Genomic DNA, 115,343 nt, shown 5'->3' with positions numbered 1-115,343 from the left:
CGGCACCAGGGTCAGCGTCGAACGATTGTGAAACCAGCGTAGGTAGTGGGTCAGCAATCGCGTCAGCAGTCCAAGCCCATACTGATTGGAGTACTGCTGGAAGTTAGTGTGAAAGCCGCTGACCACCGAAATCCCCAAACGCCGCGCCGCGCGCAACGCGGACAATCCCAGCGGTCCTTCCGTAGCGATGTACAGCACGTCCGGTCGATGCCGCTTCCAGCGCCGCAGCAGCTTGTGCATCGACGCCTGACCCCATTGCAAGCCGGGATAACCCGGTAGCGGCCAGCCCCGACACAGCAACAACGCATCGTCGCTGCCCAACTGCTGATCGCAACCCTGACGCGGTCGCACCAATTCCACCTGATGCCCGCGCGCGCGCAAGCCTTCGCACAAGCGGCCGAGGGTATTGGCCACTCCGTTGATTTCGGGAGGGAAGGTTTCGGTGATCAGGGTGATATGCAGAGCTGTCGTCATGACCTCAGTGTCGGCTGAGGCCATGTCGTCAGTGTGACGGTGGGATGATGGATTTGTGACCGAGTCAGCGCTGAACTACCAGGTTTTCCGCGCCGCGCTCGCGCACCCAGAACAAGGTCGCACCCGCGACGGCGGCCGGCATCATCAGGATGTTGACCACCGGAATCAGCAGCACCAGATACACGATCCCGCCAAAACTCATGCTCTGCCAGCGCTTTTGCCGCAGCCATGCGAGCATCTCGTTCCAGCCCAGTTTGTGGTTATCCGCCGGGTAGTCGATGTACTGGATCGCCATCATCCATACCCCGAACAGCAGCCATAGCGGCGCGGCGATGATGTTCACCACCGGGATGAACGAGAGGATGAACAGCCCGATGGCGCGCGGCAGGAAGTAGCCGAGTTTGCGCATTTCCCGGGCCAGGGTGCGGGGGATCATGGCGATCAGTTCGCCCCAGCTGAAGGACGGGAAGTCGTCGGTGCCGCGCACCACGACTTCGACTTTTTCCGCGAGGAAACCGTTGAATGGCGCGGCAATGACGTTGGCCAGCATGGTGAAGGTGAAGAACACCATCAACACCACCAGCACCACGAATAGTGGCCAGAGCACATAACTGAGGAAACTCAGCCAGTCGGGCAGGGACGGCATCAACGTATCGACCCACAGGCTGAATTGATGGCTGGCCAGGTAGATCAATCCGACGAACAGCACCAGGTTGATCACCAGCGGCAACAGCACAAACAAACGCAGGCTTGGGCTCAGGACCAACTTGAGGCCTTCGCGCAGGTATTGCGGGCCGGACAGAACGGGGGCGGGCATAACGTGCTCCGAGCAAAGGGGAAACGCGCCGACCTTACCGGCTTTGCCTGACGGGCGAAAGCGCGGTAGCAGCATCGACATTAACTGTAACAAAGGCGCCTATGTGTCCATCGTGATCGGATAGAGACCGCCTATGAGCTGGATTGTTAAACCGTATTTCCTTAATCTTCGCCCCCTCGATACGCTGCACCCCATACTTTTTACAGGACTGTCGAGCTCAAGCCTTCCCCAAGTGCTTTCAACGGTCCTTTTTTATTCCCGCCGGCAATCCGGCGTTCCGCGCCAGATATTTCGGGCCGGTCAACAGGAGCAGGTCATGTCTGAAGTCCGTCATTCGCGAGTGATTATTCTCGGTTCCGGCCCTGCCGGTTACAGCGCCGCGGTCTATGCCGCCCGTGCCAACCTCAAGCCACTGCTGATCACCGGCATGCAAGCCGGCGGTCAACTGACCACCACCACCGAAGTCGACAACTGGCCTGGCGACGTCCACGGCCTGACCGGCCCGGCGCTGATGGAACGCATGAAAGAGCACGCCGAGCGCTTTGAAACCGAGATCGTCTTCGATCACATCAATGCCGTGGACTTCGCTGCCAAGCCGTACACCCTGACCGGCGACAGCGCGACCTACACCTGCGACGCGCTGATCATCGCCACCGGCGCCAGCGCTCGTTACCTGGGCCTGCCGTCGGAAGAAGCGTTCATGGGCAAAGGCGTTTCGGCCTGCGCGACCTGCGACGGTTTCTTCTACCGCAACAAGCCAGTGGCCGTGGTCGGTGGCGGTAACACCGCCGTTGAAGAGGCGCTGTACCTGGCCAACATCGCCAGCAAGGTCACCCTCATCCACCGTCGCGAAACCTTCCGCGCCGAGAAGATCCTGATCGACAAGCTGAATGCCCGGGTTGCCGAAGGCAAGATCGTCCTGAAGCTGAATTCGACCCTGGATGAAGTTCTGGGCGACAACATGGGCGTGACCGGTGCCCGCCTGAAGAACAACGACGGCAGCTTCGACGAGCTGACAGTTGACGGCGTGTTCATCGCCATCGGCCACACCCCGAACACGTCGCTGTTCGAAGGTCAGCTGACGTTGAAAGACGGCTACCTGATTGTGCAGGGCGGCCGTGACGGCAATGCCACTGCCACCAGTCTCGAAGGTATCTTTGCTGCCGGTGACGTGGCTGACCACGTTTACCGTCAGGCTATCACCTCGGCCGGCGCCGGTTGCATGGCGGCACTGGACGCCGAGCGCTACCTCGACGATCTGCAGAACGCTTGATTCTGATTCTGTAGAAACTAAAAAACCGGCCTCGGCCGGTTTTTTTGTGCGCGCAGATTCAAATTGTCAGGACAGCTTTGCGAAGCACGCCTCGAGGATATCCAGCCCTTCCTCCAGCACAGCCGCCTCGGTGGTCAACGGCGCCAGAAGCCGAATGATGTGTCGCGATTTACCGCTGGGCATCAGCAGCAAGCCCGCGTCTCGCGCAAGCGCCAGCAGCTGCGTCAACTGCGCCGAGGCCGGTGTGCCGTCGGCATTGGTCAGCTCGATGCCGCGCATCGCACCGACGCCGGTCAAGCGGCCCAGAAACGCGCAAAGCTTGTTCGCGCGCCAGGCCTCGTAGCGGCTGACGATGGCTTCTTCCTGTTGCGAGCCCCAGGCATGCAGGTTTGCATCGGTCATTTCGTCCAGGGTCGCCAGTGCCGCGGCGCAGGCAATCGGGTTGCCCGAATAGGTGCCGCCCAGTCCGCCCTTGGGCAAGGTGTCGAGCAGTGACTTGCGCCCGACCACCGCACCCAGCGGCACACCGCCGGCGATGCTTTTGCCCAGCAGGATCAGGTCCGGCTCAATGCCCAGTCGCGAAAATGCAAAACGCTGGCCGGTGCGACCGAAGCCGGACTGGATTTCATCAGCGATCAGCAGGATGTTTTTTTCATCACAAAAGCGACGTAGCGCTTGGGCAAACTCCACGTCCAGCGTCAGGAAGCCCGATTCACCCTGCACCGGTTCGACGATAAAACAGGCGACGTCATCGACGTCGATCTCGACGCTGAACAGCCGGTCCATGGCCTTCAGGGCCTCGGCGCAGGTCACGCCGTTGTCCTTGCTCGGGAAGGGCAGGTGAAAAACCGGACCCGGCAGCACGCCGACTTTCTGTTTGTAGGGCGCAACTTTGCCGTTGAGGTTGAGCGTGGCGAGGGTGCGGCCATGGAAGGCGCCGTCAAAGGCGATGACGGCCGTGCGACCGGTGGCGCCACGCACGATCTTCAGGGCGTTTTCCGCCGCTTCTGCGCCGCTGTTGGTGAGCATGCCGCTGACCGGGTAGTCCACCGGAATAAACGCGGTGAGACGATCCATCAGTTCGATGTAGGGCGCATGCGGAGCGGCGTTGAACGCGTAGTGGGTCAGCCGGGTTGCTTGTTCGCGAATGGCCTCGACGACGCGCGGATGGCAATGGCCGAGGTTCAGTACGCCGATGCCGCCGACGAAGTCGATGTAGCGTTTGCCATCGGTGTCCCAGACTTCGGCATTTTTGCCGTGGCTGAGCGTGACGGGATGAACGATGTTGATCGACTGGCTGATGGTTTCGCTGCTCATGGATACCTGACTCAGAAGAAGGGATGCTTCTTTTTATCTAAGCCGTGAGCAGCGGTGCCCGGCAAACGAAATAAAGTTGCCGGGTCAATCTTAAAAGTCGGGATGTGATTTACGGGTGTTGGCGCAGGTGTTGAATCAGCGGCGAGTCAGCGGCGAGTCAGCGGCTGTTGAGTGAACTTCACACCGGCCAGGCCATGAGCAATCAGCGCGCGGATATTGCCGTGATCGCTGCCCTCAGGCGTCGCCACCACCGAACGGTAATGTTCGCCGAACGCCAACAGCGCTTCTTCATCGCTCAAGCCTTCCAGCAGCGCCAGACCCAGGGTCTTGCACGAGCCTTCGTTCTGCCCGGCTGCGTTATCCACGCCGCCGTTGTTGAAAGCCTGAGGCTGATAGTCGTAGCCGGCGGCGATGAAGGCCAGGGTGTCGGCAAAAACGTGTTCGCCGCTCTTGAGGCTGGCGCGCAGGGTGTTCAAATCACTCATTGGGTTTTCCTTTGGCGAACGCCGATTGTTGTTCGGCGTTGGCTTCTTGCTGGTATTGGGCTTTCCACTCAGCGTACGGCATGCCGTAAACCACTTCGCGGGCGTCATCGAGGCTGACCTCGATCTGGCGTTCATCGGCAGCGGCCTTGTACCACTTGGATAAGCAGTTACGGCAGAAACCGGAGAGGTTCATCAGGTCGATGTTCTGCACATCCTTGCGGCTGTCCAGGTGGGCGACCAGCCGGCGAAAGGCGGCGGCTTCGAGTTCCAGGCGTTGTTGATCGGTCATGGCGGGCTCTGTGCAATCAAATCGTGCGCGGATGATAAAAGTCTGACGAGCAATGCGCCAGACGCGGTCAGCGGCTCGCTGCAAGCGTAATGGATACCGACTCGGCGAATCGCAGGGCGTGGGGCTTGTCGACTTCGACCTCGGCGTACAGCACCGACTCGTTGGCCATGACCAGATCGAGGATCTCCTGGGTCAGGCGTTCGAGCAGGGCGAAGCGATTGCCTTCCACGTGGGCGATGATCGCCTTGGTGATGGTGCGGTAATTCAGCGCGTGATCGATGTCGTTGTCACGCACCGCTTCTTGAGCGGCATACAGGATGGTCAGGTTGATCAGTACATCCTGCTTGTTGAGGATTTCATCCTCGTTGATCCCGATGAAGGTCCGCAGGCACAGGTCCTTGACCCGGATGCGTGCCGTTCCTGGTTGAAGTTGTGGCATTGCTACTTGCTCCGTCCAATCAATTGCAGGAACTCCTGGCGGGTGTTGCTCGACTCGCGGAAGGCGCCGAGCATCACCGAGGTGTTCATGGTCGAATTCTGTTTCTCGACGCCGCGCATCATCATGCACATGTGCTTGGCTTCGATGACCACCGCGACGCCCGCCGCACCGGTCACTTGCTGCACCGCGTCGGCGATTTGCCGGGTGAGGTTTTCCTGGATTTGCAGGCGACGGGCGAACATGTCCACCAGTCGTGCAATCTTCGACAGGCCCAGCACCTTGCCCGTTGGAATATAAGCCACATGCGCCTTGCCAATGAAGGGCAGCATGTGATGTTCGCAGAGCGAGTACAGCTCGATGTTGTCGACGATGATCATTTCATCGTTGTCGGAAGCGAACAGCGCGCCGTTGACGATCTCTTCGACACTTTGCTCATAACCATGGCAGAGGTACTGCATGGCTTTTGCCGCGCGAGCCGGGGTGTCTTGCAGGCCCTCGCGGTCGGGGTTTTCACCAAGGCCGATGAGGATCTCGCGATAGCTCTGGGACAGGGTGTTCTGGGGCAGGGATAACGTCATGGAACATCCTCGCGGGGGCCGCTTATTTGATGTGCCGTCCGCCGTTGACGGTCAGGGTCGTGCCGGTGACATAAGGGTTTTCGAGTAAATAACGCAGGCTCTGGTAGATCACTTCGCAGCCGGGTTCGATACCCAGTGCGGACTTGGCCAGTGCCTTGGCGCGGTACGCCGCGTCGTCGTCGGGGTTGAACATTAGCAGGGCTGGCGCGATACCGTTGACCTTGATTGTCGGCGCGTATTTCGCGGCGAAGGACAGGGTGAGGCTGTCGAGCCCGGCTTTGCTGGCGCAGTAGCCAATGTGCTTGCTGCTGCCCTTGCGGGTCACGTCGTCGCTGATGTGCACGATGTCGGCGGGATTTGAGCGTTGCAGCAAGTCGGCACAATGAAGATTGATCAGGTAGGGCGCCAGCATGTGGACGTTGAACATGCGGGTGAAGGCTGCGGCGTCGGTGTCCGGGGTTTCGGCCAGCCATTCGGAGGCGTTATGGACAATCGCCCGCAGGCTGTCGGTGTGGTTTTTCAGTTCGCTGATGAAGGCGAAGATCCCGGCTTCAGTGGAGAAGTCGGCAAACACCGCGGTCGCCCCCAGGTCGCGCAGAACTTGCACGCCGGGGCGTTCGCTGCGGTAGCTGAAGATCACCGGCTGGCCATCCTCGAGCAAACGCTGCGCACAGTGCAGGCCAACACGTTGGCCGGCACCGGTGATGAGGATCGGGGCTACGAAAGAGGTCATGAATGGCTCGCGTCGCGGTAAGAGCAAAACTATACCAGCGACGAGAGGCGTACACCTATTGTGGTGTCAGGCCTAGAGATTCTGCGTTGAAGGCTCGGCGGGCAGCGTCCGTTGCGGCGTGGTGTTAAGCCAGCTGGCCAGCAGGCGGGTCGACAGCGGAATGAAGAAGTAGACCATCAGCGGGGTCAGGCACAAGGTGCTGATGAACACCCTGCTCAGCAGACCCATGTCGCTCAGCAACGGCCCGAGGACAAAGTTGAACAGCAGGGAAACAGGAAAAAACGCCAGCCAGATCGCCACGGCCTGTTTCCAGCGTGGTGGGCGCTGGCCGGCCGCGCCGAACCAGCCTTCGATGCCGCTGACACGATGTTCCGTTGGATGGGCAAACAAGTCACTGCCGCGTGCCAGCCATGCGGTGCGCGAGGCGGAATGCTCCCAGGCGTGCAGCGTCTGCTCGTCGGCAAAGCGGAAAATAATCTGGAATTCGTCATCGTCGGGCGGCGGAGCGAGCACGCCAGAACCGAGGTAGCCGGGAAAATCGGTGGCCAGTTGTTCGCCTTCGCGCAACCAGGCGATCAGGTCTTGATAACGCCCATCGGCGACGCGGCGCGCAACCATCAGCGTGACGGGTGAAGTAGACATTTTGTATCTCCGTATGACAATCGCGTCGCTCCGGATAGGAGTTTCGCCAGGCGCAGCGCCGGGGTGGTGGGCTGCGTCTTGGAACAAGCAAGGATTATTCCTGATTCTGCCGGGTACGTCAGTGATATTCACCACCACCAACGTCTTGAAGGGTATGGGGGCTGGAGAGGTAGAATGGGATCCAATTTATACATGGAAGTAGACCTATAAAATGCCTGTCCTGACTGACGTTGCCCCTCGGTTGCCGCACAGTCTTCCTCTCGAGCAGGAAGAACTGTTTCCGATTCGCGAAGTGGCGCGCTTGACCGGGGTCAACCCGGTCACGCTACGTGCATGGGAACGCCGCTATGGGCTGATACAGCCCAGGCGCACGGAAAGTGGGCACCGACTGTATTCGATGACCGATATCGATCGAGTCCGCAGCATCCTTGGCTGGATTGAACGCGGCGTTGCTGTCAGTAAAGTCGGCAAGATCCTGGCCAGGATTGCACCGCTTCAGGTCCTGTCGCACATCATCCCGAATGAGTTCGTACACGCTGACCACACGCAATGGCAGCAACAGGTTCAGGCGGCGGTGAATGCCTTTGACGAGGTTCAACTGGAACAGGCCTATGGACTGATCTTTTCCAGTTATCCCCTGACTGTCGTGTTTCAGGACATTCTGCTTCCACTCTGGAAGCAATTACTGCAGCGCCATGAAGCATTCGGCCAGGCCAGCGAGTGGTTTTTCCTGGATGTTTTTCTGCGTTCTCGAGTGTTGCAACGCCTGCTGCTGGTGCGTGTCCTGCAGCCGCGACGGGTGATTGTCTGCGCCCTCAACGATCAGTGTCGTGAACTCGAAGTGCTGGTAACTGCGCTGTTTCTGAGCAGTGTCGATTCGGCTATCCAAGTGTTGGCTGTCGGTCAGCCATTCGATGAATTGACCCTGGTCTGCGAAAGAGTCAAACCCCAGGCGCTGGTGCTGGTTTCCAATCACGCGCCTGCGCCCGAGTTGCCACGGCGATTGAATCGACTGGCCTTGAGCCTGGATTGTCAGTTGATGCTGGCGGGGAATGCGTCCGTTCTGGTGCAGGAAAGCCTGGCTGGATCGTCGATTGGATGTCTGGGTAACGAAGGATTGGTCATGCGTCAGCGTTTGAAACATCTCCTGACAGGCAACCCGGACACTTGAATCAGAGATGCATGGCCGGATGCGTCAGCCGATGCTGTTGAAGGATGTACTGGCGCAGACGCTCGGTTTCGTCCTTGTCACCCTGATTCAACTGATAGGCAAAGAAGCCGTTCTCGGTTTCTTTCTCGAAGGTGCCGCGCAACGCGATGCGCTCATAGCCTGACGGGCTGAACCACAAGGCGAAATGTTTTGGCGGTTTGGTCTTGTTGCGAACTTCAAGCAAGACCCCTTTGAACGACACTTCGTGCACCCACATCGTACCGGGTTGGCCACTGGCATTTTCCAGCGCTACCGGTTCTTCGAGTACCAGGCGCCATGGCCGGACCATCGGTCCGTCCTCATAGATACTGGGGACGCCAAGGCGTAAATGCATCGCGTGAAACTCGTCTTCCACCAGGTGCAGCGGGAAAGTCATTTGTTGATTTTCGAAGTTGGCCTGGATGGTGACTTGTTCATGAGCGGCAAGGCGCGTGAGCAGGTCACGGATCTGCGAACCACCGTTGACGAGCAGGCTCGACGTCGCATCCCGCACATTGAGTTGCGGGTTATGTTGCATGGTCTGGATAAAATCCAGCTCATCCTGGGTCAGGAGTGCGTCGCGTTGCATGATCCGCTCGACAGAAATAGTTACAAAGTCACTGGTGATTGTAGTTAATGACAATCAATTCTTCGTTTTGTTTTTGCCGTTCGTCGCTTTTAGTGCGGCAAGCTCGGCCTGGACCTCAGCCAACTGCGTCTCCAACTGCATGACTCGCTGCTGTGCCTTGACCTGAAGGGTGACGTCTTTCTGCACACCGACGAAATAAGTCTGTCCGTCGTCCGGGTTTTTCACTGTTGAAAGGGACAGTTCGTTCCAGAACGGCGTGCCATCCTTGCGGTAATTTCTGAGGATTTCCCGGCAGGAACCGCCACTGCTCAATGCCTCGCGAATCAACGGGAGAGCTTCCTGATCTCGGTCACCGGACTGAAGAAAACGGCAATCCTGATAGAGGATTTCTTCGCTGGTGTAACCCGTCAGGCGTTCGAATGCCGGGTTGACGTAAATCAGGATGTTGTCCTGCTCGCCTGCCTTTTCGGCAATCACGATGCCGTCGTTGGAAGCGTTGATCACCATTTGCAGCAGTTGGGCGTTAATCATCGGGGAATCCTTTCCAATTTGATTGAGCGCTGCATTTTAGAAGAACACTGAGCACTGTCTACTGGCCGTCAGCGTTAATTGAGAGTCAATCGCAGCTTTTTTGCCACGGCTGTTAATATCCCCCGTCTTTTTACTCAGCTTCAGGATCAGATTGATGAAAGTCGCCATCCTTTCCGGCTCGGTGTACGGCACGGCTGAAGAAGTCGCCCGCCACGCCGCAAATATTTTAAAAACTGCGGGTTTCGAAACCTGGCACAACCCGCGTGCGAGCCTCGCCGATGTTCAGGCCTTTGGCCCCCAAGCTTTCCTGGCGGTGACCTCGACCACCGGCATGGGAGAGTTGCCGGACAACCTGCAACCGTTGTATTTCGCCATTCGCGACCAGTTGCCGGCTGCCTGGCGTGGATTGCCGGGCGCCGTGATTGGTCTGGGCGATGCGAGTTATGGCGACACCTTTTGTGGCGGTGGCGAGCAAATGCGTGAATTGTTCGGCGAACTGGGCCTATGCGAAGTCCTGCCCATGCTGCGCCTGGACGCCAGTGAAAGCGTGACGCCGGAAACCGACGCCGAGCCTTGGCTGGCGGAACTGGTCAGTGCTCTGCGGAGCTGATGTTGGGGTAGCGTCGCTTTTGCAGTATCCATCTGGCAACAACGGCAGATGCTGATGCGGCATTGGTCGGCGTTGTTGCTTGGGATGCTGGCGGGCAGCGCGGCGTCCATCGGCAGTCCGTTCGGGTTGGCCAAGGCGCTGGCGCTGGACAGTTCGGTGACGATGTCGTTGGTGCCGCGTTCAATCACCACGCCCTTTGCCATGCCGCTGGCCCATGACATGGGTGGCGTACCGGAACTGACCGCAGTGTTTGTGATGTTCACCGGGGTGTTCGTGGCGATGTTCGGCGGCATTCTGCTCAAGTGGTTGCCCCTGCGCAGTGCCGGTTAGTCATGGTTCTGACGGGGCTTCTGAATCTGTTCGCCGCACCATTGTTGGCGGCAGTACTTTGACATGGATCCAGGTTCGTTGGCGTACTGACTCGCTAGGCCATCAAGCTGGCTGCCAATGCAACTACACGATTCCCGGGGCGTGACTAGACTGCTGTAACGCCGGTAAACAATAGAAACCCCAAGAATAAAAATTAGAGGTTCCTTGCCGTGAACGTAGCCCCCGTCCAATCGCCACACAGTGTCAAAGACCAGGTCAGCGCCGCCGAGTGGCAGACCCGCGTCGATCTTGCCGCCTGCTATCGTCTTGTGGCCCTGCATGGCTGGGATGACCTGATTTTTACCCACATCTCGGCCAAGGTCCCCGGTACCGAAGACTTTCTGATCAACCCGTTCGGGCTGATGTTCCACGAGATTACCGCCTCGAGCCTGGTCAAGGTCGATCAGGCCGGCAACAAACTGATGGACAGCCCTTACGAGATCAACCCGGCCGGCTACACCATCCACAGCGCGGTGCACGAGGTTCGTCACGATGTCGTCTGCGTGCTGCACACTCACACCGCAGCCGGTGTCGCCGTGTCAGCGCAAAAACAAGGCATTTTGCCGATCAGCCAACAATCGTTGTTTGTCCTGTCCAGCCTGGCTTATCACGCCTACGAAGGTGTTGCGCTTAACCATGAAGAGAAGGCGCGACTGCAAGCAGACCTCGGCGAAAACAATTTCCTGATGCTGCACAACCACGGTCTGCTGACCTGCGGCGGCACCATCGCCGACACGTTCCTGATGATGTTTACCTTCCAGCGCGCCTGCGATATCCAGGTGCTGGCGCAGAACGGTGGCGCCGAGCTGATCGCCATCGAACCGCAGATTCTGGCGGGCGCCAAGGCGATGATCGCCGGCGTCACCAAAAGTGCTCAAGGGATGGGCGGCGCACTGGCCTGGCCAGCGCTGCTGCGCAAACTCGATAAACAAGACGGGGGTTATAAACGCTAATGACACTCGCCGAGATCCCCCTGTGTGTCTGGCGCAAACGCGGCCAGACGTTCGTATTCCGTGGCCAGACCATCCGTTACTGGACGGCCGGGCAGGGTGAGCCACTGTTGCTCATTCATGGCTTCCCGACCGCCAGTTGGGACTGGCATTTCCTCTGGCAGCCGCTGACCCAGCGCTATCGGGTGATTGCCTGCGACATGCTCGGCTTTGGCGATTCCGCCAAACCGGTGGACCACGAATACAGCCTGCTGGAGCAGGCCGATCTGCAACAGGCTTTGCTGGCGCATGTGAAGGTCGAGCAGCCGGTGCACCTGTTGGCCCACGATTATGGCGACAGCGTGGCCCAGGAACTGTTGGCCCGGCATTACGAAGCGAGCATCCATATCGCCAGTTGCGTGTTCCTCAATGGCGGCCTGTTTCCCGAAACCCATCGCCCGATACTGATGCAAAAACTCCTGCTCAGCCCCTTGGGCTGGATGATCGGGCGAGCCTTTTCCCGTGACGGTCTGGTGAAGAGTTTCCGGCAGATCTTCGGTCCGAATAGCCGCCCCAGCGAGAGCGAGATGGATGATTTCTGGAGCCTGATCGAGAGCAATCATGGGCCACGGATCATCCACAAATTGATCGCCTACATCCCCGAGCGGCGTGCTCAACGCGAGCGTTGGGTCAGCGCGATGCAGCGTGGTGAAGTGCCGTTGCGGTTGATCGATGGTGAGGTCGATCCGATCTCCGGCGCGCACATGGTCGAGCGTTATCGGGAACTGATCCCGAACCCGGACACGGTCTTGTTGCCCGGCATCGGCCACTACCCTCAAACCGAGGCGTCGGGGCTGGTTCTCAAGCATTATCTGGAGTTTCGCGATCAGTTGGTTTCACCGCCGCGCAAGGTCGCCTGTTCCTGATTATCCCCCTGCCTTATTGCGCACCATTCAGCCTCACCCCAGTTCATTGTGACCCGCATCGCCGTGCCTGACACTCGGACTCATTGTCCCCTGGCCTGCTGGAGTCCCCCCAATGAATGAGTCTGTGCGCTTCGAAGATAAAGTTGTGATCATCACGGGTGCAGGCGGCGGCCTGGGCCGGGCCCACGCGCTGCTGTTCGCCAAACAGGGCGCCAAAGTGCTGGTCAACGATCTCGGCGGCTCGGCTCAGGGCGAAGGCGCAAGCGCTTCGGCGGCCGACCGGGTAGTCGCCGAAATTCGCGAGGCCGGTGGTATCGCCGAGGCCAACCATGACTCCGTCACCGACGGCGACAAAATCGTTCAGAGCGCCTTGGACACCTTCGGCCGTGTCGATGTAGTGGTCAACAACGCCGGGATCCTGCGGGACAAAACCTTCCATAAAATGGAAGACGGCGACTGGGACCTGGTTTACCGCGTCCACGTCGAAGGCGCCTACAAAGTCACCCGTGCCGCCTGGCCGCACCTGCGCGAGCAAAACTACGGCCGCATCATCTTCACCGCTTCGACCTCGGGAATTTACGGCAACTTCGGCCAGTCCAACTACGGCATGGCCAAACTCGGCCTCTACGGCCTGACCCGCACCCTGGCCATCGAAGGTCGCAAGAACAACATCCTGGTCAACGCCATCGCCCCCACCGGCGGCACCCGCATGACCGAAGGCCTGATCCCGCCGCAAGTCTTCGAACAACTCAAACCGGAACTGATCAGCCCGCTGGTGGTGTACCTCGCCAGCGAGAACTGCCAGGAAACCTCCGGGCTGTTTGAAGTCGGTGGCGGCTGGATGGGCAAGGTGCGCTGGGAACGAAGCCTCGGCGCCGGTTTTGATCCGCGGGTCGGTTTCTCCCCCGAAGATGTGGCGGCGCATTGGCAGCAGATCTGCGATTTCGAAGGCGCGGCGCATCCGCAGGACAACCTTGAAGCGCTGAAGGAAATGATGGCGAATTTGCAGAAGTATTCGATTTAATGGAAACCAGCAAGGTCACCGTTTTTTTGACCTTGCTGGTTCTTGATAGTCAGAACTGAAGTCTGGTTTTCAGCGGTTTCAAGGAAAATACTTGTGAACCAATGCCGCCAGATTCGCTGCCGTTTGCGCATCCATGATCCCGTTGTAGGTTTCCGGGCGAAAGTGCAACTGAAAGGCTCGAACAAGGTGCGTGAAGCCTTGGTCAGTTGACGCACGGGACACGTCATACCCATAAGTCTTGAACAATTTGAGCAACTCGGCTCGGGCTGGAATGCCGGTCTCGTTGTATTGCTGCAGGTAGGTGTCTCGGGTGGCATCGTCGAACCAGGCACCGACGCCTTTCAAGTAAAGGGCATGCCAGGGGAATTTCGGCCCTGGGTCACTCTTGCGGCCGACCGCAATATCAGAGTGTCCCAGAACAAGGGTCGGGCTGATGTCCGGGTAGCGTTCAAGGATGTTCAACGCCAGCTCTTCAACGGCGGCAATTTGTTCTGGCTGATACGGCGGAAAGTTGAAAACACCTTGGCTAAACGTCGCAAGGTTGACGATCTCAACGCCGATAGACGTGTCGTTCAGATTGCTTCGATTGCCCCAGGTACTGACACCCGCATGCCAAGCACGCTTGGTTTCGTCGACGAGATTGAAAACTTCCTGCCCGGTATAACCTGCTTTCAAGTAGCTCGGATCAGTGATGTCGGGAACCAGATAGTGGGCGCTGACATTCGGGCCGGTCAGTGCATTGACCGAACTGGAGAAGTTGCCGGCTGTGTAGTGGAAGATCAGAAAACGTACGCGGGTGTTGAAGCTTTTAGTGGCGCGGTACTTGTTGTAGTCAATGGGTTTCATGAAGAGATTGCTCGCAATTGAATTAGGTTAGTGTCAGCGCGCAATTACAAATGAATGGCTGATTTGTCATTAACCTTAATCGTTGAAGCGGTTCGTGTTATTACAGAACGATGTAGTCGATTTCCGAGAAGTGTGTAGGTGGTAGGCAGTGTCGTTCGAGTTCACTTAAGTGCTGGCTGTGAATGGGCAGTATAAGAAACAAGCACGAATGCTTGCTTCTTTGTTTGAATTACTGTGCTTCGGGTTTGAAACCTGGTTTGCCGTTGGCTGCTCGCCATTGTTTTATGGCCTTTAGTACACCGGCAGGACCGTCTTTAACACCCTTCTCTGGATAATATAAGATATCGGTGCCGTTTGGATGTTCTGAAGTGCTTACTATGTTATCCACAAAAGCATCGTGCTCTTTCTCTGATGAGAACCTCCCCTGGAACAAACGTTTTATAATATTCAGGTATTCGGACTCTGTGTAATCTTCATATCTATCTTTAAGTGTCATTTTCACATTTCTCCTTTTTTGGAGTGGACTTCGATGTGTTGCTTTGGTGTCAGTGTACGAAGATTGTCTATGTCGTAGCCCGAACTGCTTTCACTGGTCGGCGTGATATGGCGCTGTTAAAATTGCCTCAGTTGGGACAAGAGCGTGCTCTTGCCCCAATAGGTTTGTTATTGAGGTTTGAAGCCTGGTTTGCCGTTAGCTGCTCGCCAGGTTTTAATGGCGTTTAATACCCCTTCCGGGCTGTCTTCAACACCCTCTCTTGGGTCATATAAAATGCCTGTTCCGTCGGGGTGTTCGGACGTGAGTACTATGTTTTCTACAATGGCATCATGCTCGGCCTCGGATGAGTAAGTACCCTCGAATAGACACTCGATGAGGTCTAAGTATTCGTTTTCTGTATATTCTTCCAGCGTGTTACGAAGATTCATTTCATTCTCCTTTTATATTGGAGTGAATGCTGATATGCAGTTTTGGCGTCATCACCCGAAGGTTGTCCATGTCATAGACCTCGCCGCCTGCTCCGATGGGGTTGATATGGTGGATTTCATACTTTATTCGCCTACCCACCTGGTCCTGAGGAAGTGCGGCAGGAGCAAGTCGGTGTTTCATATCCATTTGTCTTAACTTTGTAAATTGGCCGCTCAACAGTTCATCGTCGCCCATAGCTTTCCAAAATGCCCTGCGAAACGCTTTAAAACTCGAAAACTCCCCCCCTCGAAATTTATCCGCAATCTGCATCGGAATCGGCGCTCCGTCTCCCGTCGAGGCAGCACCCAACCAGTTTCCGGAAACTACTTGTCCGGCGCCACTGGCAATACCGGGATCCTGCCGCCGATCCCTGAACATCGTGAATGTCGGAGGGATCCCGGAGTCGATCGGAAAGACGGTGATGAAGCCACCAAATCCGTAGCGATCCAGCTCCGGAAACGGATCGATTCGTCCCGCGTCGGGGGTGACGGTAGCGCCTTCATATATCGGCAGGTCAGTGTCGATCAGCGGAAATTCCGTTGAAGGATCCTGCGGTTCTATCAACGGCGTCCATGTGATGACGGGACCGTTGGAGACGGTGCTGCCGGAAACGTAAACATTCTTGCGCGCGTCAAAGTGAGCAAGCCTTACCGGCACACTGGCGGGTACTGTCACTCCGTCAGTGGCAACAACGACAATCTCTACGCTATTGCCTATCGTCCTCGAGCCGAGTCTCACCGGCAGGTCGATTTCCCCTCCGACGGCTGCCAGTTCATACAGATCGGGCGTTGAATCAGGAGCGAGTTCTGACAGCGGAACACTTATGGAGAAAAGATCACCGTTACCCAGCCTTGAGGGAGCCAATAGAGCGGCGAACCCGACCAGGACTGGCGTTGCTATTGACGCGAGTGCTGCGATAGCCGCGGATACCGCAGCGCGAAGCGCAGTCCTGAGCGCCAAGGAGGTTGCTGGACTAACGCCGACAGTTCCGAGTGTGCCGGTAAACGCCGGGCCGAATGCCGCCATCGAACCGACATTGGCAAACGTGGGGCTTTGCCACCGATCCTCTGTTTCCTCTCGCCATTGCGCCAGGAGGCGTGCCTGCTCGAGTTGTCGTTGGGTATCAGCCTCTGCCGCCAGACGAGCCTGTTGCCGCTCGCGCTCTTGCGCCTGCTTTTCCTTTTGCTGCTGTATCTTCAGATTCGTCAGTTGAGCTTGGCGTTGAGCCACGGCAGTAGCTGTATCAATGACTTTCCTGCGAGTCTCCAGACTCTGTCTTTCTGTTTGCAGTTGCTTTTGTATCTGCTCGATTCGCTGTTCCATTTCGGCTTGGAGACGAGCCTGCTCGGCTGCGAAATGCAGTGCGGCTGCTTCTGCATTAGCTTCAGCCTCGGCCAGCGCTGTTTTCAATGTAGCGATTCGTGCTTTTTCTTGAGCCTGATTCTGAGCCTGAAAATCAGCCAGCGCTTTAAGTTGTGCCTCTAGGTGTGCCTTGTCGGCAGCCATTCGAGCTTGCTCGACGGCCAATCGTTCGGTTTCTGCCAGCGCTGCAAGCCGATTTTGTTCGCGCCTTCGAACTTGTTCTTGCTCTCGGCGTGCCGCGTCAGCGATTTCTTTCAGGCGTTGCTGTTCAGCTGCGATCCGGGCGCGCTCGGCAGCTACTCGTTGGGCTTCCGCCGCTGCCGCTTGCGCTTGATCATTGGCCTGCACGGCGGCCAGCCGATTGAGTACCTGCACTTGTTGCTGGTTCAGTATCTGAATGGACTGCGCCAGCAGCCAGGCCTCGTGAGCAGCACGGTATGAGGCCGTCCATGCTTGCATTGCAATACCACCGGGCATGACCCGTTGTCCCATGGTCGATGCCTTTTGATAGAACTCAATCAAGCTTCGGTTCAGCGGGTCACCGCCATAAAACTGATTGGCAAGAGCTGTTTTCTGATGGAAGTCAGCGGTCTTTCGACTCAAAAGAGTGTTGCGAACACCTAGTTCACGAATGATCGCGTCTGCAGGAGCAAGCGGATGAGTCGAACCTTCCAGTCTTGTGGCTGCTAGTTCTTGTTCGATGGTCTGTGGTAGTTGACTGATGCGGGTTTGATATTCCTGCTCAAGTGACTTTTTGGTGACGTCTATCGTATGTGAGTTGGCAATAACAATATGGTGGGGGCCAAAGTTGTGGGGGCCAAACATGCCGCTATGGGGTATGGTCGATGAAGTTGCTGGTACGATCGGAACGTGTAACGGTGCAATTGCAGTCGTGTAAACAGCTTCGGTTAACTCCCATGTTGGAGGCTTTTGCATATTCATATCCTTTTGAATGTGCTTGTTGAATGGTGGGGTGGTGGGACATTGTTCGGTTAACGACTCACTTTTTGCCAGCGAGTGGTCGATATGTTTCAAGTTGCAGCAAAGTTTTGGTTCATGATTCTGGTAAGGCTGTAAGTAAATGCGTATGAGTTTGAGTGAACTTTCGGCGGGCTAAAACGATCGAGGGTAAATGCTTCTGTTCAAGAAGAAATTTCCCATGTCGTTTCTGGAGGTTTCTCGGAGGGGGGACGTTCGGTTTTTCAACAGGCATAAAAAAGGCCGCTGCAAACGCAGCGGCCAAAGTAAGACGATTGATCAAGGAGCAATAAATCAACGTCAGTGAACACGGGGCGATGAGTCGAACATCTTCAATTCATCTGAAATCTATCGCCAATGACGCGGACGGGTCACTCGCCATTACTTCGTGCTTTCCGGCCGTTTGCCGTGAAAGCCCGGCAAGAATAAGGCCTTGAGCCCGAAGGAAAAATAGCAATTCATGACATGAACTGTTGCAGCATGAGTAACAGTGCTGACAGACCCCGCCTACACGCCATGCGCTGCGTTGATAACCCTCCATCCAGCCCATCCATAACCCGCGCAAAACCCCGTCCCATGCGGGCATTCATCCTTTGGAGGTACATCGCGAATACCTCCTTGGTGCGCTTATCGCTCCCAACCTGCGGCAGTAGGGTGGGGCCTTCTGTCACTCACCGGGGAAGACGCATGACAAAAACAACAATGCGCGCCATCTTCACGCCGCAAGCGCTGGCCGCTGCGGTTGCCTTGGGTTGCTGCGCCCAGGCGCAGGCTGTTTCATTCAACATCGGGGAAATCGAGGGGACTTTTGATTCTTCGCTGTCCGTCGGCGCGAGCTGGGGCATGCGTGATGCCGACAAATCCCTGGTGGGCATCGTCAATGGCGGGACCGGCCAGTCTTCGACTGGGGATGACGGGCGGCTGAACTTCAAGAAGGGCGAAACCTTCTCCAAGATCTTCAAGGGTATTCATGACCTCGAATTGAAGTACGGCGACACCGGGGTGTTCGTGCGTGGCAAGTACTGGTACGACTTCGAACTCAAGGACGAGGACCGCGAGTTCAAACCGATCAGTGACAGCGGTCGTAAAGAAGGCGCCAAGTCCTCCGGGGCACAGTTGCTCGACGCCTTCGTCTATCACAACTATTCCATCGCCGATCTGCCGGGCACTGTGCGCGCCGGCAAGCAGGTGGTCAGCTGGGGTGAAAGTACCTTCATCGGCAACTCGATCAACAGCATCAACCCGATCGACGTTTCAGCGTTCCGCCGTCCTGGCGCCGAAATCAAGGAAGGCCTGATTCCGGTGAACATGCTGTTCGCCTCCCAAAGCCTGACCGACCAACTGTCGGTGGAAGGTTTCTATCAACTGGAGTGGGACCAGACTGTCGTCGACAACTGCGGCACCTTCTTCGGCAACGACGTGGTGGCAGACGGCTGCAACAAGAATTACACGGTTGCCAGCCCGGCGATTGCACCGTTGCAACCGATCGCTGCAGCGTTTGGCCAAGGCTTCGAAGTCAGCAAGGAAGGTGTGATCGTCCCGCGCGGTGGAGACCGCGATGCCCGCGACTCCGGGCAGTGGGGGACGGCGCTGCGCTGGCTCGGCGACGACACCGAGTACGGCCTGTACTTCATGAACTATCACAGCCGCAGCCCGACGGTCGGCACCACCACTGCCGGCCTGACAACGCTGGCACGGATCCCGGCCATCGTCGGTGCCGCCAACAGAATCGCACCCGGTACCGGGTCGGCACTGGCTCAGAGTGTGATGCTCGGACGCGGTCAGTATTACCTTGAGTACCCGGAAGACATTCGTCTCTACGGCGCGAGCTTTTCCACCACCTTGTCTACCGGCACGGCGTGGACCGGCGAGATCAGCTATCGCCCCAACGCTCCGGTGCAAGTCAGCACCAACGACTTGACCCTGGCCTTGCTCAACCCGATTGCAGGCGGCGCGGCATCGCCTATCGCCACCACGCCAGGTGCCGACAACAAAGGCTACCGCCGCAAGGAAGTGACGCAGGTCCAGAGCACCCTGACGCACTTCTTCGACCAGGTGCTGGGCGCCCAACGGCTGACACTGGTTGGCGAAGCTGCGATGGTGCACGTCGGTGGCCTGGAGTCGCGCACCAAACTGCGTTACGGCCGTGACTCGGTCTATGGCCAGTACGGTTTTGGCGGCGATACCGACGGCTTCGTCACCTCGACCTCCTGGGGCTACCGCGCCCGGGCGATCCTCGATTACGCCAATGTGATTGGCGGGATCAACCTCAAACCCAACCTGTCCTGGTCCCACGACGTCGCCGGCTACGGCCCCAACGGGCTGTTCAACGAAGGCGCCAAAGCAGTCAGCGTCGGCGTCGATGCCGACTACCGCAACACTTATACCGCGAGCCTCAGTTACACCGATTTCTTCGGCGGTGACTACAACACCCTGGAAGACCGCGACTTCCTGGCGCTGAGCTTCGGCGTGAACTTCTGATCTGGCTGAGAAGGATGAATTTGATGCGCAAGATGATTCTGCAATGCGGCGCCCTGGCCTTGAGTCTGCTGGCTGCCAACGTGATGGCGGCGGTCTCGCCTGAAGAAGCCAACAAACTGGGCACCAGCCTCACGCCGCTGGGCGCCGAGAAGGCCGGCAACGCCGACGGCTCGATCCCGGCCTGGACTGGCGGTATCCCGAAAAATGCCGGCACGGTGGACAGCAAAGGCTTCCTGGCTGACCCGTTCGCCAGCGAAAAACCACTGTTTATCATCACGGCCGCGACAGTCGACAAGTACAAAGACAAATTGTCGGAAGGTCAGGTGGCGATGTTCAAACGCTACCCGGAAACCTACAAGATCCCGGTCTACCCGACCCACCGCACCGTGGCCGTACCCCCGGAGATTTACGAGTCGGCCAAGCGCAGCGCACTGAACGTGAACAGCATCAACGAGGGTAACGGCCTGGCCAATTTCACCGGCAACCGCTATTACGCCTTCCCGATTCCGAAGACCGGCGTCGAGGTGCTGTGGAACCACATCACTCGCTATCACGGCGGCAACCTTCGCCGCATCATCACTCAGGTGACCCCGCAAACGAACGGCAGCTACACGCCGATCCGCTTCGAGGAAGAGATCGCCGTACCGCAACTGATGAAGGAGCTGGACCCGGAAAAAGCCGCCAACGTGCTGACCTTCTTCAAGCAATCGGTGACGGCACCTGCACGACTGGCGGGTAACGTGCTGCTGGTGCACGAAACCCTCGATCAGGTGAAAGAGCCGCGTCTGGCGTGGATCTACAACGCCGGCCAGCGCCGTGTGCGTCGCGCACCGCAAGTGGCTTATGACGGGCCGGGTACTGCGGCTGACGGCCTGCGCACGTCCGACAACTTCGACATGTTCTCCGGTGCGCCGGATCGCTACGACTGGAAATTGATCGGCAAGAAGGAAATGTACATCCCCTACAACAGCTACAAACTCGACTCGCCGAGCCTCAAGTACGACGACATCGTCAAGGCCGGGCATATCAATCAGGACCTGACCCGCTATGAATTGCACCGGGTCTGGGAAGTGATCGGTACGGTCAAGCCGAGCGAACGGCACATCTACGCCAAACGCCACATGTACCTCGACGAAGACAGCTGGCAAGTAGCGCTGGCGGACCACTACGACGGTCGCGGTCAGCTGTGGCGAGTGGCCGAGGGTCACGCTCAGTACTACTACGATCACCAGACCCCGGCCTACACCCTCGAAGCGCTCTACGACATCATTGCCAGCCGTTACATTGCCCTGGGAATGAAGAACGAAGAGAAGCACAGTTTCGAATTCGGCTTCGAAGCCAAGGCTGCCGACTACACGCCATCGGCCTTGCGCGCCGAGGGCGTTCGGTAAGGGGTTTGATACATCGACAGTACAAAAGGCGACCGGGTGGTCGCCTTTTTTATGGCTGCCAATCAGCGTGCTGAATACTTCTCAACAAGCGGGTTAGAGAGGATTAGGGTTGCCGGACAATTATAAAAAGGCACGCCGCAATGACCGCCATGATTTCGTGTCTGGACCGTTCTGGATTCCTGCCCCGTCTGTCCACTCATCACCAGTCACGGGCTCGCTTGACCGAGCCATTGATGGCCTCCACTGCACGGGTGAAGTTGCTCTGCGCGCCGGCCGGCAGCGGCAAGACTGCGCTGCTCGCCGAATGTCTGTTGCAGGCACCAACCCAGTGCCGCGTGTTCTGGTTGCCATTGTCTGGCGTGGCGTCGAGTGCGGCGGAGTTTCGTCATCGTCTGGCAGAGACGCTGGGGCTGGCTTCGTCAGGCGAATCCGAGTTGCTGGGGTATCTGTCACGATTGCAGACTCCAACCTGGCTGTTTCTCGATGACTTTTGCCGCGTCCCGAACCCCGAATTAGACCTGCTGCTGGATCGCATGTTGGCGATCAGTAGCCCGATGTTGACCTGGTGGCTGGGCACCCGCCGTCGGCCGCAATGCAACTGGCCGCGGTTGCTGCTTGATGATGAGTTATATGAGTGCGAGCACTCCACGCTGGCGTTTAATCAAAGTGAGATCGCCAAACTGTTGCGGCATTTGGCACCGGCCGAGGCCAATACTGTCGCCGGCAAGATCATCCAGCGCAGTGGTGGCTGGTGCGCCGGCGTACGGATTGCGCTACTGCAAAAATGCGACTGGTCACACAACAACACGCCACATGGCCGAACGAACACCTTGCTCGATTACCTGGAGCACGAGTTGTTTACCACGCTGACGCCGGAGCTGACGGAAGCCTGGCGGGTACTCGCCCATTTACCGCGATTCAATGCAAGGCTGTGCGATCACCTGTTTGGCGCGGGTGAAGGTGCGCAATGTTTGAGGACGTTGCAAGAATTGGGTTGTTTTATCGAGCCTTGGCAGGGCTCGGCAGACTGGCTGCAGATTTTCCCGCCACTCACCCAGTTGATGCGCGATGAGCAATGGCCGGCGGGACGTTCCTGGCATCGTCGTGCCTGCCAGTGGTTTGCGGCCGAACTCGATTGGAAAGCCGCCTTCGAACAAGCACTGCTGGCTGAAGAGTTCGAGGTCGCCGTCAGCCTGTTGCAGCACTTCAGTTTCGAGCATTTGTTCGAGGAGCAAACGGTGGTGCTGTTGTTGCGTTTGCATGAGCAGCAAGGCGAGGAACTGACGCTGGGCAGCCCGCAATTGGTCGGATTGATTACAGCTGCGCTGTTATTCGCCGGACGTTTCGAACAGGCGACTGCCTGTATCGCTCATTTGGCGCATTTCACGCCTCAACCCTCGGCGGTGCTTCAGCGTCAACTGATTGCACGTTGGCAGGCCCTGCAGGGTTGGTTGCTGCATTTACAGGGACGAATGGAGGCTTCGCGCGCGCACTTTCTTGAGGCGTTGAGCGCGCTCGATCGCGAATGTTGGACGGCGCGCCTGATGTGTTTGTCCGGTTTGACGCAACAGGCATTGTTAAGGGGCGAACTCGACGTGGCGCAAGCCCACAACCGCGAGGCGCTGTGCCTGGCGCGGGCGCAAGGTTCGCTGGTGTTCGAGGGCCTGATGGAGCTCGATCATGCGCAGTTGCTGGAGCAACGGGGGGCGGCGGTGCGGGCCGAAAGTCTGCTCTGCGACATCGATGAATTGCTCCGTCAGCGTTCGGACCGACCTGCACCCTTGCTGGGACGAATTGCATTGCGTCGCGGGCGGTTGGCCCTGTGCCTGGGCGCAGACGAGCGAGCTGCCGAGTTCTTTCAGGCGGGTCTGGACGATTGCTTGCGTAACCACGACAAGCGCGTGTTGTATGGGTTTCTGGGGCAGGCCCAATTAGCGGCGAACAAGGGTGATTACGCCCAGGCATTCGTCCGGTTGCGCGATGCCGAGCGGCTGATGCAACAACGGCATATTCCAGACACCGTTTATCGCGGCGTTCTGCTGCAAGTCAGCAGCCAGCTCTGGTTGCAACAAGGTCGCCCGGACCTGGCACACGAGGCCCTGACCCGCGTGCTGCGCCACTATCGCGGGCCGAATGCCCGGCAGGCACCGCCGGCGACCCTGGAGCTCATTGCGCGAATCGAATACTTGCTGATCCTGGCCGATACTCAATTGCACATGGCGATCGAACCTTTGGCGCAGCTTCACGGGGCTCTGGTCGTTGCGCACGAACGCGGCATGTTGAACCTGGAAACAGAACTGCAACTGATGATTGCTCAAGTGGCCTGGCTCACCGGCGATAGTGCGCGGGCGCAAAGTGCTCTGCAGCGGGGCCAGGAGTTGGCGGAGCGCGGTCATTTACAGTTTGCGCTGCGTGAATTGAGTTTGCGCCAGCCCGATCTGTACCGTTGTGCGGGGCTGGTAGATCTCAGGGAAAAGGCTGACGCAGTGGTTGCGGATGGTCCTCTGAGTCGACGGGAACTTGAAGTGCTCACCTTGATTGCGCAGGGTAACTCCAATCAACAGATTGCCGAGAAACTTTATATTTCTGTTCATACGGTAAAAACCCATGCGCGTCGTATTCATGGGAAGTTAGGTGTTGAACGTAGAACACAGGCGGTTGCCAAGGCCAAACTGTTGAAGTTGTGTTAGGTGACTAAGCGGGTCGGGTATTAAATTTATTGAAATAAACATCGTGTGTTCGATTGAAGATTATTCTTTTAGAGTTGGGTTTAAGTTCTGGGGTAAATAAATAATTATTTACCAATTAGCTCGAAATAAAGGATGAATAAATTGAACAAGATGTTCATGAGTTTGATGCTCGATACCCTGCGCCAACGCGTCGATAGTGCAACTGAATTGAAGAAGGCTAACTTGGCAGGTCAACAACTGTTGGCGGTGCTTAAGGCGATTCCTTCGTTCAAGGACATGGCGCGAAATCGATTGGTTGAAGAACTTCGGGAGTACCATCCGGGTGTTGAGCTCGATAAGGTTTTTGTGAATAGAGGCAGCTACGCGGACAATCTTGAATATCGACCGGTAGGTTCGTTGCTGGAGGTCCACTTCGAATGTCTGTCACGTAATCTGTCTCCCAACTACATAGGCGGTTCTGATGATGTTTATGACCGCCCGAACACGACCGACAGCCAATTCAAAGTTTCAGGGTTGGATATCTATAAGGTTGAGCGTCTTCTCGAGAATGCCCGAAAAAATCTGAGCTGGAAGCATCGCAATAGTCTTGACCAGTATTGGAAGGCAGCGGCCAATGGGAAAGTCGATGGAAACCCTTCATCTACCCACAAGGATGTTCTGCAGCAATCGATAGCAAGGACGCTGATGGCGGAGCTTTCCTTGAGCGTTATCGGTGGGCGGCTGGAGCCTCACCAAGGCGAGCGGGTTGCAGATATTTTACTGTCGGGTCATGGCGGCTCTCTGTATCAACTGGCGATTACCAATGTGGGTGAATTCCCTGTTCGGCTCCCATCAGGGTTTGTCGTGGACATGTCCGGTTTGGGTAATTCTGAACTAAGACTGGGCAATGAACATTACGGATGCGTGCTATATACCCCTGATCGAGGGTTCGACTATTTCCTCAGCAGCAATGATGTGCATGCGGCTTTGAGTAGTCGTCTGTCGATATCCGGGAGCAGCATTACTTACCCGGGTTTGCAAGAGAGTGTCTTTGAGTATTGCGTCAGTTCGCAGATCAAACACCAGAAAGACGAAGTGGCGAAATTTCTGGGCAACAGCAACTCTAACGGTGTGGACCTTTTTGCTCTAGAGCGTAATCAGCAACTGAGCGCACTTCGATCCAGCTGGTTATTGAGCTTCGAAGCGTTGCAGTCCGCCGTTAAACGCACCGAATGGCCCAACTGGTTGAAGCTGGCAAGCCAATCCGTACAGGAGCGCTATTCGGAACTTGAGTACTCGATGGTCAAGTACGAGTCTGACTTTAACGCCACATTCAATGGGTATTTTTCTTTACGGGAGTATACCCGACGGCAAGTTGCCAATTGGACCCGGAGTGCTCTAGGTATCGAATTGGACTCCGAGAGCATTCGGGTGCGCAGTGTCTATGAGTTCAAGGTCGGTGGACGGACTATCCGTCAAGAGGACAGCTACACCTTGACCGAGTTTGTGACGGTTGGCTTGCATGATTCCGGTCATCGCGCCCGGTTGGTGCTTGAGGGCGGCGAGGCCTTCGGTCTGACCGTCGCGAAGCTCGAGAACTGGTTGCAGAATGTTGATGTGCGAGCAAACTTTGTGAATGCTCAGCCGGCCAACCCGCCTCAGCCTTACCGCGAAGCGTTCAACAATAAAATGCTCAGTCGGATGGAGTTTGACTTATGGGTTGCACACCATTCCGGTCGCTTCAGCCGTGAGGATTTCAATCTCGTCAATCGGGCAATGGCCGGCGACTCGGCGGTATTGATCAATGGTGTGAGTATTGCGGATTCAACTCAACCGTTGAAGGACGTGCTGGTGTTCCATGGAAGTCAGGGGGCGCTGGGGCCGCAGCAGGTTTTTCTGAGAAACTCTCATGGTCACTATGAGTTTCTGCGTTTCGGCAGCTTTTCTGAATTTGCAGATCAGCTCAAACTCTGGATGAGCGGTGATCCTGTTTATGCTGCGTCGCTGATTAACCCCAATGACCTGCCAACCATCGGTAAAGAGTTAGAGGAGGCGAGGGGGCTGCGGTGGTACCTGGATAGAATTCGTGTCGCTGCGGTGGTACTGAGTCGCAGCCCGAATGAACGGCTGGCCGGCCTGGTGCAGGTGGATTACCGGTGGACGCTCGCGGAAATAAATTTGGTTGCACCCCTGAATTATCGAGGTGTCACGCAATCCCGGCGTCAGATGTACGCTCGGCTCAATACAGAAATCAAGGCGCTGTATACGGTCGAGTTCCGTGACACCGGATTCCCATCCTTTGAGCTCTTCGCTCGCAACCTTATTAAACAGAGGATAGAACAGGTACTTCGAGAACGAGGGAGCGCTGTCGATGTAGATCCGGATCTCGTTTATGTACAGATCAGCCCTCAAGAGGATATGACCCTGTCGCAACTGATTATCAGTGAGCGTAGTTTTGAGGCCAACAACAGTCCGAAACCGGATCCACGGGATTATCCGCGATTCCACTGGTCAACAGCTCACCCGGCACTGGACAAATTGTCGATCCGAGATATTTCCGGTTGGTCGAAAACACTTCGTGCAGCGGAGAAGTATATTGAGTTGTTAAATTCTGACTATTTGTCGTCAAGTCATCCGCTGTATACGTTTAAGCGAGAGGTAAACTTCAAGAAATTGCAGGGTGAGATGTATCAGGCGTTACTCTCTCAATATTTTGAAGCTGGTTTGAATCTTGAGCAGTTGAATAGCTTGGAACGCATTATTGTTGGATTGAAAACTCCTGAGAAATACCGCCTTTCGGAGCCCGTTGTAAATACTGAAAGTGTTTACTATTTTACGTTGAAGAGTACCCGTAAAGTTGAGGGTGTTTATATTTTCCGAGTTGTCACAAGCAAGGGGGTTGAAGACTTTATTTACACTCCGCATGCACCGGATCATGTCGCATTTCGTAGCGTAAATACCTTTGTGGGGTCTATTCGAGATCGCGCGGGTCCGTTCAGGGAGTACTACATCAAGCGGATAAGCTTTCTCGATAAGAAGGTCATTAACGATTATTTCGATGAGCTTCAGGCGAAGCTTGATACCGTAGCGCCACCGAAGCCTCTGATCAATACTCGCGTCAGGGATTTGGGAATGTCCTACGGAATTCACGTCAGGCGGGTTATCGAGGACGTGGACGCCAAAACTACCAGTCTTGCCGAAATTATCGGAGGCCTGGTTTACGAAAACCTGAAGTTGGCGGCCACTGTTATTAGTATCGTCATTCCTCCCGTTGGCCTCGCGGTAACGGCGATCGAAGTCGCTAAAAACATCTACGACGGTATCAAGGCTCATTACTACGGTGACTACGATGCCACGTTTACCCATTTCAAGGATGCCCTGATTGGGCTGGTCGGTCTGGCTAACGTGGGGCTGGGAGTCGAGAGCGTGACCAAGGCGCAGAAGACGCTCATTCAACTGGTGGGTGATGCCAATACCGTGGTGGGGCTGATGTCCACGGCGCTGGGGCAGACACTCGGCCATGAACGTCTGATCGAGATCTTCCAGCAAGTGCTCGACGAACCTGATGTCAGCACCAGTAAAACCATAGTGATTTGACGGGCAGTTAACATTCGCTGGCAGCGATGCCGTCAGCGGAAGCTCAAATCGAGCTGGCGGGGTCAAACCCCATCCGCCAGCTCACGGCCCGCGTCGCAGCCAACAACCGCTGCGCCGCCGGGCCGTTTTCGTCGGCGTGAAATAACGACGCCGGGCCGACAATGGTCATCACAGCAGCAACATGCCCGACAGCGTTGAACACCGGCGCCGACAGGGCATCCACGCCCGGCATCAGCAAACCATGCACATGATGCAGACCACGTTCGCGGATCTGTTCGCACAACGCCTTATAGGCCTGATCGTCCGCCAGCGCATGTGAAGCGCTGCTTTGCAGTTCCTGCTCGCGCAACTCCAAGGTTTCACGCTTCGGCAGATACGCGCCGAACACCAGCCCTGTTGAAGAACTGAGCAACGGCAACACCGAACCCAACTGAGTCACCACCGTCACCGCGCGCACCGCCGGTTCGATATGCACCACCGTCGCGCCCTGATTGCCCCATACCGCTATAAAGCAGGTTTCATTCAGATCGTCACGCAACTCGGCCAGGGGCAGGGCGCCGACTTTCAGCACGTCCATACTGTTCAGAGCGGCGAGACCGACGCGCAAGGCTTCGCGGCCCAGACCGTAATGGTTGGTGGCAGCGTTCTGTTCAGCAAAACCGCTGGCAATCAGCGCCTGCAAATAGCGGTGAACCTTGCTCGCCGGCATCTGTACGTGTTCGGCCAGGCGCGACAGTGAAGTCGATGGCGATAACTCGGCCAAGGCCTTGAGGATGTCGGTGCCGACCTCGGCCGAGCGGACTTTCTGTTTATCGTTGCTGCGCGGCGTTTCCATGGAGGCGGTCTGATCCCGGGACGAATGGGCGTCTTTATAGCTTGACGGTCAATACCAATCAAATTACGTTAAGCGTAATCGAATTACGATAAAAATAACCCAGGCGTGCCGAGACCTCTTGAATGGAGCGACAGGCCATTGCCTACTCCCTGTTCAGGAGGCTCCATGAACCTCGATTCAACGGCGCCCGAGCTGGCTTATCAGTCCGGCTTCGGCAACGAATTCAGCAGCGAAGCGTTGCCCGGCGCACTGCCCGTCGGCCAGAACTCCCCGCAAAAAGCCCCCTACGGTCTCTACACCGAACTGTTCTCAGGCACGGCGTTCACCATGCCTCGCAGCGAAGCGCGGCGCACCTGGATGTACCGCATTCAGCCGTCGGCCAATCACCCGGCGTTCGTCAAACTGGATCGGCAACTGGCTGGCGGCCCATTGGGTGAAGTGACCCCCAATCGCCTGCGCTGGAATCCGCTGGACATCCCGACCGAGCCCACCGATTTCATCGACGGGCTGGTGAGCATGGCCGCCAACTCGGGCGCGGAAAAACCGGCCGGGATCAGCATCTATAGCTACCGCGCAAACCGCTCCATGGAGCGAGTGTTCTTCAACGCCGACGGCGAACTGTTGCTGGTGCCTGAGCTGGGACGCTTACGCATTGCGACCGAATTGGGTGTGCTGGAACTGGAGCCACTGGAAATCGCCGTGCTGCCGCGCGGTCTGAAATTTCGCGTCGAACTGCTCGACCCGCAAGCTCGCGGCTACATTGCCGAGAACCACGGCGCGCCGCTGCGCCTGCCGGACTTGGGGCCGATCGGCAGCAACGGCCTGGCCAACGCGCGGGACTTCCTGACCCCGGTTGCCCATTACGAACACCTCAAACAACCGACCACCCTGGTGCAGAAATTCCTCGGCCAGTTGTGGGGTTGCGAGCTCGATCATTCGCCGCTGAACGTGGTCGCCTGGCACGGCAACAACGTGCCGTACAAATATGACCTGCGCCGTTTCAACACCATCGGCACGGTCAGCTTCGATCACCCGGATCCTTCGATCTTCACCGTCCTGACGTCGCCGACCAGCGTCCACGGTCTGGCCAATCTCGACTTCGTGATCTTCCCGCCACGCTGGATGGTCGCCGAGAAAACCTTCCGGCCACCGTGGTTCCACCGCAACCTGATGAACGAATTCATGGGCCTGATCAAGGGCGAGTACGACGCCAAGGCCGAAGGTTTCGTGCCCGGCGGTGCGTCCTTGCACAGTTGCATGAGCGCCCATGGGCCGGACGGCGAAACCTGCACCAAGGCGATCAACGCCGAACTCGCGCCAGCGAAAATCGACAACACCATGGCCTTCATGTTCGAGACCAGCCAGGTGCTGCGCCCGAGCCGATTCGCCCTGGATTGCCCGCAACTGCAAAACAACTACGATGCCTGCTGGGCCACGCTGCCCGCCACTTTCGACCCGACCCGGAGATAACCCATGACTCAGACTTCCATCACTCGTAGCTGGGTTGCCTCCGCCAACGGCCATGCTGATTTCCCATTGCAAAACCTGCCGCTGGGCGTGTTCAGCGTGAAGGGTTCAGCACCGCGCAGTGGCGTGGCCATTGGCGAACATATCTTTGATCTGGAAGCCGCACTCGATGCCGGCCTGTTCGATGGCGTCGCAAAAACCGCAGTCGAAGCCACCCGTGGCGGTCAGCTGAACGCGTTCTTCGAACTGGGTCGTGACGCTCGCGTTGCCCTGCGTGAACGTCTGCTGGAACTGTTCAAAGAAGGCAGCACCCTGCACGGCAAGATCGAAGCCCAAGGCGCAAAACTGCTGCCACTGGCGGCGAATTGCGAGATGCACCTGCCAGCGAAAATCAACGACTACACCGACTTCTACGTCGGCATCGAGCACGCGCAGAACGTCGGCAAACTGTTCCGTCCGGACAACCCATTGCTGCCGAACTACAAGTACGTGCCGATCGGCTACCACGGCCGCGCCTCGACCATTCGCCCGTCCGGCACCGACGTTCGCCGTCCGAAAGGCCAGACGCTGCCAGCCGGCCAGACCGAGCCGACGTTTGGTCCATGTGCACGTCTGGATTATGAGCTGGAGCTGGGCATCTGGATCGGTCAGGGCAACGAGATGGGCGACTCGATCGCCATCGGTGACGCCGCCGATCACATTGCCGGTTTCTGCCTGCTCAACGACTGGTCGGCGCGAGACATTCAGGCCTGGGAATACCAGCCGCTGGGGCCGTTCCTGTCGAAAAGCTTTATCACCAGCATCTCGCCGTGGGTGGTGACTGCCGAAGCGTTGGAGCCGTTCCGTCGTGCTCAACCGGCACGTCCGCAAGGCGATCCGCAGCCGCTGCCGTACCTGTTCGACAAGCGCGATCAAGCGGCGGGTGCCTTCGATATCGAGCTGGAAGTGCTGCTGCTCACCGAAGGTCTGCGCGAGCAAAAACTGCCGGCCCATCGCCTGACCCTGAGCAATACCCAACACATGTACTGGACCGTGGCGCAAATGGTCGCGCACCACAGCGTCAACGGCTGCCAGTTGCAGGCCGGTGACCTGTTCGGTTCGGGCACGTTGTCGGGTCCGGAAAATGGTCAGTTCGGCAGCCTGCTGGAAATCACCGAGGGCGGTAAAAAGCCGATCGAACTCGCGTCCGGCGAGGTACGTAAATTCCTTGAGGACGGCGACGAAATCATCCTGCGTGCCCGTTGCAACCGCGAGGGTTTTGCCTCCATCGGTTTCGGCGAGTGCCGCGGCAAAGTGCTGCCGGCACGCTAAGAGGATCGGGTCATGGAACTCTTTACCTACTACCGTTCGACTTCGTCTTTTCGGGTGCGCATTGCGTTGGCGCTCAAGGGGCTGGATTACCAGGCGCTGCCGATCAATCTGATCGCGCCGCCAGGTGGCGAACATCGACAGCCGCCGTATCTCGGCATCAACCCGCAAGGCCGGGTGCCGGCTTTGCGCACCGACGAAGGCGAACTGCTGATCCAGTCACCGGCGATCATCGAATACCTGGAGGAACGTTATCCACAGGTGCCGCTGCTGTCCAAAGACCTCGCCGCTCGCGCCCATGAGCGTGGTGTGGCGGCGGTGATTGGTTGCGATGTGCATCCGCTGCACAACGTCAGCGTGCTCAACAAGCTGCGGCAGTTGGGGCACGATGAACCGCAAGTGGTGGAGTGGATCGGGCACTGGATCAGCCAAGGGTTGGCGACGGTGGAGCAGTTGATCGGCGATGAGGGTTATTGCTTTGGTCAGACGCCTGGGCTGGCGGATGTTTACCTGATTCCGCAGCTGTACGCGGCCGAGCGCTTCAGCATTTCACTTGAGGCGTATCCGCGGATTCGTCGAGTGGCGGCGTTGGCGGCGACGCATCCGGCATTCATCAAGGCGCATCCGGCGGGCCAGCCAGATACCCCTTAAAAACATCAGATCAAAAGATCGCAGCCTCCTTTGCTGTTAATGGACGATGGAGTTAGGCGGCAAATGCCCCAGCCGCTCAGTCAGGCGAATCCGCTGGATCGGGTCGTCACTGAGCAGTAATGCATGCTCCAGGTCAAAACGCTCGGCGTTCGGGCAATCCAGGCGTTGATAGAGACTGGCCCGGGCCAGGTAGTCAGAGGCACTGGCGTTTCCCAGTTCCAGCACTCGTTCGGCGTCGATCAGAGCGCCGATGTTGTCATCGTTAGAGAGGTGTAACTGACGCAGGTTGCGCGACAGCCGCTGCAGCATTTGCACCGGCTCGGCGGTGAGTAAATGCTCGGCGCCAAGCTTCATGTTCGGGCCGTACTGGCGTTGCAGCAGTTCCCGGCAATCGTTGGGGTACAACCGACGTCCGCCGCATGGGTCGAGAAGGTGATCGGCGCCCGGTACCCGTAGCAGGAAATGCCCGGGGAAGTTGACTCCAACCATGGGGATTTCCAGACCTTTGGCCAGTTCCAGAGCAATCAACCCCAGGCTCAGCGGCTGCCCGCGTCTGCGTTCCAGCACTTTATTGACCAGCGCGACTTGCGCACGCAATGGCGTGGAGTCGTCCTGAGCGAATCCCAGGTCATTCATGCGCCGTAACAACGGCTGGGCCAACTCGCTCACTGGCAACATCGGCAAGCCATAGCTGACCCGTTGTTGCAGGTCCTTGAAATCGTTCAGCACCGCCTCGGGATTTACCTCCGTGTCGTGTTCGGCGGCAATCCACAGCGCCGCCTCGAACAGCGCGGGCGGAGAACGTTGCAGGCAGTCGAAGAAACGTTGGCGGGGGGTCATCAAAATCTCCGGGTAATGCCTCGTTTTAGCCCCGTCTCCGCCATTCGTCCAGTGCCGAACATAGGCGGTTGCAGGTTATGTCAGAAAGACTGCATGGCGGCGGCGCTTATTCCGGTGCGCTCCTGCAATTTTTGGGCGCAAGCCTATACTGGCGACTACAAGAAGTGATTCGGGAGCCCCACGATGTTCGCTCTCATGCAAAGCACTCGCCTTGAATCGCTGCATCTGAGCGTCGACTCGGTCACCGGGTTGAAGGCGGTCATTGCCATTCATAACAGCCGTCTGGGGCCTGCCCTGGGCGGGTGTCGTTACCTTGCCTATCCGAGCGACGAGTCCGCCGTCGAGGATGCGGTGCGCCTCGCCCAAGGCATGAGTTACAAGGCGGCGCTGGCCGGCCTGGCTCAGGGCGGCGGCGTGGCGGTGATTGTTCGCCCGGTCCACGTGGAAAACCGCGCCGCGCTATTCGAAGCCTTCGGGCGTTGCATCAATCAGCTTGACGGCCGCTACATCACTGCCATCGACAGTGGCACCTCCGTGGCAGACATGGATTGCATCGCCCAACAAACCCAGCACGTCACCAGCACCACCTCGGCGGGCGACCCGGCACCGCATGCGGCGATGGGCGTGTTCACCGGCATTCGTGCGACCGCCATGGCCCGGCTGGGCAGCGATAACCTCGAAGGCCTGCGAGTGGCGATTCAAGGGCTCGGCAACGTTGGCTATGCCCTCGCCGAACAACTGCACGCCGCCGGTGCCGAGCTGCTGGTCAGTGACATTGATCACGGCAAGGTGCAACTGGCGATGGAGCAACTCGGCGCCCATCCGATCGCCAACGACGCGCTGCTCAGCACACCCTGCGACATACTCGCGCCTTGCGGTTTGGGCGGCGTGCTCAACAGCCACAGCGTGACGCAACTGCGCTGCGCAGCGGTGGCCGGTTCGGCAAACAACCAACTGACCCATCTGGAAGTCGCCGATCAACTGGAGCGGCGGGGCATTTTGTATGCCCCGGATTACGTGATCAATTCCGGCGGGCTGATCTACGTTTCGCTCAAGCACCGTGGCGAAGAGCTCACGACCATCACCGCGCACCTGTCGAAAATCAGCTCACGGCTGACCGAAGTCTTCGCCCATGCCCAAGCGGAAAAACGCTCGCCGGCCCGAGTGGCTGACGAGTTGGCGGAGAAAGTGCTGTATCGATGAGGTTGAACCGATGAAGGAGTGAGGGCCTATCCGGCAGACTTGCTCCCAAGGCCTGGCGCCACAAGCGTCAGGCTTGACTGACGCACGCTGACGCGGCGTGCCAGGAGCCCCTGTGACGCTTCGCAAGGTTGAGCTGCCTTACACCCGATTTTTATCCCCTGACGGCCAATTGCTCGGCGAACTTCCTTCCTGGGCCGACGATTTCAATTTGCTGACGCGCCTTTATCGGCAGATGGTCCTGACCCGCCTTTTCGATCAGAAAGCCGTCGCCCTGCAACGCACCGGGCGCATCGGCACTTATGCGCCGACGTTGGGCCAGGAAGCCATTGGCGTCGCCGTCGGCAGCGTGATGCACGCCGAAGACGTGCTGATTCCGTATTACCGTGACACCGCCGTGCAGTTGATGCGTGGGGTGCGCATGGAAGAAATCCTCCTGTACTGGGGCGGTGACGAGCGCGGCAGCGACTTTGCCGAACCGGCGGCGGCCCAGGACTTTGCGATCTGTGTGCCGATTGCCACCCAGGCCTTGCATGCCTGCGGGGTTGCCAGTGCATTCAAAATCCGTGGCGAACATCGAGTCGCCGTCACCACCTGCGGCGACGGCGCCACCAGCAAGGGCGATTTCCTCGAAGCCCTCAACGTCGCCGGTGCCTGGCAGTTGCCGGTGGTGTTCGTGGTCAATAACAACCAATGGGCGATCTCGGTGCCACGACGGATTCAGTGCGGCGCCCCGACCCTGGCACAGAAAGCGATCGGTGCCGGCTTCCACGGTGAGCAGGTCGACGGCAATGACATGCTCGCGGTTTACGATCGAGTACACGTGGCCCTCGAAAGGGCGCGTCACGGTAAAGGCCCGGTGTTGCTGGAATGCCTGAGCTATCGCCTCGGCGACCACACCACCGCCGACGATGCCACACGCTACCGGCCGGCGGACGAGGTCAAGCAGGCCTGGCTCGAAGAGCCGGTCAAACGCCTGCAACGTTTCATGGTCGACCAGGGCGTGTGGGACGAAGGCCGCGAACAGGCGCTGATCAGCGAATGCCAGGGCCTGGTGCAGCGTGCTGTGGATAACTTCGAGGCGGCGGGTACTCAGGCGCCCGAATCGGTCATGGATCACGTCTACGCCCAATGGCCGGCGCCGCTCGCCGGGCAGCGTGAAGAATTGCTCGAAAGGGCGGCGCGCCGCGCGGGAGATTCGGGCCATGAGTAACGGCAAAGTCACGTTGCTGGAAGCGGTGAACCTCGCGCTGCATCGGGCGATGAGCGAAGACGAGAACGTCATCGTCCTCGGTGAAGACGTCGGGGTGAACGGCGGCGTGTTTCGCGCCACTCAAGGGCTGCGCGACAGCTTTGGCTTCAAGCGAGTCATCGACTCGCCGCTGGCCGAAACCATGCTCGGCGGACTGGTGGTCGGCATGGCCGCTCAGGGCCTGAAACCGGTGGTGGAAATCCAGTTCATGGGTTTCATCTACGCCGCCATGGAACACCTGGTGTCTCACGCCAGCCGCATGCGCAATCGCACACGCGGGCGGATCACGTGCCCGATGGTGATGCGTACGCCGATGGGCGCAGGGATTCGCGCGCCGGAACATCACAGCGAAAGCACTGAAGCATTGTTCGCGCACATTCCAGGTCTGCGGGTGGTGATTCCCACATCGCCGGCCCGGGCCTATGGCTTGTTGCTGGCGGCCATCGATGACCCGGACCCGGTGGTGTTTCTGGAACCGACCCGGCTCTATCGCATGAACCCGCAAACGCTGGTGGATGACGGTAAACGCCTGCCGCTGGACAGCTGTTTCACCCTGCGCGAAGGCAGCGACATCACGCTGATCAGCTGGGGCGCCAGTGTGATGGAAACCCTGCAAGCCGCCACCGCATTGGCCGAGCGGGGCGTCTCGGTGGAAGTGATCGATGTCGCGAGTATCAAGCCGCTGGACCTCGACACCCTGGAAGCCTCGGTGCGCAAGACCGGTCGCTGCGTGATCGTTCATGAAGCGCCGCGCTCCTGTGGTGTCGGTGCGGAAATCGCCGCCAGCCTCTACGAGCGGGTGTTGCTGGAATTGCAGGCGCCGATTCAGCGGGTTACCGCGCCGGACATTCCGCCGCCGCTGTATCGACTGGAGTCGCTGTACATGCCCAACGTCGACGACATTCTTCAGGCCTGCGACAACGTTCTTCACTTCGCCTGAACCCAAGGGGGCTGCGATGAAGTATTTCAAACTGCCGGATCTGGGCGAAGGTTTGCAGGAGGCGGAAATCGTTCGCTGGCACGTCGCAGTCGGCGATACCGTCAAGGCCGATCAACTGCTGGTGTCGGTAGAAACCGCCAAAGCCTTGGTGGATATTCCCGCGCCATACGACGGCGTGGTGGCAAAACTTTACGGCGGCGAGGGCGACATCATTCACGTCGGTGAACCCCTGCTCGGCTACGAAGGCGAAGCCGATGCGGGCACCGTAGTGGGGCGACTCGAAGGTGGCGGCAGCAGTCAGGAGGACTCGTTTTTCATCGGGGCGGCCCCCTCGACCCGGGAGCATCTGGCGACTCGCGCCACGCCGGCCGTGCGGCAACTGGCTCGGCAACTCGGCGTGGAGTTGAGCGGGTTGACGGGCTCCGGCCACGAAGGGCTGATCACCCGCACGGATGTGGAAAACGCGGCTCAAACTGAACTGGATCGCTTCGGCGGCGAACGGCTGCGCGGTGTGCGGCGCAGCATGGCGCTGAACATGGCGCGGTCCCACGCCGAAGTCGTGCCAGTGACGATTTTCGGTGACGCCGACCTGCATCGCTGGGGGCCGGCCCGCGAACCGCTGATTCGCCTGGCCAAGGCGATGGCGGCCGCGTGCGCCGTGGAGCCGGTGCTCAACAGTGCCTTCGATGGCAAAAGCCTGTCGCTCAAACAACACGAACGGCTCGATCTGGGCATCGCCGTGGATACCCCGGACGGCCTGTTCGTGCCAGTGCTGCGCGATGTCGGTCACCGCACCCCGGCTGACTTGAAGGAAGGCGTTATGCGATTAAGGGCCGATGTGCAGGCTCGATCGATTCCGCCCAAGGAAATGATGGGGGCGACCCTGACGTTGTCGAATTTCGGCACCTTGTTCGGCCGCTACGCCAACCCGGTGGTGGTGCCGCCGCAAGTGGCAATCCTCGCTGCTGGCGCGATTCGTGACGAACCGGTGGCGGTCGATGGCGCGGTGGTGGTGCATCCGGTCCTGCCGCTGTCCCTGACTTTCGATCATCGCGTGGTGACGGGGGGCGAGGCGGCGCGTTTCTTCAAGGCGCTGGTCGAGGCGCTGGAACAACCCGAAGCTTAGGTTTTTCGCAGGCATGAAAAAGGCCCTGAGTCATTTGACTCAGGGCCTATTCAATTCGGGCGTTGCTTACTTGGCAGCCTTGGGGGCTTTGGCTGGCTTGGTCGGCTCAGCGACTTCAACAGGTGCAGGCGCCTCAACGGGTGCAGCCTTTTCAACGACTTCAGCAGGCGCATTGAGCAATTCGGACAACGCGTCCGGCTGGCTCTTGAACGCCTTGGCGAACACATCGCGGTTCTTCGCCATGTAGATCCCGGCTTCTTCCACTTGCTGTTCGGTCAGGGACGGAACGGCTTTTTGCAACACTTCGGCCAGCAACTCGGCCAGTTCGAGCATTTTGTCATGACGGTCAGCTTCGGCTTTATCCATGAACAAGCGCTCCAGATCTCGGCTGCTGCGGTATACCACTTCGACGGCCATTCACCACCTCACATGCCTTCACATTAAGTTGTCTTATTCGACCACTGTATTTATATACAGCTAAAAGGATAAGCGAATCCCTGCGCTTTGGGTAGTGGCTTTTTAATGTAGACCGAATTCAGGTGATCTGCGCCAAACCTGTGGGAGCCGAGCTTGCTCGTGATGAGGCCCTCGAATCCAGCACAAAAGTGTCCAGTGGCAGCCCATCGCCATCTCACCCAACAGCCTCTGGCCTTTTTTCTGCATGCTGAACAACCGTCACGTCAAACCCGCATCATCCGCTCGAACCGAGCTAAGGAAGAATCATCGTGAAAATCAACTGGGCCGAGAACCTGCGGCAGAACGTGCATCAACTGGCCGAGTCTCTGGGCAACCTGTTCGTCGAGACCTTCCACTACCTGGCGCTGTTCGCCATCGGTGCAGTCACCGCGTGGGCGGCGGTGATGGAGTTTTTGCAGATGATCGAGGCGGGGCACATCAAGATCGATGACATCTTGCTGCTGTTCATCTACCTGGAACTGGGGGCGATGGTCGGGATTTACTTCAAGACCAACCACATGCCGGTGCGTTTCCTGATCTACGTGGCGATCACTGCGCTGACGCGACTGCTGATCTCCAACGTCTCGCACCACAATCCGCCGGATGTCGGCATCATCTACCTGTGCGGCGGGATTTTGTTGCTGGCGTTCTCGATTCTGGTGGTGCGATACGCCTCGTCGCAATTCCCTTCGGTGAAGATCGAACACCCGCAGCGCAAGATCGGTGCGGGTTCCGGTGAGCATCCCGAAGTCGAGAAGGGCGAGCTTTAAAGCCGCATGGCTGGCCGGCTGTGACCCTTGACGCGGGGCGGCGGCAGGTTGCGATTGTCGCCGTCGGTCATGGCTTCGAGGATGGCCACGGCGCTGTGGCCCTGTTCGATGGCGATGCCGAATTGAATGCTTTGCACCAGGCGTTTGAGGCGCTGGGGGTCATTGCGCTGTTCGGCACTGATCATCCGTTTGGCGACCACGTGACCACTGTTGGACAAGGTCAGCATGATGCAGCCATCCAGACCCTGAATGCTCAGGTTGATCTGATAATCCGGTGCAAAAGCATCGGTAATGAGCTGAAAAGGGTTGTCCATGATGCGTTACCGCCTGATTGAACGTGCAGTTGTTGACCCGCCGTGATCGGGATTAGTTCGCAACACCAGACCGCCGGCACGTCGCTCGCTGAGGTTTTCAACAGTCCTTTTGCCTCAGATAGGACTTAGCAAGGGCCATGCCGGGAAAACTGTCGAACAATGATTTCGGCAAAAATGAGGCGGGCGCCGTGGCTAATGCTGAGTATTCACGCTGCAACGCGATCCGTGTAGCAGCTGGCGAAGCCTGCGTTCGGCTGCGCAGCAGTCGTCAAACCTGAGGACTCGGTCTTACTGAGGCACCGCATCGTCTGATTTCACGACTGCTACGCAGCCGAACGCAGGCTTCGCCAGCTGCTACAGCCCGCCTTCTTTTTGCCTGCCCGTTTCAGGGCATGAATGAGTAGATGATCGCAGACAGTGCAATCAAACCGATCAACACCACGAACACGTTCGAGGCCTGGCCCGAGTACTGGCGCAAGGCCGGCACGCGGCGGATGGCGTACATCGGCATCAGGAATAGCAGGCACGCGATGATGGGCCCGCCGAGGGTTTCGATCATGCCGAGGATGCTCGGGTTGAACGTCGCCACGGCCCAGCAGCTGAGGATCATGAACAGCGCGGTCATGCGGTTCAGCCAACTCGCCGACATCACCCGGCCACGGCCGCGCAGGCTTTTCACGATCAGGCCCTGAAAGCCTTCGCTGGCGCCGATGTAATGGCCGAGGAAGGACTTGGTGATCGCCACCAGCGCAATCAACGGCGCGGCGTAAGCGATGACTGGCGTCTGGAAGTGGTTGGCCAGGTACGACAGGATCGAGATGTTCTGCGCCTTGGCAGCCGCCAAGTCAGCCGGGGACAGGGCCAGCACGCAACTGAAGCAGAAGAACATCACCGTCACCACCATCATTGCGTGGGCGATGGCGAGGATGCCGCTGCTTTTGCGTTCGGCCTGTTCGCCGTAACGCTGTTTCTGATCGACGGAGAAGGCGGAGATGATCGGCGAATGGTTGAACGAAAACACCATCACCGGGATCGCCAGCCACAAGGTCTTGAAGAACAGCGGCGTGGCCATGCCTTCACTGGCGGTGGCGAAGAACGCTCCGTTCCAGTTCGGGATCAGGCTGAAACCGAGCAGCAGCAAGGCTGCGACGAACGGGTAAACCAGCACGCTCATGCATTTGACGATGACACGCTGGCCGCAACGGACGATCGCCATCAGACCGAGGATCAGCACCAGCGACAGAATCGCCCGTGGTGGCGGGGCGATGTGCAACTGATGCTCCATGAAGCTGCTCAAGGTGTTGGTCAATGCCACGCTGTACACCAGCAGAATCGGGAAGATCGCAAAGAAATACAGTAGCGTGATCAGCTTGCCGGCACCGACGCCGAAGTGTTCTTCCACCACTTCGGTGATGTCCCCGGAGCGACCGGACAGCACGAAACGGGTCAGGCCGCGGTGGGCGAAAAAAGTCATCGGAAACGCCAGCACGGCCAGGATCAGCAGCGGCCAGAAACCACCCACGCCGGCGTTGATCGGCAGGAATAGCGTGCCGGCGCCAATGGCGGTGCCGTAAAGGCCAAGCATCCAGGTGGTGTCGTATTTACTCCAGCCCTTGTGGGTTATTTCGCTATTACGTGTCAGGTCTACAGCAGGATTATCGGCAGCAGGCGTACGTACATCGGTCATCGTTTGGCCTCGTTATTGTTCTTGCTCGGGCTCACGTGTTGCGGACGGTCAGGGAGTGCTCCTCAGCACTCCACCCAGCTGACAGCCAGGCCGCCCCGTGAAGTCTCTTTGTATTTGTCGTGCATGTCGGCGCCGGTATCGCGCATGGTGCGGATCACCCGATCCAGGGAAATGAAGTGTTTGCCGTCGCCGCGCAAGGCCATTTGCGTAGCGTTGATCGCCTTCACGGCAGCGATGGCGTTGCGCTCGATGCACGGCACTTGCACCAGGCCGCCGACCGGGTCGCAGGTCAGGCCGAGGTTGTGTTCAAGGCCGATTTCGGCGGCGTTTTCCAGTTGCTCGGGCGTGGCGCCGAGCACGTCCGCCAGCCCGGCGGCGGCCATGGCGCAGGCGGAGCCGACTTCGCCCTGACAGCCAACTTCGGCACCGGAGATGGACGCGTTTTTCTTGCAGAGAATGCCTACAGCCGCAGCGCCCAAAAAGAACGCCACCACGTCATCGTCCGATGCGTCCGGATTGAATTTCATGTAGTAATGCAGCACCGCCGGAATGATCCCCGCCGCGCCGTTGGTCGGCGCCGTGACCATGCGCCCGCCCGCTGCGTTTTCTTCGTTCACAGCGAGGGCAAACAGGTTCACCCACTCCATGGCTGACAGCGTGGAGGTGATGACATTCGGCTTGCCGATTTCCAACAGGCTGCGGCGCAGTTTCGCAGCACGACGCGGAACATTCAGACCGCCGGGCAGGATGCCTTCATGGCGCAGCCCTTGCTCGACGCATTCGCGCATCACCGACCAAATGTGCAGCAGGCCCTGACGGATTTCGGCTTCGCTGCGCCAGGCCAATTCATTGGCCATCATCAACTCGGAAACGCGCAGGCCGTGCAGGTTGCAGAGCTTGAGTAATTCGGCGGCGCTGGAGAAATCGTACGGCAGCACCACATCGCTGGTGGGCGCGATGCCAGACTCGGCTTCCGCCGCTTCGATGATGAAACCGCCACCGATCGAGTAGTACGTTTGCTCCGACAACTCGCCGGTTTCGCCGAAGGCTGTCAGAGACATCGCATTGGGGTGGTAGGGCAGGCTCTCGTCGAGCAGCAGGAGATCGCGTTGCCAGTTGAAGGCGATGGTCGATTTACCGGCAAGGGACAGTTCGCCGGTTTCGCGCAGGGTCTGGATTCGGCTGTCGATGCTGGTCGGGTCGATGCTGTCCGGCCATTCGCCCATCAGGCCCATGATGCAGGCGCGGTCGGTGGCGTGACCGACGCCGGTCGCCGACAGCGAGCCATAAAGTCGGATTTCTACTCGCCGTACGTCGGCCAGCAACTGTTGGTCAATCAGGGCTTGGGCGAAGGTCGCGGCGGCGCGCATTGGGCCGACGGTGTGGGAACTGGACGGACCGATGCCGACTTTGAAGAGATCGAAAACACTGATAGCCATGCTAAAGCCTATACAAACAATGGAAGAGAAATCGCTGCCATTTTTGTAGGACAAGCGCAATGTCGGCGATACTGCCTACCTCGGTCCTACGTGACCAACGAAACTTCCTAAGACAGCCTTTAGCAGGACTAAACAATGAGTCGCCAATTGCACGCCCAGACTTACGTCTGGCTGCACGTGTTTTCCTGTGCCGCGCGGCACTTGTCGTTCACCCGTTGCGCCGAAGAACTGCACATCACGCCGGGTGCGGTCAGTCAGCAAATTCGACAACTGGAAGAGCGACTGGGGTTTCGACTTTTCCACCGCCGCGCTCGGGGTGTGGAACTGAGCGCCGAGGGCCAGCGACTGGCCATCACGGTCAACGAGGCTTACGGCAGCATCGATGCGGAATTGCGACGACTGGACGCGGGAATGATCAGCGGGATTTTGCGGGTGCGCTCGATTCCATCATTCCTGAGCAAATGGCTGACCCCCCGTCTGCCGCGCTTGCAGCAGCGCTTTCCGGACATTCAATTGCGTCTGGTGGCGGAGGACAGCAGCGTGCCATTACACGAAGGCGACTTCGATTTGGCCATCGACCTGAATGACGGCAGCTATCCCGGTTTGTTATCGACAACCTTGCTCGACGAGCAGATTTTCCCGGTCTGTGCCCCAAGCCTGCTGCGTGGCCGGCCTCCGCTGCATGGCCCGGCGGGCCTGGTGCATTTCCCGTTGCTGCACGACATTACCGCCTGGCGCGGCAGTTATGAGTACGCGGAATGGGAGTTTTACCTCAACGCCATCGGCTTCGAAGGTGCGGACGTGCGGCGTGGGCACACCTTCAATCGCAATCACCTGACCATCGAAGCGGCGATTGCCGGAATGGGCGTGGCGATTGCGCGACGAACGTTGCTCAATGATGAGCTGGAGCGAGGGACGTTGATCGTGCCGTTTGGCCTGGCGGTGCCCAATCACAAGCGTTACGTGCTGCTCTATGCGCCTGGGGCGCTGAGCCATCCGGGCGTGCGTGCGGTGCATGACTGGCTGGTGGAGGAGGCGGGGATATTTCGAAGCCTGCATCCGCTGGCGGAGCGGCAGATGTGAGCAATTGTGACAAAAGAGTCAGGCGACCCAACTCCCGACCTTAACAGCGCTTTTGCTCCTTGTCCGGCTTTTTTTGCGAATCAAAATTTATCTTTTTTTAGGGGTTGAATTGTTCTGCGAGCAGACCGATTGTGTAAGTAAGAGGTCACGGTGATGACGCCCAAGGGCCAGCCGATGTGCCTCTCGCGAGCTAGCTGAAATAAGGGATGAACTATGCAAATCCAAGTCAACAGCGATAACCATATTCAAAGCAGCATCCGACTGGAGGAGTGGGTACGTACTACCATTGAGAGCACGCTCGAACGTTATGAAGAGGACCTGACACGCGTCGAGGTTCATCTGCGGGACGAGAACGGCGACAAGCCCGGTCCCCATGACATGCGCTGTCAGCTGGAAGCGCGTCCAAAAGGCCACCAACCGATTTCTGTAACCCATAAAGCCGACTCCCTGGAACTGGCGATCGACGGGGCGGCCGAAAAACTCGAACATGCGCTGGAACACCTGTTTGGCAAACTTCGGGGCAAACCACGTGCCGCTGTGGTGCCGTTCGAGAGAGTCGCAGCCGATGCGCTGCTGGAAGACGAGTTTCTCGAGAACGAACAGGCTGCACAAAATGGCTGAGGCCTGATTCACTTTTTACCTTTCCACCACTGAAAACGGGCCTGCTTATGCAGGCCCGTTCTTATTTGTGCGCGTGGGAACGATCATTTGGCCTGCCGTAACAACGATCCCGTCGGATCTGTTTTGCGTATGAGAATATTTATCATTAGTATTGCGGCCTTGTTGGCTCCGTGACATTCACGAGGCCTCACCCGTTTCAAGGTCGAAACATGAAAGGCAAAATCACCGCGCTCCCCGTTTCCTACCGCCTGGCCGTCACTTCCCGAGTGCTGGCCGCTGTGCTAGGGGGCTACCTGGTCGCGGCATTGGCCAGTGTCAGCCTGACGATGTGGCTGCCCGTGGCTCGTGGCGAAGCGGTGGTCACCGGGATGATGACCTCGTTTCTGGTGTATCTGGTCGCAGTACTCTGGTGCTTTGTCTGTCGCAGTGCGTGGCATGCCTGGTTCGGATTGATCGTGCCGAGTGTGGTTTTGGCGGCGGTGTCGGGGCTGGCGTACTGGATGGGCCACTCATGAAAGAGGGCTTGCGACAGGCCATGGCCTGGCTGCACACCTGGGCCGGGTTGATCTTCGGCTGGCTGCTGTTCGCGATTTTCCTGACCGGCACGCTCGCCTATTTCAAGGATGAGATCAGCCACTGGATGCAGCCGGAAATTCCCGCCCGTTCGGTGTCCTCCGAAGCCAGTCTGACCCTGGCCCAGCACTACCTTGAGCAGCACGCCACAGGTGCCTCGCGATGGCTCATCGATTTACCGGATGCTCGCGAACCCGGGCTCTCGGTGAGGTGGCAGCAAGCGCCGGCCAAGCCCGGCACGCGCGGTCAACTCACCAAAAAACGCCTCGATCCGCAAACCGGCGCAGAAGTGCAGGGCCGGGACACACGCGGTGGCGAGTTCTTTTACCGCTTCCACTTTCAGTTGCAAATGCCCTATCCGTGGGGGCGCTGGCTGTCGACGATCGCAGCGATGGTGATGTTCGTCGCGCTGATCAGCGGGATCATCACCCATAAGAAAATCTTCAAGGACTTCTTCACCTTCCGCCCGCGCAAGGGCCAGCGCTCCTGGCTCGACGGGCACAACGCGGTGGGCGTTCTGGTGTTGCCATTTCATTTGATGATCACTTACAGCAGCTTGGTGATTTTCATGTCGATGGTGATGCCGGCGAGCATCCTTGCCGCGTACAAAGGTGATGTCGAGGCGTTTTACGATGAGGTGTTTCCGGCGTCCAATACGCCCGACATGGCAGGCAAGCCGCGCCAGTTGGTACCGTTGGCACCGCTGCTGGAACGGGCCAGCGAGCTGTGGTCGGGCGGGCGAACCGGGTGGCTGACGGTGAACAATCCGGGCGATGCGAATGCCTCGGTCATTCTTGCGCGTGACGGCGCCGACCGAGTGGTCCACGACTTTGGCAGCGCGTTGACATTCAATGGCGTGACCGGGCAGCTACTCAGCGCAACGCCGAAGCAAGCGCTACCCATGGCCATTGCCGGCAGTTTCTACGGCTTGCACATGGGCCATTTCGCCGGTCCGGTGTTGCGCTGGCTGTACTTCATTTGTGGTTTGGCGGGCACCGCGATGATCGGTACCGGGCTGGTGATCTGGCTCGGCAAGCGTCAGCTCAAACATGCGAAGAGCGGGGTGATGCCGTTTGAGTTGCGACTGGTGGAAGTCTTGAACATCGCCAGCATGTCGGGGTTGATGGTCGCGGTGGCGGCGTTCTTCTGGGCTAATCGATTGTTGCCGGTCGGAATGGCCGGGCGGGCGGATTGGGAAGTGAACGGCTTCTTCATCGTCTGGGGCCTGAGTGTGTTGCACGCCATGGTCCGCCGTGGTCGTGCAGCGTGGGTCGAACAGTTGGCGCTGGCGGCGTTGCTGTTCTGTGCGGTGCCGCTGCTGAACGCGATGACTACGTCTTATCACTTGGGCGTCACCCTGATTCAGGGCGATTGGGCCATGGCCGGTTTCGATCTGACGTGCCTGGGCAGTGGTCTGTTTTTCGCGTGGGCTGCGTGGAAAATGCAGCGCGCGGGGCAGGCCGGAATCCTCAGCCGACCGCGGGCGAAATCGATAATGCTTGAGCAAGAGGCACACTGAATGTTTTTGGCCTTGTTGCTGTGCTACGGAGGTTTCACCACGCTCTGTTTATCGATGGATCGGCATCACGCCGAACTGCTGGGGCGCAAGCCCTCGGTCCGTCGCCGCCAAGGGATGAAACTCAGTGGTTGGTTGTTGCTGGCGTTATCGCTGTGGGCGGCGGTGTCGTCGACGGGTTGGGGGCTTGGATTGGTGGAGTGGTTTGCGGTGTTGATGCTCAGCGCTCTGGTGCTGGTGTTGTTGATGCCGTATCGCCCGCGCCTGGCCTTGGCGTTGGCCGGGTTGAGCGTGCTCGCCAGCCCCGTCGCCGTGTTTGCGCAGGGCTGACCTGATGATCACCAGCCCCCCGGAATCCCGAGACGATGAACATCGCGGTGCGCGTGCGCATTTCCTGCAGGTGTTCCTTTCCCAGCGTTCGCAAATGGAAGCGCTGGTGAGCCGTCGTGTCGGCTGCCGAGCGACAGCCGCCGATCTGGTACAAGACTTGTTCCTGCGCTTCTGGCGTCGGCCGCTGGTGCAGGTTGAAGAGCTCAGTACGTACCTGTTGCGCTGCGCCGGCAACATCGCCATCGACCATTTGCGCAGCGAAGGCACGCGGGTGCGGGTCAACGAGGGCTGGATGCCGGATCAACCCGACAGTCACGGCAGCGAACCGCAAGCGGCGTTGGAGGCGGGCAACGACTTGCGTCACGTCGAAGCGGCGTTGCGCGCATTGCCTGAGCGCACGCGGCAGATTTTTTTGCTCAACCGTATTCACGGGCGCAAATACGCCGAGATCGCCAAGGCCATGGGGTTGTCCCAAAGCGCCGTGGAAAAACATATGATGCGCGCCCTCGAGGCTTGCAAGGCCAGCCTGCGGGAACCCGACCCGCGCACGCCAGGGAAAGCACTGTGAACAACACCGAACGCGTCACCCCGACGCCTGCTCAGGAACAGGCGGCCTTTGCCTGGTTGAGTCTGTTGCATGATCAGCCCAGCAGCGGCGATCAGGCCACCTTCAGCCATTGGCTACAGGCCGATCCTGCCCATGCCGAGGCTTACGCCCAGGCGCAAGTGGTGTGGGAGTTGACCGAAACACCGGCCCAAACGTTGGCCGATGAAGACGCGTTTGCCTTGCAGGGCTACCTCAACGCCATGAAACGCTCGCGCCGTACCAGCGTTCGGCGTTGGTCCGGTGCGTTGGCGATGGCCGCGTGTCTGGTGCTGATGATCGGCTTCGGTGCTGGCTGGCAACCGTCGCGCTGGGTCGATGATCTGGGCGCGGACTATGTGTCGGCACCGGGGGAAACTCGCACCGTCACGTTGGCGGATCAGTCGCAAGTCATGCTTGATGCTGACAGTGCGATTGCGGTGGATTTCAGTCGTGGCGAGCGGCACGTTCAGCTGCGGCGCGGTGCCGGATTTTTCAGCGTGACCCACACCGGTGAGCCGTTTGTAGTGGACGCTGAAAAGGGCCAGGCGAAGGTGCTGGGGACTCAATTCGAAGTACGCCTGCAACCACATGGCGCGCAGGTCACGGTGTTGTCCGGGCGGGTCGGTGTGACGGCGGACAAGCACGCTCCACAACAAATTCTCACCGCTGGCCAGCAAGTGGCGTATGGCGAGGGTTCGGCGGAAAAACTCCACGCGGTCGACAGCGAAACGCAATTGGCGTGGCGTCAGGGATGGCTCAATTACTACAAGGCGACACTCGCCGACGTGGTGCAAGACCTGGGGCGGTATTACCCGGGACGGATTGTGCTGCTCAACGATGAACTCGCGGCGCGGCGGGTCAGTGGCAGTTTTCCGAGCAAGGATCCGCAAGCGGTGCTGAGTTCGTTGCAGGGGGTGTTGGGGTTTGAGCAACACAAGGTTTTGGGGCAGCTGATTATTTTGCGTTGAGGCTGCTCGCGAAGGCGTCAGATCAAACACTACTGAACTCCCGATAAAAATAATTTCAGAATTTTGGTGAGGTAAACCCCGACGCCATCCGTGTAGTGACTGAAACTGCGAGTCATTCGCATTCTGTAAGTTCTACACAGGTCATGAGCAATGAAGTCCAGGGCGAAATCGGGTTCGGTCAAACAATGGTTGGGTACGTGTGCCTTGAGCTTTTCGGCATTGGCATTGCTGCCGTTGAGTGTGGCGGTGGCGGCTGAGGCCGGCAGTGCCCGACAGAGTGCGCAGTTCAGCTTCGCAATGGCTGCCAAACCGCTGCCCCAGGCCTTGAGCGACTTCAGCCGGATCACCGGCACCAGCGTGGTCTACACCGATGAGGCGCCTTACGGCATCAACGCTCCAGCACTCAGCGGGCAGATGAGTGCCGAGCAAGCCATGCAGCGTTTGCTCAGCGGTTCGGGGTTCACCTTCCGTCGCACTGACGACCACACCTTGATGCTGGAGCCATTGCCTACCGAGGGTGCCTTGAACCTGGGCGCGACCACCATCACCTCGGTGGCCGATCAATCCATGAGCTATCAGCCGCCGCCCACCAGTTCGGTGATGCGCTCATCGGCCTTGCTTCAGGAAATCCCCCAGACTGTCAACGTGGTACCGGCTCAGGTCATCCGCGATCAGGCACCGCGCAATCTGGATGACGCGCTGGCCAACGTCAGCGGCATTCCTCAAGGCAACACACTGGCGAGCACTCAGGACTCGGTGATGACTCGCGGCTTCGGCGACAACCGCAACGGCTCGATCATGCGCGACGGCATGCCGATCGTGCAGGGCCGAGGCATGAATGCCACCGTGGACCGGGTCGAAGTGCTCAAGGGGCCGGCCTCGCTGCTTTATGGCATTCAAGACCCGGGCGGCGTGGTCAACATGGTCAGCAAAAAACCCGAGCTTGAGCAGTACAACGCATTGACCCTACGTGGCTCGACCTATGGCGACGGCAAAAACGGCAGCGGTGGCGGCCTCGACAGCACCGGCGCGGTGGGTGATTCCGGGTTGGCCTATCGCATGGTCCTGGACCACGAAGACGAAGATTACTGGCGCAACTTCGGTACTCACCGCGAGACATTGGTAGCACCGTCACTGGCCTGGTTCGGCGAAAGCACCACGCTGCTGTTCTCCTACGAACACCGCGAGTTTCTGACCCCTTTCGACCGCGGCACGATCATCGATCCGCGTGACAATCATCCGCTGGACATCTCCCGCGAGCGTCGCCTCGACGAGCCTTTCAACAACATGGAAGGCCGCTCGGACCTCTATCACTTCGAGGCCGATCACGAGCTCAACGACAATTGGAAAGCCCACTTCGGCTACAGCTGGAACCGCGAAACCTACGACGCCAGCCAGGTGCGCATCACCGCCATCGACACCCAGAAAGGCACCCTGACCCGCAGCATGGACGGCACTCAGAACGCCATCAGCACCGACCGCTTCACCACCGCCAGCCTTGAAGGCAATGTCCAGCTCGCGGGGATGAAACATGACCTGGTGTTCGGCGTCGATGATGAATACCGCAAGATCTACCGCGAAGACCTGATCCGTCAGAAAAGCCTGAGCACCTTCAGCTACGTCAACCCGGTTTACGGCCGCGAAGTCGCCGGCACCACGGTCAGCCCGGCGGACAGTGCGCAGACCGATGAACTGCGTAGCGATTCGGTATTCCTCCAGGACTCGATCCACCTGACCGATCAATGGATTCTGGTGGCCGGCGGACGCTTCCAGGAATACGACCAGTACGCCGGCAAAGGCGTACCGTTCAAGGCCAACACCGACAGCAACGGCCAGAAATGGGTGCCTCGCGCCGGTCTGGTGTATCGCTACACCGATGAACTGTCGTTCTACGGCAGCTACACCGAGTCGTTCAAACCCAACTCGACTATCGCGCCGTTGAGCGGCAGCAGCACCGTGCTGGACGGCAGCATCGCGCCGGAAGAAGCCAAGTCCTGGGAAATCGGCGCCAAGCTCGACATGCCGGGCCGCGTCACCGGAAACGTCGCGCTGTTCGATATCAAAAAACGCAACGTGCTGGTGGCCAACTCCGAAGGACCGGTGACGATCTACAGCGCCGCCGGTGAAGTGCGTTCCCGTGGTCTGGAAGTGGACTTGAGCGGTCAATTGAGTGATCGCTGGAGCATGATCGGCAGCTATGCCTACACCGATGCCGAAGTCACCGAAGACCCAATCTACAAAGGCAAAAAACTGCAAAATGTAGCGAAGAATAGTGGTTCGCTGTCGGCGGTTTATGACTTCGGCACCATCGTCGGTGGCGATCAGCTACGGGTCGGCGCAGGGGCGCGGTATGTCGGTGAGCGAGCGGGTAATGCGGTAAACGATTTCGACTTGCCGAGCTACACCGTGGCCGATGCGTTCGCCACTTACGACACCAAAGTCGAGGGGCAGAAGGTCAAGTTCCAGCTCAACGTGAAGAACCTGTTTGACCGCACCTACTACACCTCGGCGGCGAGCCGGTTCTTTGTGTCGATGGGGGATTCGCGGCAGGTGTCGCTCTCAAGCACTTTGGAGTTCTGATCGGAAACCGCGTCATCGTTCATCGCGAGCAGGCTCGCTCCCACAGGGGAATGCATTCCAAATGTGGGAGTGAGCCTGCTCGCGATGGCGGCGTGCCAGACACTGAAGACTTCAGGCCTATCGCAAAAACGCCTGGCGATATTCGCCGGGCGTCCCGCCCAATGCCTGACGAAACCGATTGGTGAAATGACTCGCACTGGCAAAGCCACACGCCAACGCAATCTCCCCCAACAGCTGCGACGTCGAACGCAACAACTCCCGCGCCCGACTCAGTCTGCGAGCCAACACATACTGATGCGGCGGCAACCCAAAGCTCTCTCTGAACATCCGCGCAAAGTGATACTCCGACAGCGCACACAACGCGGCCAACTGCCCCAGGCTGATGGCCTCGGCCAATTGGTTGTCGATGAACTCCACCAACTGCCGTCGCTGATGCGCAGCTAATCCCCCTTTAAGCCGCAACCCCTCACGCATCCCGACCTGACCGAGCAAAACGTGGCTGAGCATTTCATGGGCCAGGCTGCTGGTGAGCACGCGTTCGCCGGGCTCGTTCCAGTTGAGTGTGAGCATTTTCCTAAAGCGTCGGGCTTGCGCCGGGTCGTCCAGAAAGGTGGCTTCGCGCAGCTGCAGCTCGCGAGGTTCGCGGTCCAGCAACGTAACGCAGCCAAGGGCAAATTGTTCAGGGCTGAAATACAGGTGGGCCAGGCGAATGTCGCCGTTGATCACCCAACCCGATTGATGCTCGGCCGGCAGGATGCACAGCTTGTCCGGGCCGCCCTTGGTGCCGGGTTGGTCGCGGCGAAAGGTCCCGGTGCCGCCGGCGATGTAACAGGACAGGGTGTGATGGCTCGGCGCTTCGTAATCCTGGGCGTCGTGATGGTTGCTCCACAAGGCTGCAGCCATGCCGTCACCGAGCTCGGCGCTGTGCTCCAGGCGAGCATTGGGCGAGCGGTTGAGGGCTTGAAAGACTTGCAGGGTTTCCAGTGCAGGCATGATGGCTTCTCTCCGACGCCTTGCATCCTACTCTGTAGCCGTTCGGCTGCCAGCCTGTGGTCCGACAAAAGCGCAAGTTTATGCAAGTGCGAAAGGCCTTGGCGCAGGACACTGAAGGCCTATTCAGGAGTCTTTGCCATGAACCTTTCGTTGTACCTTCTGACCGTGCTGATCTGGGGCACCACGTGGATTGCCTTGAAATGGCAATTGGGCGTGGTGGCGATTCCGGTGTCGATCGTCTATCGCTTCGGCCTTGCAGCGTTGGTGCTGTTCGTCATGTTGCTGCTGAGTCGCCGCCTGCAAGTGATGAACCGTCGCGGGCATCTGATCTGTCTGGCGCAGGGGTTGTGCCTGTTCTGCATCAATTTCATGTGTTTTCTGACTGCCAGCCAGTGGATCCCCAGTGGTCTGGTTGCGGTGGTGTTTTCCACCGCCACGTTGTGGAACGCACTCAATGCACGCGTGTTCTTCGGCCAGAAAGTCGCTCGCAATGTGCTGATGGGCGGTGCGCTGGGGCTGCTTGGGCTTGGCCTGTTGTTCTGGCCTGAGGTGGCGGGCCATACCGCGAGCCCGCAAACCTTGCTCGGGTTGGGCCTGGCATTGCTCGGGACACTGTGCTTCTCGGCGGGCAACATGCTGTCGAGCCTGCAACAGAAAGCCGGGCTCAAACCGCTGACCACCAACGCCTGGGGCATGGCCTATGGCGCGGCCATGCTTTCGGTGTGGTGCCTGGTCAAAGGCATTCCGTTCGACATGGAATGGAATGCGCGCTACATCGGCTCTCTGCTGTACCTGGTGATTCCGGGTTCGGTGATCGGTTTCACGGCCTACCTGACGTTGGTCGGGCGGATGGGGCCGGAACGCGCAGCCTATTGCACCGTACTGTTCCCCATCGTGGCGCTGAACGTGTCGGCGTTTGCCGAAGGCTATCAATGGACCGCGCCCGCCTTGGCGGGTTTGGTATTGGTGATGCTGGGCAATGTGCTGGTGTTTCGTAAGCCCCGGGTGCCGATGGTGCAAGGGAACGGCAAGCTGGCGTGAAGGTTTGGTTAATCGAGCGCTGAAATTTCAGCGTTCGATTTTGAGCACGATGTAAATCAGCAGTGGAAACATGAAGTCCACGATGTGTCGAGCCCAATCCTTGGCGTTCCAGGTTGCGGATTCATCCATATTGAACCATTCGGTGCCGATCACTTGCAGGCAGATGTAATAGACAAAAATACCAATTAATAGTCCGATGATCGCAAACTTCTTCGCTTCGTGAAAAACGGCTGCAGGAGTATTGATGTTTCGATAAATATGGTACGTGCCCAGCAAGCAGAAAGCCGTGTAAACAACTTCCAGAGTGATGATGAACCAATAAATTCGGTGATGGAGTATCGGCGAAGTGATTGCTCTGTAGCTCAGGTTCAGGTTCTCTCGGGTAGTGTCCATGCTGAGAATGTGGCCGACGTATTCGTAATTGGATGCGTAGTCGGTAAAGTTGCTGTACATCACCATCAAGCCAAAGAAGCTTATATAGGCCATAAGAATGACTTTGCTGTACCTGATGAGTTTGTCGGTTGAAAGGTAGTTCAATGTAAGTGCTCTCCATAACTAAAGTCTGTAAATTTAACTAAGTGGTGGGGAGTTTATAGTGAGTATCTTTTTTTTAGCAGTGAACTGAATTGCAAGTTGTGTATGTAACGGGCAGACGTTTGGAACGCCTGCCCGTTTTAGTTAGCGTTTCCAGACTTGCGGGTTCACCAGATCTTGCGGTCGCTCCCCGAGTAAAGCGCTGCGCAAGTTAGCCAAGGCACGGTTGGCCATGGCTTCGCGGGTTTCATGAGTCGCCGAGCCGATGTGCGGCAATGTCACCGCGTTTTTCAGCTGGAACAGGGGTGACTCGGCCAGCGGTTCTTTCTCGTAAACGTCCAGCCCGGCGCCGCGAATCCGGTTGTTTTGCAGGGCTTCGATCAAGGCGGGTTCGTCCACCACCGGGCCGCGGGCGATGTTCACCAGAATCGCGCTCGGCTTCATCAACGCCAGTTCGCGATGGCTGATCAGGTGTCTGGTTTTTTCGCTGAGCGGCACCACCAGGCAGACGAAATCAGCTTCGGCCAGCAGTTGATCAAGGCTGCGGAACTGTGCGCCGAGCTCTTGTTCCAGCTCGGTCTTGCGGCTGTTGCCGCTGTAGAGGATCGGCATGTTGAAACCCAGCCGCCCGCGACGTGCAATGGCCGCGCCGATGTTGCCCATGCCGACGATGCCCAGGGTTTTGCCGTGTACATCGCAGCCGAACAATGGCGCACCGACGGTGGCTTGCCATTGGCCGGCCTTGGTCCAGGCGTCCAGTTCGGCGACGCGGCGGGCGCTGCTCATCAGCAGGGCGAAGGCCAGGTCGGCGGTGCTTTCGGTGAGGACGTCGGGGGTGTTGGTGAGCATGATCCCGCGTTCGTTGAAGTAGGCGACATCGTAGTTGTCGTAGCCGACCGATACGCTGGAGACGACTTCCATTTTGGCGGCGTTTTCCAGCTGTGCGCGACCGAGTTTGCGACCGACGCCGATCAGGCCATGGGCGTGGGGGAGGGCTTCGTTGAATTGGGCGTTGATGTCGCCGTTTTTCGGGTTTGGCACGATGACGTCGAAGTCTTGTTGCAGGCGTTCGATCATTTCGGGGGTGATGCGGCTGAAGGCGAGGACGGTCTTTTTCATGGGTTGAGGGCTCGTCGGGCTTGGAGAGTGCCAAGCACGCTAACATTCTTCTTTGGATTTGGGCGAGGGCGTTGGACGCTTTTGTCCTTGGCGGCCTTTGGGCCGACCATGTTCCTGTTGGTGGTGTACATATCCGTTTCTGCGGTAACGGCGGCTGGCGGTTTCGCCCTTACGGCGAGGCACTTTTTTCAAACGCCAAAAAAGTACCCAAAAAGGCTCGCCCCGAGCGTCCGGCCCCTCGCTTAGGCTCGGCGTTCCTTCGTTCCGGTATCCATCCGGGGACACTGCCCTCCGGTCTGCTTCGCGACGACCTACATGCAGCGTGTTCGACTGCGTCGAACGGCGCTGCGCGCCACTCCCCGGATGAACACCTCCACTCAGCCTCCCGAAGGGGCGGGTGGATCAAGATCAAGAGCTGCAGGCGAGCTAACGCTCGGCCTGATGAGTGGTGAGGAGCGAAAGGCGTATCCGTTCCATTGTGGGAGCGGGCTTGCTCGTGAAGGCGGCCTGACAGCCGACCAATCAGTTCGCCACCCGAACCCCACCCATGCTCCCGCTCAACTCATACGCCACTAATTCCGCCTGATGCGCCGCCAAGATCTCCGGCAACGACCCGCGCAAATACTCGACCCACGTCTTGATCTTCGCATCCAGATACTGCCGCGACGGGTAGATCGCATACAGGTTCAATTCCTGCGAGCGGTATTTGGGCATCACCCGCACCAGACTCCCATTACGCAACCCTTCAATCGCGGCATACACCGGCAAAACCCCAACCCCCATGCCGCTGGTGATCGCAGTCTTCATCGCATCGGCGGAGTTCACCAGAAACGGTGAGCTATTAATCGTCACCATTTCCTGGCCTTCAGGGCCGTCGAAGGTCCATTTCTCCAGCGGAATCACCGGGCTCACCAAGCGCAGGCAGGCGTGGTTCAGCAAATCGCTGGGCTTCTGCGCGCAGCCGTTGGCTTTTACATACGCTGGCGAGGCGCAAACGATGCTGTAGGTGATGCCCAAACGCTGGGAGACGAAGCCCGAGTCCGGCAGCTCGCTGGCGAGCACGATGGACACGTCGTAGCCCTCGTCCAGCAGGTCCGGCACGCGGTTGGCCATGGTCAGGTTGAAGGTGACGTCGGGGTGCGTCTTGCGGTAGCGAGCGATGGCGTCGATCACGAAGTGCTGACCGATGCCGGTCATGGTGTGCACTTTGAGCTGCCCGGCCGGGCGGGCGTGGGCGTCGCTGGCTTCGGCTTCGGCTTCTTCGACGTAGGCCAGGATTTGCTCGCAACGCAACAGATAGCGCTTGCCGGCTTCGGTCAGGGCGATACGGCGGGTAGTGCGGTTGAGCAGGCGGGTTTGCAGGTGGGCTTCCAGGTTGGAGACCGCGCGCGAAACGTTGGCCGTCGTGGTGTCGAGTTGCACGGCGGCGGCGGTGAAGCTGCCGGCCTCGGCCACGTAACTGAAGGCGCGCATGTTTTGCAAAGTGTCCATGGGGTGCTCTCTAGGCGAATGGCAAATTGTGACACGAAGTTGCTGACTTTCTACAGGCGACTAAAGATGGACTAACGGATTATCGCGCTAACGGTAACAAAGATTCACAGGATTCCCAGCTTATCGCCAACAAAGCCGACCCCTAGAATTGCCCACCTCAGGAACAACTCCCCACCTCAGGAATTTGCAGCAGTGCCGCGTCGCATCAACAGAGCGCTTCAGACGCTCAGTGTTTTGGCTTTAACCCTGGCAATCAGCGGCTGCATCGGTACCGGAGGTATTGCCCCACAGGGCAAGGCGCTGGAGGCCAATGAATTGGCCACTGACGAAGCCATCCAGAACGCTGCACAGGACGCTCACTGGCCCACCGCCCACTGGTGGCAGGCCTATGGCGACCCGCAATTGAACCGCTGGATCGACCTCGCCCTGCAAGGCAGCCCGACCATGGCCATGGCGGCGGCGCGAGTGCGTCAGGCCAAATCCATGGCTGGCATCACCGAGTCCGCCGAGTCGTTGCAGATCCATGGCGAATCCACCCTCAAACGCCACAACTGGCCCACCGATCAGTTTTACGGGCCGGGCGAGTTGGCCAACACCACCACTTGGGACAACAATGCCGCGTTGGGCTTCAGCTACGCCCTCGACCTTTGGGGCCGCGAAAGCAACGCCACCGAGCGCTCCGTGGACATGGCTCACATGACCGCTGCCGAAGCGCGTCTGGCCCAGCTCGAATTGCAGAACAACATCGTGCGCGCCTACATCGAGCTGTCGTTGCATTACGCGCAACGGGACATTGTCGAGGCGACCTTGAAACAGCAGCAGCAAATTCTCGACCTCGCGCAGAAGCGTCTGAACGGCGGCATCGGCACCCATTTCGAAGTCAGTCAGGCTGAAACGCCGCTGCCGGAAACTCACCGCCAGATCGATGCACTGGACGAAGAAATCGCCCTGAGTCGCAATCAACTCGCAGCCCTGGCAGGTTTTGGTCCGGGGGAGGGCGCGCAGTTGCAGCGGCCAACGTTGTCGTTAGGCGCAGCGCTGAAACTGCCGTCGTCGTTGCCCGCGCAGTTGCTCGGTCAGCGCCCGGACGTGGTCGCCAGTCGCTGGCAAGTGGCGGCCCAGGCACGGGGTATTGATGTGGCTCACGCTGGTTTCTACCCCAACGTCGATCTGGTCGGCAGCCTCGGCTACATGGCCACCGGCGGTGGAGCGCTGGAGTTTTTGACCGGCAAGAAGCTCAACTACAGCGTCGGCCCGGCTATCACGTTGCCGATCTTCGACGGCGGCCGTTTGCGCTCGGAGCTGGGCGAAGCCTCGGCCGGTTACGACATCGCCGTGGCCAAGTACAACCAGACGCTGGTCAACGCGCTGAAAAACATCTCCGACCAGTTGATCCGCCGCGAATCCATGGACAAGCAGCAAACCTTCGCCGCCGAGTCGGTGGCCACAGCCCAGAAGACTTACGACATTGCGATGATTGCCTACCAGCGCGGCCTCACCGACTACCTCAACGTGCTTAACGCCCAGACGCTGTTGTTCAAACAGCAGCAAGTTCAGCAGCAGGTGCAGGCCGCACGACTGAGTGCTCACGCTGAACTGGTGACGGCGCTCGGAGGTGGATTGGGCGCGGGTAACGACGTGCCGAAAGACAGTCAGACCCAGGCACCGAAAACCCCGGCCATTCTCCAAGCCCTCAATCATTGAGCAGGATTTCATGACTCCCTTGCCCGCACCGTTGCGCTGGCTGTATTCCCTTGAATGGCGCCGGGGTTTCTTCGACTGGGCGCGCAGTGATGGCGTGACCTGGGTCTACATTTTCAAGGTGCTGTTTGCCGCGTTTCTGACTCTGTGGCTGGCCATGCGCCTGGAATTGCCGCAACCGCGCACGGCGATGATCACCGTGTTCATCGTCATGCAACCGCAAAGCGGCCACGTGCTGGCCAAGAGTTTCTATCGCTTTCTTGGGACATTGGCCGGCTCGGCGGTGATGGTCGCGCTGATTGCTTTGTTTGCGCAGAACACTGAACTGTTCCTCGGTTCGCTGGCGATCTGGGTGGGCATCTGTTCGGCGGGCGCGGCGCGCTATCGCAACTTCCGCGCCTATGGTTTCGTGCTCGCCGGGTACACCGCCGCGATGGTTGGTTTGCCCGCACTGGCGCACCCGGACGGCGCGTTCATGGCCGCCGTGTGGCGGGTGCTGGAAATCTCCCTGGGGATTGTTTGTTCCACGCTGGTCAGCGCCGCGATCCTGCCGCAATCCGCCAGTGCAGCGATGCGTAACGCCTTGTATCAGCGCTTCGGCGTGTTCGCATTGTTCGTCACCGATGGCTTGCGTGGTCGCAGTAAACGGGAGGCTTTCGAGGCGAGCAACGTGCGCTTCATCGCCGAGGCCGTGGGGCTGGAAGGACTGCGTAGCGTCACTGTGTTTGAAGACCCGCACATGCGTCGGCGCAACGGTCGGCTCAGTCGATTGAACAGCGAGTTCATGGGCATCACCACCCGTTTCAACGCCTTGCACCAGTTGCTCGAGCGCTTGCGCAGCGGCGGCACAGATCACGTGGTGGCGGCGATCAAACCGGGTTTGCAGGACCTGGCCGAGCTGCTCGACGGCTTCAGCGGCCGCGCCTTGACCAACGCTGATGCAGCGCGTCTCGTGGTCGCGCTGACCGCCTATAAAGAAGGCCTGCCGGCGCGGGTTCGCAGCCTGCGGGCGATCTTCCAGGAGGGCGGCCCGAGCGACGCCGAGCAGCTGGATTTTCATACCGCGTACGAGCTGCTCTATCGCTTCGTCGACGACTTGCACGGTTATGCACAGACCCACGCGTCGCTGGCCGATCACAGCCATGCGCGCGAGCTTTGGGATGAACCGTTCACCCCGCAAACCAACTGGATGGCGGCGGCCGCCTCGGGGATTCGCGCGGCGTTCATTCTGGTGGTTCTGGGCAGTTATTGGGTCGCCACCGCGTGGCCGAGCGGGGCGACGATGACGCTGATCGCCGCCGCGACCGTGGGCCTTTCAGCGGCGACACCGAATCCAAAACGCATGGCCTTTCAGATGGCTTGCGGGACGCTCCTCGGGGCCCTGATCGGCTTCGTCGAGATGTTTTTCATCTTCCCGTGGATCGACGGCTTTCCGTTGCTCTGCGTGATGCTCGCGCCGGTGATCGTGCTCGGTTCGTTCCTCACTTCGCGGCCGCAATACGCCGGTGTCGGTCTCGGTTTGCTGATCTTTTTCAGCACCGGTTCGGTACCGGACAACCTCACCGTTTACAACCCTTATGCGTTCATCAACGACTACATCGCCATGGTGCTCGGCATGCTGGTGTGCGCGGCGGCCGGGGCGATCATTCTGCCGCCCAACAGCCGCTGGTTGTGGCGTCGGCTGGAGCAGGATTTACGCGGGCAAGTGGTGTACGCCATCAGCGGCAAACTCAAGGGATTGGCGTCGAGTTTCGAAAGCAGTACGCGGGACTTGCTGCATCAGGCCTACGGTCTCGCGGCGGGGCAGCCCCAGGTGCAACGGGACTTGCTGCGCTGGATGTTTGTGGTGCTGGAAGTCGGCCACGCGATCATCGAGTTGCGCAAGGAGCAGGCGATCCTGCCGGTGCATCCGGCCTATGCCGAATCCCAACCGTGGCGCCAGGCGATTCGGGTGATGGGGCGCTCGCTGGTGCGGCTGTTTCTGCAACCGAGCCAGAGCAACCTGGAGCGCGGCCTGATCGCCGTCGATCACGCGATCAGCCGGGTGCAAGCCACCGACGAACCTTTCGCGCCGCACTTCGATACCTCGGCCCTGCGCCGGGTGAAGAGCTACCTGCACTTCATCCGCACTTCGTTGCTGGACCCGCAATCACCGCTCGCCGGCTACATAAATGCCAACGCCAGCGCCAAGCCCCAAGGACTTGAACATGCCTCGTGAAATCGCCTTCCACGGCGTGTACATGCCGACCATGACCCTGATGTTTTTCATCGCGGCGGCGCTGGCCTGGGCGCTGGACCGGTTCCTGTCCGGATTCGATCTGTACCGCTTCTTCTGGCACCCGGCGCTGCTGCGCCTGAGTCTGTTTACCTGTCTGTTCGGCGCCCTGGCGCTGACTGTTTACCGTTGACTCTCTATCACTGAAGAAGGCCCTCATGAAAAAGCTTTTCAGCCTGCTCGCCACTCTGTTGGTGCTGGCCCTTGCGATGTGGATCGGCAGGACCCTGTGGGTGCATTACATGGACACGCCATGGACCCGTGACGGTCGGGTGCGCGCCGACATCATCAACGTCGCCGCCGACGTCACTGGGGAAGTGGTGGACGTGCCGGTGCGTGACAATCAACAGGTGAAGAAGGGTGATTTGCTGATGCGGATCGACCCCGAGCACTACCGCATTGCGGTCAAACAGGCGCAGGCGCTGGTGGCCTCGCGCAAGTCGACGTGGGAGATGCGCAAGGTCAACGCCCACCGCCGCGCCGACATGGATAACCTGGTGATCTCCAGGGAAAACCGTGACGACGCCAGCAACATCGCCGATTCGGCCCTGGCCGATTACCAGCATGCTCAGGCGCAGCTCGAAGCCGCCGAACTCAATCTCAAGCGCACCGAGGTCCGCGCAGCGGTGGACGGTTATGTGACCAACCTCAATGTGCATCGCGGCGACTACGCGCGCATCGGCGAGGCGAAAATGGCTGTGGTCGATATGAACTCGTTCTGGGTCTATGGCTTCTTCGAAGAAACCAAATTGCCCCACGTGCGGATCGGCGATAAAGCCGACATGCAGCTGATGAGTGGGGAAGTGTTGAAGGGGCATGTGGAAAGCATTTCTCGCGGTATCTACGACCGTGATAACCCGGAAAGTCGCGAGCTGATTGCGGATGTGAACCCGACCTTTAACTGGGTGCGTTTGGCGCAGCGGGTGCCGGTGCGGATTCACATTGATGAAGTGCCGGAGGGGGTGCTGTTGGCGGCGGGGATTACGTGCACTGTGGTTGTTAACTGACCGTAAGACCGAGTCGCCTTCATCGCGAGCAAGCTCGCTCCCACATTGACCGAGTTCGAATGCAGGTTTTGTGAACGACGCCAACCCCTGTGGGAGCGAGCTTGCTCGCGATGAAGGCGACTCGGTCCCACTGACAGATAGCGGCAGTTCACTCCTTGCAAAACGTCTCATGCAAATGCCGCCAAACCACCTTGCCATCTGCCTGCTTCTCAAACACCACGGTCGAACGCCGGTCAGAATGCAGACCGGTTGCATCCGTCTGCTGCTCGCGATAACTCACCGTCGCGCCACCATCGTGCCAGGCAATGCCGCGCAACTCGCTGAGCTCAATTCTGAACCCGAGCTTCTTCCCGCCCGCCATCAAAAACAACTCACTCAACGCGTCGAAATCCACCACCCGGCCCAGCGGCGAGACCATGGAAAATTGCGGCGAAAAACGCGTCAGCAACCGTTCAAGCGCCGGCTCGTCCTGTTCCTCGGCCAACCATTGCTCGATGGCGACGTGAGCCTGGATCACTTCGTCAAAGTATTCGGTGTAATCAGTCATGGAAGTTGCCCCTTCAGTCCGAACCGCTTCATCAACCCCGCCTCCAGCAGCCCTTTGGGCAACACCCCCGCCAGCAACGGCAACGCCCGACTGCCATTGCCCAGACGAATCAGACGCGGTGGTTTGCTCTGCTGCACGGCCTTGAGCAACCCTGCGGCAAATTCACTGGCCGGGGTCGGGTTGTCCTGAGAGGCCTTGGCCCGTGCGCGAATGCCTTCACGCAGCGGAAACCACGGCGATTGTTCGGTAATCAGCTGCTCTGCCTCATGGCCGGCATTCTTGGCAAAGCTCGAGGCGATTGCGCCTGGCTGGACTTCCATGACCCGCACGCCAAACGGCGCCAGCTCCATGCGCAACGCATCGGTCAAGGCATGCACCGCCGCTTTCGAGGCGCAGTAGGCGCCGGCGAATGGGGTGACCAAAACCCCGGACACGCTGCCAATGTTCACCACCAGACCCTTGGCGCGGCGCAGCACCGGGAACAGGGCGCGGGTGACGCCGACGATGGCGAACACGTTGGTTTCGAATTGCCGCTGCATGGCCGGTACACCGCCGTCGAGCAACGGCCCCATGGCCCCGTAACCTGCGTTGTTGATCAGCACGTCGAGGCCGCCATGTTGCTGGTTGATGCGCTCGCTCAAGTGTTCGAGTGCTGCACCGTCGTTGACGTCCAGTTGCACGGCGGTGAAACCGGCAGCGGCCAGCGCCGCCACGTCTTCAGCCTTGCGGGCGCTGGCCCAGACGTCGTAACCGGCATTTTTGAAAACATCAGCGAGGGCGCGGCCAATGCCGCTGGAACAACCGGTAATCAACGCAACGGGCATGGCGCGGTCCTTGTGCAAAATGAAGAAGGGAATTAGTCGGAGAAACTACCTTGCAAATGCTCGGCGCGAAACACCAGTGTTTGCGGGCGATAACCAGGGCGCAGTGGCGGCAGCGGCAAACAGTCTTCCCAGTTCGCGCCGGCCTGCAGTTCGCCGGGGCCGCGATAGCGCGGTGCGGCGTATTGATTGTCGGCCAGATTAACCGTATCGCCCGGCGCATACGCGGCGACGCGCCAGCGCAGTTCGGTCAGCGGCACGTCGTTGCCGTTGTTCATTTTCAGTTGCAACGGCCGGTCCGCCGGGCAGTGGTCGGGCGCATAAGTGATGCGCAACTCAAGACGCGCCAGTTGCTTGACCTCGCGGCTGTCCATCCAGATCACCCACGTTGCCACCACACCCAACCCGATGGCCGCCGCCACGGAGACCGGCAATGCCTTGGCCGGGTAGCGCAGCAACAAAATCAGCCAGGTGATGACCAGCAGGACGCCGATGAACATGACGCAAACCTCGGGAGGGGGAGAAGGTCATCCTACCTAAGCGTGGGTGCGGTTGGCGATGGGCTTGCGAGGTAGATCGTGGGAACGAGAAATAAAAAAGCCCCCACCCAACCCGCTGCGGATAGGGAAACGCAGCGGGTCGGGCGGGGGCTTCTTGTGTTACAGATCAATCACCGCGCGATGGTTTTCACCGACACGCCGCGTTCGATCGGGGTAGAGCGACCGTAGATATCTTCAAACCGCTCGATATCGTCTTCGCCCAGGTAGCTGCCCGACTGCACTTCGATGATTTCCAGCGAGATCTTGCCCGGATTGCGCAAGCGGTGGACCGAGGCGATCGGGATGTAGGTCGACTGGTTTTCTGTGAGCAGGAACACGTTTTCGTCGCAGGTCACTTCAGCGGTGCCGCTGACCACGATCCAGTGTTCGGCGCGGTGGTGGTGCATCTGCAGTGACAGGCACGCGCCCGGTTTGACCGAGATGCGCTTGACCTGGAAGCGGCCGCCCATGTCCACCGAGTCATAAGAGCCCCACGGACGATAGACTTCGCAGTGGGTCTGGGTTTCGCTACGGCCCATATCGTTGAGGGTGTTGACCATCTGTTTCACGCCTTGGACCTTGTCCTTGTGGGCGATCATCATGGCGTCCTTGGTTTCGACGACCACGATGTTTTCCAGGCCGATCACCGACACCAGTTTGCCGTTGCCGTGGATCATGCAGTTTTTGCTGTCCTGAATGACCACATCGCCTTTGGTGACGTTGCCGTTGGCGTCTTTTTCATTCACTTCCCACAACGACGACCAGCAGCCGACATCGCTCCAGCCCGCGGTCAGCGGTACAACGCAGGCGCGCTGGGTTTTTTCCATCACCGAGTAGTCGATGGAATTGTCCGGGCAGCAAGCGAAGGTGGCGGAGTCGATGTCGACCGTGTCGGCATCCTGCTCGCTGCGTTCCAGGGTCAGCACGCAGGTGTCGTAGATGTCCGGATCGTGTTTTTTCAGCTCTTCGAGGAAACGGCTGGCACGGAACAGGAACATGCCGCTGTTCCAGAAATAACCGCCGGACTCGACGAACTCGGTGGCGCGCTTCACGTCCGGTTTTTCGACGAAGTGCGAAACGCGGCTGACACCTTCGGGCAGCAGCGAATCATTGGCCGACTTGATGTAGCCGTAGCCGGTTTCCGGTTTGGTGGCCGGTACGCCGAACAGCACCATTTCGCCGTTTTCTGCAGCGACCGTGGCCAAGGCCAGCGCACGCTGCAGGGCTTTCTGATCTTCCAGCACGTGGTCGGCTGGCAGCACCAGCATCAATTCGTCGCGACCTTCGTTGACCAGCATCAGTGCGGTCAAGGCCACGGCTGGCGCGGTGTTGCGGCCGAACGGTTCCATCAGGATGCGCTGTACGTCCAGTTTACGGGCGTCCAGCTGCTCGTTGACGATGAAACGGTGTTCCTTGTTGCAGACCACGATGGGGGTGTCCATGCCTTCGAACACCAGGCGTTCCAGGGTTTGCTGGAACAGTGTTTGTTCGCCGGTCAGGGCGAGAAATTGCTTAGGGAACTGTTTGCGCGAAAGCGGCCAAAGACGTGAGCCACTACCACCTGACAAGATCACCGGAATCATGTTGTTACTCCTTGAAAATCGTATGGGTCAGAGCTACTGCGTTCTGTCGTTTCACTCTTGTTCTTATTCCGTGTCCGGGTAGCCCTTGGGCTACCCGGCAAAATGATTAGCGCGTCGAAACCGGGCGTTTTACCCAGACTGGCGCCAGGCTGCTGCCGGTGCCAGTGACATACAGCACGGCGGCTTCACCGCGTTCCAGGGCAACCGGTTTCACGTCGCCGACTTTCTTGTCGCCATCGTATAGCGCCAGGCTGACTTTAACCGGGTTGATTTCACGCTCGCCACGGCCCTTGGCGGCCACGGTCGGGACCACTTCGGTCTTGCCGTCAGCGGTTTTCAAGGTCAGGGCCTTGTCGCTGAGGTTCTGCACGCGAACCAGGGATTTCTGCTTGTTCTTGAACGGCGGCTCTTCGATCAGTTGCGGTGCGCCGCTGGCGTTGTTGACCAGGGTGTAATAGTGGTCACCGGCCAGTTTCACCGGCAGCGTCTGGCTGCCGACTTTGGCGCTGTAGTCGCCGCCCGGCATGAAGCTGAAGTCAGTGCTGGACAGCGGCGCTACTTCGGCCAGGTTGGTGGTGCCGACGGCGGCGCTGACTTCAGCGTTACCGGCGTTGTAGACACGCACGAAGCTTGAGCCTTTCGGTGCGGTCGGGCCGTAAAGCGCGGAGTCACCACCAGCGAAAGCGTTCATGGAAAGGACGCTGAAGGTCGCTGCCAATGCAAAGGTCTTGGCGAGACGGCGAGGAGTAGTAGTGAAAGTCATGGTGTACCTCTCTTTCAGTTTTGCGCCCGGTCGGGCGTCTCGGATTTAGTGTTTGCGGCTACGTTTTGTTGGCGAACGCCGGCTTCTTTGAGCTCTGCGACCCACTGCGGGTCGGCGTCACCGATTTCGTTGTTCACAGGCAGATAACGTTCAGGAAACTCCCAGATCAGCACCTGTGGCGGGCTGTTCTTGAAAGCATCACTTTTCAGATAGCTGAGCATCGGCAGAATCGGGCCGTGGCCGTCTTCGGCGTAATTGACCACGTCGCTGTTCAGCGCTTGTTTCAGCGCGCCGACGAAGTTCCAGTTGGGGTTGGCGCTGTAGCTGGTGCCGATCAGGGCCACCGGCACTTCAGTGTTGGCGAACAGGGCGTCATCACCGGCAGGCTGGTCTTGCGCCGCAACGGTGTTGCGCTTCTGCAACGGCTCAGGCTTGGGCATCAGGTTTTCGAACAGCGGGTCCAGCGGCAGGAACAACCGCAGGTCGCCCTTGTGAGTCACCTTCTCCGCAGGTTCAGTGACGAAGTGTTGCGGCTCGCCGCTCAGCGGGTATTTGTCGGTAATGGATTTCGCCAGGGTCTCGGCAGCGATTTGTGCGCCTTCCGGGGTCCAGTGAGTGTCGGTGCGCAGGAACACTTGCTGACCGTTCAATTTGGCTTTCAGCATCGGGCCGAACAGGTCGGGAGCGAGGATCTTGTTAGCCGCCACATGAGCGTGGAAGTCCTCATAGAGGTTGGCGTGGATGCTCGAAGGCTTCACTTCACCCAGGTGTTCCGGGTACAGGCGAGTCTTGGCCGGCACGATCGCCATGACCAGTTTCACGCCCTTGGCCTTCAGTTCCTGGCGCACGCCTTCAACCAGCGCGTAGTTGCCTTGCAGGTTCAGCTCTTCGTTGACGATCGGGTTGAATTCCTCATCGCTGTACAACCACTGATCGCGGCCGAGCACGACGCCCGGACGACCTTCGTTGAACAGTTTGAAATCCAGCGCAGCCCAAAGGTTGGTGCCCAGGCGCTTGATCGGGAACTCGTCGTCGTAGTGCGTTTCCACGGCTTTGGTCCAGCGGCCGTTGAGCACCGTCGTTTCGGCAGAGGTACTGAAGCCGAGGAAACTGCGCGTGGACCACAGGCCCAGGACCAACAGCGTCACCATGAACAGGGTGATGTAGAGGATGCGTAATGAGCGGGTCATAGTCAGATCCCTCAGAACTGGAAGTAAAGGAACGGCGAGAAGCTTTGCGCCGAGAGTTTGAAAATCGAGGCGATGAACAGCACCAGTACCAGCGTGCGCATCACGTAGCGAGACCAGTCCGCAGTCCAGTAGGCCGGTTGCACAGTCGCTTCAACGCCGACGGTGTAGCCAGGTTCGTGGATGCTGCCCGGGTTGTCGCCCGGTACGGCTTTGATCATTCCAGGCGTCGCGGTGGCCGGGCCATCGGCCTCGACGTTCACAACAGGCTTGGTCTTCTCAGGCGGCAGGTTGGTGTAGAAGTCACGGATGCCGAAGAACGCCAGGGTCATGTAAGCCACCACCAGAGTCGCCACTTGCAGGCCGGTGAGGCTGGCCGCGTTGAGTTCTGACAGTGACCACTCGCCGAAGCTGAACATCGCGCCGTACATACGACCGGCGACGTGCAGGTTTTCCGAGCGGAAGATTACCCAGCCCATCACCACGAGCAGGAAGGTCAGTGCCCAGCGGATCGGGTTGATGCTGCGCGGCGAAGTGTTCAGGCCGAGGGCTTTTTCGATCGCCAGCCACATGCCGTGCCAGGCGCCCCAGACGATGTACGTGATGTTCGCGCCGTGCCACAGACCACCGAGCAGCATGGTCAGGAACAGGTTGCGATAGGTCATCAGCGTACCTTTACGGTTCCCGCCCAGCGTGATGTACAGGTAGTCACGCAACCAGGTGGACAGGCTGATGTGCCAGCGACGCCAGAACTCGGTGATCGACTGGCTGATGTACGGCTGTTTGAAGTTTTCCATGAAACGGAAACCCATCATCAAGCCCAGACCGATGGCCATGTCGCTGTAACCGGAGAAGTCGAAATACAGCTGCGCGGTGTAGGCCAGCGCGCCGAGCCAGGCGTCGCCCGTGGTCGGGTTCTGCAAGGCGAAGCAATGGTCGGCCACGACCGCCAGGGTGTCGGCGATGAAGACCTTCTTGATGAAACCCTGCATGAATCGCGTCGCACCTTCGGAGAACTTGTCGAGGGTGTGAGTACGGTTGTTGAACTGGTCGGCGAGATCGCGGAAGCGCAACACCGGACCGGCGATCAGGTGCGGGAAGATCGCCACGAAAGCGGCAAAGTCGATCAGGTTGCGGGTCGCCGGCGTGTCACCACGGTAGACGTCGATGATGTAGCTGATGGACTCGAAAATGTAGAACGAGATCCCGATCGGCAACAGCACGTGGGTCAGGATGAACGGCGACAGACCGACGGAGGTCATCATCGCGTTGATGCTGTCGACGCCGAAGTTGGCGTACTTGAAGTAGCCGAGAATGCACAGGTCGACGGCCACGCCCAGGAGCAACCAGCGTTGTGCCGGTTTGGTCCGAACGCCTGCGGCACCGACTTTGAGGCCGATCCAGTAGTTCCACAGGGTGACGGCAGCGAACAGCGCAAGGAAGTCCACACGCCACCAGGCATAGAACACGTAGCTGGCGATCAGCAGCAGCAGGTTGCGATAGCGTATTCCGCTTAAGTAGTACATGCCGAGAAAGATCGGCAAGAACAAAAACAGGAACACGTTGGATGAAAATACCATCCCGGTCTCTCCATGTTTAACCAACAGTCAAGGGCCGCAGCCCCCCCAAACCCCCCACCGAAAACCGGAGGGCATTACTCAAATCTCAAACCTGACACTGACCCCATGTAGGAGTGAGCCTGCTCGCGATGAGGGCGTGTCAGTCGACATGAATGTTGAATGTCAGACCGCAATCGCGAGCAGGCTCACTCCCACAGGGGATTGGTGTTTGGCTCTTAGGAGCCTTTTTTGCCCTTCTCGTTCGCCGGGTCGTAGACCTTGGTCAAGTCACCACCGAGGCGGAAGGTCTTGAACGGCTGCATCTCGTGTTTTTTCTCGAGCACATCCGGCGAGCATGTGTAGAGCGTGCAGAACGGTTCCAGCCAGGCGAATTTCGAGTCGACTTTCAGGTCGGTCATATCCTGTTCCTTACCGTTCTTGTTCTCGAATTCTTCCGGGTCTTTGACACCCGCGAGCACTCGATCACCCAAGCGTTTCAATGCGCCGTTGTTTTCCTGACGCAAGTCCACACCGTTGACCTGAGCGAAACTGGCGATCATCGCGAGCGGCGGCAGGGCGTAGTTGTGGTAGGCGAGGGCGCGTTGCTGGCGCTTGAGTTCGTTGGGCAGGAAACCCTGGGCATCGATTTGATTGGCGCCGACCTTGAACTCCTTCACCGACCAGTCGAACAGGTCGCGGCGGTTGGTGGCGATGGACGTTGCCATCACCGACCAGGCGGCCCAGTACGAATGGTTGTTGGTTTGTTCCAGCGGCAAGTTGTCCCAGTCGCTGACCACCTGATCGGCCATTTTGTTGAACCAGGCTTCAATCAACTGAGATTCTTGCGGGTGATTCGCCAACGGATGGGAGTCGGAGAACTTCAGGCGGATATAGGACGACGCCATGCTGCCCAGCGCCCATTTGCGCATGGACTTGCCGGTGTGGTTGAAGTCCTTGGACATTAACGCATCGGCCTTGGCCCAGGCGGTCAACCAGTTCAGCGTGCATTCGAGTTGTTCCGGACGACCGTCACGCATGAACTGCATCACGCGCTTGCTGGTGCCGCGTTCCAGTTTGGTGATGTCGGCGGTGCTGTCACGGAAGGCTTTTTCCGATGCCTCGTTCAGGGTCGAACGGGCCTTGTCGGAACCTTCGTATTTGCTGCGAAATTGCAGCGAGCCGGTGTACGGCGTCGGCATCGCATCACAGCCTTCGCTCTTGTCGCCGGTTTTGACTTTTTCAATCGGCGCGAAGTAACCCTGGGGTGGACGCAGGGGCGCGGCTGCCTGGGTGGCGCCGGCGAACATCGCCAGAGTCAGCAGGGAGGGCGCGAGTAACTTTTTCAAAGTTCGGGTTTGCATGCATGTCATAAGAGTTGCCTCATTGCCCGGCCTGAGCGGTACGCTGCCCAGTGCCAGGGAACACGTTGCGTTTGCAGATTTTCGCTTCGACTTTCTGTGGCGCGGCACCTGCTTCAGGGCCCTGGACTTCGACGGCCAGCAGATTCTGCGAGGCCCAGTCATCGTCCGTGCGCAACTCAAAGGCGAAACGCCCGTCGGTATCGGAGGTTTCCGGTTTCTCGATCTTGATGTCCTCGTGGCGACCGTTCATGTACCAGAGGGTGGCTTGCAGGGTTTTCACCGACGGATCGGCGAAGCGGATATCAACCTGGTGACTGCTGTTTTGCAGGTTCAGGTTCTTGCTGTTGACCATCAATTCGTTCTTGCCCGGTTTCAACGTGGTGCTGCCGGTCATCTGTGCATCCTTTCCTTCGCAACCGTTGTCCAGCAACGCCATCATCTGGCGGTAGATGGTTTCCTGGTCGAGGCGATAGAGCGGCGAGAATTCCCAGATCAGAATCTTCGGCGGCTTCTTCTGGAACTCTTCGCTGCCCAGGTACTGCAGCATCGAACCTTCCAGGCCACCGCCGGGGAACGCCACGTTGAGGATGTCGGCGCCGATGGCCTCTTCGAGGAAACCGGCGAAGTTGTAGTTCTTGCCACTGTGGCTGGTGCCGACCAGGGTGACTTCCGGATTGCCGGAATCACTGAACAGATCGCCATCAGCTGCTTCGCCTTTCGGCTCGGTGGTGAACTGATCCATGTACTGGATCGCGTAGCTGGTGCCACAGAGTTGACCAGCCATGTTGTGTAACGTTCCGGTCTTGCCCATGCGACCCGACTTATGGCTCTCGAATTCGCGTTTCGGCACGTCGGCAAAGGCCGGCATTTTCTTGATTTGCTCACCGACGATTTTCGCCGTGCGCTGGGCGCCATACGGCGTCCAGTGTTGGTCGCCCTGGAAGTAGAAATCGTGGGCCGGCAGGGTGTCAGGCAGCGACTCGTTGGTCAGCGGCGACAGGTCCGGCACGGTGTAGCCCATGGCGGCGAAACGCCCGAGCATGGTCTTGTAGTTCTTCAGGGCCTTGTCGAAATCGTACTTGGCCTTGTCTTCCGGATTGAGCTTGTTGCGGTTCACCAGACCACGGGTCGGCTGGTAAACGATGACCAGTTCAATACCTTTGCTCTTGAACGCATCGTGCAGTTCTTTCATGCGTTTGTAGCCGCCGGGTGTGGTGTCGAACTCGGTGCGCAAGTCTTCTTGCGTACGGAACAACCAGTCGCCTTGGGCCTGCACCAGCGTGGTGAAGTTCTGCTGGTAACGCGTGGTGTAGTTCTTCGGGTCGTTGGCTGCCGGACACAGGTTGCAGCACGGTTCGGCGCTGAAGGCAGGTGCTTTGGCTTCATCGGCACGAGCGCCGGCGCTGGCCGCGAAAATGCCGACGGTCAGGGCCGACAGGCTGAGTAATTTGATCAAGTGTGGGTGCATAAAATTATCCTCAGTCCCGCATTTCGGTCTGGCGTTCGACAGGGTCGATCAGCACGGCTTTCTGCTGGCGCACCAGCAGGTCGAGAATTTCGTCCTGGCGCTCGCCGAGAATCCCGTTGAAGCTGATACCGCTGGATTTGGTCGGGGCAAGCATGGACACGCGATACAACTCGACGCTCAGTGGCGAGTCGATGGACAGCGGGCCGCTGCCGTTGCCGGCCAGTTCGCCGCCGACCACGATCAGGGATACCTGGGCATCGAACGGGTCGAGCTTGATGTCACGGTCCGTGTCGCTCAGGTCCTTGATGTGTCCGTAGACACCGGTCAGGCCGTTGGCCATGGACAGGTTTTCGTAGAGGCGGATGTTCACGCTGTTACGAATCCGGATGCCGTGACGACGGTTGCTGATCACTTTGTTGCCCCACAGCAGGTTGTCGCCACTCTCGTAGAGGGTGATGCCGTCGGTGTGGTTCTTGTAGATCTCGTTGTAGGCGATCAGGTTGTTCACGCTGTTACGGTCGATCACCAGGCCCGACAACTTGTTGTCGTAGCTGCGGTTGTTGAAGATGAAACTGTCGTTCACTTCTCGGGAAATAATGATCCCGTGCTTCTTCTTGGTACCGAATACCGTGTTGTCGGCAATGATCAGACCGTGGGAACGGTCATGCGGGTCAATGCCATAGACGATGTTGTCTTTGTAGGTGTTGCCCTTGACCACAAAGTCGCGGGCTTCGTAGCAGTAGAAGCCGTACCACATGTCCGAGAACTCGGAGCCGACGATCCAGCCGGTCGGTTCGGGGCGCTTGAGCACCTTGGCCATGTTCGGCGTGTATTGGGAAATACTCACGCCGTAAGACTTACTGTTGGCGTAGCCGAAACTGGCGATTTTGCTGTTGGCGATGTAGGTCTCGGTGCCGCCCCAGGACAGCAGGAACGGACGGAATTCCTTCGGCGACTTGAAGGCCGCCGGGCCGTTTGCCTTCTCGCTCCAGCCAGTGATTTTGGTATCACGCACAAACAGCTGACCGTCGTTGACCAGGAACGAACCGGCCTCTTGGGACAGGCGCAATTCCTGGGTCTGCTTGTCGATTTCCAGAATGCCGTGTCTACCGACCACGATCGGCAACTTCGCCAGGAACACACCCGGCGAGGTTTCACTGAAGTACTGCTTGGGCACCTTCTTGGCCAGATCCTTGAGGTTCATGTAGCCGTCGTCGACGAAGATGGCCTGCGGGATGCCGTGCTGACGCACCACCCATTCAGACATCTTGTTGTCGCCGCCGATGAAGTCCTTCAGCGCGTCTTCCTGCATCATCCGGCGCACGCTGATTTTGCCGGCCTTGGTGCGCACGATTTTCGCGGCGATGGCTTCGGCGGTGTAGCCGGAGGTGTCCGGCAGTTTCGGTTTGGCCAGCTCCAGCGGCGCAGTCGGTGCGCTGCTGACGGTGTAGGTCCTGGCCTGTTGCAACCCCTTGGCAATGGTCGCCGGCTGGCCTTTGTGAACGGGCGAGGCCGGCTCCACAGTGGCGAAGACTGCCGTGCTGGCCAGCAACATCGCGCCGGCCAGCAAGGTTATCGAGCCTCTCTTCGGACTGTTCATGTCAGGAACTCCCTTAGCGGTTCGCATCAGAAGCGCCAGATCACGTCGACAAACGCGCGGTGCATGTACGAGTCGACGCCTTTGCCGTACGCATCACCGGGCTTGAACACGCCGCCACGCAAACGCACCAGGGCCGAAGGCTCATCGATCGATTGGCTCAAGGCTGCGGGCAGCAGGCCTTGCTTGAAGTACTTGGTGACGACCACGTCCATTTCCTGGCCGAGGTCCTTGCTACCGTCTTCTAGCGGCAGGGACGTGCTGGAAAGAATCGCCCCGGTGCCGTCGTCGGTATTGTTCTCGACGGCGTTGATGCCATTGCTGCCGACCGGCTTGTTGCCGTCGACGCGCCAGAACTTGTGGTAGATCACACTGGCATCGTATTCGTCGTTGAGCATCCACGAACCGAACAGAGTGGCGGACTGCATGTTTTGCATTTCGCCGCGGAAGGCCTCGCCGAAACGGTGAACACGCGAGCGCGTACCGGTGTAGTTCGAACGGTTGCTTTCCAGGCCGTTCTGTTCGTAATTGGCGCTGGCGCGGGCATACGCCGCACCGACTTGCCATTGCGGATCCAGGCGCAGACGCACGCCCAGGTCAGTGGCCCAGCCGTCGACGTCGCCGCTGGTCTTGGCTTGGGCCGGCGCGGTGCCGTCGGCGTTCAGCGGGTTGACCTTGTCGCGGTCGCCGCTCATGCCGGTGACGCTGCCCCAGTAGTTGACGGTGTTGGTGTTGCGCCAGTTGTAGGCATCGCTGTCGGCGGTAAGGCCGAGCCAGCTGATGTCGCCATTCTGTTTCTTGTCCAGGGAATCGGCGGGAACACCCGGCTGCGCGTAGTCGAGCTTGCCGTCATCGTGGGTGTGATGACCGCGAATGCCGACCCAGTTGCCCGGGGTCCACTGATACGCCGCATCGGCGAAGGCGTGCAGGCGATCCTTGTCTTTTGGGGCCAGCTCGGTGAGGTCGGTGCGGTATTCGCTGAAGCGTTCGGCGACACCGGCGTTGGCGCGCAACAGGGTGGTGTCGAAGGTCCAGTTCAGGGCTTCGATGTTGGTGTCGCGCCATTGACCGTCGTCGTTGTGCAGGCGCTGGCGACCGAGTTTGAGCATCTCGCCGGGGTAAGGCGTGAGGCCGCTGTAGCCGACCCAGAATTCACGCATCGCCAGGTAGTTTTTCTTGGTCTTGCGATCACCGCTATCGGTGGGCTGGGTGCCGTCGCTGTCGGACTGTTGCAGGGTGTCCGTCTCGATGATGTCGGTGGACGTCACGGCCTGACCCATGGCGTAGGCGCTCCACGCGCCGCTCTCGCCATAGACCCATGGACGCAAGTCGAGGCCGACGCCGTTGACGTCGCCGCCGCTCTGCGTACCCAGGTCGGTATCACCTTCGGACTGAGCCGTGACTTTCACGTCCAGGCCGTAGTTTTTGGTTTCAGTCAGCGCCGCGAGGGTCGGGCACGACCACAACAGGGCGAATGTCAGGCCAATACCGGCCTGCACGAATGGATTCAACTTCATAGGGATTCCTCGCCGTCTTCTTCTTCCAGGGCATGCAGTTCCAGCGTGTTCTGACTCAAGGCACCACGAACGGCCTGTTCTTGTTTCAACAGGCGTTGGGCCTCGGCGAGCTGGGCAGGCGGCAGTTGGGCTTCAAGTGTTTGTGCAAGCTCGGTGGCTTGCGGGGTGTTCTGGGCTTTGGCCAATTGGCTGAAGACATAAGCGTTAAGCGGGTCGGGCCGGGTGCCCTTGCCTTGGGAGAACAGTTGGGCAATGGCGAAGTCGGCGCTGTTCTGGCCGTTACGCGCAGCCTTGAGCAGGTGGTCCAGCGCTTTCTGCGAATAGACCTTGCCCAGGTAACCGCGACGGTAGATCTGGCCGAGGTAGTAATCGGCGGCCACTTCTCTGTCGACGGCTTTCTTGAAGTGTTCTTCGGCGACCTTCGCGTCGGCCGGCACCATTTTGCCTTCGTAGTAGAGCTTGCCCAGCAACAGTTCGGCGCGCGGCTGGTCGGCGGCGCGGCCGTTGTCCAGGTACTTCATCATCATGTCTACGTCACCCAGTTCCGGGAAGTCGTAGAGCAGTTGCGCCAGGCTGACCCAGGAAGCGGGGTAGCCGGGTGCGATGCCTTCGAGCAGCGACTGGGCGGTCTTCTCGTCGGTCGTGCCCAAGGTTGCATCGCCCAGTACGCGGGCCACGCTGTCCACCCGCTGGGCGGAAACCGTGCCGCGAGCCTGAGCGGCTTGCATTTGCTTGATCAGCTCGGCCTGTTTCTCTGGCTGGGCTTTTTTCTGATAGACCGTGGCCAGTTCGACGTAGCAGATGTCGGTGGTGTTCAACGCGGCTTTGCAGATCGTTTCCACTTCGTCCAGGTGCTGGTCGTAAGTGCCCTGGGTGCGATAGAGCAGCACTTGGGCCAGGCCCGCTTCCGGCTTGCCTTCGGCGCGCCATTGGCTGATCTGCTGTTGCGCGTTGACGTTCGGGAAACTGTGCGGGTATTGCAGGTACAGCATCGCCAGCGGGATCAGGGTATTGCCTTCACCATTGGCCGAGGCTTTTTTCAACAGGCCTTCGGCTTCGTGCTGTTCGGCTTCGGTGGAGCCGGGTTTGGCCACCAGCAGACGACCCAGGCGAGCCTGAGCTCGCGGCGAGACGCTGGCCGCAGCGCGATAAGTCGCCTCGGCTTTCTTGATCTGCGCCGGGTCACGGCTATCGACCTGGATATCGGCGAGGCCAACCTGTGCTTCGCTGTAGCCCAGGTCTGCCAGTTGCTGGTAATTCTGCGCCGCCAGCGTGGTATCACCGCGCTTGAGGGCTTCGTTGGCCAGACGCTGGTCGGGCAGGCCGGCGCATCCGGCCAAGGCGATTGCCATGGCCAGAGTCAGCGGGACTGGCAGGATTCTGAGTGGGCTAGTCACGGGCATGTCCTCTGTTTTAACGACCGGCGGCCATGGCTTTGTCGATCAGCCAGTTCAGGTTCGGACCACGAGTGGCGTTAACTTCAACCGGGCGACCGGCGAATTTGCTGTCCAGCGGCTCGTCAGGCTTGATCTGCACGCGGATGTCGGATGACAGGTCGGCGCTTTTCAGGCTGGTGCTGCTGATGATCGTGCCGGAGCGGGTTTTGTCTTCGCCGGCGATCTGGAAGCTGACCGAGCTGCCTGGCAGCACGTCGCCGAACTGGCGATAGGAGAAGCGCGCTTCAACGTTGGCTTCGCTGTTACGCGGCACCAGTTGGAAGATCACGTCGCCCTTGCTGGCGTACTGACCGTCGGCGACCATTTGCTGCGCTACGGTGCAATCGCACGGCGACGTCAGGGTGCCGGTCATTTGCTTGCCGAACAGTTCTTCAACCTTGGCCGGTTGCAGTTGGTCTTCGTCCAGATGGCCCTTGAGTACGTCGAGCATGCTGGTGCTGAACGTCGCCAGCGGGGCGCCTTTGGCCGCAACGCCGTCGGGTTTGATCAGACTCTGCACCGTGCCGTCGCGCGGCATGGTGATGTTCATGCCCGCCACGCTGACCAGACCGGCCTGGGCGTGGCTGACGAAGTACATGCCGTACACCGACTTGAAGACGAAGCCGAATGCCGTCAGGCCGACGAGGAAAATCGCGAAGCTGAAGGTCACTGCACGCAGACGACCGAACGGGGTCATGCCGTGGCCGCCATCCTTGTTCTTGCGCGCCTTGGTGAAGTTGTCGCGTTGCAGGGTGGCCAGCACTTCACCCATGGTGACGATGTCGCCGGCCAGGTGCGAAGTGATCAGGTGGCGCAGGGTGGAAATATCCTGGGATTCGAGGTTCTGGAACTGGCAACCGGTACGACCGGTTTCGCGGTCGTGGGAGCGCACCAGTAACTCGACGTCCATGGCCAGGCCGAGGTTATCGATGACGAACTGCAGGCGAGCTTTATACACATCGCCGATCTTCAGTGGCAGCTGACCGGCGTTGAAGGCCAGGCCGCCGGCGGAAAGGTCGAGGACCCGAGCTTCTACCGGGGTCCGGTCGGGGCCGAAGAAACGCAGCTTGGCCGGGATTTTTACTCGGGCGTGTTGGCGCTGGGCTTCTGATTCATGCACTACGTTGGCGTTGACGGCGGTATTCATATGGACGATTTCCTAGTTAATTCAGGCGAGTTCGGTCAGACCATCATCAGCAGCACAGCAACAAAAATGCTGCCGGCGGAGAAGGTCATGGTCCGAGACGACCAAGTGTTGAACCAACCTTGAAAGCTGGCGAGATCACGGGTCAGGGAAGTGGGCTGGCGAGTCCAGGACTGTCGGTCGAGGCGGAAGAACACGTAGATCTTCACCAGCGCGCCGACGATCTGGTTGTAATAGAGAATCGCCGGGTAGGCCGGGCCGATCGTGTGACCGGACAAAGACAGCAGCACGGTCAGGATCAGGCGGGTAATGCCGATCCACAGCAGGTAAACCAGGATGAACGCGGCGCCATATTTGAAAGTGGCGATGAGCGCGACGGTCAGGCCCAGCAGCGACGTCCACATCGACACACGCTGGTCGAACAGCACCACCGAAGTGAACAGGCCGAGACGTTTCATCCCCAGGCCCAAGGCGCGGGAGTTCTGCCGCAGGTTGTTGCCGTACCAGCGGAACATCAATTTGCGACTGGCCTTGATGAAGCTTTTTTCCGGTGGGTGTTCCACGGTGTGAATGGCGGCGTCCGGCACATAAAACGTGTCGTAGCCCAGGCGCATCAAGCTGAACCAGCTCGACTTGTCATCACCGGTGAGGAACTTGAAGCGACCCAGGCGCCAGTGTTGCAGCGAGTCGCTTTCCACGTCGGCGATGAAGTCCGGGTTAGTCACCACAGTGGCGCGGAATACCGACATCCGTCCGGTCATGGTCAGCACGCGCTTGGACAGGGCCATCGAGCACATGTTGATGTGGCGCTGGGCGAATCGCAGTTTGTGCCACTCGCTCATGATGTAGCCGCCGCGCACTTCGCAGAACTCGTTGGTGGTCAGGCCGCCGACATTGCCGAACAGCTGGAACCACGGCACGGTCTTGAGCACGACGCCTTCGGCGAGCACGGTGTCGCCATCAATCACTGCAACCACTGCGCGATCGTCCGGCAGGTGGCGGGAGATGGCGCGGAAACCGTAGGCCAGGCCGTCACGCTTGCCGGTGCCGGGAATGCGCACGAAGTCGAGCTTGACGCGAGCCGGTGGATTCATTTTGGTCCAGAGGCTTTTCACCAGCTTCTCATCGGACATTTCCACGATGGAGCAGACCATGGTGGTCGGCAGTCCGCAGTCGATCGCTTCGCGAATCACCGAGGCGTAGACCTGGGCGGTGGTCAGCGCGTCGATACGAAAACTGGTGACCATCAGAAACACATGGGACGGATCTGCCGCTTTACCCAGCTTGCGCACTTTGCGCCGCAGGTGCGGGTAGACCACGTACAGAAACAGCATGCCGCGTAAAAAGTGCGTAGCACCCATCGAGTAGCGCCAGATACCGACGATACCGATCAGGAAGATGAAGTCCTTCGACTCGGAGTCGAACGTGGACGCAGGCAACGCCATGGCGATGCCCATCAAAATACTTAAGTAAAACAGCCAACCGGCGACCTGAAGTAGGCCGTGCTTTAGCCTGTGCATAATCTGCATCCGTCTCTATCTCGGGCGAGCCTGTGGGGTGGCCCGATGGGGTTAAGGCAGGCGAAAAAGCCGGGAGGGTTTCGGGCTTTGTGAACCCCGCAAACCCTCCCGATGCCGCTTGTTACCAGCAGATGCCTTCAGTCCGGCCACTCACGCTGGTGGCTTGGGACATGAAACCGACCAGGTCGATCACTTGCTTGCCGTGTGGAGCGTTCTGCGCCAGGGCGCGGAATTTCTCGTCACGGTTGCCAAGGATGATCACGTCGGAGTTGTTGATCACGTCGTCGAAGTCAGCGTTGAGCAAGGACGAGACGTGAGGGATCTTCGACTCGATGTAATCCTTGTTCGCACCGTGGACACGGGCGTATTCGACGTTGGTGTCGTAGATGCTCAGGTCGTAACCCTTGCCGATCAGCATTTCCGCCAGATCAACCAGTGGGCTTTCGCGCAGGTCGTCAGTACCGGCCTTGAAACTCAGACCCAGCAGGGCGACTTTGCGTTTGCCGTGGCTGGTGACGATGTCGAAGGCGTTCTGCACCTGGGACTCGTTACTGCGCATCAGCGAGTTGAGCAGCGGTGCTTCCACGTCCAGGGAACCGGCGCGGTAGGTCAGGGCGCGAACGTCCTTCGGCAGGCAGGAACCGCCGAACGCGAAACCAGGGCGCATGTAGTACTGGGACAGGTTCAGCGTCTTGTCCTGGCAGACCACTTCCATCACTTCGCGACCATCGACGCCGACAGCCTTGGCGATGTTGCCGATCTCGTTGGCGAAGGTCACCTTGGTGGCGTGCCACACGTTGCAGGTGTACTTGATCATCTCGGCCACAGCGATGTCCTTGCGGATGATCGGAGCGTCGAGTTCTTCGTACAGCGATTGCAGAACGTCGCCGGAAGCCTTGTCGAACTCGCCGATGACGGTCATTGGCGGCAGGTCGTAATCGGCGATCGCGGTGCTTTCACGCAGGAACTCAGGGTTCACTGCAACGCCGAAGTCGACGCCGGCTTTCTTGCCGGAGCAGTCTTCGAGGATCGGGATCACTACGTTTGCCACAGTGCCTGGCAGTACGGTGCTGCGAACCACGATGGTGTGACGGGTGGTCTTGTCACGCAGGACAAAACCGATCTCGCGGCACACGGCTTCGATGTAGTTCAATTCCAGGTCGCCGTTCTTCTTGCTCGGCGTGCCGACGCAGATCATCGACAGGTCGGTGTCACGAATCGCCTCGGCGAAGTTGGTCGTGCCGCGCAATTTGCCCGTCTCGATACCCTTCTGCAGAAGCTCGCCCAGACCCGGTTCAACGATCGGCGATTTACCGGCGTTGATCATATCGATTTTGTCTTTGGCAACATCGACGCCAACGACGTCATGGCCCCGTGCAGACAGGCAACCGGCACATACTGCGCCGACGTAACCCAAACCAAATATGCTGATGCGCATCGCAATTACCTCTGTGTTTATCAAGCCATTACATGGCCGGAGTTAATGGTGTTCAGCGGTGGTAGTGCACTCGGAAGTGCGCCTTAAAGGCGCCACAATGCCGCGTGCAGGCATATAAGTTCCGAGTGTCTAAATAAGTTCACTCAAAAGGTGCGCAACTAGGCTTTTATTGTTATGGCGTGCCCTGTTATGCAGCAGATCTTCTAATCAGAAGACATTCGTGCAAAGGTCTTGCGCGCTCAATGCCAGGCAGAAGCCCGTAAATCAAGCGGTTGGGTGCTCTGGTGAGCACGTTTATAGGGGCGCAGCCTTGGCCTTGTAGGGGATATTTGTGATGCTTAATCTCCTGTCCTTCATGTGTTGCCCAAATCAGGGATCAGTAAGCAGAAGTTAATGTGACAACTTTGCTATGTGAATCTCTGCTCTGCGTAAGTTATCTCGTACAAACTCAGAGAGAATGGTTACCGATGGTATGAGCGACGCATTTGGACATAGTTCCTGTCCACCCATCGCGAATTCTGAAATTTCTTGAAATATTGAAAAAGATGGCACTGCTTTCATAATGATAGCAACGCCTGTTTCGCCCTTGATATATAGGGGTATTGTCGGATTAGATAGTTATGTGCCACTACTGATAAAAAATTTCAGTGCCACTACTGAAAAAATTCAACAAAGTCGAGTGAAACTAAAGTTAGGAAATCGAGTGATTGATTTTTGGCGTCAGTAATATGACGAATGAGGCGGGGAATTGTTGGACGATTGAACGTGGCGCACGCCCCTTAATGAGGCGTGCGCCAAGCAAGTGTTTACTCGGGTGCGTGATCGCGCAGGAACACTAGATTGTCTGGTTTAGACTGTTCGGCGCTGTAGCGATAACCTTGTACGTCGAACTGCTTGAGGGCTTGCGGGTCGTTGATGCGCTCTTCAATGACGAAGCGACTCATCATGCCGCGGGCCTTTTTCGCGTAGAAGCTGATGATCTTGTACTGGCCGTTCTTCAGGTCCTTGAATTCGGTATTGATGATGCGCGCGTTCAGGGCGTTGCGTTTGACCGCCGAGAAGTACTCGTTGGAAGCCAGGTTCAGCAGCACGTCATCGCCTTGATCGGCCAGGGCTTCGTTCAACCATTCGCTGATCCGTGTGCCCCAGAAGGCATACAAGTCCTTGCCACGGGCATTCGCCAGTTTGGTGCACATCTCCAGTCGATACGGCTGCATCAGGTCCAGTGGGCGCAGCAGGCCGTACAGGCCGGACAACATGCGCAAGTGCTGCTGGGCGTAATCGAAATCGGCCTCGCTGAAAGTTTGAGCATTCAACCCGGTGTAGACGTCGCCCTTGAAGGCCAGCAGTGCCTGCTTGGCGTTTTCTGGAGTGAACGCGGGCGTCCAACTGCCGAAACGCGCGGCGTTGAGCCCGCCGATCTTGTCGGAGACGTGCATCAACTCGCTAATCTGCGCAGGGGCCAGCTCGCGCAATTGCAGGATCAGCTCCTGGGAATGGTCGAGGTATTGTGGCTGGGTGAAGCGCTGGGTCGCCGGCGGTGTTTCGTAATCGAGGGTCTTGGCGGGGGAAATCACCATCAGCATGAAGTCGTCTCCTTTAATCGTGGGGGCAATTCTAGGGGGTTGTTCTGGTTGACTCCAGCTATGGGTGTCATAGGTGATCGGCGGCCTCATGGAACAAGATCGCAGCCTCGCTTCGCTCGACAGCTCCTACGGTGCGCGTACATCTGTAGGAGCTGTCGAGCGAAGCGAGGCTGCGATCTTTTGATCTTCCCGCGATATAGTGCCGCGCGGGTTTTGTTATGGAGACATCCCATTGCGTATCGTTTTTCTATTCTCGGCCTGGCTGTTGAGCTTTGGTGCCATGGCGGCGGCGGGCGATGTGGCGACGCTTGATCGCAGCACCTGGCCTGAACAGCTCAACAGCCCGACCCTGTTTGATGTGGCGTCACGGGCCGAGATCCTCATGTTTTCTCGCGTCCTGTTGGCCAGCGAATCCCTGGACGAAGTGAGCCTGGCCCAGCGCCTGGGGTTGCGCACGGTCAATCTGGAATCAATCAACAACCTGCGCCAGCGCCTGTGGCAGCGGCTGCTGACCAACTACAACTACGCCCAGCAGAGCTGCGATCAGGATGCCTCCTTCTGTTTCCTGGTCGAGGACATGGACACCCTGCGCCAGCAAGCCGCCAAGTTTCAGGTCAGCGATGAGAGCTACTACATAAAGTGGGCCGAGCCGAGCCGGCTTTTCCATGCCCAGTACCTGGACGAGCAATTGCGCAAGGCAGCGCTGTTTCCGCAAACCAGCAGTGAAGTCGATCGTTTTGGCGACTATGAGCGCAACGGCGATCAGATGCATGACCGGCTGTTTTTGCTGACGTTCGACAGTGCCGCCAATACCGCGCCGGATAACACCGCCTGGGCCACGGAATACCTGCGCAAGTCGAACATGAGCGGCACATTCTTCGTCCTCGGCAAGGACATCCAGTCCCGACTGGCCGATCGCTCGGTAGCTAGCCTGCAAGCGACGTACTCGAAGCAATGCATTGGCGTGCAAGGCTGGGAATTTCGCTCCCACAGCCACTGGCAGGACTGGCAGGATTCGGTGCGACGCAGCGCCGAACTGGTCAAAAGCAAACTGCCTGAGAACTACGTGCCGTTGTTTCGGCCGCCCGATGGTCAGCGTCGTTCTGACGCCGAAGGCTTCTTCAATTCCCAGGGCTTGCAGGTGGCGCTGTGGGATATCGATGCTCAGGACGGGGCCGGCAAACTAAAAGCCAATCAGAGCGCGCAACGGGTGTTGAGCCTGATGTTGTTGTGGCGCCACGGGGTGATCAATTTCAACGTGAAGCAGGATGCGCTGAAAACGGCGATGCCCTGGCTCATCACGCAAACGGCGCAAAGCGGAATCGGCTGGGAAGACTGTCAGGACGCGTTTCGCTGAAAACGGCGAAAGGCCGTAAACATTGGGCGGTGGGCGATTTTTGGCGAGAATTCGGTGCAGGCGGACTTCCGACTTTAACGGGGTGATGGCAATCCGCCAAGTGCTATTGGTCACTCTGAAAAATAAACTTCAAAAAAACGTCAAAGTACTTTTTTCTGTCACAGGTTTTGGAGTATTACGAAGACAGACCGCCGAAACCTGCAACACAGGTGGCGTCTTCCAAGACCCAGCTATGGATGCAGTTCACTTGAGTCCCAACAGGTGAATTCGGTGGCCACTTCGAGGCGCAGCACTGTCACGGTATTGCGTCGACTGGCTCCCACAAAGGTGACCGAGTATGGATGATCACGGACGTAGTTCTTCCTCCAACCAGCCAATCCTTTATGTACTCGATACCAACGTATTGATTCACGATCCAAACGCCCTGCTTAACTTCGAAGAACACCACGTCGCCATCCCGATGACCGTGCTTGAGGAGCTCGACAAGCTCAAGAGCGGGCATCACAGCGTGGCTGCGGAATGCCGTCAGGCGATTCGCCTGATCGACAAGACCTTGGGCGATGCCAGCCCCGAAGATGTCGAACTCGGTGTGCCGATCCAGCGCGGCAAGAGTGGGCCCAAGGGTTTGCTGTCAATTTTGATGAGCAAACGTGCCGAACCGAACATCATTCTGCCCGAGCACCTGAACGACAACATCATCATCAACCAGTTGATCGACCTGCACGCGCGCGAACCAAAACTGCCCGTGGTGCTGGTCACCAAAGACATCAACATGCGCCTCAAGGCCCGGGCTTGCGGGATTGCGGCCGAGGACTACAGCACCGACCAACTGGTTGACGACGTGTCGCTGCTGCCCAACGGTTATCACAACATGACCGGCTCCTTCTGGGACCGTGTGAGGAATGTCGACACCCGTCAGGATCATGGTCGCACCTGGCACCAAGTGCAGTTGATCGACAACCTGCCGGCGGTGCACGTCAACGAGTTCATTATTGATGAACAGGGCTTTGTCGGCTGGATCAAGGAGATCGATGAAGACAAGCTGCTGATTCTCGACCTGCATCAGGAACCCCTGTTGCACCAGGAAGCCTGGGGCCTGAAACCGCGTGACATCTATCAAAGCCTGGCGCTGTACGCCTTGCTCGACCCGGATATCCACCTGGTCAACCTGACCGGGGCAGCGGGTTCCGGTAAAACCATCCTCGCACTGGCGGCAGCGATCGAGCAGACCATGGTCAGCAAACGCTATCGCCGGATCATCGCGACCCGTAGCGTGCAGGGCCTGGACCAGGAGATCGGTTTCCTGCCCGGCACCGAAGCGGAAAAAATGGAGCCTTGGCTGGGCGCCATCACCGACAACCTCGAAGCCTTGCACATGGATGACGAAAACACCCATGGCAGTGTCGATTACATCCTCAGCAAAGTGCCGTTGCAGTTCAAATCCCTCAACTACATTCGAGGCCGCAGCTTCCAGCAGAGTCTGATCCTGATCGATGAGTGCCAGAACCTCACGCCGCACCAGATGAAAACCATCATCACCCGTGCCGGCGCCGGTTCCAAAGTGGTGTGCCTGGGCAACCTGGCACAGATCGACACCCCTTACCTGTCCGCGACCAGTTCCGGGCTGACGTACCTGACTGAACGCTTCAAGGATTTCCCCAACGGTGTGCACATCACCCTGCAAGGGGTGCCTCGTTCGATTCTGGCCGAATACGCCGAATCTCATTTGTAATCCCTCACCAAAACCGGGCGGCCTTCGGGTCGCCCGGTTTTTTATGCCCGACACAAAACACTTGTGGGAACGTGGCTTGCCCGCGATTGCATCACCGCGGTGTACCTGTTTAACCGCGGCGCCTGCATCGCGGGCAAGCCACGCTCCCACAGGATTCAAGGTGATTTTGTAATCGTGCGTGCGGAATTTTGACCCACAGGTTTACAATCGGGGCTCCTGATCAGGAGTATCCCTGTGCTGACTCATCTCGATTCCCAAGGTCGCGCCAATATGGTCGACGTCACTGAAAAAGCCGTGACGTTCCGTGAAGCAACGGCCCAAGCCCTCGTGCGCATGCTGCCCGAAACCCTGCAGATGATCGTCAGCGGCGGTCACCCCAAGGGTGATGTGTTCGCCGTGGCGCGTATCGCCGGCATTCAGGCCGCGAAGAAAACCAGCGATCTGATCCCTCTGTGCCATCCGCTGCTGCTTACCGGCGTCAAGGTCGAACTCAATGCCGAAGGCGACGACACCGTGCGCATCGTGGCGCGCTGCAAGTTGTCCGGACAAACCGGCGTGGAGATGGAAGCCCTGACCGCCGCCAGCGTCGCGGCGCTGACTATCTACGACATGTGCAAAGCAGTGGATCGCGGCATGACAATTGAAAGCGTGCGCCTGCTGGAGAAGCTCGGCGGCAAGAGCGGCCATTTCCAGGCGGATCAGCCATGAACGTCACCGTGAGGTTTTTTGCCCGTTACCGTGAGGCGCTCGGTGTGGACTCGGTGAAGGTCGAAGGCAACTTCGCCACCGTTGACGATGTGCGTGCGCTGCTGGCCCAGCGTGACGGTGCCGAAGTGTTGAGCGAGCAAAACTTGATGTGCGCCCGCAACGAAGACCTGTGTCAGCTCGATGAACCGGTGAGCGATGGCGATGAAGTGGCCTTTTTTCCGACCGTGACCGGAGGCTGAGCCATGGCGATTCGCGTGCAATCCACGGCGTTCGATCCGGGGGCTGAAGTCAATGCCATGCACGCCGCCAATGTGGGCGTCGGTGCGGTGGTGAGTTTTGTCGGTTATGTTCGCGACTTCAATGACGGACTCGACGTCGCCGGGATGTTCCTTGAGCACTACCCGGGCATGACCGAAAAAGCCCTCGCCAAGATCGCCACAGAGGCCGAGCAGCGCTGGCCACTGCTCAAGCTTGAAGTGCTGCATCGCATCGGCGCTCTGGAACCGGGGGAGCCGATCGTCTTCGTCGGCGCCGCCAGCGCCCACCGACAGGCCGCGTTCGATGCCTGCGCCTTTGTCATGGACTACCTGAAAACCCGCGCACCGTTCTGGAAGAAAGAAAACACCCGTGATGGGGCGCGTTGGGTTGAAGGGCGTGACAGCGATCATGCGGCGGCGGATCGCTGGAAGCAGTAGTCTGCGATCAATTTCCCTGAATTCCCCTCCCGACCATCGGCTGCCAGAACAGCAGGCGCCCTGATTGACGATCAATACATAAAAGTCCAGTATGGAATTATAAGTACAAAAAAGCGCTTCCCCGTTTTTGCTCTTTCTTCTGTCTTGCCAAACCAACAACAACCCGCGAGAGAACGAACATGAAGAAATTCCCCCTCATCACCGGTCTGGCTCTGAGCCTGTTGGCGTGCAGCAGCCTGTTCGCCGCCGATAAAACCCTGCGCATCGGCATCGAAGCGGCTTATCCACCGTTCGCGTCCAAAACCGATAAAGGTGAGATTGTCGGGTTCGACTACGACATCGGCAATGCCCTGTGCGCGCAGATGAAGGTCAAGTGCGTTTGGGTCGAAGGTGAGTTCGACGGTCTGATTCCTTCCCTTAAAGTGAAGAAAATCGACATGGCGCTGTCGTCCATGACCATCAACGAAGACCGTAAAAAGTCGGTGGATTTCACCCACAAGTACTACTTCACCTCGTCGCGTCTGGTGATGAAGGACGGCGCAGTCGTGGATGACCAGTACGCCAGCCTCAAGGGCAAGACGGTCGGAGTGCAGCGCGCAACCACCACTGACCGTTACGCCACCGAGGTTTTCGAGCCGAAGGGTATTAACATCAAGCGTTACGGCAACAACGAAGAGATCTACATGGATCTGGCTGCCGGTCGCCTCGATGCCATTTTTGCCGACACCATCCCGCTGAATGACTTCCTGACGATGCCGCGTGGCAAGGGTTATGCCTTTGTCGGGCCGGAGCTCAAGGATCCGAAATACGTGGGAGAGGGCGCCGGGATTGCGGTGCGCAAGGGCAACACCGAGTTGGTCTCCGAGCTGAACACGGCCATCGACGGTATTCGCGCCAGCGGCGAATACGAGAAGATTTCAGAGAAGTACTTCAAATCCGATATTTACGGCGACTGATCAATCGCTTGCGGGGGCTTTCTTTTGAAAGCCCCTGCGCGGTTCCGATTTTTGAAAAATGCTTCAAAGTTAATCCCTTCTTAACCGGCTCGTCGTCTATTCCCCGATACCCCGCTGTGCGCGCCGGACTCTCAAAGGTCAGGGCCAGCGTGTAGACTTCTGGGCAATCGATATTTAGAAGGGAAACGCAATGAGCGAGGAAACGATGCGGTTGGGCCGTGAACGGCGCTATCTGGTGTTGCTGGGCGTCATCTGCCTGGCGCTGATCGGTGGCGCGCTGTACATGCAAATTGTTCTGGGTGAGGCGCCATGCCCGCTGTGCATCCTGCAACGTTATGCGTTGCTGCTGATCGCGCTCTTCGCATTCATCGGCGCGGCCATGCGCACCCGCCGCAGCATTACAGTATTTGAAACACTGGTGGTGATCTGCGCCCTGGCAGGCGTCGGGGTGGCCGGGCATCACGTCTTTACCCAGTTCTATCCGGCGGTCAGCTGTGGCATCGATGTACTGCAACCGATAGTTGACGGTTTGCCACTGGCGAAGATCTTCCCGCTGGGCTTCCAGGTCGACGGCTTCTGCTCCACGCCGTACCCGCCGATCCTCGGTCTGTCGCTTGCACAGTGGGCGCTGCTAGCCTTTGTGCTGGTCGTGGTGCTGGTGCCGCTGCTCATTTCGCGTAACCGCAAAGCCCTGCGCTGAAGTCATCCGCCGCAATCGCTGCCACACAAAAAAACGCCCCGGCCCTCGCTGAGGGGGCTGGGGCGTTTTGCATTTCAGGGCACAGGCAAAATGACCTTGATGCGCGACAAGTATGGGTGTGGCACGTGTGCGACATGTTGTCACAGCGGGAGTGTCGCAAGGCATTTCAAGGCGCCGAATTGGTACCGTGTCACGCAACAAAATTGGTCTTTTTCAGCACCTGGCAGCTTCAGTCCAAAAAAACCGTAACAGGCAGTTTTAACAGGCCCCGGCGAATTGCCGAAGCCCTTGTCGCATGGGGGCTTTGGCAGGGTCGAAGGAGGGCGCAGAGCCTTCGATACTGTCTGAACTGCCTGAGGTAGACCTACAATTTTTGGTGTTTTTGTTGAGAATGAATTTCGATACCATGGCGCACTTTTGCAAATACCGTTAATGATTGTTGCTGGAATGGATAAAAATTATTTCGGGATGAGACATGGTTTATAAAACGTTACATATCTACAATCGCCCGCACTGAAATCCCGGCACTGCTCACCCTGACTCAGGTGCATGAGCAGCAATAGGGCGTCGAGAGGCCGAATGGCTTCATGCGACTCCCAGGTGTCGGTGCCTTCCAACTATCCGCACCAAATGGAATTGGTCTGTAACAAGGCCTTTGACCACGAATTCGAATAAGAACGCAACGCTAGCCCAGGATTTGTCGAATAGCGTCTGACGCGCGACGGGCAGCCACTTATTCAATCCAAGAAAAATGCCAACCCTTGGCAGGGTGAAGTGTTGGCGATCAAAACCCAACTGCATTGCGCAAGCTGCTTTAGAGGTCGTGAGATGAGTAAAAACAGGTACCCCAGACTACTAGGCTTATTGCCGCTGATCGGCACGTTGTTGCTGTCAGGCTGCAACATGACCTTGCTCGATCCCAAGGGCCAGGTCGGCCTGGACGAGCGAAACCTGATCATCACCGCAACGCTGCTGATGCTGTTGGTCGTGGTTCCGGTCATCGTCATGACCTTCCTGTTCGCCTGGAAATACCGCGCGTCCAACACCGACGCCGTCTACACGCCGAAATGGTCGCACTCCACCAAGATCGAAATCGCAGTGTGGGCTGTTCCAGTGCTGATCATCATTGCCCTGGGTTATGTCACCTACAAGTCGACCCACGCGCTGGATCCTTACAAGCCGCTGGAATCCGACGTCAAGCCGATCACCATTGAAGTAGTCGCCCTGGACTGGAAGTGGATGTTCATCTACCCGGAACAAGGCATCGCCACCGTCAACAAGATCGTGTTCCCGGCGCACACGCCGATCAACTTCAAGGTGACTTCGGACTCCGTGATGAACTCGTTCTTCATCCCGGCCCTGGGCGGCCAGATCTACGCGATGGCCGGCATGCAGACCAAACTGCACCTGATCGCCAACCAGAACGCTGAAATGGACGGTATCTCCGCCAACTACAGCGGCGCTGGTTTCACCGGCATGAAATTCAAAGCTATCGCCACCTCTCAGGAAGATTTCGACGCCTGGGTCAGCGAAGTCAAAAAGGCACCTAAACAGCTTGAAAAAGCTGAATACGAAGCCCTTTCCAAGCCAAGCCAGAACAACCCAGTCGAGCTCTACTCCTCGGTCACGCCGAACCTGTTCCAGATCATCGTCGACAAGTACGAAGGCATGAATCCGGGCAAGCCGATGCACCACGAGAAGAAAGAGCACGAAATGGCCGCCATGGAAGGGATGGACATGAGTTCGCATTCAGCTGCCGGGGCAGAGGAGTAAACGATGTTTGGTAAATTAAGTTGGGAAGCGGTCCCGTTCCACGAACCGATCGTGATGATAACCATCGCCATGATCGCGCTCGGTGGTCTGGCGCTGTTCGCTGCAATCACCTATTTCAAAAAGTGGACCTACCTGTGGTCCGAGTGGCTGACCTCGGTCGACCACAAGAAAATCGGCGTGATGTACATCGTCGTTGCCATGGTCATGCTGCTGCGCGGTTTTGCCGACGCCATCATGATGCGTACCCAGTTGGCCATGGCCACCGAGGGTTCGCCTGGCTACCTGCCGCCTGAACACTATGACCAGATCTTCACCGCTCACGGTGTGATCATGATCATCTTCATGGCGATGCCATTCTTCACCGGCCTGATGAACCTTGCAGTGCCGCTGCAGATCGGCGCGCGTGACGTTGCCTTCCCGTTCCTGAACTCCCTGAGCTTCTGGCTGCTGGTGTCTGGCGTGGTGCTGATCAACCTGTCCCTGGGTGTTGGCGAATTCGCCAAGACCGGTTGGGTTGCCTATCCGCCGCTGTCGGGCCTGCAATACAGCCCTGGCGTGGGGATGGATTACTACATCTGGGCGCTACAGCTTTCCGGGTTGGGTACGACGCTGACGGGGGTCAACTTCCTGGCCACCGTGCTGAAAATGCGTACCCCGGGCATGAAGATGATGGACATGCCGATCTTCACCTGGACCTGCACCTGGGCCAACGTCCTGATCGTGGCCTCGTTCCCGATCCTGACCGCTACCCTGGCACTGCTGACGCTTGACCGTTACATGGATTTCCACATTTTCACCAATGAACTTGGTGGCAATCCGATGATGTACGTCAACCTGTTCTGGGCCTGGGGTCACCCCGAGGTTTACATCCTGATTCTGCCGGCGTTCGGGATCTTCTCCGAAGTCATCTCGACCTTCACCGGCAAGCGTCTGTTCGGCCACCACTCGATGGTCTACGCATCGGGCGCGATCTCGATCCTGGGCTTCATGGTCTGGCTGCACCACTTCTTCACCATGGGTTCGGGTGCCAGCGTCAACGCCTTCTTCGGTCTGGCGACGATGCTGATTTCGATCCCGACGGGGGTGAAGCTGTTCAACTGGCTGTTCACCATCTACCAGGGCCGTCTGCGTTTCACCAGCCAGGTTCTGTGGACCCTGGGCTTCATGGTGACCTTCGCCATCGGCGGCATGACCGGCGTACTGCTGGCCATCCCGGGTGCGGACTTCGTCCTGCACAACAGCCTGTTCGTGATCGCTCACTTCCACAACGTGATCATCGGCGGCGCGGTATTCGGCTACATCGCAGGCTTCGGCTTCTACTTCCCTAAAGCGTTCGGCTTCAAGCTGCACGAAGGTTGGGGCAAGGCAGCGTTCTGGTTCTGGATCACCGGTTTCTTCGTCGCGTTCATGCCGCTCTATGTACTGGGCTTCATGGGCATGACCCGTCGTCTGAACGCCACCACCAATCCTGAGTGGGTGCCGTACCTGTACGTCGCCATGTTCGGTGCGGTGATGATCGCGGTCGGTATCGCCTGCCAGCTGATTCAGCTGTACGTCAGCGTGCGTGATCGCAACAAGCCGGAAAACATCTGCGATCACGGTGACCCGTGGAATGCCCACACGCTGGAATGGTCGACCTCGTCGCCACCACCGTTCTACAACTTTGCCGTGCTGCCAAAAGCGGACACCATCGATCCGTTCACCGAGGCCAAGGAAAACGGTACCGCGTACAAGGCTCCGGCCCGTTACGAACCGATCCACATGCCAAACAACACCGCGACCGGTGTGGTCATGGGTGCTCTGTTGACCGTGTTCGGTTTCGCGATGATCTGGCACATCTGGTGGTTGGCCATCGTTGGCCTGGTTGGCACCGTGGGCTACTTCGTGATCCACGCTGCCCGCGATGATCAGGGCTATATGGTGCCGGTCGACGTGATCGAGCGCATCGAAGCCGAGCAGCACAAGCGTCTGGTAGCGGCCGGGAAAGTTCCAGCCACCGCCACCCGTGTTGAAACCTCGTTGGAACAGGCTTAAACCATGTCGAACTTAGTGACCACTGCTGGACACGCCCATGGCACGGACCATGGGCACGACGACCATCACCACGACTCGGGCGAGATGACCGTATTCGGTTTCTGGCTCTACCTGATGACCGACTGCATTCTGTTTGCGTCGATCTTCGCGGCGTACGCGGTACTGGTTAACAACGTAGCGGGTGGCCCGTCGGGCCACGACATCTTCGAGCTGCCATACGTACTGGGCGAAACCGCTCTGCTGCTGTTCAGTTCGATCACCTACGGCTTCGCCATGCTGGCGTTGTTCAAGGGCAAGAAGAACCAGGTCCTGGGCTGGCTGGGCATGACCTTCCTGTTCGGTGCCGGCTTCATCGGCATGGAGATCAACGAGTTCCACATGCTGATCTCCGAGGGCTTCGGTCCTAGCCGCAGCGGCTTCCTGTCCGGGTTCTTCACCCTGGTCGGCACCCACGGTCTGCACGTGACCAGCGGTCTGATCTGGATGGCGATCATGATGTACCAGGTGCAGAAAAACGGCCTGACGGCGACCAACAAGACCCGTCTGAGCTGCCTGAGCCTGTTCTGGCACTTCCTGGATGTGGTGTGGATCTGCGTATTCACCGTTGTTTATCTGATGGGGACTATGTAAATGGCTAACGCTCATTCCCACGATAGCCACGACGCCAGCCACGGCAGCGTCAAGTCTTACGCTATCGGTTTCATTCTGTCGGTGATCCTGACGGTCATTCCTTTCGGCCTGGTGATGTACCCATCGCTGCCGAAAGCCCTGACCCTGTGGATCGTACTGGCCTTCGCAGTGATCCAGGTGCTGGTGCACCTGGTGTACTTCCTCCACCTGGACCGCTCCGCTGCCCAGCGTAACAACGTGATCGCGTTTGTCTTCGCTGCACTGGTAATCGTTCTGTTGGTAGGCCTGTCGCTGTGGATCATGTACAGCATCCACACCAACATGATGGCGCACTGAGGAAAGTCCGGATGTCCTTTAAGCACTTTATCCAAATCACCAAACCGGGGATCATTTTCGGTAACGTGCTTTCTGTGGCGGGCGGATTTTTCCTGGCCTCGAAAGGGCATGTCGATCTGGCCATTTTCCTGGCCGCCATGATCGGCACGTCGCTGGTGGTGGCTTCCGGTTGCGTGTTCAACAACTGCATCGACCGCGACATCGACCTGAAGATGGAACGCACCAAAAACCGGGCGCTGGTCCAGGGCTTGATCTCCCTGAAACTGGCCCTGGCTTTTGCGACCGTCCTGGGTGTTTTCGGCGTTGCACTGTTGTACAAAGTGGCCAACCCGTTAGCCGCTTTGTTCGCGGTGATCGGCTTTGTCATCTACGTCGGTTTCTACAGCCTGTACCTCAAGCGCAAGTCGGTTCACGGCACGCTGGTGGGCAGTCTGTCAGGGGCCATGCCGCCGGTGATTGGCTACGTCGCTGTGACGAACAGCTTCGACATGGCCGCACTGACGTTGCTGGTGATGTTCAGCCTGTGGCAGATGCCGCATTCCTACGCCATCGCGATCTTCCGCTTCAACGATTACCTGGCTGCATCGATTCCGGTGTTGCCGGTGAAGCGCGGGATTGAAGTGGCCAAGAAGCACATTCTGCTCTACATCCTGGCGTTCCTCGTGGCGACCTTGATGCTGACCTTCAGCGGCTACGCCGGCATGAGCTACCTCGCCGTCGCCGCGGCCATGGGCATGTACTGGTTGTACATGGCCTGGACCGGCTACAAGGCAGTGGATGACACGGTCTGGGCACGCAAGCTGTTCGTGTTCTCGATCTTCACCATTACCGCGTTGAGCGTGATGATGTCGCTGGACTTTAAAGTGCCGAGTGAGCTGTTGCTGACGTACGCGCCTTAAGCGTCGGATGCTGTAAAGAAAAACCCCGCCTTCGAAAGAAACGCGGGGTTTTTTATTGGGGCGCTGGTGGACCGAGTTGCCCTATTCGCGAGCAGGCACGCTCCCACTGGATCTGCGTTGCCGCGAGTTATGGGTACGACGCTGAACCCCTGTGGGAGCGAGCCTGCTCGCGAAGGCCGCACCGCGGTCTATCAGGAAAACTCAACTATCGAGCAACCGAAAAACCCGTTCCCGCACCTGGCTGTTATCGCTGTGCGCCACGTTGAAACGCAGGAAGTGGCTAGCGTCCGGCGCTTTGCTGAATCTAAGGGACATCAATTTGATCCAGGCTGATTTTCATAGGCCAGCCCCCGAGTCGAGATCTTTGGGCTAATCTGTCAAAAAAATGGATCCAATTTTTGGTCGAGGGGGAGAGATGACTGAACATATGACCTGTGATGAACGATTCATCGCGCTGGCAAAAGAGCTCGGTTACGACATCTACGGTGAGAATACGGCCGGCGGGCATTACGCGTTGTTGGTGCGGCATCACGATGAGCTTTACGTCAGCGGTCTGGTGCCGCGGATGAACGGTGAAATTAAGTATCCGGGCAGGGTAGGCCTGGATCTGACGCTGGCAGATGCACAGAGCGCTGCCAGCATCAGTGCGTTGCGCGGTCTGGCATTGATTGTTGATTCCATCGGTTCGCTGGACAAGATCAAGTCGCTATTGCGCGTCACGGTTTACATAAAGTCCACCGCGGATTTTGTCGATTTGAGCGAAGTGGCCAACGGTGCGTCGGACGTCTTCAGTCACGTACTGGGCGATGCCGGTAAACATACACGAACCACGATCGGCGTTTATCAACTGCCGAAAGACGCAGCCATTGAAGTTGACATGATCGTGGCGATACGGCCATCAACGCTCTAACGATGAACCTGCAGGCAATAGAAAGGCCCGCGCTGAATCTCAGTGCGGGCCTTTTCAGTCATCGACGGCGTGTGTCACTGCGCGGCGATGCTGTACCCATCGAACGCGGTTTGCTGCTGAAGCGCGGTGATGATGTTCTTGCGGTTAACCGCTTGTTCGGCCCCGGCATTGTCCAGGAACGTCTCGCTTTCCAGCTCCGCTTCTTCGCCTTCGCCGACGAAGGTGAAGCCCAGGAACTCCAGCGCTTCACGGTCAACGTTCAGTCGCGAACGCGGGGTGCGCAGCGGCAACGTCACGTTGATACCGTCTTTGCTGATGGTGAACACTTCGACATCTTTCTTGGCGCGAGCAGCCTTGCTTTTGCCACTGCTTGGGTTGCTGATGGCCTGGTGGGTCTGGTTCAGCACTTTCATTGCGAGGCCATAGACCAACTCCTGAAATGCCGGGTCGTCCTTGAAGCTGGAGAGAATCCGGCTGATCGGGAATTTGCTGCTCAAGTCTTCCAGGGCTGCAATGTCGGCAGTCTCGGCGTCTTTGAGTTGCTTGAGTTCGCCCATCAATTCGTAGGCTTTATCGTCGTCGAAGCTGTCGTGAGCCTGGCGAATCGCGGCGCGCAGCTCGCGGATCTGGTCGCTTTCCCGGGTGGACTGGAAAGCGTCCAGGACCATCTCGCTGATGGTCTTGGCCTGGGGCACGTGCTGTGAAAGATTGATGGAGTTTTCGTATTCCGCTTTGGACGACAAGGTGACTACGGATTCAGCGGTATTGGAATCGGACATTGAAATTTCACTACTTCTTTTAACTTGGATTGAGGCGAGAAAGCACAGGGCCTTTTCAGGCCGCCTAATCTATTGGACCGAGGCGGCGTTGTCACGGATGAACAGGCGGCTGGTCATCATTTTTGGTACAGCGGCTTTTAACCGGCGGCTATCTGGGGGCGTTTTGCCTGAAGTGTCAGCAGTAGCCGATAAAACTTCAACGCCCGACCGCTGATCAGTCCACAGACAAAACCGGAAGCCGACGCCTTGAGCAGCAACATCTCAAGGGTGGCGGCCAGCTCCGGGTGAACGTCATCCTGGTAGCCGAAGTAATAGTTCACCGCGAAAAACAGTAGGTAGAGCACCAGGGTTTTTGCTGTGCCCGGCACGATCAGGCCGGTTTGCCGATCATCCAGCTCAATGCCCTTGCGTGGGAAAATCAGCAGCGCCACGAGACTGCCCAGGATAACAGCGCCCAGCCAGCAGCTAACTGATAGCTGCGGATTCAGCGTCAGATTCAGCGAATACAGGGACCAGCCCAGCAAAATCGGCGGCGTGACGAGTAATGAAGTTTTGCTTTCACCCGTCGGGGACAGGGCTTTGACGCCGTAGTAGCACAGCAGCAGAAAAATCGCGTAGACCCACAATGGGGTGTTTTGCAGGGTGTTGAGCATCGCGCAGCGTCCTTGCCGAAATGGGTGTCAGGATATTAGCCGTTGCTGTAGCCCAGGCAGTCGACTATTTCGCCAGTGTATTCAGATTCATCGACCGAACCGCCAATTGCTCGGCCGTTTGCTGATCCACCGGCAACGAAAAGCGGAAAGTCGCACCGCGTCCGGGAACGTCAATCAGCTGGATCTCGCGGCCGTGCAATTGCAGGATCCGGTGCACGATCCGCAACCCCAGTCCGCCGTCACGCCGTGCGCCGCCAATGTTGAACGGGCGCAGGAACAGACCTTCGCGCAGTTCGGCAGTGATGCCGGGGCCGGTGTCGCTGACGGTCACTTCGATAAAAGGTCCTTGAGGGCGCAGGCTGAGCTCGATTTCTCCGCCTGGCGGGGTGTTGCGCAGGGCGTTGTCGAAGAGGTTGGTGAGCACCCGCTCGATCAATCCAAGATCGGCGCAGGCTGCTGAAACATTGGGTGCGAAGGTGGCCTTCAGTTCGACCTGGCGCGCCTCGGCGGTCAGTTCGAACTTTTGGAAAATGTCCTGCACCAGATCCGTCAGAGAGAAACGCTCCAGTATCGGTTGCACGAACCCATGTTCCAGGCGCACCAGTTCCAGCAGCGATTGCGCCAGTCCACCGACCTTGCGGCTTTGATCCAGCGCGATGCCCAGGTAACGGCGGCGGTCGGCGGGAGACAACGTGGCGTCCTTGAGCGACAAGGTTTCCAGGTAACCGTGCAGCGAGGCCAGAGGCGTGCGCAGGTCATGGGATATGTTGGCCACCAGTTCACGGCGTTCCTGATCCTGGCGGGTCAACGAACGCCATTGGTCGCCGAGGCGCGCCTGCATCTGCCGGAAGGTCGCGTCGAGAATGGCAATTTCATCGTGGCTGGCGGCTTTTTCCACCGGGACGGATGCAGGCGGCGTTACCGGAGCCCCATCAATGTCGAACTGGCTGACGGTTTCGGTCAAACGGCGCAAAGGTCGGGTGATGAGGGCGAATGCGGTGAGACCGGCAATCAGGCACAGCAACGCCACCAGCCCGATGGACAACAGCGCGGTATTCAGGGCGGCGCTGGTGGCGCCGCGTTCGGCGAAGCGGTCATGCTCTTCGCTGAGCAGCACCACATAGAGATAGCCCACCGGTTTTCCATTGACCTGCAGTGGCGCGGCGCTGAACACTTTGCGGCCATCCACGCTGCGTGGATCGTCGCCGAGAACCGGCAGGGCATAACCCTTGAGCAGGCGCTGGATCGGCACCAGATCGACCCGCTCCCGGCGTATCCGACCCTCGGGCGCAGCACTGCCGACAATCCGGCCCTCTGTGTCGAGCAGATAGACCTCGACACTGGGATTGACCAGCATCAGTTGGCTGAACAGGTCGCGCACGGCGTCGGGCATCAGGCCTTTGGTGTCCATCAGCACGGTGTCGTGAGCGATGTGCTGGGCCAGATCCCGCGACAGTCCTTGCACCACTTCCAGTTCATGCATCTGGTTGGAGCGCACCTGCATCCATGCCGACGTGCCGCAGCACACCAGCAGCAACGCGGCGAAAACCAGGGACAGGCGCTGAGTCAGGGTCAGTCTCACGGTTGTTCCTCCCTGGCCGCGAATTTGTAGCCTCGTCCCCACACCGTGAGGATGCGCGCCGGTTGTGCCGGATCGGCCTCGATCTTTGCCCGCAGGCGGTTGATGTGAGTGTTGACCGTGTGCTCGTAGCCTTCATGGCTGTAACCCCAGACGGCGTTGAGCAGGTCCATGCGCGAGAACACTTTGCCGGGCTGACGGGCGAAGAAATACAACAGGTCGAACTCCCGTGGCGTGAGGTCGAGGCGGCGACCGTCAAGGGACACATCGCGCGTGATCGGGTCGATGGAGAGGCCGTCCGTGATCAGGCTGCCGGCGTCCATTTTCAGGTTGCGGGCCATGGCGTCGACTCGTCGCAACAGCGCTTTGACCCGGGCCACCAGTTCGAGCATGGAAAAGGGTTTGGCCAGGTAATCGTCGGCGCCAAGTTCGAGCCCGAGAATCCGATGCACTTCGCTGGAGCGCGCACTGGTAATGATGATCGGTGTGTAGCGGGCCATGGAGCGGGCGCGGCGGCAGATTTCCAGGCCGTCGACGCCGGGAAGCATCAGGTCGAGGATCAGTGCGTCCCAGTTACCTTGCTGCAGCCGCCGCATGCCTTCATCGCCATCGGCGCAGTGCACCACCTCGAACTGCTCATCGCGTAGATGCAGGCAGATAAGGTCGGCAATATGCAGGTCGTCCTCGACCACGAGGACGCGTTTGGTCTGTTCCATCAAGCTCAATCCTTCGGTGCAATGAGCGCATTGTGCGGGTTTTCCGGGGCCTGAGTTATCACGAATTGTTTAACTTCTCGTGAGGATTTGGCGATCAACCCAAGCCTAGGCTGTGTTCCATGACAGGCACCTGGATTTTTCGGAGACGACCATGATTTCACGGCGACAGTTTCTCGTAACAAGCGGCGGGCTAGGCGCTGCAGCCCTGGTCATCGGTGTATTGCCAAAATTTACCGCGAGTTCTGCACTGGTCAGTAACGCCAGCGCGGCGGAGGTGTTCGAAGTGACGCACAGTGACAGCGAATGGCGCGCCATGCTCAGCGCCGAGCAGTACGAAATCCTGCGCGAAGAGGGCACTGAGCGGGCCTACAGCAGCCCGCTGAACAACGAGCACCGTGAAGGTACGTTTGCCTGTGCCGGTTGCTACCTGCCGCTGTTTTCTTCCGCGACCAAGTTCGACAGCCGCACCGGTTGGCCGAGCTTCTGGGCACCGCTGGACAAGGCTGTGGCCACTCGACAGGACCGCTCCTTCGGGGTGCTGCGCGAAGAAGTCCACTGCCGGCGTTGTGGCGGTCATCTGGGCCACGTCTTCGACGATGGGCCCAAACCCACCGGTCTGCGTTACTGCATGAACGGCCTGGCGATGACTTTTGTGCCGCAGGCGACTTGATCCGCGGGTACTCCCTTTCACTCAATTTATGCAGGTCGACGTTATGTGGCTTCTAGTCCTCGCTTACCTCGGTGGTGTGCTGACGATTGTCAGCCCGTGCATCCTGCCGGTACTGCCCTTTGTCTTCGCTCGCACCGGGCAGCCGTTCATGAAGAGCGGGTTGCCGCTATTGGCGGGCATGGCGCTGACCTTCGCGCTCGTCGCCTCGTTGGCGGCGGTGGGTGGCGGTTGGGTGGTGCAAGTCAATCAGTACGGTCGCTGGCTCGCGTTGCTGTTCGTTGCACTGTTCGGGCTGACGCTGTTGCTGCCGCGACTGGCCGAGCGCCTGACGCGGCCACTGGTGGCAGCGGGCAGCCGGTTGTCGGAAGCCGCGGGCGCCGATGCCCGGCCGCGTCCCGGCGCTTCGTTCCTGATCGGCGTCGCCACGGGCCTGCTCTGGGCTCCGTGCGCCGGGCCGATTCTGGGGCTGTTGCTGACAGGAGCAGCGTTGCAAGGGGCAAGCATCGCAACCACCTTGTTGTTGCTGGCTTACGCCGCGGGTGCCGCAACCTCCCTCGCCGTGGCGCTACTGCTGGGCGGTAAAGTCTTCGCGGCGATGAAGCGTTCCATCGGCGCTGGCGAGTGGCTGCGTCGAGGTCTGGGCGCCGCAATGCTGGCCGGTGTCGCGGCGATTGCCCTGGGGCTCGACACCGGGATTCTCGCGCGGGTGTCGACGGCGTCCACTGGCGGTATCGAACAGGCGTTGGTGGGACGGCTGGCCGGAAAATCACCGAGCAATAGCGGGGCGATGATGGCGCAGATTCCAGCCTCGGGAAGTGCAATGAAAGTGGCTGACAAAGCGCCGGGCGCACTGCCGATTGAAGGCAACCTTCCACCGCTGGACGGCGCGGTGCAATGGCTCAACTCGCCACCGCTCACAGTGCAGGCCTTGAAGGGCAAAGTCGTGCTGGTGGATTTCTGGACTTACTCCTGCATCAACTGTCTGCGCACACTGCCGTATGTGAAGGCTTGGGCCGAGAAGTACCGCGATCAGGGATTGGTGGTGATTGGTGTCCATGCGCCCGAGTTTGCTTTCGAACGAGACATAGGCAATGTCACCAAAGCGATGAAGGATCTGGGCATCAACTACCCAGTGGCCATCGATAATGACTTCAAGATCTGGCGAGCTTTCAACAACGAATACTGGCCGGCTCACTATTTTGCCGACGCTCAGGGTCGCATTCGTTATCACCACTTTGGCGAAGGCGAGTACGCCGAATCGGAGCGGGTAATCCAGCAACTGCTGCGCGAAGCAGGTGCCGTGAAGGTCGCGGACGGTCTGATCAATGCCAGCGCCGAGGGTGTTCAACTGGCCCCGGACATGAACGAAGTGCAATCACCGGAAACCTATGTCGGCTACCAGCGTGCCGAGCATTTCGTGCCTGAAACCAGCCTGGTGCCGGACAAGGTGTCGGCCTATAGCGCTCCGTCGCAATTGGCACTCAACGACTGGAGCCTGGGCGGTCAATGGAATGTCGGCTCAGAGCGGGCGACTTCAAGCGCCCCGGCCAGTCGCATCGTCTACCGCTTCCATGCCCGCGATCTGCACCTGGTGCTGGGGCCTGGCACTCACGGTAAACCGGTGCGTTTCAAAGTGTTGATTGACGGAAAAGCCCCCGGCGATGCCCACGGTACCGACGTGGCGCCCGACGGCAGCGGCAGCGTGACTGAACAACGCTTGTACCAGTTGGTGCGCCAAAACGGCGGCGTGACGGATCGGACCTTCAGCATCGAGTTTCTCGATCCCGGAGTGTCGGCTTATGCGTTTACGTTCGGTTGATTGTCATTCCATTTATCCAGGAATCATCCTCATGAAAACCCTATTCACCTGGCGCCGCACCCTGTTGGGCCTGGCCGCTACCGGCGTCATCGGCCAATGCCTGGCGTTCTCCTTCGGTGCGGCGCAAGACGCGGTCATCATTCCTCCACCCACCCTCGACCAAATCACCCAGGCCGACAGCGAAAGGGCGGTCTTTGCCGGCGGTTGCTTCTGGGGCGTCCAAGGCGTGTTCCAGCATGTCAAAGGGGTAAAGAAAGCGGTCTCCGGTTACGCCGGCGGTGCAGCCAACACTGCTCAGTACGAGCGGGTCAGCGGTGGCGATACCGGTCATGCGGAATCCGTCGAAGTCACCTTCGACCCCCGTCAGGTCAGCTACGGCACCTTGCTGCAAATCTACTTCTCGGTGGCTCACAATCCTACCGAACTCAACCGTCAGGGACCTGACCGCGGCACCCAGTATCGCTCGGCGCTTTTCCCGGAAAACAGCGAACAGCAACGTGTCGCCCAGGCCTACATCACCCAGCTCGGCGCCGCCCATTCGTTCAACAAACCCATTGTCACCAAGCTGGAGACCTACAACGGTTTCTACCCGGCGGAGGAGGAACATCAGGATTTTCTGACCGAACACCCGACCTATCCCTACATCGTGATCAACGATCTACCGAAGGTCGCGCAGCTGAAGCAGCTGTACCCGGATCGGTATCAGGAGAAACCGGTGTTGGTGAAGGCGGGGATGTGAGAGTGAAGGGCATAGCCCTTACCCCGATATCACATTCTTGCCCGCGATCTTCGACCGATACAGCGCTTGATCGGCCCTGGCCAGCAACCCGGTCTGTTGTTCTTCTTCAAAGCGCTGAACCACGCCAAAACTCATGGTCACTTGAAAGTCCCCCACTGGTAGCAGGTTTGCGAGGCCATGGCGGATACGTTCGGCGAGGGCCCGGGCATCGACGAGTGGTGTATTGGGTAGGATCAGGATGAACTCGTCGCCACCCCAACGCGCGAGCAGATCGCCTTCACGCACGCAGTGCTTCACGCTCTCGACTACCTGCACCAATGCCGCATCACCCAGCGCATGGCCATAGTGATCGTTGATGTTCTTGAAGTCGTCGATGTCCATGGCGATCAGCGACAGCGGTTGTCGAAAGCGCTGGGCGCGTTCGCATTCCTGGGGCAAGGCTTTTTCCAGGCGATAGCGGTTAGCGATCGATGTCAGTGCGTCGGTTTCCGCCAGTTTGCGGTTTTCTTCGAGTTGAATGTGTAGCTGCAGATTGACCCTGGAAAGCTCCCGGGTTCGTTCTTCAATGATCGCTTCAAGGGATTGGTTGCGCCGTTCAAGCGCTTCGTACAGACGCTTCTTGTCCTCAATGCTGCGGTGCGCGCCGACCATCCGCGCCACCGAACCGTCGGCATTGCGTGCCAGTACGTAGCCACGGTCTTCGATCCAGGTATAGCTGCCATCCTGCATGCGGCAGCGATACTCGGCCTGATAGCCAGGGGCGCGCTGATTCAGGTAGTCATCGAACAGCGCCATGACCTGCTGGTAATCGTCGGGATGGATTACGTTTTCCCAGGTCAATACGTTGTTATCCAGGGAATGAGGCGGGTAGCCGAGCATCTCGTACCACCTGGGGTTGCGATAGACGAAACCGGTGTTGGCGTTCCAGTCCCAGATACCGTCGCTGACCAGTTCCAGAATGGTGTGCAGCATGTCTTCGTTCAAATCCGACAGATTGAACTTCAACGGCTCGATATTCGACGCCTCATCCATCTTCGCTCTCCCTGCTTCCCTGATACCTAAGCGACCTTGTCGAAGAGATTAGTCGATGGCGTATTGAGCCGGCTAGTGCTTGCCCCATCTCTGCAAGGCAAAGTCGACGAAACTACGCAGTTTTGGCAAACGGTAGCGATCCTGGGCATACATCAGGTTCATCGGTCGGCTCGGCGGCAGGTAATTCTGCATCAATGCCACCAGTTTTCCGTCCTTGAGATCTTGCTCCATCAACGCATCAGGCAACACCACGATGCCCATGCCGGTTCGCGCCGCTTGATGCAGTCCTGCCGAACTGTTGATTAACATCGGTCCATTGACCGCTACCGCCACTTCGCCCTCGGGACCGGTCAGGCGCCAGTGTTTTTCCACCGACTGCCAGTCATCCCCGGCCGGATAGGCAAATGACAGACAGTCGTGGTGTTGCAGATCATCAGGTTTCTCCGGTGTGCCTTTGCGCGCCAGGTACTCCGCAGATGCACACATGGTCAGGCTGTAGTCGAGGAGTGGACGGGCGATCAGGTGGGTCTCCACGGTATTGCCCAGGCGAAACGCCACGTCGAAACCGTTTTCGAGCAGGTCCGGACGGCGATTGGTGAGGACCACATCCAATTTGACGCGTGGACACAGCAGGGTGAATTCACTCAGGGCGGGTGCCAGTTTTTCAGTGCCGAACGTCAGCGGTGCGGTGATGCGCAAGGTGCCGCTGGGTTCGTCGAGGGCCTGCTCGGCCAGCCGTTCGGAATCGGCCACCAGCCCCAGCACTTCGAGGCAACGCTGATAATAAGCAGTGCCGAATTCTGTTAACCGCTGGCGTCGTGTCGTACGGTTGAGCAGGCGCACACCCAGGCGTTGCTCCAACGCCCGCAAGTGATTGCCGACCATGGTGGTGGACATTTCGCACTGCAACGCAGCGGCGGTCATGCTGCCGGTTTCCACCACCCGCACGTAAACGGTCATTGCCTGGAACAAATCCATTATCAAGCCCAGCTTTAAAATGATTGAAGTGTTGCAGCGTTTATCTAGCTCAGGTGGCTAACCATACTGCAAAACACCGACCATTGATGGAGCTTGATGTCATGACTGCCGCCTGCCTGATGACCACTTACCAACCCTTGGCCTTGAGTTTCAGCAAAGGTCTGGGCACGCGCCTGTGGGATCAGGCCGGTCGTGAATACCTGGACGCAGTGGCGGGCGTGGCAGTGACCAACGTCGGTCACTCCCATCCGAAAATTGTTTCGGCCATCAGCGAACAGGCCGGCTTGCTGTTGCACACTTCCAACCTCTACAGCATCGATTGGCAACAGCGGCTGGCGCAGAAACTGACGCAATTGGCGGGCATGGAGCGAGCCTTCTTCAACAACTCTGGTGCCGAAGCCAACGAGACCGCGCTGAAACTGGCGCGGCTGTATGGCTGGCAAAAAGGCATTGAACGACCGCTGGTGGTGGTCATGGAAAACGCTTTTCACGGCCGGACCCTCGGCACTTTGTCCGCCAGTGATGGCCCGGCCGTGCGCCTGGGCTTCAATGAGTTGCCGGGGGACTTCGTCAAAGTGCCATTCGGTGACCTCAAGGCGCTGGACAAGGTGCAGCAAGCCCATGGCCCGCGCATCGTGGCGATCCTGATGGAGCCGATTCAGGGTGAAAGCGGTGTCCAAATGGCCCCGCCCGGTTACCTGAAAGCCATTCGCGAACTGTGCACTCGGCGCGCGTGGCTGCTGATGCTCGACGAAATCCAGACCGGCATTGGCCGCACTGGCCAGTGGTTTGCCTTTCAGCACGAAGGCATTGTTCCGGATGTCATGACCCTGGCCAAAGGCTTGGGCAATGGCATTCCCATCGGTGCTTGCCTGGCCCGGGGCAAAGCGGCCGACCTCTTCACCCCCGGCAGTCACGGCAGCACCTTCGGCGGCAATCCACTGGCCTGCCGCGTGGGTTGCACCGTGCTGGAGATCATCGAAGAACAAGGGCTGCTGGAAAACGCCAAGCTTCAGGGTGAGCGTTTGCGGGCCAGATTGCGCATCGAATTGGCGGACGTCCCGAACATCCTGGAGATTCGCGGCCAGGGTTTAATGATCGGCATCGAACTCAAACAACCGATTCGCGACCTGACCCTCATCGCCGCGCGGGATCACGGCTTGCTGATCAACGTGACACGGGGCAAAACCATTCGCTTGCTGCCGCCGCTGACGATTGATGAGCGGGAAGTGGAGATGATTGTGAGAGGGGTTTGCCGGGCAGTGAAAGCGGCCTGATACGCAATTGATCGTTCCCACGTGGGAACGATCGAACAGTGTGAGTCAGTTGGCTTGTAACACGGTGTTCGCGAATGTTGTGATTTCGGCTCGATCCCTGAGTTTGCATTTCGAACCGCCAAACCCTTCGAACAGACGCTGGTGCGCGGCGAATCCACTGGAATCTTCGCGCGTACGATAGCTGCCGACCCAATCGAGCAACGCAATCAACAATTCGTCATGCTTGTCCCGCTGCGCCTCTCGCTGACGAACATTGGCAATACATTCAGCATCTTCAACACACAGCCAGATCAGAGCTGTCGCCCGGGGCAAGAGTTCGCTGACGATCCCGCCGTAAACGCCTTCGATCACCCAGCGCTCTTTACTGGCAAGCCCCCGTGCCATGCCCAACGCCTCGGCACGGGGGCGGGGGATGCTGTGTTCATCGGACAACCAGTGAATCGAATCGAGATCGACCCACGGCACTTGCAGGTGCTTGGCCAGTCGTTCGGCCAGCCAGCTTTTGCCGGAACCGGAGTTGCCGATGATCAGGGTTCGGGTGAGGTTCATGAGCGACACCGATCATGTAAGGGAGCGATCAGCCTTCAGTCGTCATTCTCAGGCGCAACCATCCGTGTCTTCGGCGAACCGTTCGAGTTGTGCTGATAGATCTCCTGCGGCTGTCCTTTTTCATTAAAGAACACTTGGCCGATCCCCGCCGAATTCCACAGCCGTTCACCCGCTTCAGCATGTTCCGGGACATGCGGAACAATGCGCATGCGTCGGCGTTTGGTCAGCCAGTTCAGTGGCGAGCGGGGCGAGTAGAGCCAGCGGTTGAGGCGGTCGAACCACTCGAGCAGCGCCGGCGGGAATTCGTTTTTGATGCCGCTGCTGGTGATCTGCCAGATTCGCGGGCCGGCCTTGCGGTGTCGGATCAGTACTTCGTAGACGAAGGAATAATGCACATCGCCTGACAGCACCACGTAATTACCGGGTGTACGCGAGTGTCGGAAAATGTTCAGGATCACCTGGGCCGCGCCGCGATGGGCCATCCAGTTTTCGGCGTCCACCAGCAGGGGATAACCGCACCAGCTGAAGACGCGCTGCACGGTTTCGATCAATTTGACGCCGAAGATCGGCGCCGGCGAAACGATGATGGCCGAAGGGTGATCGAGCAGTTCCTGTTGCAGTTCGCTGAGGGCTTCCCAGTCCAGCAGACCCGATGGCTGCTTGAGGTTCATCTCGCTGCGCCAGCGTCGGGTGCGGGTGTCGAGCACCACGATGGCCGGGCGGGTGGGCAGCACGTAATGCCAGTTCTGAAATCTCAGCAGTTCGTCAATCAACCCGTCCTGAGTGTCACTGTCGAAGTAGCGGTCATGCCCGGTCGCGCTCAATCCGCCGGCCTTCTTCAGCACAGCGCCGAACGCATCCGGGTTGTTGCCCCAGCCCTGGCACAGCATATAAGCAATCAGTGCGTTGCCGATGATGCGCCTGGAGAACGGATGGCCATAGGCTGTTTCCTCCCATTGTGCGGAAAGATTCCAGTCATCGGTAATATCGTGGTCGTCGAAAATCATCAGGCAGGGCAGGTGCGCGAGTGCTCGGGCGACACCTCCCAGACCGGCCTTGAAGCCATCAATGCGCGTCTGCTCAAGCGCATAACGCTCACGTCTTGCAGGTGCCAGTGCCGGCGGTTGCGGGGCGATCAATGTCCAGGGTGTCGGCGACCAGACCAGCAGGTACATGGCCATGACTTCGGCGAACGTCACCAGATGGTTGTCGGCACTGCTGCTGGTGAAAATAGGCTTACGCGCGCCACCGAAAAATCGCTCGCGCAGGGTTTCGTTGCTCTCCAGCGCCGGTAATAAATCCGCACGATGGTAGTAGCTGGCGGGGTGTTCGTAGAGTTTGGCGCTGTCGCTGACCACCGCGCCTTCGAGGTGCTCTTCGAACAGCCCAAGCCGCTTGATCAAGGCATGGATGGCTCGCAGCATCGGCCCCGCGACATCGTCGGCATAAATCTGATCGCCGCTCATCATCAACAGCGCCGGACGTTTGTGTGCATCCGGCTCGGACTCCAGCAAACGATCGACGCACAGCAAACCGTCCGGGGCCGGATGGTGAGGTTTGCGGCAGGAACCGTGCAACAGATGATCGGCCCGTTTACGCAGGACGAAGTTTGGGCAACGGGCGTCGCCGTACAGCAAGTGCGGAGCCCAATCGGCGATGCCTGTGCCAGCGTCGTCAGTCAGCAGGTCGTATTCGATTAACGTGTCGCAGGGCAGGGCGGCGTCCAGCGACACATCGATCAAATGAACAAAGGCTTGGGTGCCCACCGCAATGACCGTGCACTGACTCGCGTCGAGGTGGATAGCGTCGCGATCTTGCAGACGCAACGTCAGCGACAGCGCCCGCGACCCCACCAGCCACATCACCAGCCGCGTGGGCTCCAGACGCCGCAACAGCGGCCCGACCAGGACCGGTGGCAGTGAGTGTTGATCATCAGGTAATGGCGAAGACATAGACATGCAGGTTCAAGACACCGGGCGCAGAGGAGCGGGCGATGATAGCGCAGCTGGCGTAAAGGCATGGTTGTGGGAGCGAGCTTGCTCGCGATGGCGGCGCTACATTCAACATCAATGCAGACTGAACTGCCGCTATCGTCGGAACGCCGCCCGGAGCAAGCTCGCTCCCACAGGTTGCGGTGTTTACCCCCTTAACTGACCGGCATTAGCCCCTTCGCCCAAGGGGTAATCCCAAGGGGGCCTGTGAACCTAAGCCTCCCAGCCCGCCCCACTGACCGCCGCCTGCGCCAGTGGGTGCAAGTCTGCCCCCTGATGCTCCGTCTGCCAGGCCAGCAATTCCTTGCGCATGCCGGGCGTCCAGTACATCAGCAGGTGATTACGCACGCCGAGCACGGCCTGTTGCTGGTCCGGTTCACTGGCGAAGTACTGGGCGATCTGGTTGACCATTTTGATCAGGTTTTCAGTGCTCATCGGCGTACCTCGGCTTTAGTGCCACGCGCCTGACGGCGATCCTTGAGCAAACGGTCCTGTTCATCACTGAACTCCTGATAGCGTTTTTGCCACTCGGAAGGGTGGTAGACGCGGCTGACTTCAACGGCGGTGACCTTGTACTCCGGACAGTTGGTGGCCCAGTCGGAGTTGTCGGTGGTGATCACGTTGGCCCCCGATTCCGGGAAGTGGAACGTGGTGTACACCACGCCCGGGGCGACCCGTTCGGTGACCCGCGCACGCAGTACCGTTTGGCCGGCGCGGCTGCCGATGCCGACCCAGTCACCTTCGTTGATGCCACGGCTCTCGGCATCGGTCGGGTGGATTTCCAGGCGGTCTTCGTCGTGCCAGGCGACGTTTTCGGTACGCCGTGTCTGAGCGCCGACGTTGTACTGGCTGAGGATGCGCCCGGTGGTCAGCAGCAGCGGATAGCGATTGTTGACCTTTTCCTCGGTGGGCACGTAGCCGGTGAGCATGAAGCGCCCCTTGCCGCGCACGAATTCCTCGATGTGCATGGTCGGCGTGCCGTCCGGTGCCGCGGCGTTGCATGGCCATTGCAGGCTGCCGTGGCGGTCCAGTTCGGTGTAGCTGACGTTGGTGAAAGTCGGCGTCAGGCTGGCGATTTCATCCATGATTTCTGACGGGTGCTTGTAGTTCATCGGGTAGCCCAAGGCGTTGGCCAGGGCCACGGTGCCTTCCCAGTCGGCCTTGCCGCCCAGAGGGTCCATGACCTTGCGCACTCGGGAGATACGCCGCTCGGCGTTGGTGAAGGTGCCGTCTTTTTCCAGGAACGAGCAGCCCGGCAGGAACACGTGGGCGTACTTGGCGGTTTCGTTGAGGAAAATGTCCTGCACCACAATGCATTCCATGGCCGACAGGGCCGCGGTGACGTGTTGGGTATTCGGGTCGCTCTGGGCGATGTCCTCGCCCTGGCAATACAGGCCCTTGAAGCTGCCGCTGAGGGCGGCTTCGAACATGTTGGGAATGCGCAGGCCCGGATCGGGTTGCAGGGTGACATTCCAGGCCTGTTCGAACTGCGTCCGTACCACCTCGTTGGAGATGTGGCGGTAGCCGGGCAGCTCATGAGGGAAGGAACCCATGTCGCAGGAGCCCTGAACGTTGTTCTGCCCACGGAGCGGGTTCACGCCCACGCCTTCGCGGCCGATGTTGCCAGTGGCCATGGCCAGGTTGGCGATGCCCATGACCGCGGTGCTGCCCTGGCTGTGTTCGGTGACGCCCAGGCCGTAGTAGATCGCCGCGTTGCCGCCAGTCGCATACAAACGGGCAGCGGCGCGGATGTTGGCGGGTTCTACGCCGCAGATCTCACCAAGCACTTCCGGCGAGTTTTCCGCGCGGCTGACGAACTCGCGCCAGTGAGCGAAATCAATGTCCTCGCAACGGGCGTCGATAAAGGCCTGGTTGAGCAGGCCTTCGGTGACGATGACGTGGGCCAGGGCGTTGAGCATGGCGACGTTGGTGCCCGGGCGCAGGGCCAGGTGCAGTTCGGCGCGGGCATGCACCGAGTCCACCAGATCAATGCGGCGTGGGTCGATGACGATCAGTCGCGCGCCTTCACGCAGGCGGCGTTTGAGCTGGGAGGCGAACACCGGGTGGGCGTCGCTGGGGTTGGCGCCCATCACCAGGATGACGTCGGCCTGCATCACCGAGTCGAAACTCTGGGTGCCGGCGGACTCGCCCAGGGTTTGTTTCAGGCCATAGCCGGTCGGCGAGTGGCAAACCCGCGCACAGGTGTCGACGTTGTTGTTGCCGAACGCGGCGCGCACCAGTTTTTGTACCAGATAGGTTTCTTCGTTGGTGCAGCGGCTGGAGGTGATGCCACCAATGGAATCGCGGCCGTATTTTTGCTGCAGCCGGCGGAATTCGCTGGCGGCGTAGGTCACCGCTTCATCCCAGCTGACTTCCTGCCAAGGGTCGTTGATGTGTTTGCGGATCATCGGCTTGGTGATGCGATCCGGGTGGGTGGCGTAGCCCCAGGCAAAGCGCCCTTTGACGCAGGAGTGGCCGTGGTTGGCCTGGCCATTCTTGTCCGGGACCATGCGCACCAGTTGGTCGCCTTTCATCTCGGCGCGGAACGAGCAGCCCACGCCGCAATAGGCGCAAGTGGTGATCACGCTGCGTTCGGGCTGACCCAGTTCGACCACGCTTTTTTCCATCAGGGTCGCGGTGGGGCAGGCTTGTACACAGGCGCCGCACGACACGCATTCTGACTCGAGGAAGTTATCGCCACCGGCGGCCTCGACCCGGGACTCGAAACCGCGCCCGGTGATGGTCAGGGCAAAGGTGCCCTGGGTTTCTTCGCAGGCGCGCACGCAGCGGTTGCAGACGATGCACTTGCTGGGGTCGTAATCGAAATACGGGTTGGACGTGTCTTTCACGTCGGCCAGATGGTTGTCGCCTTCATAGCCGTAACGCACTTCCCGCAGGCCAACCTGGCCGGCGACGGTTTGCAGCTCGCAATTGCCGTTGGCCGAGCAGGTCAGGCAGTCTAGCGGGTGATCGGAGATGTACAGCTCCATGACATTGCGGCGCAGGGTCGCGAGCTTTGGCGTCTGGGTATGCACGGTCATGCCTTCAGTGACCGGCGTGGTGCAGGAAGCCGGATAACCGCGCATGCCATCGATCTCCACCAGGCACATGCGGCAGGAGCCGAAGGCCTCCAGGCTGTCGGTGGCGCACAGTTTCGGAATCGTAGTGCCCATCAGCGCTGCGGCGCGCATCACCGAGGTGCCTTCGGGCACGCTGATGCTGCGGCCGTCGATGTTCAGGGTCACCTGCACGTCGCTGTCGCGGGCCGGGGTGCCTAAGTCGATATCGGTGTTCGGGTCGAAGAGAGTAATCATTGGTCGGCCTCCGAAGATTGCAGACCGAAGTCGGCGGGGAAGTGCTTGAGGGCGCTGGCTACCGGAAAGGAGACCATGCCGCCCAACGCGCACAGCGAACCGTATTGCAGGGTGTCGCACAGGTCCTTGAGGATGATCACCTGCTCATCGCGACCACTCTGGTCAGGCGCTGCCAGCAGGCGGTCGATCACTTCCACGCCCCGGGTCGAGCCGATGCGGCAGGGGGTGCATTTGCCACAGGATTCCTCGGCACAGAACTGCATGGCGAAGCGCGCCATATGGGCCATGTCCAGGCTGTCGTCAGCCACCACTACACCACCGTGACCAAGCATCGCGCCGATGCCGGCGAACGCTTCGTAATCCAGCGGCGTGTCGAATTGCGAAGGTGGCACCCAGGCGCCGAGCGGGCCACCGACCTGGGCGGCTTTCAGCGGTCGGCCACTGGCGGTCCCGCCGCCGTATTCTTCCACCAGTTCCCGCAGGGTCAGGCCAAAGGCCCGTTCCACCAGGCCGCCGTGACGAATATTGCCCGCCAGCTGGAAGGGCATCGTACCGAGGGAGCGGCCCATGCCGTAATCGCGATAGAACTGCGCGCCCTTGGCCAGAATCAGCGGCACCGAAGCCAGGGTCAGCACGTTGTGCACCAGCGTCGGCAGGCCGAACAGCCCTTTCAGCGCAGGGATCGGCGGCTTGGCGCGGACGATCCCGCGCTTGCCTTCGAGCGAGTCCAGCAGCGCAGTTTCTTCACCGCAGATATAAGCACCGGCACCGACACGCACTTCCATATCGAAGGCCAGGCCACTGCCGCCGACATTGGCGCCCAGGTAACCGTTGGCCCGGGCGATGTCCAACGCCTCGCGCAGGGTGGCCACGGATTGTGGATATTCCGAGCGCACATAGATGTAGCCGTAACTGGCGCCGACGGTGATGCCGGCAATGGCCATGCCTTCGATCAGCAGGAAAGGGTCGCCTTCCATCAACATGCGATCGGCGAAGGTGCCGGAGTCGCCTTCGTCGGCGTTGCACACAATGTATTTTTGCGCAGCCTGGGTGGCGCGCACCGTGCGCCATTTGATCCCGGCCGGGAAGGCTGCGCCGCCACGGCCACGCAGTCCTGAATCGAACACAGCAGTCGCGGTTTGCTCGCCGCCCAGGGCGACAGCTTGGGTCAAGCCCTCGAAACCGCCGTGCTCCCGGTAATCATCCAGGGACAGCGGCCGGGTAATACCGGCGCGGGCGAACAGGAGGCGTTGTTGGGTCTTCAGATAAGGCAATTCTTCCACCAGGCCCAAGGCCAGTGGATGGTCGGACGGCTCGCCTTGCAGCGCTTCGAGCACGGATGGCACATCAGCAGCAGTCAGCGGGCCAAAGCCGATACGGCCTTGCGGGGTGTCCACTTCCAGCAGCGGTTCCAGCCAATACAGGCCGCGCGAGCTGGTGCGTTGCAGGTCCAGCGGCAGATTGTGTTCCTGGGTCTTCGCGGTAAGGGCGACCGCCACTTCGTCGGCACCCACGGCGCGGGCCAGAGAATCACTGGGCAGATAGAGGCGCGGCATCATGCGTCCTCCCGGCAAGCATCAAGCAAGGCATCCAGACGCTCGGCACTGAGCCGCGCATGCACCTGACCATCAAGCTCCAGCGCGGGCGAACAGGCACAAGCACCGAGGCAATACACCGGGCGCAAACTGATGCTGCCATCGGCGCTACTGCCGTGATCGTCCAGTTGCAGGCGTTCGCGCAACTGCGCCGCAAGCTGCTCGGCGCCGCGACTCTTGCAGGACTCAGCCTGGCACAGACGCAGGATATGCCGGGCCGGAGGCGCGGTACGGAAGTCATGGTAAAAGCTGATCACCCCGCGAACCTCGGCCTGACTCAGGTTTAGCGCGTGGGCAATCTCGGGGATGGCGGCATCGGGGATGTAACCGATACCCTCCTGAATCTCATGAAGAATCGGCAACAGTGCACCCGCAGAGCCCTTGTGGCGCTCCAGCACGCTGTTGACCATCGGCAATTGCAACATCTCATCAGGCATTCAGCATTCCTCACGGTCACGGACAAACCAGATGGTTGTCGGTCGTCCGAAAGTGTCGGCTGCGGCACTCACACCACGTCACGGTATCGTGGCAATTTCAGGCCGTCGGCCAGGGCACCCTGAGCGGGCATCTTGTTGTGCCCGATGCGGTCTTTGCCGCACCTCTACTGGGCATAAAGGTCAGCTTGCCACGGCGCTTTTGATTGAACTGCACCAAAGCGACGTGTTCGGTTCTGCCTACGACTATCCATTAAGTCTAGATGAGTGGGGTGCGGGCGTTCACTCATTGGACTAATGCCCTGAGGGCCTGTCGATGCGTGATGTATATCAAGCATTGCAGGTAAGAAACAGCATCAGATTCGTGGGCAATTCAGGGAGCAGATGCGTTGGATTATTCGGCTGTAAACCGAAAGCCATTCACCCCGAGCCGAATAACAAAAAGCCCCGAAAAACCTCGAGGCTAATCCCAAATACCAATCAGCCCACAAGACCCCTTGTGGGAGCGAGCTTGCTCGCGATAGCGCCAGCCCAGCCAACATAAATGCTGAATCAGCTACCATCCTCGCAAGCCACCCACACCCCACAGACCTCAAACACTAAGCTTCAGCCTTCGCCCCCCGCCCGCTTAGATGCCAGCTCATTATCCCGATCCCGATTCAGCACCTTCACCGCATCATCCACCACCGCCTTACTCATCGCCGTCAAATAATGCGCGGCCCAGGCGTGGCGGTCGGTGTCTCTGGCGTAAGCAGCATCTTCGGTGAGCTTCTTGGCGAGGAACAGAAATCAGAAGCCATGGCCAATGCATCGCCGAGGGGGACGTTGCGGGTGACATGGAACAGCGCTTGATCCCCGCAGTAGATCGCGGGTGTAAGGCCGATGGTTTTGAGTTCGGGGTGTTCGGTCATTTGCCACCTCCGATGAGGGAAAGGTGGTCGGGGAGGGCGTTACGCGATTGGGAATTGCGTAGAGGGAAAAGCCAATTTTTGTACGGATTGATGCTGCGCATTATCAGACCCCTTGATATGGGGAGCCGCCACGTTCGTTTCCACACGAATGGGTGACAGCTGTGCGCAGGGTGGAAAACCGGGAATTAAGGAAACCGGCACGCCCGAAGACGTCCCACGCACAGCCGCCATAACTCACGCCGCAGGCATAAAAAAAGCGCCGGCAGACGTGATGGGGGCGCTGTTGCGCCTTGAATTACACGGGTTTCCACACCCGGTCGCTGAATTTGCAGCGACGGTTGGAGGGTATCGTGCAGGCCTCATTACTGCAACGTTCATAAGCTCTTTGCTCAGCGTTTTCTCTGGAAAAACTAGCATCGGGTATGGAAGAGAATATCCCTACCGCACTCTCGGAATGGCCCGACAACAATCCGCAGCGCACTGTTTTAGGCTGCGCATAAGCGCGCTGCCTCGTCTGTCGAATATCCGCATAAACCGTAGTGTTTGCCGCGTTTTATGCGACGTACAGATTTGACATGGTCATTAGGCTACGGCAGCGATTGACCCCAACCGCGCCCGATCCTCTGGTGCTGGCTCTGTCCGGCATTACGTTCGGGCCTTCTTGTTTCTGGAACATGGAAGTTGTCTACCCCCGCCCCTCCGAAGCCGTTCCGTACATACTCTGATTTGGTCGCGATTTTGGCCAGCAGGGGTATGCAAATCCATGACCCCTCACGTGCAGAGCGCAAGCTTGCGCAGTTAGGGTATTACCGCCTCAGCGGTTATTGGTACCCGGCTCGAGAGTTCAAAATGAACGGCCTGCTGCAAGACGTTTGCCCGGTCACGGGCAAGCCTCTGCGTCTGGACACTTTCCAGACAACCACCTGCTTCAACTCGGCCGTAGACCTTTACAAGTTCGATAAACGATTGCGAATGCTTATGCTGGATGCAGTCGAGCGTTTGGAGGTTTACCTCAAGACCGTAATGGCTCACGAGGTTGGGTATCACGACCCAATGGCTTACACCAATGCGAAATTCGTCCTGCAAAAATGGACTCAACCGTACACGGACCGCAGCGGCAATAGGCGGAACAAGTGGGTGGAGTGGAGTCAGAAGCAGCAGTCGCACATTGCGCGGAGCAAAGAGGACTGCATTCAGTGGCACTTTCGAGCCGGTAAGTCCATTCCCATTTGGTCTGCGGTAGAAGCATGGGATTTCGGTGATCTTTCTGAGTTCTTCGAACTGCTTAGTAGCAAGTATCAGAATCTCATACTCGCGCGCCTCGGCTTGAATAACGCCAGGATGCTCAGCCGATGGATGCAACAAACCAGCCATTTGCGCAACCGCTGTGCGCACCATACGCGTATCTGGAATCAGGCCTCGCCTAACCCGTTGATGGTACCCGCAGAACCGTACTTTCGAACGTTGGGGCTAGATCAGTACGCGCTCAAGCGGTTGTACGGGTCAGTCGCGGTCATAATGGTTTCTGCTGCAGAAAATCGCACCAGCCTCGACCTGGATCAGCGACGTCGCGGATTTGATCGACAGCAAGCCTGCTATGCCGGGCTGCACCTTCAAGGCGATGGGGTTCCCGGATGAAACCGGATCCCCTCGGCAACTGTTCGGGATTTAGTTGGCTTTGGCGTAAGTCCGATAGCATTTCAGTCATGCTAAGCCCACGACTGCCACTTCACTTCATCAATCACAGAATGTGTTTCAGATATTCCTTGAGCGCGATAAGCGGCGTATCGAGTTGCTCCATCCTCCCTGCAGCGCTGAAGTCTTCCGCCAACCTATTCAATTCGCGGCCTAAGACTGTGTCCACACCGCCGATAGCGTTCAGCGCCAACTTCAGGCATTCATCCACTTTACTGTGGATCAGCTCAACATCCCCCCTACGCACCAGCAACCCAAAAACCTCCCGCTCATAATCACTCATCATCAAATCATCCCGCAGGATCGGACTTGAATCCTCCGTCTCATAAGCGAGCTTGAGGCAGAACAGGGCGACGGTTTCCAGCAGCAATTCCATGGGGGGATCCTTGTGAAATGCTCCACCGGTGTGGGTGGCGTGGAAGAGAAGCTAGATCAAAAGATCGCAGCCTTCGGCAGCTCCTACACGGTAGCGGTGTCTTTTCTGTAGGCGAAAAAAAGGCCTTGCTAAGCAAGACCTTTCTTAATTTTGGTGCCCGAGGGAGACTCGAATAATAGCATAACTATATAATCAACATAGTTTTATGCATGTGTACACTTCCACGTTGTACCGTGAAGTGTACACCCTGCCTGCCTCCAATAAGGACTGGTGTGGATGGAAGCTTGATCGGATTTCTCCATCCAATTCCCGACGAGCTGTAGATAAGATCTACAAGAAACTGGTTGCGGATAGACTCCCTAGTCTGCCAAAAAAGGGCCGAAACCGACACATGGCGAACTTATGCGATCACTCGGGCGTCATGAGCACAGCAAGCGTTATCTTGATGAACTCCTCGTTCCGATCGATCGTGTCCAGGGCGCCCCGAACATTGTCGGCGACGTCCGCCGATCCGCGCATCTCTACCTAGTTCGAAAGCTCCATGATGGCGGCCTCCAGGGCGAGCTGGTTTTCGTTGATCTTAAATAGCAGGGAAGGGAGTAAGTCTGAGTTTGGCATTGTGCAATCCTCCGTGCCGGGAGGAATGTGCATCCACAGTCGATTGCTGCCAGTCACGAAGGGCCGCAGTCGACCCAGGCTGTGTGAAAACGAATGCGCCGTTTTGAAGTCTGCGTTGCTACGTAAAATCTGCTGGCGTTTGGTTAATCGGCAGGCCTGAAATTTGCGCAGGAGCGCGATTTTCCTTCCAGTTCTGACTGTCAAACCTGCTCTAAAAACGATTTCACACAGCCTGGACCCAAAGCTGACGATGGGCGACAGGCAGCAATCGGCAAAAGCGATTAGTCAGCGTCCACGAAATAAGGGGTGCTTCAGTGACGATGTGGTCTGGGTTCTCTGCTGCCCTTATGCTTTGTACGGACCTTGGAAGTTTTCATAGTGGCAACCTAGGCTCTTTGGTAAGGAAAAGAATTTTTAGACGGGGGTTGACCACGTATTTTAATCCTGTAATATTCACCTCCCGCTAACGAGCAGCTTGATGCTGGTTTTGGCTTAAGTAATTGATTTTATTAATAAAATCATGAGCTTTTAAGGGTGCTATTTGAGGGTGTGTGCTGTAAAGTGCGCGCCTCGGTTGAGACGAAAGATCTTAACCAACCGCTCTTTAACAACTGAAT

General features: G+C 58.8%; 102 protein-coding genes and 4 pseudogenes (1 of these 106 running past the window's edge). 50 read left to right on the top strand and 56 right to left on the bottom strand.

All coding sequences use genetic code 11. The features are described 5' to 3' along the window. A protein-coding gene (locus MO767_RS07105; protein ID WP_282479957.1) for a glycosyltransferase family 1 protein crosses the window boundary here: on the bottom strand, positions 1 to 498 show its 5' portion. 726 nt of this gene lie to the left of the window's left edge; the window shows 498 of its 1,224 coding nt (coding positions 1–498); the start codon lies at positions 496 to 498; the stop codon falls past the left edge of the window. A gap of 40 nt (positions 499 to 538) precedes the next feature. Continuing rightward, on the bottom strand, positions 539 to 1,291 hold the full coding sequence (gene cysZ / locus MO767_RS07100; protein WP_282479956.1) for a sulfate transporter CysZ: 753 nt from the start codon (positions 1,289 to 1,291) through the stop codon (positions 539 to 541). Positions 1,292 to 1,607: 316 nt separating this feature from the next. On the opposite strand from cysZ, the gene trxB reads away from it, so the two are divergent. Further along, a complete protein-coding gene (gene trxB / locus MO767_RS07095) occupies positions 1,608 to 2,564 on the top strand; it encodes a thioredoxin-disulfide reductase (RefSeq protein WP_282479955.1) in 957 nt (318 codons plus the stop codon). Positions 2,565 to 2,630: 66 nt separating this feature from the next. Here the strand turns inward: trxB and MO767_RS07090 are convergent, their stop codons facing one another. From MO767_RS07090 to MO767_RS07060, 7 genes are all read right to left on the bottom strand, one after another. Continuing rightward, a complete protein-coding gene (locus MO767_RS07090; protein ID WP_282479954.1) occupies positions 2,631 to 3,881 on the bottom strand; it encodes an aspartate aminotransferase family protein in 1,251 nt (416 codons plus the stop codon). 146 nt (positions 3,882 to 4,027) lie between these two features. Beyond that, positions 4,028 to 4,366 (bottom strand): HopJ type III effector protein, encoded by a 339-nt coding sequence (locus MO767_RS07085; protein ID WP_282479953.1) that lies wholly within the window; start codon positions 4,364 to 4,366, stop codon positions 4,028 to 4,030. After that, positions 4,359 to 4,655 carry a DUF1244 domain-containing protein gene (locus tag MO767_RS07080; protein WP_282479952.1) on the bottom strand — a complete coding sequence of 99 codons (297 nt, stop codon included), beginning with the start codon at positions 4,653 to 4,655 and terminating at the stop codon, positions 4,359 to 4,361. Before MO767_RS07080 ends, MO767_RS07085 begins: the two co-directional genes overlap by 8 nt. 67 nt (positions 4,656 to 4,722) lie before the next feature. Further along, on the bottom strand, positions 4,723 to 5,094 hold the full coding sequence (gene folX / locus MO767_RS07075) for a dihydroneopterin triphosphate 2'-epimerase (protein ID WP_129438421.1): 372 nt from the start codon (positions 5,092 to 5,094) through the stop codon (positions 4,723 to 4,725). A gap of 2 nt (positions 5,095 to 5,096) precedes the next feature. Beyond that, the gene (folE, locus tag MO767_RS07070) at positions 5,097 to 5,672 is read right to left on the bottom strand and encodes a GTP cyclohydrolase I FolE (protein WP_282479951.1); all 576 of its coding nucleotides are present in this window, start codon (positions 5,670 to 5,672) and stop codon (positions 5,097 to 5,099) included. A gap of 22 nt (positions 5,673 to 5,694) precedes the next feature. After that, positions 5,695 to 6,405, bottom strand: a complete 711-nt coding sequence (folM, locus tag MO767_RS07065) for a dihydromonapterin reductase (protein WP_282479950.1) — start codon at positions 6,403 to 6,405, stop codon at positions 5,695 to 5,697. 72 nt (positions 6,406 to 6,477) lie between these two features. After that, positions 6,478 to 7,047 carry an antibiotic biosynthesis monooxygenase gene (locus MO767_RS07060; protein WP_282479949.1) on the bottom strand — a complete coding sequence of 190 codons (570 nt, stop codon included), beginning with the start codon at positions 7,045 to 7,047 and terminating at the stop codon, positions 6,478 to 6,480. Positions 7,048 to 7,258: 211 nt separating this feature from the next. Between MO767_RS07060 and MO767_RS07055 the strand changes: the two genes are divergently transcribed. After that, entirely contained in the window at positions 7,259 to 8,218 is a 960-nt protein-coding gene (locus MO767_RS07055) for a MerR family transcriptional regulator (protein WP_282479948.1), read from the top strand. A gap of 1 nt (position 8,219) precedes the next feature. On the opposite strand, the gene MO767_RS07050 is transcribed toward MO767_RS07055, so the two are convergent. Both MO767_RS07050 and MO767_RS07045 read right to left on the bottom strand, forming a co-directional pair. Further along, a complete protein-coding gene (locus tag MO767_RS07050; protein WP_282479947.1) occupies positions 8,220 to 8,825 on the bottom strand; it encodes a hypothetical protein in 606 nt (201 codons plus the stop codon). Between the two features lie 54 nt (positions 8,826 to 8,879). Further along, positions 8,880 to 9,356, bottom strand: coding sequence for a PAS domain-containing protein (locus MO767_RS07045; RefSeq protein ID WP_282479946.1), 477 nt, complete (start codon positions 9,354 to 9,356; stop codon positions 8,880 to 8,882). Between the two features lie 154 nt (positions 9,357 to 9,510). On the opposite strand from MO767_RS07045, the gene MO767_RS07040 reads away from it, so the two are divergent. From MO767_RS07040 to MO767_RS07020, 5 genes and pseudogenes are all read left to right on the top strand, one after another. Next, entirely contained in the window at positions 9,511 to 9,966 is a 456-nt protein-coding gene (locus tag MO767_RS07040; RefSeq protein ID WP_282479945.1) for a flavodoxin, read from the top strand. 9 nt (positions 9,967 to 9,975) lie between these two features. After that, positions 9,976 to 10,358: pseudogene (locus MO767_RS07035) on the top strand (LrgB family protein); the annotation flags it as partial. A 147-nt stretch (positions 10,359 to 10,505) separates the two neighbouring features. Further along, positions 10,506 to 11,288: a class II aldolase/adducin family protein gene (locus MO767_RS07030; protein WP_282479944.1), complete on the top strand. Its 783-nt coding sequence runs from the start codon at positions 10,506 to 10,508 to the stop codon at positions 11,286 to 11,288. Next, a complete protein-coding gene (locus MO767_RS07025) occupies positions 11,288 to 12,190 on the top strand; it encodes an alpha/beta hydrolase (RefSeq protein ID WP_282479943.1) in 903 nt (300 codons plus the stop codon). The genes MO767_RS07030 and MO767_RS07025 overlap by 1 nt, the downstream gene beginning before the upstream one ends. A gap of 112 nt (positions 12,191 to 12,302) precedes the next feature. Continuing rightward, positions 12,303 to 13,214 carry an SDR family oxidoreductase gene (locus MO767_RS07020; protein WP_282479942.1) on the top strand — a complete coding sequence of 304 codons (912 nt, stop codon included), beginning with the start codon at positions 12,303 to 12,305 and terminating at the stop codon, positions 13,212 to 13,214. A gap of 78 nt (positions 13,215 to 13,292) precedes the next feature. On the opposite strand, the gene MO767_RS07015 is transcribed toward MO767_RS07020, so the two are convergent. The 4 genes from MO767_RS07015 to MO767_RS07000 all read right to left on the bottom strand — a co-directional run bounded on the left by MO767_RS07015 (position 13,293) and on the right by MO767_RS07000 (position 17,421). Continuing rightward, positions 13,293 to 14,060: an N-acetylmuramoyl-L-alanine amidase gene (locus MO767_RS07015; RefSeq protein ID WP_282479941.1), complete on the bottom strand. Its 768-nt coding sequence runs from the start codon at positions 14,058 to 14,060 to the stop codon at positions 13,293 to 13,295. Between the two features lie 229 nt (positions 14,061 to 14,289). Beyond that, positions 14,290 to 14,556, bottom strand: coding sequence for a bacteriocin immunity protein (locus MO767_RS07010; RefSeq protein WP_150658831.1), 267 nt, complete (start codon positions 14,554 to 14,556; stop codon positions 14,290 to 14,292). Positions 14,557 to 14,723: 167 nt separating this feature from the next. Beyond that, complete coding sequence (locus MO767_RS07005) at positions 14,724 to 14,984, bottom strand: bacteriocin immunity protein (protein WP_282479940.1); 261 nt, start codon at positions 14,982 to 14,984, stop codon at positions 14,724 to 14,726. A gap of 1 nt (position 14,985) precedes the next feature. Continuing rightward, on the bottom strand, positions 14,986 to 17,421 hold the full coding sequence (locus MO767_RS07000; protein ID WP_282479939.1) for an S-type pyocin domain-containing protein: 2,436 nt from the start codon (positions 17,419 to 17,421) through the stop codon (positions 14,986 to 14,988). Between the two features lie 630 nt (positions 17,422 to 18,051). Between MO767_RS07000 and MO767_RS06995 the strand changes: the two genes are divergently transcribed. The 4 genes from MO767_RS06995 to MO767_RS06980 all read left to right on the top strand — a co-directional run bounded on the left by MO767_RS06995 (position 18,052) and on the right by MO767_RS06980 (position 27,502). Further along, on the top strand, positions 18,052 to 19,845 hold the full coding sequence (locus MO767_RS06995; protein ID WP_282479938.1) for a DUF1302 domain-containing protein: 1,794 nt from the start codon (positions 18,052 to 18,054) through the stop codon (positions 19,843 to 19,845). Positions 19,846 to 19,868: 23 nt separating this feature from the next. Beyond that, a complete protein-coding gene (locus MO767_RS06990) occupies positions 19,869 to 21,236 on the top strand; it encodes a DUF1329 domain-containing protein (protein ID WP_282479937.1) in 1,368 nt (455 codons plus the stop codon). A gap of 140 nt (positions 21,237 to 21,376) precedes the next feature. Beyond that, positions 21,377 to 23,926 (top strand): LuxR C-terminal-related transcriptional regulator, encoded by a 2,550-nt coding sequence (locus MO767_RS06985; RefSeq protein ID WP_282479936.1) that lies wholly within the window; start codon positions 21,377 to 21,379, stop codon positions 23,924 to 23,926. 150 nt (positions 23,927 to 24,076) lie between these two features. Next, a complete protein-coding gene (locus MO767_RS06980) occupies positions 24,077 to 27,502 on the top strand; it encodes a DUF6543 domain-containing protein (protein WP_349016915.1) in 3,426 nt (1,141 codons plus the stop codon). 43 nt (positions 27,503 to 27,545) lie between these two features. Here MO767_RS06980 and MO767_RS06975 read toward each other — a convergent pair whose 3' ends face one another. Next, positions 27,546 to 28,337 carry an IclR family transcriptional regulator gene (locus tag MO767_RS06975; protein WP_282479934.1) on the bottom strand — a complete coding sequence of 264 codons (792 nt, stop codon included), beginning with the start codon at positions 28,335 to 28,337 and terminating at the stop codon, positions 27,546 to 27,548. A 165-nt stretch (positions 28,338 to 28,502) separates the two neighbouring features. Here MO767_RS06975 and hmgA point away from each other — a divergent pair, with 165 nt between their 5' ends. The 3 genes from hmgA to maiA are packed head-to-tail and all read left to right on the top strand — an operon-like array spanning position 28,503 to position 31,763. Beyond that, complete coding sequence (gene hmgA / locus MO767_RS06970; protein ID WP_282479933.1) at positions 28,503 to 29,807, top strand: homogentisate 1,2-dioxygenase; 1,305 nt, start codon at positions 28,503 to 28,505, stop codon at positions 29,805 to 29,807. 3 nt (positions 29,808 to 29,810) lie between these two features. After that, positions 29,811 to 31,115 carry a fumarylacetoacetase gene (fahA, locus tag MO767_RS06965; RefSeq protein ID WP_282479932.1) on the top strand — a complete coding sequence of 435 codons (1,305 nt, stop codon included), beginning with the start codon at positions 29,811 to 29,813 and terminating at the stop codon, positions 31,113 to 31,115. Positions 31,116 to 31,127: 12 nt separating this feature from the next. After that, the gene (gene maiA / locus MO767_RS06960; RefSeq protein ID WP_282479931.1) at positions 31,128 to 31,763 is read left to right on the top strand and encodes a maleylacetoacetate isomerase; all 636 of its coding nucleotides are present in this window, start codon (positions 31,128 to 31,130) and stop codon (positions 31,761 to 31,763) included. Between the two features lie 36 nt (positions 31,764 to 31,799). Here maiA and MO767_RS06955 read toward each other — a convergent pair whose 3' ends face one another. Then, positions 31,800 to 32,603 (bottom strand): transglutaminase family protein, encoded by an 804-nt coding sequence (locus MO767_RS06955; protein WP_282479930.1) that lies wholly within the window; start codon positions 32,601 to 32,603, stop codon positions 31,800 to 31,802. A gap of 183 nt (positions 32,604 to 32,786) precedes the next feature. Here MO767_RS06955 and MO767_RS06950 point away from each other — a divergent pair, with 183 nt between their 5' ends. The 4 genes from MO767_RS06950 to MO767_RS06935 all read left to right on the top strand — a co-directional run bounded on the left by MO767_RS06950 (position 32,787) and on the right by MO767_RS06935 (position 37,121). Next, complete coding sequence (locus MO767_RS06950; RefSeq protein WP_282479929.1) at positions 32,787 to 33,806, top strand: Glu/Leu/Phe/Val dehydrogenase dimerization domain-containing protein; 1,020 nt, start codon at positions 32,787 to 32,789, stop codon at positions 33,804 to 33,806. Between the two features lie 112 nt (positions 33,807 to 33,918). After that, positions 33,919 to 35,016 (top strand): pyruvate dehydrogenase (acetyl-transferring) E1 component subunit alpha, encoded by a 1,098-nt coding sequence (gene pdhA / locus MO767_RS06945; protein WP_282479928.1) that lies wholly within the window; start codon positions 33,919 to 33,921, stop codon positions 35,014 to 35,016. Then, positions 35,009 to 35,995 carry an alpha-ketoacid dehydrogenase subunit beta gene (locus MO767_RS06940; protein WP_282479927.1) on the top strand — a complete coding sequence of 329 codons (987 nt, stop codon included), beginning with the start codon at positions 35,009 to 35,011 and terminating at the stop codon, positions 35,993 to 35,995. Before pdhA ends, MO767_RS06940 begins: the two co-directional genes overlap by 8 nt. Before the next feature lie 16 nt (positions 35,996 to 36,011). Continuing rightward, the gene (locus MO767_RS06935) at positions 36,012 to 37,121 is read left to right on the top strand and encodes a dihydrolipoamide acetyltransferase family protein (protein ID WP_282479926.1); all 1,110 of its coding nucleotides are present in this window, start codon (positions 36,012 to 36,014) and stop codon (positions 37,119 to 37,121) included. A 177-nt stretch (positions 37,122 to 37,298) separates the two neighbouring features. On the opposite strand, the pseudogene MO767_RS06930 reads toward MO767_RS06935, so the two are convergent. Then, positions 37,299 to 37,538 (bottom strand): annotated as a pseudogene (locus tag MO767_RS06930) (YebG family protein); the annotation flags it as partial. A gap of 308 nt (positions 37,539 to 37,846) precedes the next feature. Here MO767_RS06930 and MO767_RS06925 point away from each other — a divergent pair. After that, positions 37,847 to 38,347 carry a phosphate-starvation-inducible PsiE family protein gene (locus tag MO767_RS06925; RefSeq protein WP_282479925.1) on the top strand — a complete coding sequence of 167 codons (501 nt, stop codon included), beginning with the start codon at positions 37,847 to 37,849 and terminating at the stop codon, positions 38,345 to 38,347. On the opposite strand, the gene MO767_RS06920 is transcribed toward MO767_RS06925, so the two are convergent. From MO767_RS06920 to MO767_RS06910, 3 genes are all read right to left on the bottom strand, one after another. Beyond that, on the bottom strand, positions 38,344 to 38,661 hold the full coding sequence (locus MO767_RS06920) for a DUF3509 domain-containing protein (protein WP_282479924.1): 318 nt from the start codon (positions 38,659 to 38,661) through the stop codon (positions 38,344 to 38,346). The two genes, MO767_RS06925 and MO767_RS06920, sit on opposite strands and share 4 nt — an antisense overlap. A 385-nt stretch (positions 38,662 to 39,046) precedes the next feature. Continuing rightward, the gene (locus MO767_RS06915; RefSeq protein WP_282479923.1) at positions 39,047 to 40,348 is read right to left on the bottom strand and encodes an HAAAP family serine/threonine permease; all 1,302 of its coding nucleotides are present in this window, start codon (positions 40,346 to 40,348) and stop codon (positions 39,047 to 39,049) included. 62 nt (positions 40,349 to 40,410) lie between these two features. Next, positions 40,411 to 41,787, bottom strand: a complete 1,377-nt coding sequence (locus MO767_RS06910) for an L-serine ammonia-lyase (protein WP_282479922.1) — start codon at positions 41,785 to 41,787, stop codon at positions 40,411 to 40,413. Between the two features lie 135 nt (positions 41,788 to 41,922). Between MO767_RS06910 and MO767_RS06905 the strand changes: the two genes are divergently transcribed. The 8 genes from MO767_RS06905 (at position 41,923) to MO767_RS06870 (ending at position 50,044) form a co-directional block, all read left to right on the top strand. Beyond that, positions 41,923 to 42,870 carry a LysR substrate-binding domain-containing protein gene (locus MO767_RS06905; RefSeq protein WP_010463175.1) on the top strand — a complete coding sequence of 316 codons (948 nt, stop codon included), beginning with the start codon at positions 41,923 to 41,925 and terminating at the stop codon, positions 42,868 to 42,870. 213 nt (positions 42,871 to 43,083) lie between these two features. Further along, positions 43,084 to 43,491, top strand: coding sequence for an HPF/RaiA family ribosome-associated protein (locus MO767_RS06900; RefSeq protein WP_074873857.1), 408 nt, complete (start codon positions 43,084 to 43,086; stop codon positions 43,489 to 43,491). A gap of 209 nt (positions 43,492 to 43,700) precedes the next feature. Then, complete coding sequence (locus MO767_RS06895) at positions 43,701 to 44,006, top strand: DUF3649 domain-containing protein (RefSeq protein WP_282479921.1); 306 nt, start codon at positions 43,701 to 43,703, stop codon at positions 44,004 to 44,006. Beyond that, positions 44,003 to 45,583: a PepSY-associated TM helix domain-containing protein gene (locus MO767_RS06890; RefSeq protein ID WP_282479920.1), complete on the top strand. Its 1,581-nt coding sequence runs from the start codon at positions 44,003 to 44,005 to the stop codon at positions 45,581 to 45,583. The genes MO767_RS06895 and MO767_RS06890 overlap by 4 nt, the downstream gene beginning before the upstream one ends. After that, positions 45,584 to 45,910, top strand: coding sequence for a DUF3325 domain-containing protein (locus MO767_RS06885; RefSeq protein WP_282479919.1), 327 nt, complete (start codon positions 45,584 to 45,586; stop codon positions 45,908 to 45,910). Between the two features lie 4 nt (positions 45,911 to 45,914). Beyond that, a complete protein-coding gene (locus MO767_RS06880) occupies positions 45,915 to 46,478 on the top strand; it encodes an RNA polymerase sigma factor (RefSeq protein ID WP_282479918.1) in 564 nt (187 codons plus the stop codon). After that, complete coding sequence (locus MO767_RS06875) at positions 46,475 to 47,464, top strand: FecR family protein (RefSeq protein WP_282479917.1); 990 nt, start codon at positions 46,475 to 46,477, stop codon at positions 47,462 to 47,464. Before MO767_RS06880 ends, MO767_RS06875 begins: the two co-directional genes overlap by 4 nt. A 150-nt stretch (positions 47,465 to 47,614) precedes the next feature. Continuing rightward, positions 47,615 to 50,044 (top strand): TonB-dependent receptor, encoded by a 2,430-nt coding sequence (locus tag MO767_RS06870; protein ID WP_282479916.1) that lies wholly within the window; start codon positions 47,615 to 47,617, stop codon positions 50,042 to 50,044. 117 nt (positions 50,045 to 50,161) lie between these two features. On the opposite strand, the gene MO767_RS06865 is transcribed toward MO767_RS06870, so the two are convergent. Beyond that, entirely contained in the window at positions 50,162 to 51,037 is an 876-nt protein-coding gene (locus MO767_RS06865; RefSeq protein WP_282479915.1) for an AraC family transcriptional regulator, read from the bottom strand. A 138-nt stretch (positions 51,038 to 51,175) separates the two neighbouring features. Between MO767_RS06865 and MO767_RS06860 the strand changes: the two genes are divergently transcribed. Further along, the gene (locus MO767_RS06860) at positions 51,176 to 52,078 is read left to right on the top strand and encodes a DMT family transporter (RefSeq protein WP_282479914.1); all 903 of its coding nucleotides are present in this window, start codon (positions 51,176 to 51,178) and stop codon (positions 52,076 to 52,078) included. Between the two features lie 27 nt (positions 52,079 to 52,105). Here the strand turns inward: MO767_RS06860 and MO767_RS06855 are convergent, their stop codons facing one another. The 3 genes from MO767_RS06855 to MO767_RS06845 form a co-directional block, all read right to left on the bottom strand. After that, complete coding sequence (locus MO767_RS06855) at positions 52,106 to 52,615, bottom strand: DUF2165 domain-containing protein (RefSeq protein WP_282479913.1); 510 nt, start codon at positions 52,613 to 52,615, stop codon at positions 52,106 to 52,108. Between the two features lie 141 nt (positions 52,616 to 52,756). Then, on the bottom strand, positions 52,757 to 53,731 hold the full coding sequence (locus MO767_RS06850; protein WP_282479912.1) for a D-glycerate dehydrogenase: 975 nt from the start codon (positions 53,729 to 53,731) through the stop codon (positions 52,757 to 52,759). Positions 53,732 to 54,253: 522 nt separating this feature from the next. Next, on the bottom strand, positions 54,254 to 55,222 hold the full coding sequence (locus MO767_RS06845; RefSeq protein ID WP_282479911.1) for a LysR family transcriptional regulator: 969 nt from the start codon (positions 55,220 to 55,222) through the stop codon (positions 54,254 to 54,256). 192 nt (positions 55,223 to 55,414) lie between these two features. On the opposite strand from MO767_RS06845, the gene MO767_RS06840 reads away from it, so the two are divergent. From MO767_RS06840 to MO767_RS06825, 4 genes are read left to right on the top strand one after another with little or no spacing between them, the layout of a single operon-like run. Then, positions 55,415 to 56,926 (top strand): efflux transporter outer membrane subunit, encoded by a 1,512-nt coding sequence (locus MO767_RS06840; RefSeq protein ID WP_282479910.1) that lies wholly within the window; start codon positions 55,415 to 55,417, stop codon positions 56,924 to 56,926. Positions 56,927 to 56,936: 10 nt separating this feature from the next. Beyond that, a complete protein-coding gene (locus MO767_RS06835) occupies positions 56,937 to 59,141 on the top strand; it encodes an FUSC family protein (protein ID WP_282479909.1) in 2,205 nt (734 codons plus the stop codon). After that, the gene (locus MO767_RS06830) at positions 59,131 to 59,331 is read left to right on the top strand and encodes a DUF1656 domain-containing protein (protein ID WP_007896379.1); all 201 of its coding nucleotides are present in this window, start codon (positions 59,131 to 59,133) and stop codon (positions 59,329 to 59,331) included. Before MO767_RS06835 ends, MO767_RS06830 begins: the two co-directional genes overlap by 11 nt. Positions 59,332 to 59,356: 25 nt before the next feature. After that, positions 59,357 to 60,205 carry an HlyD family secretion protein gene (locus MO767_RS06825; protein WP_282479908.1) on the top strand — a complete coding sequence of 283 codons (849 nt, stop codon included), beginning with the start codon at positions 59,357 to 59,359 and terminating at the stop codon, positions 60,203 to 60,205. A 148-nt stretch (positions 60,206 to 60,353) separates the two neighbouring features. Here MO767_RS06825 and MO767_RS06820 read toward each other — a convergent pair whose 3' ends face one another. The 16 genes from MO767_RS06820 to yaaA form a co-directional block, all read right to left on the bottom strand. Continuing rightward, positions 60,354 to 60,752 carry a DUF4440 domain-containing protein gene (locus tag MO767_RS06820; protein WP_282479907.1) on the bottom strand — a complete coding sequence of 133 codons (399 nt, stop codon included), beginning with the start codon at positions 60,750 to 60,752 and terminating at the stop codon, positions 60,354 to 60,356. Then, entirely contained in the window at positions 60,749 to 61,576 is an 828-nt protein-coding gene (locus tag MO767_RS06815; RefSeq protein ID WP_282479906.1) for an SDR family oxidoreductase, read from the bottom strand. Before MO767_RS06815 ends, MO767_RS06820 begins: the two co-directional genes overlap by 4 nt. Before the next feature lie 32 nt (positions 61,577 to 61,608). Then, entirely contained in the window at positions 61,609 to 62,073 is a 465-nt protein-coding gene (locus MO767_RS06810; protein WP_282479905.1) for a multidrug transporter, read from the bottom strand. 170 nt (positions 62,074 to 62,243) lie between these two features. Next, positions 62,244 to 63,695, bottom strand: coding sequence for a mannose-1-phosphate guanylyltransferase/mannose-6-phosphate isomerase (locus MO767_RS06805; protein WP_282479904.1), 1,452 nt, complete (start codon positions 63,693 to 63,695; stop codon positions 62,244 to 62,246). Between the two features lie 106 nt (positions 63,696 to 63,801). Further along, a complete protein-coding gene (locus MO767_RS06800; protein ID WP_282479903.1) occupies positions 63,802 to 64,458 on the bottom strand; it encodes an alginate O-acetyltransferase AlgF in 657 nt (218 codons plus the stop codon). A 14-nt stretch (positions 64,459 to 64,472) separates the two neighbouring features. Beyond that, positions 64,473 to 65,648 carry an alginate O-acetyltransferase gene (locus MO767_RS06795; protein ID WP_282479902.1) on the bottom strand — a complete coding sequence of 392 codons (1,176 nt, stop codon included), beginning with the start codon at positions 65,646 to 65,648 and terminating at the stop codon, positions 64,473 to 64,475. Positions 65,649 to 65,659: 11 nt separating this feature from the next. Further along, positions 65,660 to 67,225 carry an MBOAT family protein gene (locus MO767_RS06790; RefSeq protein ID WP_140683834.1) on the bottom strand — a complete coding sequence of 522 codons (1,566 nt, stop codon included), beginning with the start codon at positions 67,223 to 67,225 and terminating at the stop codon, positions 65,660 to 65,662. A 215-nt stretch (positions 67,226 to 67,440) separates the two neighbouring features. Beyond that, positions 67,441 to 68,574, bottom strand: a complete 1,134-nt coding sequence (locus MO767_RS06785; RefSeq protein ID WP_282479901.1) for a mannuronate-specific alginate lyase — start codon at positions 68,572 to 68,574, stop codon at positions 67,441 to 67,443. Between the two features lie 10 nt (positions 68,575 to 68,584). Continuing rightward, positions 68,585 to 70,033 carry an alginate O-acetyltransferase gene (locus MO767_RS06780; RefSeq protein ID WP_282479900.1) on the bottom strand — a complete coding sequence of 483 codons (1,449 nt, stop codon included), beginning with the start codon at positions 70,031 to 70,033 and terminating at the stop codon, positions 68,585 to 68,587. Positions 70,034 to 70,043: 10 nt separating this feature from the next. Then, on the bottom strand, positions 70,044 to 71,633 hold the full coding sequence (gene algG, locus MO767_RS06775; protein WP_282479899.1) for a mannuronan 5-epimerase AlgG: 1,590 nt from the start codon (positions 71,631 to 71,633) through the stop codon (positions 70,044 to 70,046). A gap of 26 nt (positions 71,634 to 71,659) precedes the next feature. Beyond that, entirely contained in the window at positions 71,660 to 73,147 is a 1,488-nt protein-coding gene (locus tag MO767_RS06770) for an alginate export family protein (protein ID WP_282479898.1), read from the bottom strand. Next, positions 73,144 to 74,550 (bottom strand): alginate biosynthesis TPR repeat lipoprotein AlgK, encoded by a 1,407-nt coding sequence (gene algK / locus MO767_RS06765; protein WP_282479897.1) that lies wholly within the window; start codon positions 74,548 to 74,550, stop codon positions 73,144 to 73,146. Before algK ends, MO767_RS06770 begins: the two co-directional genes overlap by 4 nt. A gap of 10 nt (positions 74,551 to 74,560) precedes the next feature. Further along, positions 74,561 to 75,730 (bottom strand): alginate biosynthesis protein Alg44, encoded by a 1,170-nt coding sequence (locus MO767_RS06760; protein ID WP_282479896.1) that lies wholly within the window; start codon positions 75,728 to 75,730, stop codon positions 74,561 to 74,563. A 35-nt stretch (positions 75,731 to 75,765) separates the two neighbouring features. Then, entirely contained in the window at positions 75,766 to 77,250 is a 1,485-nt protein-coding gene (gene alg8 / locus MO767_RS06755) for a mannuronan synthase (protein WP_282480097.1), read from the bottom strand. Positions 77,251 to 77,368: 118 nt separating this feature from the next. Next, positions 77,369 to 78,685, bottom strand: a complete 1,317-nt coding sequence (locus tag MO767_RS06750) for a nucleotide sugar dehydrogenase (RefSeq protein ID WP_149628755.1) — start codon at positions 78,683 to 78,685, stop codon at positions 77,369 to 77,371. 806 nt (positions 78,686 to 79,491) lie between these two features. Then, positions 79,492 to 80,271: a peroxide stress protein YaaA gene (gene yaaA / locus MO767_RS06745; RefSeq protein WP_282479895.1), complete on the bottom strand. Its 780-nt coding sequence runs from the start codon at positions 80,269 to 80,271 to the stop codon at positions 79,492 to 79,494. A 232-nt stretch (positions 80,272 to 80,503) separates the two neighbouring features. On the opposite strand from yaaA, the gene MO767_RS06740 reads away from it, so the two are divergent. The 13 genes from MO767_RS06740 to MO767_RS06680 all read left to right on the top strand — a co-directional run bounded on the left by MO767_RS06740 (position 80,504) and on the right by MO767_RS06680 (position 93,001). Beyond that, complete coding sequence (locus MO767_RS06740) at positions 80,504 to 81,628, top strand: polysaccharide deacetylase family protein (RefSeq protein ID WP_282479894.1); 1,125 nt, start codon at positions 80,504 to 80,506, stop codon at positions 81,626 to 81,628. Positions 81,629 to 81,965: 337 nt separating this feature from the next. After that, positions 81,966 to 83,360, top strand: a complete 1,395-nt coding sequence (locus tag MO767_RS06735) for a PhoH family protein (RefSeq protein ID WP_282479893.1) — start codon at positions 81,966 to 81,968, stop codon at positions 83,358 to 83,360. 234 nt (positions 83,361 to 83,594) lie between these two features. Further along, the gene (gene moaC / locus MO767_RS06730; protein ID WP_129438276.1) at positions 83,595 to 84,068 is read left to right on the top strand and encodes a cyclic pyranopterin monophosphate synthase MoaC; all 474 of its coding nucleotides are present in this window, start codon (positions 83,595 to 83,597) and stop codon (positions 84,066 to 84,068) included. Continuing rightward, the gene (gene moaD, locus MO767_RS06725) at positions 84,065 to 84,307 is read left to right on the top strand and encodes a molybdopterin converting factor subunit 1 (RefSeq protein WP_282479892.1); all 243 of its coding nucleotides are present in this window, start codon (positions 84,065 to 84,067) and stop codon (positions 84,305 to 84,307) included. The genes moaC and moaD overlap by 4 nt, the downstream gene beginning before the upstream one ends. Before the next feature lie 3 nt (positions 84,308 to 84,310). After that, positions 84,311 to 84,763 (top strand): molybdopterin synthase catalytic subunit MoaE, encoded by a 453-nt coding sequence (moaE, locus tag MO767_RS06720; RefSeq protein WP_282479891.1) that lies wholly within the window; start codon positions 84,311 to 84,313, stop codon positions 84,761 to 84,763. Between the two features lie 179 nt (positions 84,764 to 84,942). Beyond that, entirely contained in the window at positions 84,943 to 85,719 is a 777-nt protein-coding gene (locus MO767_RS06715; RefSeq protein ID WP_282479890.1) for an ABC transporter substrate-binding protein, read from the top strand. 190 nt (positions 85,720 to 85,909) lie between these two features. After that, on the top strand, positions 85,910 to 86,419 hold the full coding sequence (locus tag MO767_RS06710; RefSeq protein ID WP_282479889.1) for a disulfide bond formation protein B: 510 nt from the start codon (positions 85,910 to 85,912) through the stop codon (positions 86,417 to 86,419). Positions 86,420 to 87,247: 828 nt separating this feature from the next. Further along, positions 87,248 to 88,192: a ubiquinol oxidase subunit II gene (cyoA, locus tag MO767_RS06705; protein ID WP_008147621.1), complete on the top strand. Its 945-nt coding sequence runs from the start codon at positions 87,248 to 87,250 to the stop codon at positions 88,190 to 88,192. Between the two features lie 3 nt (positions 88,193 to 88,195). After that, entirely contained in the window at positions 88,196 to 90,226 is a 2,031-nt protein-coding gene (gene cyoB, locus MO767_RS06700; protein ID WP_282479888.1) for a cytochrome o ubiquinol oxidase subunit I, read from the top strand. A 3-nt stretch (positions 90,227 to 90,229) separates the two neighbouring features. Continuing rightward, a complete protein-coding gene (locus MO767_RS06695; RefSeq protein WP_008147627.1) occupies positions 90,230 to 90,856 on the top strand; it encodes a cytochrome o ubiquinol oxidase subunit III in 627 nt (208 codons plus the stop codon). Next, on the top strand, positions 90,857 to 91,192 hold the full coding sequence (gene cyoD, locus MO767_RS06690; protein ID WP_033061037.1) for a cytochrome o ubiquinol oxidase subunit IV: 336 nt from the start codon (positions 90,857 to 90,859) through the stop codon (positions 91,190 to 91,192). It abuts the gene before it with no gap. A gap of 11 nt (positions 91,193 to 91,203) precedes the next feature. After that, positions 91,204 to 92,091 (top strand): heme o synthase, encoded by an 888-nt coding sequence (cyoE, locus tag MO767_RS06685; protein WP_008147631.1) that lies wholly within the window; start codon positions 91,204 to 91,206, stop codon positions 92,089 to 92,091. Between the two features lie 415 nt (positions 92,092 to 92,506). Then, positions 92,507 to 93,001, top strand: coding sequence for a RidA family protein (locus tag MO767_RS06680; RefSeq protein WP_140683811.1), 495 nt, complete (start codon positions 92,507 to 92,509; stop codon positions 92,999 to 93,001). A gap of 74 nt (positions 93,002 to 93,075) precedes the next feature. Here the strand turns inward: MO767_RS06680 and MO767_RS06675 are convergent, their stop codons facing one another. The 4 genes from MO767_RS06675 to MO767_RS06660 all read right to left on the bottom strand — a co-directional run bounded on the left by MO767_RS06675 (position 93,076) and on the right by MO767_RS06660 (position 96,728). Then, positions 93,076 to 93,780: a hypothetical protein gene (locus MO767_RS06675; RefSeq protein WP_282479887.1), complete on the bottom strand. Its 705-nt coding sequence runs from the start codon at positions 93,778 to 93,780 to the stop codon at positions 93,076 to 93,078. A 137-nt stretch (positions 93,781 to 93,917) separates the two neighbouring features. Beyond that, positions 93,918 to 94,433, bottom strand: coding sequence for a hypothetical protein (locus MO767_RS06670; protein ID WP_282479886.1), 516 nt, complete (start codon positions 94,431 to 94,433; stop codon positions 93,918 to 93,920). A gap of 64 nt (positions 94,434 to 94,497) precedes the next feature. Beyond that, positions 94,498 to 96,015: a HAMP domain-containing sensor histidine kinase gene (locus tag MO767_RS06665; RefSeq protein ID WP_282479885.1), complete on the bottom strand. Its 1,518-nt coding sequence runs from the start codon at positions 96,013 to 96,015 to the stop codon at positions 94,498 to 94,500. Then, positions 96,012 to 96,728 (bottom strand): response regulator transcription factor, encoded by a 717-nt coding sequence (locus MO767_RS06660; protein ID WP_282479884.1) that lies wholly within the window; start codon positions 96,726 to 96,728, stop codon positions 96,012 to 96,014. The genes MO767_RS06665 and MO767_RS06660 overlap by 4 nt, the downstream gene beginning before the upstream one ends. A gap of 151 nt (positions 96,729 to 96,879) precedes the next feature. Between MO767_RS06660 and msrB the strand changes: the two genes are divergently transcribed. The 3 genes from msrB to msrA are packed head-to-tail and all read left to right on the top strand — an operon-like array spanning position 96,880 to position 99,956. Continuing rightward, positions 96,880 to 97,398, top strand: coding sequence for a peptide-methionine (R)-S-oxide reductase MsrB (gene msrB, locus MO767_RS06655; RefSeq protein WP_282479883.1), 519 nt, complete (start codon positions 96,880 to 96,882; stop codon positions 97,396 to 97,398). A 43-nt stretch (positions 97,399 to 97,441) separates the two neighbouring features. Next, complete coding sequence (locus tag MO767_RS06650; protein WP_282479882.1) at positions 97,442 to 99,217, top strand: cytochrome c biogenesis protein DipZ; 1,776 nt, start codon at positions 97,442 to 97,444, stop codon at positions 99,215 to 99,217. 31 nt (positions 99,218 to 99,248) lie between these two features. After that, positions 99,249 to 99,956 (top strand): peptide-methionine (S)-S-oxide reductase MsrA, encoded by a 708-nt coding sequence (gene msrA / locus MO767_RS06645; RefSeq protein ID WP_282479881.1) that lies wholly within the window; start codon positions 99,249 to 99,251, stop codon positions 99,954 to 99,956. A gap of 18 nt (positions 99,957 to 99,974) precedes the next feature. Here msrA and MO767_RS06640 read toward each other — a convergent pair whose 3' ends face one another. Beyond that, the gene (locus tag MO767_RS06640; RefSeq protein WP_282479880.1) at positions 99,975 to 100,988 is read right to left on the bottom strand and encodes a sensor domain-containing diguanylate cyclase; all 1,014 of its coding nucleotides are present in this window, start codon (positions 100,986 to 100,988) and stop codon (positions 99,975 to 99,977) included. 72 nt (positions 100,989 to 101,060) lie between these two features. Further along, the gene (locus MO767_RS06635) at positions 101,061 to 101,966 is read right to left on the bottom strand and encodes a LysR family transcriptional regulator (protein ID WP_282479879.1); all 906 of its coding nucleotides are present in this window, start codon (positions 101,964 to 101,966) and stop codon (positions 101,061 to 101,063) included. A gap of 101 nt (positions 101,967 to 102,067) precedes the next feature. On the opposite strand from MO767_RS06635, the gene MO767_RS06630 reads away from it, so the two are divergent. Further along, a complete protein-coding gene (locus MO767_RS06630) occupies positions 102,068 to 103,243 on the top strand; it encodes an acetylornithine transaminase (RefSeq protein WP_282479878.1) in 1,176 nt (391 codons plus the stop codon). A 45-nt stretch (positions 103,244 to 103,288) separates the two neighbouring features. On the opposite strand, the gene MO767_RS06625 is transcribed toward MO767_RS06630, so the two are convergent. The 7 genes and pseudogenes from MO767_RS06625 to MO767_RS06595 all read right to left on the bottom strand — a co-directional run bounded on the left by MO767_RS06625 (position 103,289) and on the right by MO767_RS06595 (position 112,037). Then, positions 103,289 to 103,792, bottom strand: a complete 504-nt coding sequence (locus MO767_RS06625) for an adenylate kinase (protein ID WP_282479877.1) — start codon at positions 103,790 to 103,792, stop codon at positions 103,289 to 103,291. A 35-nt stretch (positions 103,793 to 103,827) separates the two neighbouring features. Beyond that, a complete protein-coding gene (locus MO767_RS06620; RefSeq protein WP_282479876.1) occupies positions 103,828 to 105,750 on the bottom strand; it encodes an alkaline phosphatase D family protein in 1,923 nt (640 codons plus the stop codon). Between the two features lie 246 nt (positions 105,751 to 105,996). Then, positions 105,997 to 106,218, bottom strand: a complete 222-nt coding sequence (locus tag MO767_RS06615; protein WP_282479875.1) for a formate dehydrogenase subunit delta — start codon at positions 106,216 to 106,218, stop codon at positions 105,997 to 105,999. After that, positions 106,215 to 109,097, bottom strand: a complete 2,883-nt coding sequence (gene fdhF, locus MO767_RS06610) for a formate dehydrogenase subunit alpha (RefSeq protein WP_282479874.1) — start codon at positions 109,095 to 109,097, stop codon at positions 106,215 to 106,217. The genes MO767_RS06615 and fdhF overlap by 4 nt, the downstream gene beginning before the upstream one ends. After that, on the bottom strand, positions 109,094 to 110,656 hold the full coding sequence (locus tag MO767_RS06605; RefSeq protein WP_282479873.1) for a formate dehydrogenase beta subunit: 1,563 nt from the start codon (positions 110,654 to 110,656) through the stop codon (positions 109,094 to 109,096). Before MO767_RS06605 ends, fdhF begins: the two co-directional genes overlap by 4 nt. Next, positions 110,653 to 111,129 carry a formate dehydrogenase subunit gamma gene (locus tag MO767_RS06600; RefSeq protein WP_282479872.1) on the bottom strand — a complete coding sequence of 159 codons (477 nt, stop codon included), beginning with the start codon at positions 111,127 to 111,129 and terminating at the stop codon, positions 110,653 to 110,655. The genes MO767_RS06605 and MO767_RS06600 overlap by 4 nt, the downstream gene beginning before the upstream one ends. Before the next feature lie 603 nt (positions 111,130 to 111,732). Next, a pseudogene (locus tag MO767_RS06595) lies at positions 111,733 to 112,037 on the bottom strand (DUF3077 domain-containing protein). A 753-nt stretch (positions 112,038 to 112,790) separates the two neighbouring features. On the opposite strand from MO767_RS06595, the gene MO767_RS06590 reads away from it, so the two are divergent. Continuing rightward, positions 112,791 to 113,675: an Abi family protein gene (locus MO767_RS06590; RefSeq protein ID WP_282479871.1), complete on the top strand. Its 885-nt coding sequence runs from the start codon at positions 112,791 to 112,793 to the stop codon at positions 113,673 to 113,675. 103 nt (positions 113,676 to 113,778) lie between these two features. Here the strand turns inward: MO767_RS06590 and MO767_RS06585 are convergent, their stop codons facing one another. Both MO767_RS06585 and MO767_RS06580 read right to left on the bottom strand, forming a co-directional pair. After that, on the bottom strand, positions 113,779 to 114,108 hold the full coding sequence (locus MO767_RS06585) for a hypothetical protein (protein WP_282479870.1): 330 nt from the start codon (positions 114,106 to 114,108) through the stop codon (positions 113,779 to 113,781). 408 nt (positions 114,109 to 114,516) lie between these two features. Next, a pseudogene (locus MO767_RS06580) lies at positions 114,517 to 114,726 on the bottom strand (hypothetical protein). Positions 114,727 to 115,343 lie beyond the last annotated feature (617 nt).

Origin of the sequence: Pseudomonas sp. UYIF39 (assembly GCF_029963765.1) — a bacterium.
Lineage (GTDB): Bacteria > Pseudomonadota > Gammaproteobacteria > Pseudomonadales > Pseudomonadaceae > Aquipseudomonas.
This window is presented reverse-complemented; position numbering and strand designations above follow the sequence as displayed.

Bases quoted from the DNA above. Each gene is read 5' to 3' on its own strand.
- MO767_RS06620 (WP_282479876.1), bottom strand. From the start codon at position 105,750: ATGTCTATGTCTTCGCCATTACCTGATGATCAACACTCACTGCCACCG.
- MO767_RS06950 (WP_282479929.1), top strand. From the start codon at position 32,787: ATGTTCGCTCTCATGCAAAGCACTCGCCTTGAATCGCTGCATCTGAGC.
- MO767_RS06890 (WP_282479920.1), top strand. From the start codon at position 44,003: ATGAAAGAGGGCTTGCGACAGGCCATGGCCTGGCTGCACACCTGGGCC.
- cyoB (WP_282479888.1), top strand. From the start codon at position 88,196: ATGTTTGGTAAATTAAGTTGGGAAGCGGTCCCGTTCCACGAACCGATC.
- MO767_RS07085 (WP_282479953.1), bottom strand. From the start codon at position 4,366: ATGAGTGATTTGAACACCCTGCGCGCCAGCCTCAAGAGCGGCGAACAC.
- MO767_RS06900 (WP_074873857.1), top strand. From the start codon at position 43,084: ATGCAAATCCAAGTCAACAGCGATAACCATATTCAAAGCAGCATCCGA.
- MO767_RS06590 (WP_282479871.1), top strand. From the start codon at position 112,791: ATGCAAATCCATGACCCCTCACGTGCAGAGCGCAAGCTTGCGCAGTTA.
- moaD (WP_282479892.1), top strand. From the start codon at position 84,065: ATGAACGTCACCGTGAGGTTTTTTGCCCGTTACCGTGAGGCGCTCGGT.
- msrB (WP_282479883.1), top strand. From the start codon at position 96,880: ATGATTTCACGGCGACAGTTTCTCGTAACAAGCGGCGGGCTAGGCGCT.
- MO767_RS06660 (WP_282479884.1), bottom strand. From the start codon at position 96,728: ATGGAACAGACCAAACGCGTCCTCGTGGTCGAGGACGACCTGCATATT.
- MO767_RS06805 (WP_282479904.1), bottom strand. From the start codon at position 63,695: ATGATTCCGGTGATCTTGTCAGGTGGTAGTGGCTCACGTCTTTGGCCG.
- MO767_RS06975 (WP_282479934.1), bottom strand. From the start codon at position 28,337: ATGGAAACGCCGCGCAGCAACGATAAACAGAAAGTCCGCTCGGCCGAG.
- MO767_RS06985 (WP_282479936.1), top strand. From the start codon at position 21,377: ATGACCGCCATGATTTCGTGTCTGGACCGTTCTGGATTCCTGCCCCGT.
- MO767_RS06845 (WP_282479911.1), bottom strand. From the start codon at position 55,222: ATGGACACTTTGCAAAACATGCGCGCCTTCAGTTACGTGGCCGAGGCC.
- MO767_RS06735 (WP_282479893.1), top strand. From the start codon at position 81,966: ATGGATGATCACGGACGTAGTTCTTCCTCCAACCAGCCAATCCTTTAT.
- fahA (WP_282479932.1), top strand. From the start codon at position 29,811: ATGACTCAGACTTCCATCACTCGTAGCTGGGTTGCCTCCGCCAACGGC.
- hmgA (WP_282479933.1), top strand. From the start codon at position 28,503: ATGAACCTCGATTCAACGGCGCCCGAGCTGGCTTATCAGTCCGGCTTC.
- MO767_RS06980 (WP_349016915.1), top strand. From the start codon at position 24,077: ATGTTCATGAGTTTGATGCTCGATACCCTGCGCCAACGCGTCGATAGT.
- MO767_RS06955 (WP_282479930.1), bottom strand. From the start codon at position 32,603: ATGACCCCCCGCCAACGTTTCTTCGACTGCCTGCAACGTTCTCCGCCC.
- MO767_RS06850 (WP_282479912.1), bottom strand. From the start codon at position 53,731: ATGAAAAAGACCGTCCTCGCCTTCAGCCGCATCACCCCCGAAATGATC.
- MO767_RS06715 (WP_282479890.1), top strand. From the start codon at position 84,943: ATGAAGAAATTCCCCCTCATCACCGGTCTGGCTCTGAGCCTGTTGGCG.
- MO767_RS07025 (WP_282479943.1), top strand. From the start codon at position 11,288: ATGACACTCGCCGAGATCCCCCTGTGTGTCTGGCGCAAACGCGGCCAG.
- MO767_RS06860 (WP_282479914.1), top strand. From the start codon at position 51,176: ATGAACCTTTCGTTGTACCTTCTGACCGTGCTGATCTGGGGCACCACG.
- moaE (WP_282479891.1), top strand. From the start codon at position 84,311: ATGGCGATTCGCGTGCAATCCACGGCGTTCGATCCGGGGGCTGAAGTC.
- MO767_RS07020 (WP_282479942.1), top strand. From the start codon at position 12,303: ATGAATGAGTCTGTGCGCTTCGAAGATAAAGTTGTGATCATCACGGGT.
- MO767_RS06825 (WP_282479908.1), top strand. From the start codon at position 59,357: ATGAAAAAGCTTTTCAGCCTGCTCGCCACTCTGTTGGTGCTGGCCCTT.
- MO767_RS06635 (WP_282479879.1), bottom strand. From the start codon at position 101,966: ATGGATTTGTTCCAGGCAATGACCGTTTACGTGCGGGTGGTGGAAACC.
- MO767_RS06835 (WP_282479909.1), top strand. From the start codon at position 56,937: ATGACTCCCTTGCCCGCACCGTTGCGCTGGCTGTATTCCCTTGAATGG.
- MO767_RS06750 (WP_149628755.1), bottom strand. From the start codon at position 78,685: ATGCGCATCAGCATATTTGGTTTGGGTTACGTCGGCGCAGTATGTGCC.
- MO767_RS06880 (WP_282479918.1), top strand. From the start codon at position 45,915: ATGATCACCAGCCCCCCGGAATCCCGAGACGATGAACATCGCGGTGCG.
- fdhF (WP_282479874.1), bottom strand. From the start codon at position 109,097: ATGATTACTCTCTTCGACCCGAACACCGATATCGACTTAGGCACCCCG.
- MO767_RS06865 (WP_282479915.1), bottom strand. From the start codon at position 51,037: ATGCCTGCACTGGAAACCCTGCAAGTCTTTCAAGCCCTCAACCGCTCG.
- MO767_RS06940 (WP_282479927.1), top strand. From the start codon at position 35,009: ATGAGTAACGGCAAAGTCACGTTGCTGGAAGCGGTGAACCTCGCGCTG.
- MO767_RS06915 (WP_282479923.1), bottom strand. From the start codon at position 40,348: ATGACCGATGTACGTACGCCTGCTGCCGATAATCCTGCTGTAGACCTG.
- MO767_RS07005 (WP_282479940.1), bottom strand. From the start codon at position 14,984: ATGAATCTTCGTAACACGCTGGAAGAATATACAGAAAACGAATACTTA.
- MO767_RS06605 (WP_282479873.1), bottom strand. From the start codon at position 110,656: ATGATGCCGCGCCTCTATCTGCCCAGTGATTCTCTGGCCCGCGCCGTG.
- msrA (WP_282479881.1), top strand. From the start codon at position 99,249: ATGAAAACCCTATTCACCTGGCGCCGCACCCTGTTGGGCCTGGCCGCT.
- MO767_RS07015 (WP_282479941.1), bottom strand. From the start codon at position 14,060: ATGAAACCCATTGACTACAACAAGTACCGCGCCACTAAAAGCTTCAAC.
- MO767_RS06675 (WP_282479887.1), bottom strand. From the start codon at position 93,780: ATGTCCGATTCCAATACCGCTGAATCCGTAGTCACCTTGTCGTCCAAA.
- MO767_RS06810 (WP_282479905.1), bottom strand. From the start codon at position 62,073: ATGTTCATCGGCGTCCTGCTGGTCATCACCTGGCTGATTTTGTTGCTG.
- algG (WP_282479899.1), bottom strand. From the start codon at position 71,633: ATGAACAGTCCGAAGAGAGGCTCGATAACCTTGCTGGCCGGCGCGATG.
- MO767_RS06640 (WP_282479880.1), bottom strand. From the start codon at position 100,988: ATGGATGAGGCGTCGAATATCGAGCCGTTGAAGTTCAATCTGTCGGAT.
- MO767_RS07045 (WP_282479946.1), bottom strand. From the start codon at position 9,356: ATGATTAACGCCCAACTGCTGCAAATGGTGATCAACGCTTCCAACGAC.
- MO767_RS06830 (WP_007896379.1), top strand. From the start codon at position 59,131: ATGCCTCGTGAAATCGCCTTCCACGGCGTGTACATGCCGACCATGACC.
- MO767_RS07090 (WP_282479954.1), bottom strand. From the start codon at position 3,881: ATGAGCAGCGAAACCATCAGCCAGTCGATCAACATCGTTCATCCCGTC.
- MO767_RS06790 (WP_140683834.1), bottom strand. From the start codon at position 67,225: ATGGTATTTTCATCCAACGTGTTCCTGTTTTTGTTCTTGCCGATCTTT.
- MO767_RS06630 (WP_282479878.1), top strand. From the start codon at position 102,068: ATGACTGCCGCCTGCCTGATGACCACTTACCAACCCTTGGCCTTGAGT.
- MO767_RS06910 (WP_282479922.1), bottom strand. From the start codon at position 41,787: ATGGCTATCAGTGTTTTCGATCTCTTCAAAGTCGGCATCGGTCCGTCC.
- MO767_RS06650 (WP_282479882.1), top strand. From the start codon at position 97,442: ATGTGGCTTCTAGTCCTCGCTTACCTCGGTGGTGTGCTGACGATTGTC.
- MO767_RS06990 (WP_282479937.1), top strand. From the start codon at position 19,869: ATGCGCAAGATGATTCTGCAATGCGGCGCCCTGGCCTTGAGTCTGCTG.
- MO767_RS07040 (WP_282479945.1), top strand. From the start codon at position 9,511: ATGAAAGTCGCCATCCTTTCCGGCTCGGTGTACGGCACGGCTGAAGAA.
- algK (WP_282479897.1), bottom strand. From the start codon at position 74,550: ATGCCCGTGACTAGCCCACTCAGAATCCTGCCAGTCCCGCTGACTCTG.
- MO767_RS07055 (WP_282479948.1), top strand. From the start codon at position 7,259: ATGCCTGTCCTGACTGACGTTGCCCCTCGGTTGCCGCACAGTCTTCCT.
- cyoE (WP_008147631.1), top strand. From the start codon at position 91,204: ATGTCCTTTAAGCACTTTATCCAAATCACCAAACCGGGGATCATTTTC.
- MO767_RS06600 (WP_282479872.1), bottom strand. From the start codon at position 111,129: ATGCCTGATGAGATGTTGCAATTGCCGATGGTCAACAGCGTGCTGGAG.
- MO767_RS06695 (WP_008147627.1), top strand. From the start codon at position 90,230: ATGTCGAACTTAGTGACCACTGCTGGACACGCCCATGGCACGGACCAT.
- MO767_RS06760 (WP_282479896.1), bottom strand. From the start codon at position 75,730: ATGAATACCGCCGTCAACGCCAACGTAGTGCATGAATCAGAAGCCCAG.
- MO767_RS06585 (WP_282479870.1), bottom strand. From the start codon at position 114,108: ATGGAATTGCTGCTGGAAACCGTCGCCCTGTTCTGCCTCAAGCTCGCT.
- MO767_RS06770 (WP_282479898.1), bottom strand. From the start codon at position 73,147: ATGAAGTTGAATCCATTCGTGCAGGCCGGTATTGGCCTGACATTCGCC.
- MO767_RS06920 (WP_282479924.1), bottom strand. From the start codon at position 38,661: ATGGACAACCCTTTTCAGCTCATTACCGATGCTTTTGCACCGGATTAT.
- folM (WP_282479950.1), bottom strand. From the start codon at position 6,405: ATGACCTCTTTCGTAGCCCCGATCCTCATCACCGGTGCCGGCCAACGT.
- MO767_RS06820 (WP_282479907.1), bottom strand. From the start codon at position 60,752: ATGACTGATTACACCGAATACTTTGACGAAGTGATCCAGGCTCACGTC.
- yaaA (WP_282479895.1), bottom strand. From the start codon at position 80,271: ATGCTGATGGTGATTTCCCCCGCCAAGACCCTCGATTACGAAACACCG.
- MO767_RS06780 (WP_282479900.1), bottom strand. From the start codon at position 70,033: ATGCACCCACACTTGATCAAATTACTCAGCCTGTCGGCCCTGACCGTC.
- MO767_RS06785 (WP_282479901.1), bottom strand. From the start codon at position 68,574: ATGACATGCATGCAAACCCGAACTTTGAAAAAGTTACTCGCGCCCTCC.
- trxB (WP_282479955.1), top strand. From the start codon at position 1,608: ATGTCTGAAGTCCGTCATTCGCGAGTGATTATTCTCGGTTCCGGCCCT.
- MO767_RS06935 (WP_282479926.1), top strand. From the start codon at position 36,012: ATGAAGTATTTCAAACTGCCGGATCTGGGCGAAGGTTTGCAGGAGGCG.
- cysZ (WP_282479956.1), bottom strand. From the start codon at position 1,291: ATGCCCGCCCCCGTTCTGTCCGGCCCGCAATACCTGCGCGAAGGCCTC.
- MO767_RS06905 (WP_010463175.1), top strand. From the start codon at position 41,923: ATGAGTCGCCAATTGCACGCCCAGACTTACGTCTGGCTGCACGTGTTT.
- MO767_RS06625 (WP_282479877.1), bottom strand. From the start codon at position 103,792: ATGAACCTCACCCGAACCCTGATCATCGGCAACTCCGGTTCCGGCAAA.
- MO767_RS06680 (WP_140683811.1), top strand. From the start codon at position 92,507: ATGACTGAACATATGACCTGTGATGAACGATTCATCGCGCTGGCAAAA.
- MO767_RS07050 (WP_282479947.1), bottom strand. From the start codon at position 8,825: ATGCAACGCGACGCACTCCTGACCCAGGATGAGCTGGATTTTATCCAG.
- maiA (WP_282479931.1), top strand. From the start codon at position 31,128: ATGGAACTCTTTACCTACTACCGTTCGACTTCGTCTTTTCGGGTGCGC.
- MO767_RS07080 (WP_282479952.1), bottom strand. From the start codon at position 4,655: ATGACCGATCAACAACGCCTGGAACTCGAAGCCGCCGCCTTTCGCCGG.
- folX (WP_129438421.1), bottom strand. From the start codon at position 5,094: ATGCCACAACTTCAACCAGGAACGGCACGCATCCGGGTCAAGGACCTG.
- folE (WP_282479951.1), bottom strand. From the start codon at position 5,672: ATGACGTTATCCCTGCCCCAGAACACCCTGTCCCAGAGCTATCGCGAG.
- MO767_RS06670 (WP_282479886.1), bottom strand. From the start codon at position 94,433: ATGCTCAACACCCTGCAAAACACCCCATTGTGGGTCTACGCGATTTTT.
- MO767_RS06800 (WP_282479903.1), bottom strand. From the start codon at position 64,458: ATGACTTTCACTACTACTCCTCGCCGTCTCGCCAAGACCTTTGCATTG.
- MO767_RS07010 (WP_150658831.1), bottom strand. From the start codon at position 14,556: ATGACACTTAAAGATAGATATGAAGATTACACAGAGTCCGAATACCTG.
- MO767_RS06995 (WP_282479938.1), top strand. From the start codon at position 18,052: ATGACAAAAACAACAATGCGCGCCATCTTCACGCCGCAAGCGCTGGCC.
- MO767_RS06615 (WP_282479875.1), bottom strand. From the start codon at position 106,218: ATGAGCACTGAAAACCTGATCAAAATGGTCAACCAGATCGCCCAGTAC.
- MO767_RS06895 (WP_282479921.1), top strand. From the start codon at position 43,701: ATGAAAGGCAAAATCACCGCGCTCCCCGTTTCCTACCGCCTGGCCGTC.
- MO767_RS06710 (WP_282479889.1), top strand. From the start codon at position 85,910: ATGAGCGAGGAAACGATGCGGTTGGGCCGTGAACGGCGCTATCTGGTG.
- MO767_RS07060 (WP_282479949.1), bottom strand. From the start codon at position 7,047: ATGTCTACTTCACCCGTCACGCTGATGGTTGCGCGCCGCGTCGCCGAT.
- MO767_RS06870 (WP_282479916.1), top strand. From the start codon at position 47,615: ATGAAGTCCAGGGCGAAATCGGGTTCGGTCAAACAATGGTTGGGTACG.
- cyoA (WP_008147621.1), top strand. From the start codon at position 87,248: ATGAGTAAAAACAGGTACCCCAGACTACTAGGCTTATTGCCGCTGATC.
- MO767_RS06795 (WP_282479902.1), bottom strand. From the start codon at position 65,648: ATGACCCGCTCATTACGCATCCTCTACATCACCCTGTTCATGGTGACG.
- MO767_RS06815 (WP_282479906.1), bottom strand. From the start codon at position 61,576: ATGCCCGTTGCGTTGATTACCGGTTGTTCCAGCGGCATTGGCCGCGCC.
- cyoD (WP_033061037.1), top strand. From the start codon at position 90,857: ATGGCTAACGCTCATTCCCACGATAGCCACGACGCCAGCCACGGCAGC.
- MO767_RS06885 (WP_282479919.1), top strand. From the start codon at position 45,584: ATGTTTTTGGCCTTGTTGCTGTGCTACGGAGGTTTCACCACGCTCTGT.